This window comes from Bartonella sp. W8167, from assembly GCF_016100335.1.
In the GTDB taxonomy this organism is placed as follows: Bacteria; Pseudomonadota; Alphaproteobacteria; order Rhizobiales; family Rhizobiaceae; genus Bartonella; species Bartonella apis.
The window spans coordinates 1,095,759-1,211,101 of the sequence record NZ_JACFSQ010000001.1 but is presented as its reverse complement, the minus strand read 5'-3'; the positions used below and the strand labels follow the sequence as shown (position 1 = coordinate 1,211,101).

General features: G+C 45.6%; 105 protein-coding genes, 1 tRNA gene and 1 riboswitch (2 of these 107 cut by a window edge). Of the genes, 54 read left to right on the top strand and 52 right to left on the bottom strand.

From position 1 onward, the window contains the following. From H3V12_RS05045 to H3V12_RS05035, 3 genes are all read left to right on the top strand, one after another. Nucleotides 1-845, top strand: the 3' portion of a protein-coding gene (locus H3V12_RS05045; protein ID WP_075870121.1) for a HAMP domain-containing sensor histidine kinase. The gene continues 346 nt to the left of window position 1, outside the view; only the last 845 of its 1,191 coding nucleotides appear in the window; its start codon lies beyond the left edge, outside the window; its stop codon occupies nt 843-845. After that, nucleotides 796-1,782: a peptidoglycan-binding domain-containing protein gene (locus H3V12_RS05040; RefSeq protein ID WP_198213243.1), complete on the top strand. Its 987-nt coding sequence runs from the start codon at nt 796-798 to the stop codon at nt 1,780-1,782. The genes H3V12_RS05045 and H3V12_RS05040 overlap by 50 nt, the downstream gene beginning before the upstream one ends. A 225-nt stretch (nt 1,783-2,007) precedes the next feature. Continuing rightward, nucleotides 2,008-2,355, top strand: a complete 348-nt coding sequence (locus H3V12_RS05035) for a DUF1491 family protein (protein ID WP_198213235.1) — start codon at nt 2,008-2,010, stop codon at nt 2,353-2,355. Nucleotides 2,356-2,360: 5 nt separating this feature from the next. On the opposite strand, the gene H3V12_RS05030 is transcribed toward H3V12_RS05035, so the two are convergent. The 3 genes from H3V12_RS05030 to H3V12_RS05020 are packed head-to-tail and all read right to left on the bottom strand — an operon-like array spanning nt 2,361 to nt 5,679. Further along, nucleotides 2,361-2,894 carry a hypothetical protein gene (locus H3V12_RS05030; RefSeq protein ID WP_198213234.1) on the bottom strand — a complete coding sequence of 178 codons (534 nt, stop codon included), beginning with the start codon at nt 2,892-2,894 and terminating at the stop codon, nt 2,361-2,363. Continuing rightward, a complete protein-coding gene (locus H3V12_RS05025; RefSeq protein WP_198213232.1) occupies nt 2,887-3,483 on the bottom strand; it encodes a DUF1214 domain-containing protein in 597 nt (198 codons plus the stop codon). The genes H3V12_RS05030 and H3V12_RS05025 overlap by 8 nt, the downstream gene beginning before the upstream one ends. 33 nt (nt 3,484-3,516) lie before the next feature. Beyond that, a complete protein-coding gene (locus H3V12_RS05020; protein ID WP_198213230.1) occupies nt 3,517-5,679 on the bottom strand; it encodes a PBP1A family penicillin-binding protein in 2,163 nt (720 codons plus the stop codon). A 368-nt stretch (nt 5,680-6,047) separates the two neighbouring features. Between H3V12_RS05020 and H3V12_RS05015 the strand changes: the two genes are divergently transcribed. The 3 genes from H3V12_RS05015 to H3V12_RS05005 are packed head-to-tail and all read left to right on the top strand — an operon-like array spanning nt 6,048 to nt 8,435. Beyond that, nucleotides 6,048-6,278, top strand: coding sequence for a hypothetical protein (locus tag H3V12_RS05015; protein ID WP_075870115.1), 231 nt, complete (start codon nt 6,048-6,050; stop codon nt 6,276-6,278). A 22-nt stretch (nt 6,279-6,300) separates the two neighbouring features. Beyond that, nucleotides 6,301-6,963 (top strand): response regulator transcription factor, encoded by a 663-nt coding sequence (locus H3V12_RS05010; protein ID WP_198213228.1) that lies wholly within the window; start codon nt 6,301-6,303, stop codon nt 6,961-6,963. Between the two features lie 17 nt (nt 6,964-6,980). Beyond that, nucleotides 6,981-8,435, top strand: a complete 1,455-nt coding sequence (locus H3V12_RS05005; RefSeq protein WP_198213226.1) for an ATP-binding protein — start codon at nt 6,981-6,983, stop codon at nt 8,433-8,435. A 247-nt stretch (nt 8,436-8,682) separates the two neighbouring features. On the opposite strand, the gene H3V12_RS05000 is transcribed toward H3V12_RS05005, so the two are convergent. Continuing rightward, on the bottom strand, nt 8,683-10,050 hold the full coding sequence (locus H3V12_RS05000; RefSeq protein ID WP_198213224.1) for an LLM class flavin-dependent oxidoreductase: 1,368 nt from the start codon (nt 10,048-10,050) through the stop codon (nt 8,683-8,685). A 229-nt stretch (nt 10,051-10,279) separates the two neighbouring features. Here H3V12_RS05000 and H3V12_RS04995 point away from each other — a divergent pair, with 229 nt between their 5' ends. From H3V12_RS04995 to H3V12_RS04955, 9 genes are all read left to right on the top strand, one after another. Further along, on the top strand, nt 10,280-10,687 hold the full coding sequence (locus H3V12_RS04995) for an RT0821/Lpp0805 family surface protein (protein ID WP_083650230.1): 408 nt from the start codon (nt 10,280-10,282) through the stop codon (nt 10,685-10,687). Between the two features lie 99 nt (nt 10,688-10,786). Continuing rightward, on the top strand, nt 10,787-11,959 hold the full coding sequence (gene ccmI / locus H3V12_RS04990; RefSeq protein WP_198213222.1) for a c-type cytochrome biogenesis protein CcmI: 1,173 nt from the start codon (nt 10,787-10,789) through the stop codon (nt 11,957-11,959). A 34-nt stretch (nt 11,960-11,993) separates the two neighbouring features. Further along, nucleotides 11,994-12,488: a cytochrome c maturation protein CcmE gene (gene ccmE / locus H3V12_RS04985; RefSeq protein ID WP_198213213.1), complete on the top strand. Its 495-nt coding sequence runs from the start codon at nt 11,994-11,996 to the stop codon at nt 12,486-12,488. Next, nucleotides 12,478-14,460: a heme lyase CcmF/NrfE family subunit gene (locus tag H3V12_RS04980; RefSeq protein ID WP_198213212.1), complete on the top strand. Its 1,983-nt coding sequence runs from the start codon at nt 12,478-12,480 to the stop codon at nt 14,458-14,460. The genes ccmE and H3V12_RS04980 overlap by 11 nt, the downstream gene beginning before the upstream one ends. After that, entirely contained in the window at nt 14,460-14,930 is a 471-nt protein-coding gene (locus tag H3V12_RS04975; RefSeq protein WP_198213210.1) for a cytochrome c-type biogenesis protein, read from the top strand. Before H3V12_RS04980 ends, H3V12_RS04975 begins: the two co-directional genes overlap by 1 nt. Nucleotides 14,931-15,097: 167 nt before the next feature. Beyond that, on the top strand, nt 15,098-16,600 hold the full coding sequence (locus H3V12_RS04970) for a Do family serine endopeptidase (RefSeq protein ID WP_198213207.1): 1,503 nt from the start codon (nt 15,098-15,100) through the stop codon (nt 16,598-16,600). Between the two features lie 76 nt (nt 16,601-16,676). After that, the gene (locus H3V12_RS04965; RefSeq protein WP_075870105.1) at nt 16,677-17,363 is read left to right on the top strand and encodes a response regulator transcription factor; all 687 of its coding nucleotides are present in this window, start codon (nt 16,677-16,679) and stop codon (nt 17,361-17,363) included. Next, nucleotides 17,360-18,778: a HAMP domain-containing sensor histidine kinase gene (locus H3V12_RS04960; protein WP_198213205.1), complete on the top strand. Its 1,419-nt coding sequence runs from the start codon at nt 17,360-17,362 to the stop codon at nt 18,776-18,778. Before H3V12_RS04965 ends, H3V12_RS04960 begins: the two co-directional genes overlap by 4 nt. A 178-nt stretch (nt 18,779-18,956) precedes the next feature. Then, nucleotides 18,957-21,878, top strand: coding sequence for a bifunctional [glutamine synthetase] adenylyltransferase/[glutamine synthetase]-adenylyl-L-tyrosine phosphorylase (locus H3V12_RS04955; RefSeq protein WP_198213828.1), 2,922 nt, complete (start codon nt 18,957-18,959; stop codon nt 21,876-21,878). 464 nt (nt 21,879-22,342) lie between these two features. On the opposite strand, the gene H3V12_RS04950 is transcribed toward H3V12_RS04955, so the two are convergent. Both H3V12_RS04950 and pepN read right to left on the bottom strand, forming a co-directional pair. Beyond that, nucleotides 22,343-24,667, bottom strand: coding sequence for an ATP-binding protein (locus H3V12_RS04950; RefSeq protein ID WP_075914791.1), 2,325 nt, complete (start codon nt 24,665-24,667; stop codon nt 22,343-22,345). A gap of 288 nt (nt 24,668-24,955) precedes the next feature. Further along, nucleotides 24,956-27,583 (bottom strand): aminopeptidase N, encoded by a 2,628-nt coding sequence (pepN, locus tag H3V12_RS04945; protein ID WP_198213203.1) that lies wholly within the window; start codon nt 27,581-27,583, stop codon nt 24,956-24,958. A gap of 303 nt (nt 27,584-27,886) precedes the next feature. On the opposite strand from pepN, the gene H3V12_RS04940 reads away from it, so the two are divergent. Continuing rightward, a complete protein-coding gene (locus tag H3V12_RS04940; protein WP_198213826.1) occupies nt 27,887-28,801 on the top strand; it encodes a DMT family transporter in 915 nt (304 codons plus the stop codon). 17 nt (nt 28,802-28,818) lie between these two features. Here the strand turns inward: H3V12_RS04940 and H3V12_RS04935 are convergent, their stop codons facing one another. The 12 genes from H3V12_RS04935 to H3V12_RS04880 form a co-directional block, all read right to left on the bottom strand. Then, complete coding sequence (locus H3V12_RS04935) at nt 28,819-29,652, bottom strand: uracil-DNA glycosylase (RefSeq protein ID WP_075870099.1); 834 nt, start codon at nt 29,650-29,652, stop codon at nt 28,819-28,821. 336 nt (nt 29,653-29,988) lie between these two features. Next, entirely contained in the window at nt 29,989-31,098 is a 1,110-nt protein-coding gene (locus tag H3V12_RS04930; protein WP_198213201.1) for an acyl-CoA dehydrogenase, read from the bottom strand. Nucleotides 31,099-31,273: 175 nt separating this feature from the next. Beyond that, entirely contained in the window at nt 31,274-32,290 is a 1,017-nt protein-coding gene (locus H3V12_RS04925) for an endonuclease/exonuclease/phosphatase family protein (protein ID WP_198213199.1), read from the bottom strand. A 466-nt stretch (nt 32,291-32,756) separates the two neighbouring features. Next, complete coding sequence (locus H3V12_RS04920; protein WP_198213197.1) at nt 32,757-33,287, bottom strand: O-acetyl-ADP-ribose deacetylase; 531 nt, start codon at nt 33,285-33,287, stop codon at nt 32,757-32,759. A gap of 155 nt (nt 33,288-33,442) precedes the next feature. Then, entirely contained in the window at nt 33,443-34,228 is a 786-nt protein-coding gene (locus H3V12_RS04915) for a hydroxymethylpyrimidine/phosphomethylpyrimidine kinase (RefSeq protein WP_246787482.1), read from the bottom strand. Next, entirely contained in the window at nt 34,198-34,803 is a 606-nt protein-coding gene (locus H3V12_RS04910) for a thiamine phosphate synthase (protein ID WP_198213824.1), read from the bottom strand. The genes H3V12_RS04915 and H3V12_RS04910 overlap by 31 nt, the downstream gene beginning before the upstream one ends. Beyond that, entirely contained in the window at nt 34,803-35,573 is a 771-nt protein-coding gene (locus H3V12_RS04905) for a thiazole synthase (protein ID WP_198213193.1), read from the bottom strand. The genes H3V12_RS04910 and H3V12_RS04905 overlap by 1 nt, the downstream gene beginning before the upstream one ends. A gap of 5 nt (nt 35,574-35,578) precedes the next feature. After that, nucleotides 35,579-35,776, bottom strand: a complete 198-nt coding sequence (gene thiS, locus H3V12_RS04900) for a sulfur carrier protein ThiS (protein ID WP_075870097.1) — start codon at nt 35,774-35,776, stop codon at nt 35,579-35,581. A 6-nt stretch (nt 35,777-35,782) separates the two neighbouring features. Further along, nucleotides 35,783-36,745, bottom strand: coding sequence for an FAD-dependent oxidoreductase (locus tag H3V12_RS04895; RefSeq protein ID WP_246787481.1), 963 nt, complete (start codon nt 36,743-36,745; stop codon nt 35,783-35,785). Between the two features lie 158 nt (nt 36,746-36,903). Further along, nucleotides 36,904-37,029: riboswitch (TPP riboswitch) on the bottom strand. Between the two features lie 155 nt (nt 37,030-37,184). After that, on the bottom strand, nt 37,185-37,550 hold the full coding sequence (locus H3V12_RS04890; protein WP_198213191.1) for a DUF423 domain-containing protein: 366 nt from the start codon (nt 37,548-37,550) through the stop codon (nt 37,185-37,187). 5 nt (nt 37,551-37,555) lie between these two features. Then, the gene (locus H3V12_RS04885) at nt 37,556-38,677 is read right to left on the bottom strand and encodes a pyridoxal phosphate-dependent aminotransferase (protein ID WP_198213189.1); all 1,122 of its coding nucleotides are present in this window, start codon (nt 38,675-38,677) and stop codon (nt 37,556-37,558) included. A gap of 860 nt (nt 38,678-39,537) precedes the next feature. Then, complete coding sequence (locus tag H3V12_RS04880; RefSeq protein ID WP_198213187.1) at nt 39,538-40,818, bottom strand: porin; 1,281 nt, start codon at nt 40,816-40,818, stop codon at nt 39,538-39,540. A gap of 907 nt (nt 40,819-41,725) precedes the next feature. Here H3V12_RS04880 and H3V12_RS04875 point away from each other — a divergent pair. Next, nucleotides 41,726-41,816 (top strand) — tRNA-Ser (locus H3V12_RS04875). 573 nt (nt 41,817-42,389) lie between these two features. Here the strand turns inward: H3V12_RS04875 and H3V12_RS04870 are convergent. Continuing rightward, on the bottom strand, nt 42,390-43,352 hold the full coding sequence (locus H3V12_RS04870; RefSeq protein ID WP_198213185.1) for an MFS transporter: 963 nt from the start codon (nt 43,350-43,352) through the stop codon (nt 42,390-42,392). 1,057 nt (nt 43,353-44,409) lie between these two features. On the opposite strand from H3V12_RS04870, the gene H3V12_RS04865 reads away from it, so the two are divergent. The 3 genes from H3V12_RS04865 (at nt 44,410) to H3V12_RS04855 (ending at nt 46,724) form a co-directional block, all read left to right on the top strand. Next, nucleotides 44,410-45,420 (top strand): putative FMN-dependent luciferase-like monooxygenase, encoded by a 1,011-nt coding sequence (locus H3V12_RS04865; protein ID WP_075870407.1) that lies wholly within the window; start codon nt 44,410-44,412, stop codon nt 45,418-45,420. A 42-nt stretch (nt 45,421-45,462) separates the two neighbouring features. Next, entirely contained in the window at nt 45,463-46,047 is a 585-nt protein-coding gene (locus tag H3V12_RS04860; RefSeq protein ID WP_198213183.1) for a CMD domain protein, read from the top strand. A gap of 68 nt (nt 46,048-46,115) precedes the next feature. Then, on the top strand, nt 46,116-46,724 hold the full coding sequence (locus H3V12_RS04855; RefSeq protein ID WP_198213181.1) for an alkylhydroperoxidase domain protein: 609 nt from the start codon (nt 46,116-46,118) through the stop codon (nt 46,722-46,724). A 23-nt stretch (nt 46,725-46,747) separates the two neighbouring features. On the opposite strand, the gene H3V12_RS04850 is transcribed toward H3V12_RS04855, so the two are convergent. The 6 genes from H3V12_RS04850 to H3V12_RS04825 all read right to left on the bottom strand — a co-directional run bounded on the left by H3V12_RS04850 (nt 46,748) and on the right by H3V12_RS04825 (nt 53,352). Continuing rightward, the gene (locus H3V12_RS04850; protein ID WP_198213179.1) at nt 46,748-47,533 is read right to left on the bottom strand and encodes a heme ABC transporter ATP-binding protein; all 786 of its coding nucleotides are present in this window, start codon (nt 47,531-47,533) and stop codon (nt 46,748-46,750) included. After that, the gene (locus H3V12_RS04845; RefSeq protein WP_198213177.1) at nt 47,530-48,609 is read right to left on the bottom strand and encodes an iron ABC transporter permease; all 1,080 of its coding nucleotides are present in this window, start codon (nt 48,607-48,609) and stop codon (nt 47,530-47,532) included. Before H3V12_RS04845 ends, H3V12_RS04850 begins: the two co-directional genes overlap by 4 nt. A gap of 136 nt (nt 48,610-48,745) precedes the next feature. Then, complete coding sequence (locus H3V12_RS04840) at nt 48,746-49,678, bottom strand: ABC transporter substrate-binding protein (protein ID WP_198213175.1); 933 nt, start codon at nt 49,676-49,678, stop codon at nt 48,746-48,748. A 21-nt stretch (nt 49,679-49,699) separates the two neighbouring features. Beyond that, entirely contained in the window at nt 49,700-50,743 is a 1,044-nt protein-coding gene (locus H3V12_RS04835) for a ChuX/HutX family heme-like substrate-binding protein (RefSeq protein WP_198213173.1), read from the bottom strand. 14 nt (nt 50,744-50,757) lie between these two features. Further along, nucleotides 50,758-50,925 carry a hemin uptake protein HemP gene (locus H3V12_RS04830; protein WP_075914712.1) on the bottom strand — a complete coding sequence of 56 codons (168 nt, stop codon included), beginning with the start codon at nt 50,923-50,925 and terminating at the stop codon, nt 50,758-50,760. Between the two features lie 207 nt (nt 50,926-51,132). Then, nucleotides 51,133-53,352, bottom strand: a complete 2,220-nt coding sequence (locus H3V12_RS04825) for a TonB-dependent hemoglobin/transferrin/lactoferrin family receptor (RefSeq protein ID WP_198213171.1) — start codon at nt 53,350-53,352, stop codon at nt 51,133-51,135. 395 nt (nt 53,353-53,747) lie between these two features. Here H3V12_RS04825 and H3V12_RS04820 point away from each other — a divergent pair, with 395 nt between their 5' ends. Continuing rightward, the gene (locus H3V12_RS04820) at nt 53,748-54,428 is read left to right on the top strand and encodes a BON domain-containing protein (RefSeq protein WP_198213169.1); all 681 of its coding nucleotides are present in this window, start codon (nt 53,748-53,750) and stop codon (nt 54,426-54,428) included. 560 nt (nt 54,429-54,988) lie between these two features. Here H3V12_RS04820 and H3V12_RS04815 read toward each other — a convergent pair. Continuing rightward, nucleotides 54,989-57,094: a lytic transglycosylase domain-containing protein gene (locus H3V12_RS04815; RefSeq protein WP_198213820.1), complete on the bottom strand. Its 2,106-nt coding sequence runs from the start codon at nt 57,092-57,094 to the stop codon at nt 54,989-54,991. 288 nt (nt 57,095-57,382) lie between these two features. Here H3V12_RS04815 and dapA point away from each other — a divergent pair, with 288 nt between their 5' ends. Further along, nucleotides 57,383-58,267, top strand: coding sequence for a 4-hydroxy-tetrahydrodipicolinate synthase (dapA, locus tag H3V12_RS04810; protein WP_075914710.1), 885 nt, complete (start codon nt 57,383-57,385; stop codon nt 58,265-58,267). 21 nt (nt 58,268-58,288) lie between these two features. Beyond that, nucleotides 58,289-58,765 carry an SsrA-binding protein SmpB gene (smpB, locus tag H3V12_RS04805; RefSeq protein WP_198213167.1) on the top strand — a complete coding sequence of 159 codons (477 nt, stop codon included), beginning with the start codon at nt 58,289-58,291 and terminating at the stop codon, nt 58,763-58,765. 415 nt (nt 58,766-59,180) lie between these two features. Here smpB and H3V12_RS04800 read toward each other — a convergent pair whose 3' ends face one another. Both H3V12_RS04800 and H3V12_RS04795 read right to left on the bottom strand, forming a co-directional pair. Further along, nucleotides 59,181-59,861, bottom strand: a complete 681-nt coding sequence (locus H3V12_RS04800) for a uracil-DNA glycosylase (RefSeq protein ID WP_198213159.1) — start codon at nt 59,859-59,861, stop codon at nt 59,181-59,183. Then, nucleotides 59,861-60,454 carry an NYN domain-containing protein gene (locus tag H3V12_RS04795; protein WP_198213157.1) on the bottom strand — a complete coding sequence of 198 codons (594 nt, stop codon included), beginning with the start codon at nt 60,452-60,454 and terminating at the stop codon, nt 59,861-59,863. The genes H3V12_RS04800 and H3V12_RS04795 overlap by 1 nt, the downstream gene beginning before the upstream one ends. 196 nt (nt 60,455-60,650) lie before the next feature. On the opposite strand from H3V12_RS04795, the gene rpoZ reads away from it, so the two are divergent. The 5 genes from rpoZ (at nt 60,651) to hemN (ending at nt 66,347) form a co-directional block, all read left to right on the top strand. Continuing rightward, nucleotides 60,651-61,055 carry a DNA-directed RNA polymerase subunit omega gene (gene rpoZ / locus H3V12_RS04790; protein WP_075914951.1) on the top strand — a complete coding sequence of 135 codons (405 nt, stop codon included), beginning with the start codon at nt 60,651-60,653 and terminating at the stop codon, nt 61,053-61,055. 134 nt (nt 61,056-61,189) lie between these two features. Then, nucleotides 61,190-63,418: a bifunctional (p)ppGpp synthetase/guanosine-3',5'-bis(diphosphate) 3'-pyrophosphohydrolase gene (locus H3V12_RS04785; RefSeq protein ID WP_075870081.1), complete on the top strand. Its 2,229-nt coding sequence runs from the start codon at nt 61,190-61,192 to the stop codon at nt 63,416-63,418. 106 nt (nt 63,419-63,524) lie between these two features. After that, nucleotides 63,525-64,103, top strand: a complete 579-nt coding sequence (gene pyrE / locus H3V12_RS04780) for an orotate phosphoribosyltransferase (RefSeq protein ID WP_198213155.1) — start codon at nt 63,525-63,527, stop codon at nt 64,101-64,103. Nucleotides 64,104-64,263: 160 nt separating this feature from the next. Next, nucleotides 64,264-64,941 carry a helix-turn-helix domain-containing protein gene (locus H3V12_RS04775; RefSeq protein WP_198213153.1) on the top strand — a complete coding sequence of 226 codons (678 nt, stop codon included), beginning with the start codon at nt 64,264-64,266 and terminating at the stop codon, nt 64,939-64,941. Between the two features lie 71 nt (nt 64,942-65,012). Next, the gene (gene hemN, locus H3V12_RS04770) at nt 65,013-66,347 is read left to right on the top strand and encodes an oxygen-independent coproporphyrinogen III oxidase (RefSeq protein ID WP_198213151.1); all 1,335 of its coding nucleotides are present in this window, start codon (nt 65,013-65,015) and stop codon (nt 66,345-66,347) included. A 63-nt stretch (nt 66,348-66,410) separates the two neighbouring features. On the opposite strand, the gene H3V12_RS04765 is transcribed toward hemN, so the two are convergent. Then, complete coding sequence (locus H3V12_RS04765; protein WP_198213149.1) at nt 66,411-67,607, bottom strand: MFS transporter; 1,197 nt, start codon at nt 67,605-67,607, stop codon at nt 66,411-66,413. Nucleotides 67,608-67,782: 175 nt separating this feature from the next. Between H3V12_RS04765 and H3V12_RS04760 the strand changes: the two genes are divergently transcribed. From H3V12_RS04760 to H3V12_RS04730, 7 genes are all read left to right on the top strand, one after another. After that, nucleotides 67,783-68,388, top strand: coding sequence for a DUF2062 domain-containing protein (locus H3V12_RS04760; RefSeq protein ID WP_198213147.1), 606 nt, complete (start codon nt 67,783-67,785; stop codon nt 68,386-68,388). A gap of 2 nt (nt 68,389-68,390) precedes the next feature. Continuing rightward, nucleotides 68,391-68,801 carry a holo-ACP synthase gene (gene acpS, locus H3V12_RS04755; protein ID WP_198213145.1) on the top strand — a complete coding sequence of 137 codons (411 nt, stop codon included), beginning with the start codon at nt 68,391-68,393 and terminating at the stop codon, nt 68,799-68,801. Between the two features lie 92 nt (nt 68,802-68,893). Next, nucleotides 68,894-69,685, top strand: a complete 792-nt coding sequence (gene lepB / locus H3V12_RS04750; protein WP_198213143.1) for a signal peptidase I — start codon at nt 68,894-68,896, stop codon at nt 69,683-69,685. Nucleotides 69,686-69,693: 8 nt separating this feature from the next. After that, nucleotides 69,694-70,401, top strand: a complete 708-nt coding sequence (gene rnc, locus H3V12_RS04745; RefSeq protein WP_075870076.1) for a ribonuclease III — start codon at nt 69,694-69,696, stop codon at nt 70,399-70,401. Next, on the top strand, nt 70,394-71,299 hold the full coding sequence (gene era / locus H3V12_RS04740; protein ID WP_198213142.1) for a GTPase Era: 906 nt from the start codon (nt 70,394-70,396) through the stop codon (nt 71,297-71,299). The genes rnc and era overlap by 8 nt, the downstream gene beginning before the upstream one ends. Nucleotides 71,300-71,301: 2 nt before the next feature. Beyond that, nucleotides 71,302-72,036 carry a DNA repair protein RecO gene (gene recO, locus H3V12_RS04735; RefSeq protein ID WP_198213140.1) on the top strand — a complete coding sequence of 245 codons (735 nt, stop codon included), beginning with the start codon at nt 71,302-71,304 and terminating at the stop codon, nt 72,034-72,036. A 640-nt stretch (nt 72,037-72,676) separates the two neighbouring features. Then, nucleotides 72,677-73,165 carry a heme-binding protein gene (locus H3V12_RS04730; protein ID WP_075870399.1) on the top strand — a complete coding sequence of 163 codons (489 nt, stop codon included), beginning with the start codon at nt 72,677-72,679 and terminating at the stop codon, nt 73,163-73,165. Between the two features lie 215 nt (nt 73,166-73,380). On the opposite strand, the gene H3V12_RS04725 is transcribed toward H3V12_RS04730, so the two are convergent. After that, a complete protein-coding gene (locus H3V12_RS04725; protein ID WP_198213138.1) occupies nt 73,381-73,926 on the bottom strand; it encodes a hypothetical protein in 546 nt (181 codons plus the stop codon). 169 nt (nt 73,927-74,095) lie between these two features. Here H3V12_RS04725 and panB point away from each other — a divergent pair, with 169 nt between their 5' ends. Continuing rightward, the gene (gene panB / locus H3V12_RS04720) at nt 74,096-74,917 is read left to right on the top strand and encodes a 3-methyl-2-oxobutanoate hydroxymethyltransferase (RefSeq protein WP_198213136.1); all 822 of its coding nucleotides are present in this window, start codon (nt 74,096-74,098) and stop codon (nt 74,915-74,917) included. Between the two features lie 72 nt (nt 74,918-74,989). Here the strand turns inward: panB and H3V12_RS04715 are convergent, their stop codons facing one another. The 3 genes from H3V12_RS04715 to H3V12_RS04705 are packed head-to-tail and all read right to left on the bottom strand — an operon-like array spanning nt 74,990 to nt 77,001. Next, nucleotides 74,990-75,505 carry a tyrosine protein phosphatase gene (locus tag H3V12_RS04715; RefSeq protein ID WP_198213134.1) on the bottom strand — a complete coding sequence of 172 codons (516 nt, stop codon included), beginning with the start codon at nt 75,503-75,505 and terminating at the stop codon, nt 74,990-74,992. Next, on the bottom strand, nt 75,505-76,125 hold the full coding sequence (locus tag H3V12_RS04710) for an HD family hydrolase (RefSeq protein ID WP_198213132.1): 621 nt from the start codon (nt 76,123-76,125) through the stop codon (nt 75,505-75,507). The genes H3V12_RS04715 and H3V12_RS04710 overlap by 1 nt, the downstream gene beginning before the upstream one ends. Beyond that, a complete protein-coding gene (locus H3V12_RS04705) occupies nt 76,126-77,001 on the bottom strand; it encodes a folate-binding protein YgfZ (RefSeq protein WP_198213130.1) in 876 nt (291 codons plus the stop codon). A 65-nt stretch (nt 77,002-77,066) separates the two neighbouring features. Here H3V12_RS04705 and H3V12_RS04700 point away from each other — a divergent pair, with 65 nt between their 5' ends. Both H3V12_RS04700 and H3V12_RS04695 read left to right on the top strand, forming a co-directional pair. After that, nucleotides 77,067-78,404 carry a dihydroorotase gene (locus H3V12_RS04700; protein ID WP_198213128.1) on the top strand — a complete coding sequence of 446 codons (1,338 nt, stop codon included), beginning with the start codon at nt 77,067-77,069 and terminating at the stop codon, nt 78,402-78,404. 9 nt (nt 78,405-78,413) lie between these two features. Next, nucleotides 78,414-79,118 (top strand): HAD family hydrolase, encoded by a 705-nt coding sequence (locus H3V12_RS04695; RefSeq protein WP_198213126.1) that lies wholly within the window; start codon nt 78,414-78,416, stop codon nt 79,116-79,118. A 94-nt stretch (nt 79,119-79,212) separates the two neighbouring features. On the opposite strand, the gene H3V12_RS04690 is transcribed toward H3V12_RS04695, so the two are convergent. The 3 genes from H3V12_RS04690 to H3V12_RS04680 all read right to left on the bottom strand — a co-directional run bounded on the left by H3V12_RS04690 (nt 79,213) and on the right by H3V12_RS04680 (nt 80,608). Further along, nucleotides 79,213-79,881 (bottom strand): hypothetical protein, encoded by a 669-nt coding sequence (locus H3V12_RS04690; RefSeq protein WP_198213124.1) that lies wholly within the window; start codon nt 79,879-79,881, stop codon nt 79,213-79,215. A gap of 14 nt (nt 79,882-79,895) precedes the next feature. Then, nucleotides 79,896-80,153, bottom strand: a complete 258-nt coding sequence (locus H3V12_RS04685; protein WP_198213122.1) for a hypothetical protein — start codon at nt 80,151-80,153, stop codon at nt 79,896-79,898. An 83-nt stretch (nt 80,154-80,236) separates the two neighbouring features. After that, the gene (locus H3V12_RS04680) at nt 80,237-80,608 is read right to left on the bottom strand and encodes a TIGR02301 family protein (RefSeq protein WP_198213120.1); all 372 of its coding nucleotides are present in this window, start codon (nt 80,606-80,608) and stop codon (nt 80,237-80,239) included. 355 nt (nt 80,609-80,963) lie between these two features. Between H3V12_RS04680 and H3V12_RS04675 the strand changes: the two genes are divergently transcribed. The 4 genes from H3V12_RS04675 to rarD all read left to right on the top strand — a co-directional run bounded on the left by H3V12_RS04675 (nt 80,964) and on the right by rarD (nt 85,093). After that, entirely contained in the window at nt 80,964-81,770 is an 807-nt protein-coding gene (locus H3V12_RS04675; protein WP_198213118.1) for an SOS response-associated peptidase, read from the top strand. A 102-nt stretch (nt 81,771-81,872) separates the two neighbouring features. After that, nucleotides 81,873-83,378, top strand: coding sequence for a cysteine--tRNA ligase (cysS, locus tag H3V12_RS04670; protein ID WP_198213116.1), 1,506 nt, complete (start codon nt 81,873-81,875; stop codon nt 83,376-83,378). Between the two features lie 45 nt (nt 83,379-83,423). Next, nucleotides 83,424-84,092 carry a DUF421 domain-containing protein gene (locus H3V12_RS04665; protein ID WP_198213114.1) on the top strand — a complete coding sequence of 223 codons (669 nt, stop codon included), beginning with the start codon at nt 83,424-83,426 and terminating at the stop codon, nt 84,090-84,092. A 44-nt stretch (nt 84,093-84,136) separates the two neighbouring features. Continuing rightward, entirely contained in the window at nt 84,137-85,093 is a 957-nt protein-coding gene (gene rarD / locus H3V12_RS04660; protein ID WP_198213818.1) for an EamA family transporter RarD, read from the top strand. A 107-nt stretch (nt 85,094-85,200) separates the two neighbouring features. Here the strand turns inward: rarD and H3V12_RS04655 are convergent, their stop codons facing one another. Further along, nucleotides 85,201-85,758 carry a TIGR00730 family Rossman fold protein gene (locus tag H3V12_RS04655; protein ID WP_198213112.1) on the bottom strand — a complete coding sequence of 186 codons (558 nt, stop codon included), beginning with the start codon at nt 85,756-85,758 and terminating at the stop codon, nt 85,201-85,203. 150 nt (nt 85,759-85,908) lie between these two features. Here H3V12_RS04655 and H3V12_RS04650 point away from each other — a divergent pair, with 150 nt between their 5' ends. From H3V12_RS04650 to pssA, 4 genes are all read left to right on the top strand, one after another. Next, complete coding sequence (locus H3V12_RS04650; protein ID WP_198213110.1) at nt 85,909-86,916, top strand: LysM peptidoglycan-binding domain-containing protein; 1,008 nt, start codon at nt 85,909-85,911, stop codon at nt 86,914-86,916. After that, the gene (locus tag H3V12_RS04645) at nt 86,913-88,793 is read left to right on the top strand and encodes an ABC transporter ATP-binding protein/permease (protein ID WP_198213108.1); all 1,881 of its coding nucleotides are present in this window, start codon (nt 86,913-86,915) and stop codon (nt 88,791-88,793) included. Before H3V12_RS04650 ends, H3V12_RS04645 begins: the two co-directional genes overlap by 4 nt. Before the next feature lie 120 nt (nt 88,794-88,913). Continuing rightward, the gene (locus H3V12_RS04640) at nt 88,914-89,612 is read left to right on the top strand and encodes a phosphatidylserine decarboxylase (protein ID WP_077970969.1); all 699 of its coding nucleotides are present in this window, start codon (nt 88,914-88,916) and stop codon (nt 89,610-89,612) included. A 6-nt stretch (nt 89,613-89,618) separates the two neighbouring features. Then, the gene (pssA, locus tag H3V12_RS04635) at nt 89,619-90,479 is read left to right on the top strand and encodes a CDP-diacylglycerol--serine O-phosphatidyltransferase (RefSeq protein ID WP_075915881.1); all 861 of its coding nucleotides are present in this window, start codon (nt 89,619-89,621) and stop codon (nt 90,477-90,479) included. A gap of 436 nt (nt 90,480-90,915) precedes the next feature. Here the strand turns inward: pssA and H3V12_RS04630 are convergent, their stop codons facing one another. The 10 genes from H3V12_RS04630 to rpsF form a co-directional block, all read right to left on the bottom strand. Next, nucleotides 90,916-91,659, bottom strand: coding sequence for an SDR family NAD(P)-dependent oxidoreductase (locus H3V12_RS04630; RefSeq protein ID WP_143238810.1), 744 nt, complete (start codon nt 91,657-91,659; stop codon nt 90,916-90,918). 8 nt (nt 91,660-91,667) lie between these two features. Further along, entirely contained in the window at nt 91,668-93,158 is a 1,491-nt protein-coding gene (gene purF, locus H3V12_RS04625) for an amidophosphoribosyltransferase (RefSeq protein ID WP_198213106.1), read from the bottom strand. A gap of 89 nt (nt 93,159-93,247) precedes the next feature. Beyond that, nucleotides 93,248-93,826: a CvpA family protein gene (locus tag H3V12_RS04620; RefSeq protein WP_075870054.1), complete on the bottom strand. Its 579-nt coding sequence runs from the start codon at nt 93,824-93,826 to the stop codon at nt 93,248-93,250. 139 nt (nt 93,827-93,965) lie between these two features. After that, nucleotides 93,966-95,366, bottom strand: a complete 1,401-nt coding sequence (gene radA, locus H3V12_RS04615; protein ID WP_198213104.1) for a DNA repair protein RadA — start codon at nt 95,364-95,366, stop codon at nt 93,966-93,968. Nucleotides 95,367-95,371: 5 nt separating this feature from the next. Further along, entirely contained in the window at nt 95,372-96,874 is a 1,503-nt protein-coding gene (locus H3V12_RS04610; protein ID WP_198213102.1) for a replicative DNA helicase, read from the bottom strand. 379 nt (nt 96,875-97,253) lie between these two features. Continuing rightward, a complete protein-coding gene (locus H3V12_RS04605) occupies nt 97,254-98,612 on the bottom strand; it encodes a cyclopropane-fatty-acyl-phospholipid synthase family protein (protein ID WP_198213100.1) in 1,359 nt (452 codons plus the stop codon). Nucleotides 98,613-98,859: 247 nt separating this feature from the next. Beyond that, nucleotides 98,860-99,468 carry a 50S ribosomal protein L9 gene (rplI, locus tag H3V12_RS04600; RefSeq protein ID WP_198213098.1) on the bottom strand — a complete coding sequence of 203 codons (609 nt, stop codon included), beginning with the start codon at nt 99,466-99,468 and terminating at the stop codon, nt 98,860-98,862. Between the two features lie 22 nt (nt 99,469-99,490). Continuing rightward, the gene (locus tag H3V12_RS04595) at nt 99,491-100,471 is read right to left on the bottom strand and encodes a hypothetical protein (protein ID WP_198213096.1); all 981 of its coding nucleotides are present in this window, start codon (nt 100,469-100,471) and stop codon (nt 99,491-99,493) included. Nucleotides 100,472-100,589: 118 nt separating this feature from the next. After that, nucleotides 100,590-100,838: a 30S ribosomal protein S18 gene (gene rpsR / locus H3V12_RS04590; protein ID WP_075870048.1), complete on the bottom strand. Its 249-nt coding sequence runs from the start codon at nt 100,836-100,838 to the stop codon at nt 100,590-100,592. Further along, entirely contained in the window at nt 100,838-101,248 is a 411-nt protein-coding gene (gene rpsF / locus H3V12_RS04585; RefSeq protein WP_075870047.1) for a 30S ribosomal protein S6, read from the bottom strand. Before rpsF ends, rpsR begins: the two co-directional genes overlap by 1 nt. A gap of 339 nt (nt 101,249-101,587) precedes the next feature. Between rpsF and H3V12_RS04580 the strand changes: the two genes are divergently transcribed. The 8 genes from H3V12_RS04580 (at nt 101,588) to gmk (ending at nt 109,714) form a co-directional block, all read left to right on the top strand. Next, entirely contained in the window at nt 101,588-102,172 is a 585-nt protein-coding gene (locus H3V12_RS04580) for an undecaprenyl-diphosphatase (protein WP_075870395.1), read from the top strand. 83 nt (nt 102,173-102,255) lie between these two features. Continuing rightward, the gene (gene fabD, locus H3V12_RS04575; RefSeq protein WP_075915869.1) at nt 102,256-103,200 is read left to right on the top strand and encodes an ACP S-malonyltransferase; all 945 of its coding nucleotides are present in this window, start codon (nt 102,256-102,258) and stop codon (nt 103,198-103,200) included. 15 nt (nt 103,201-103,215) lie between these two features. Then, nucleotides 103,216-103,953, top strand: coding sequence for a 3-oxoacyl-[acyl-carrier-protein] reductase (fabG, locus tag H3V12_RS04570; protein ID WP_198213094.1), 738 nt, complete (start codon nt 103,216-103,218; stop codon nt 103,951-103,953). Nucleotides 103,954-104,305: 352 nt separating this feature from the next. Further along, nucleotides 104,306-104,542, top strand: a complete 237-nt coding sequence (locus H3V12_RS04565; protein ID WP_075870044.1) for an acyl carrier protein — start codon at nt 104,306-104,308, stop codon at nt 104,540-104,542. A 110-nt stretch (nt 104,543-104,652) separates the two neighbouring features. Continuing rightward, nucleotides 104,653-105,915 (top strand): beta-ketoacyl-ACP synthase II, encoded by a 1,263-nt coding sequence (gene fabF / locus H3V12_RS04560; protein ID WP_198213092.1) that lies wholly within the window; start codon nt 104,653-104,655, stop codon nt 105,913-105,915. A 553-nt stretch (nt 105,916-106,468) separates the two neighbouring features. Next, the gene (mltG, locus tag H3V12_RS04555; protein WP_343211711.1) at nt 106,469-107,494 is read left to right on the top strand and encodes an endolytic transglycosylase MltG; all 1,026 of its coding nucleotides are present in this window, start codon (nt 106,469-106,471) and stop codon (nt 107,492-107,494) included. A 617-nt stretch (nt 107,495-108,111) separates the two neighbouring features. Continuing rightward, a complete protein-coding gene (locus tag H3V12_RS04550) occupies nt 108,112-108,984 on the top strand; it encodes a YicC/YloC family endoribonuclease (RefSeq protein WP_198213814.1) in 873 nt (290 codons plus the stop codon). Nucleotides 108,985-109,045: 61 nt separating this feature from the next. Continuing rightward, a complete protein-coding gene (gmk, locus tag H3V12_RS04545; protein WP_198213090.1) occupies nt 109,046-109,714 on the top strand; it encodes a guanylate kinase in 669 nt (222 codons plus the stop codon). A 246-nt stretch (nt 109,715-109,960) separates the two neighbouring features. Here the strand turns inward: gmk and rsmA are convergent, their stop codons facing one another. The 5 genes from rsmA to lptG all read right to left on the bottom strand — a co-directional run. Continuing rightward, nucleotides 109,961-110,797, bottom strand: coding sequence for a 16S rRNA (adenine(1518)-N(6)/adenine(1519)-N(6))-dimethyltransferase RsmA (gene rsmA / locus H3V12_RS04540; protein ID WP_198213088.1), 837 nt, complete (start codon nt 110,795-110,797; stop codon nt 109,961-109,963). Then, nucleotides 110,787-111,800 (bottom strand): 4-hydroxythreonine-4-phosphate dehydrogenase PdxA, encoded by a 1,014-nt coding sequence (pdxA, locus tag H3V12_RS04535; protein ID WP_198213086.1) that lies wholly within the window; start codon nt 111,798-111,800, stop codon nt 110,787-110,789. The genes rsmA and pdxA overlap by 11 nt, the downstream gene beginning before the upstream one ends. Further along, a complete protein-coding gene (locus tag H3V12_RS04530; protein WP_198213084.1) occupies nt 111,800-112,771 on the bottom strand; it encodes a peptidylprolyl isomerase in 972 nt (323 codons plus the stop codon). Before H3V12_RS04530 ends, pdxA begins: the two co-directional genes overlap by 1 nt. Nucleotides 112,772-112,879: 108 nt before the next feature. Then, nucleotides 112,880-115,222, bottom strand: a complete 2,343-nt coding sequence (locus H3V12_RS04525; protein WP_198213812.1) for an LPS-assembly protein LptD — start codon at nt 115,220-115,222, stop codon at nt 112,880-112,882. Between the two features lie 21 nt (nt 115,223-115,243). Next, on the bottom strand, nt 115,244-115,343 hold the final stretch of the coding sequence (gene lptG / locus H3V12_RS04520; protein WP_198213082.1) for an LPS export ABC transporter permease LptG. It continues 992 nt past the right edge of the window; 100 of the gene's 1,092 nt are visible here — the last part of the coding sequence; its start codon lies off the right edge, out of view; it ends in the stop codon at nt 115,244-115,246.

The window sequence follows — 115,343 nt, the reverse complement described above, 5'->3', positions numbered from 1 at the left end:
ATGATATAGACGTGAGTGCGGTTTCGCCTTTTGCACGCGCCGCCCATGAAATGCGCACACCTTTAAACGCAATACTGGGATTTGCCGACCTGCTTGATTTTGTCGAAGACAAGAGTGCAGCGGACGGAAAGCGCCATGAATATATCGCAATGATTAAAAAGGCGGGTAACCATCTGTTGGGAATCGTCAACAAGACATTGAAAGATCAAAATCGACAGCTTGATGAAAACGGCGCCGGTACCTGCCTAGTTGCCAATGTGCTCAACGAGACCTTGGAGCTCACTTTGCCGCTGCACGGACATAGAAAAATTGCTCTTGCCGGCACTGAAATACCGATTAGCTGTTGTCTTGATACGCTATCGTTCCGTCAGATATGCATGAACCTTATTTCAAATGCTATAAAATATAGCAATGATGACGGACATATCGACATTCATGTTGCAACCCGCTCCGACAATTATTGTGAAATCACTATCAAGGATGACGGAATCGGAATGGATGAGCAACATATTGCGCGTTTGGGATTGCCATTCTTGCGTGCGTCCGACGTTGTCGTCTGTAAGATCGAAGGTGTCGGCCTCGGTCTTGCTATGGTGTTCGATCTGGTCAAACGTGCGAACGGTCAAATCTCGTTTGAAAGTCAAAAGGGAAAAGGTACGCGGGTGAAATTGCTTTTGCCGATTGATCCGACAAGATTGGTCACCCCGTTCAACAATTCTTCAACCGAACCGGTCAATGGCGATGGGTCCTCAAATAATCAATATCTTCTAACCCCGAAAACAAAAATTAGGAACAATGGCAAGTCAACGAAAAACATCACGAACCCGAGCCGGAAAACAGCGTAGTCTGTTTCTTGCAATTCTCTCCGGATTGGGCCATCTGCTGCGCTTGTTTGTCGCGTGGGTATATCGTCATGCGCGAAAAAACCCGCTCATGGCATGTGGTTTTTTCCTATTTTTAGTGGGATTCGGTTTTGTAACGTTCAACGCACTTTTCTACCAAAGTGCAAGCCACCATGCGGTTTTTATCCAGACCCGTCCACTGGCACAGCAGATCTCGGCGCCTTCTGCCCAGAGTACGTCTAACAAAGCGGATCATGCACAGGAAGGGACTGTCTCTGCAGTATCCTCATCTGCCTCTCCGGCTTCTCAAACGCAACCGTCACCGACGTCCAAAGAAACAACGCTTCCTGACAATTTATTGGATGCCCAGAAGATGTTGGCTGCAATGGGGCTTTATGACGGTCCTCTTGATGGACTAGATGGCCCAAAAACGAGAAATGCTATCGCATTATGGCGGCAAAATTCCAAAGGGAACGGAAATCCGAATGGGGGCAAACAACAGGATGATATTGCCTCTTTGATCAGCGGAGCTTTACCAAAGTCGGGCAATGTGGATCAGGTTACAACACAATCACTATCAACCACCAGGCAGGCTGTTGCCAATGGTCAAAATATCGCTGCCGTAAAGGAAGCTGCGGGAAACCAAAACAAAACAGGCGCGGATAATGGTGATGTTAAAATATTGCAAGCCACACCAGCAGTTGCAGCATCACAACAAGCGATGAACACCAACGGATTTAAAGCGGGAACTGCCGATATTATGCGCGTTCAGGCGGGGTTACGTGCATTCGGAGATGATCATGTGGTGGTAACCGGCACAGAGGATGAAAACACAGCTGAAGCGTTGAGGAATTTTCAAAAAATGTTCAGCCTGACCATCACCGGAAAAATCAATCAGGAAGTGATTGATAAAATGAAAGATATCGGCCTTATCGGATAGATTCGAGGCTCGGAACGGGTGAAACGTCAATCGGCCACATGATGTGTCGGAATTCTAAACGTCTGAATTCTAAACTTAAGATCATAAATAAAGTTCGGCTATCGTAGTTTGTTTTCCTTTGATAGTTTATTTAGAAATTGAATAGTTCGGGTAACGGCAGGCTGACAGTCGTATTTGAATTTCATTCAAGCTTTGTCGTTCAAGGGCAGATTTTCGGAGTATGGAATGCGTCTTACGTCAGATTTCTGGACGGCGGCTTTAATGCGCCGTGTTCGCGCAGAGGGCGGTTTTGCTTATCTTACCCGTCGTGGCTCCAACGAAGCAGGTACGATTTTCATTCTGGATCGTTTGGACGATGGAAAGGTTGATCTTTATGGACCGGCTCCACAAAGCTTTTATACCGAACAAAGCGGCCGCGACGAACGTTGTTTTATAAAAATTTTGGCAGATGTCGAAGAGGCAGCCGCGGTTGAAAAGCTTGAAAAAGAACTACAATTCGATGCCGATTTATGGTTGGTCGAATTTGAAAATTATAGTCCGCAACAATTGCCGTTCAACACCGTGAAAGCTTGAAACGCCTAGTAATCAAGCGTCTGGCAATGGGCATGGTTAAGGAACTCATCGCCATTATTTGTCAACTTGGTCTTTAGACTGCGAAGGATAACAAATCCATCAGCAATATCTTCTCCTATGAGCACAGAATTTTCAACACTTTCCGGTGTTGATTGCTTCAGTTCCATGATCTGACCGGGATTACCGATGACAAGATCAAGCTTTCCGTTCGGCATAGTGTGATTATTCAAGCTGTAAAAATTGGTTCCGTTACGGTCATAAACCGACATTGACCAGAATGGAGCAGTACCTTCGGCCTTGATGTGGACGGGGCCGTCATCAAGATTAAAGCGGCAAGCTTTGAGGTGGAATAACGGGTCGGTAGAGGCAACGATCGGATTATCTTCGCCAAGCGGGGCAAAATTATATTTGTTATTTGTTGCGAGCAAACGTTTCCACGTATTGAGTTCGCTGAAATGGGGTACCATTAACACCACGCAAATGTGAACAATAATGGCTCCTATAATCCCGACCAGAAGCGCGTAGATTAATTTAGTCACAGTTGCGTACTCCCGTTGGAACAACCTCGACTGTTGGCATATTGAGTTTTTGTAGTGCTGTCGAAGTCACAATCGGTGTGTCGTAAAGTGTCAGGATCAATCCATATTCGCGCTTGCCCCGCGTAGCGAGCCAGTTTCCAGCTTGCGGTTGAGGCGAAACCAGTACATTCAATGTTCCATCCTGATTCCAGACGACGTTGGAACTTGTTAATTCGTTAGGAAGTTTGTCATCTACCCATTGGGCACGCAATTCATGGTCTGCGGCATAAAGGGTAAACAATCTGGTTTCAGGCAGAAAACCTTTAAGGCGGTAAGTGCACCGGCTTTTCAAGGAGTGGTTGTGGTTATCCCGCCAGAGCTGGAAAACCAAGCCTTCGGTTCTGCCTAAAGAAATATCACCGCGCTTTGCAGCACGGGCACGTGCATAGGCATCCGCCTCGTCGGTTCCAGCCTGCGGATAGGCTTCCCATTGACCGATTTTCAAGCGGCCGAAACCGTCGAAACTATCGAGGACATAATTGACGCTTAAGGCTCCGCCGACGATAGCTATGAAAAGGCTTAGAGTGACGAGAAATATGCGATAAAACATAAAGCGGCTTTTCCTGTTTCTTGCCCTTCCGGTTTAACGTATCTCACTTGTCGAAGAGGATACGACGTGCGCCGAACTTGCGGGCGTTAGAAGTGGTGCCTTCTGAAACTCTTCAATCAGTGATTTGATAACCTTTGAAGAGGCGGGCGAGAGCACCTGTGGCAGGTCGGGAGCAATATTTTCATTGGAATTATCGGTTTCGGAATGTTTCGAATTGGAAAGGATCGAGTTTTCGACGCCAAAAAGTGGTTTGATAGTCGTGTTTTGATGGGCATATAGCATTATGCGGTTCCACATCATTGCAGGCACAACGCCGCCGAATGCGCGGTTCATTGACGAAAAATCGTCATTTCCCATCCAGACTGCACCAGTATAATTTCCGGTAAATCCGACGAACCATGCGTCACGATAAGCTTGAGATGTTCCGGTTTTCCCGGCAACGAGTGTCATCGGTAATTGAGCGCGTTTGCCGGAGCCCCGTGTGGTCACGCCTACCATCATCTGGTTCATATAGGCCGCAGATTGTGCACTCATCACCCGATGTGGTTTTTCGCCATCTCTCGTCCAATCCCAAATAACTTTACCATCTGATGTCATAATCTGGGTAAAGCCATGACGATTACCGGCCATACCGCCGTTGGCAAACACATTGAAACCGGTTGCCTGATCGAGCGGAGTCATGTTGGATGTGCCAAGAACCATCGTCTTATGCGAAAAGATATTTGCGTCAATGCCCATATTCTTGATCAGATCGCGAATAGGCTGCGTATCGCGATTAAGATATTGATAGGTTATCCGAACCGGTACTGTATTGATCGAAAAGGCGAGAGCCGTTGCAAGGTCAACATTGCCACTGTAACGGCCGGAATTATTATGAGGTGACCAACCACCCCAGTTGATCGGAGCGTCGGAAATAATTGTTTTCGGAGTGAGGCCACGTTCCATCGCAACAGCATAGACATAAGGTTTGAAAGACGAACCCGGTTGACGTCCGCCCTGGGTCGCGCGGTTGAATTGGCTTTGTTGATAATCGCGCCCGCCGACAATGGCTCTAACCGCCCCGTCATTATCAAGAATAACAGCTGCGGCCTGTGTGGCCTTATATTGCGCGCCATATTGCTGAAGATAATATTCAATCGATTCGTCGGCGGCTTTCTGTATGCCTTGATCAAGAGTCGTGCGAACGACGACATTATGGTTCGGTAATTTGTTGCCAAGTTTTCTTACTTCATCGAATGCCCAATCAAGGAAATAGTTCGGCTCGTCATTATCAAGCTCTGTGACGACACTTGCGGGATGGCGTCGTGCCCCGATAACCTGTCCTTCGGTCATCAAGCCGTCATCCACCAGATTCGACAACACAACATTGGCACGTGCCCGTGCTGCCGGCAGGTTGACATGGGGGGCATATTTCCCGGGTGCTTTGAAAAGTCCGGCAAGCATTGCAGCTTCGGCAAGCGAAACATCACGTATATCTTTGCCAAAATAAAAACGTGAGGCAGCTGCAATACCGAACGCACCACCACCCATGTAAGCCCGATCAAGATAGAGCTGCAAAATCTGTTTTTTGGAAAGATTTGCTTCAAGCCATATTGCCAGATAGGCTTCCTTGATTTTTCGCTCGAACGTTCTTTCATTATTCAGAAAAAGATTTTTTGCCAATTGCTGGGTGAGTGTCGAGCCACCCTGAACAACACCATGAGCGCGCAAATTTTGACTGAATGCGCGTGACAAACCATAAAAATCGATTCCCCAATGTTCGAAGAAACGCCTATCTTCAGTTGCCAGAACCGCTTTGATAACAAAATCAGGCATCTCCTCAATTGGCACGGGCTCGCCATGGAGCGCACCGCGGCTTCCGATGTAATTACCATGTCTATCAAGAAAATTTACTGCAAAATCTTCCGGAGAATGCCAGTCTTTTTTCGTTAATGAAAAAACCGATACGCCGATGAAGGTGAAAATGGCAAAACCGATAAGTCCGAGGGTTAATCCTTCATCGACGACTTCCACGATCAGTCTCTTCCAGCCGCGAACGCGGAATCGACGCGATATAATCGTGGAATTTTCCCAGAAAACTGCCATTGCCCGCCCAAACCGGTAAAGGCAGGTGTCAATCCACGAATCAAGCCCGATCAAAAGAGGGCTACGGAAACGCTTCCTGTCACTTTTATTATTTTTTTTAAAACCGAACATGGAAAGCAATCCGTGTCATTGACTACAGCTTTTTAAGAGCAACGCAAACTCGCGTCTATATTAGCTTATCGAACCTTTAGAACGAAAGAGTTTTTTCTCTCTTAAGAATTAAATTAGAATGAAAGGTTAAGAGCTTTCACTATTTCATCAACAGGCCGGTCGATAAAGAACCGTAATCGAAACGGGTAGATTAGCCCAATTCCGCATGACCATTGAAAAATAGCGTTTTTCCCTAATATTAAAGTAAATATGGTAGCAGTTTGCAAATGACGGCTTTTCATGGATTATAGGAAGTTGGAAATATCGGATAATAAATAAACGGTTTGTTCATTTTGTATTCAGACAAAATAGGATATGAGTGCGTTATCATGAAAAAGTTTCTGTTTTTTTTAATTCTGACATGTTTTGCAGGTGCAACCGGAGCTTATGCGGCCGATTGCACGGAAGTAGGAAAACGTGTTGCAACAGAGCAGGGCGGCACATTGGCCCGTGCTACACTTGATACACAAAATGGCAATACCTGCGTTGTAATAGTTCTCATTCCCGCCCGTGACGGCGAAAAGCCGCGCCGCGTTGAAGTAGCAGTACCTGCAAACTGAGAAAGCGTCGGAAGCATCGTTAATGAGAATTCTCGTTGTAGAGGATGATCGCGATCTCAATCGCCAGCTGGTCGAAACACTTAACGGGGCCGGATATGTTGCTGACCGCGCGTATGATGGCGAGGAAGGGTATTTTTTGGGGGATACCGAATCTTATGATGCTGTCGTCCTTGATCTCGGTTTGCCAAAAATGGATGGCATTAGCATCGTTGAACGGTGGCGGGAGAATTCGCGTTCAATGCCTGTTCTGATTTTAACAGCGAGGGATCGGTGGTCGGATAAAGTTGCAGGCATTGATGCCGGAGCCGATGACTACGTCGTAAAACCCTTTCATATGGAAGAAGTCCTTGCACGCCTGCGCGCGCTGATAAGACGCGCATCCGGACATGCGTCAAGCGAGCTTGTCTGCGGGCCGATTACCCTTGATACCAAAACCTCGCGGGTTACAGTCAATGGCAGCCAGATCAAGCTGACATCACTGGAATTTGCTCTGTTATCCTTCCTTATGCATCATCAGGGTGAAATCATATCGCGCACCGGTTTGACAGAACATCTTTACGATCAGGATTTTGACAGGGATTCCAATACGATTGAAGTGTTCATAGGCCGGTTGCGAAAAAAATTGGGCGTCGATGTTATAGAGACGATACGCGGTATGGGTTACCGCTTGAAAGCCCCTGAATAATAGAAAATGTTTTGCCCATGGAAACGGTAAAAGGCGAAACGAACTGGAAGCTTTTTTTCAAGACCATCAGTAAATCACTGGGGCTTCGGGTCAATATATTTTTGACTTTGTGGATTATTGCAGCGCTGGCCTTCATATCGGTTGTCAGCCTCGTCTTCTACCGCCAGTCAAATAACGATTATCTGGAGCGCATTCTTACAGCTCACCTTTATAGTCTGATATCATCGGTTAATGTTTCTTCCGACGGAAAGCTGCAAGGAAATCCCGAACTCGGGGATATACGATATTCTGACCCTTCTTCCGGCTGGTATTGGGAAGTGGTCGCACTATCCGGTAATCTCAAGGGTAGACTGACTTCTTCGTCGCTGGGAGTAAAAAAAGTAGCCTCTCCAAGCGAGAAAACAGATCCTTTCGATCCAAAATTTTTTCGTTCATATAGAACTAAAGGACCGGAAGGCCAGCGCTTGCGCGTTGTCGAAAGTGATGTTATTTTAGACAACAAAAATCGTGTTGCCCGCTTTCGCGTTATGGGAAATATTGATGAAACGCGAGCAGAACTTGAAAAATTCAAGAAGACATTGCTCCTCTATCTTTCGTTATTCGGTGCTGCAAGTATTCTCATCAATCTTGTCATCATTTACATCAGTTTGCGCCCCCTTCAACGGATAAGGCACTCATTGGCCGATATTCGTGCTGGCAAGGCCAACCACCTTGACACGGATCTGCCTTTGGAAGTTATGCCGCTTGTCGGTGAAATGAACGCGTTGATTGATAATAACCAACGTATTGTTGAACGTTTTCGCGTCCAGGTGGGAAATCTTGCCCACTCGTTGAAAACGCCTTTATCAGTCATATCCAATGAAATCGATCAAAGCGCCAGCAAACCTCTTGATCGTAATTCGCTTAATGTAAAACTGCTTAAAGAGCAGACCGATATTATGCGTGCCCAGATTGACCGTTATTTACAGCGTGCCCGCATCGCTGCCCAACGTGATAGTGTTATTTATCGCACACCAATTCGACCATTATTGGAGCGACTTGTCAGAGTTATGGGTAAGCTCAATTTTTCGAAAGAAATTTCTTTCTCGATGGACGAACCCGAGATTATCTTTATCGGAGAAAAAGAGGATATCGAAGAGATGGTCGGAAATATTCTCGAAAATGCCTGTAAATGGGCGCAAAAGCGGGTCGTTTTAAGCTGTAAAACTTTAAACAAAGAGGTTGCAGACGCAGATTCTGTTCACCCGATGTTTGCCCTTTCTGTTGAAGATGACGGCCCGGGACTTCCTAAAAACCAGCGCAAAGATGCCCTTGAACGGGGCAAAAGATTGGATGAAAGCAAGCCGGGAACAGGACTTGGACTTGCAATCGTTGCGGAACTTGTTGGCGAATATGGAGGAAGTGTCGAATTGACAAACTCAAAGCTTGGCGGGCTTTGCATAACGCTTACTCTGCCTTATGCAAACTCATGAAAAATTCGGGCGAGGCTTCTTACAAACAGTCGGAATGAAAAGATGCATTCGCGCACTTCATTTCCTGTTCTGCACCGGGCAAATATAAGCGTGTTTGAAAGTCACAACACTTCGCCAATTCCATAAAAGTTTATAGCATTGACGGTGTTTGACAGCTGTCATGAGACACGATCATCGGTCGCAACAATTATTCGCTCGAAATTAATCGCTCGAATATGTCTGCCGCTACCGGTAAAAAGAGCAGGCATCAATGATGCGTCGTCGAAATACCCATTGCCATATAATGTTTAGGTGCAGCCGGTTGGCTTGCCTCCAACTCGTGGAATGGTAATTGATAACGTTCACGCAACAACTCGCCCCCACGAGGTTTGATGTGCAAACCTCTTCTTTCAAGAATTGGAATGACGCTTTCGGAAAATACGTCAATGTCGAAGGGGAGTGAGGGAAACAGCACATTAAATCCGTCGGCTGCTTCATTTTCAAACCAGTTTTGCATTGTATCTGCGACTTCTTCGGCCGTTCCGACAACCAGAAGATGGCCGCGCGAGCACATGAAGCGCTCTACCATTTGTTTCAGTGTAAGCTTGCGCAAACGAGCATCACCCAGAATAAGACGAGTGCGGCTTGGTGCGGTTTCAACATCTGCCATTTTCAATAAAGCTTCAGGGAGTGGTTCATCAAGTGGCAGGCCGGACAAATCTTTATCGAAAATGTAGGAAAGACGCTGGATACCCGATTGAGGTACAGCAAAACTGTTCAGATAATTGAATTTTGCTTCTGCTTCTTCATGTGTTTTGCCAATGACCGGAACGATTCCCGGAAACACCAATATATCATCAAAATTCCGGCCATCTTCTTCTGTGCGATGTTTGACATCTTTATAAAACTGCTGTGCGCCGGCCAAATTGGATTGTACAGTAAAAGCCAGATCGGCGTAGCGGGCAGCAAACGAACGACCGATTTCGGAGGCGCCACCTTGTGCCAATATCGGCTTTACCTGTGGCGAACGTGGCACAGTGAGCGGACCGATAGAACGCGTATATGAACCGGTATAATTGGCATTATGAACTGCTGAAGGATCAAGATAAAGACCGGTTTTTTTATCGGCAATGCGTGCACCGGGTTGCCAGCTTTCCCAAAGTGTCATAACGGCATTGAGAACATCTTCGGCACGTGCATAACGTTCCTGACAGGGGGCAATAACATCCCGCCCGAAATTTTTTGCTTCCGACAATGTTGTTGATGTCACGATATTCCAACCGACCCGACCATTGGAAATATGATCAAGCGAAGCAAAGCGTCGGGCAATATGATAAGGATGGTCAAATGTTGTGGAAGCTGTACCAATGAGGCCGATTTTTTCGGTGGTGGCAGCCAATGCCGATAAAACCACAACGGTGTCAAGCGCGCCGCTTACGCTATATTTTACTTCATGTTGAAGAGCAAGAATATCACCTAAAAACAGCGAATCGAATTGACCTCTTTCAGCCCGTTTTGCAATGTCTGTCCAATAGGACAGGCGGGTAATTGCAAGTGGATCAACATCCGGTAACCGCCAGGAAGCCGTATGACTTCCCAAACCGAACACCATGGCGTTCAAATACATCCGCCGCATTAATCAATCCTCTTAAAAGTTCGTCGGGAAAAAGAAAATTTATTTCGTTGAAATACAACTATACGTTATTTTGTTTCCAACTTTCCATAAAACATTCCGTGAGCTTTTATACCCCACTGTTTTTCCTATATATTTTAAAAAATAGTGTAACTTTGTGACGAAAAAAAGTTTTGTAATCCGTTTCCTAAACCGATATGAAAAAGGAGTAACGGAATTTGTTGGTGTCAGCATGAAGATACGCAGTTTCATCCTGTTGGTTTTGTTTGCAGCTTTATCGGCTTGTAGCCATAGTCGTGCACCGAATGGTGTAACAGGGCTTGCCGATACAAAGGTTATTTTGCAAACCATGGGAAACGGATTGTTGGGATCATCGATACAGTCGCTTTCAAAAGACGATCGCAAGCAGGCACTTGAAGCCGAATATAAAGCACTTGAATATACAGATGCCGGAAAAACAGTGACCTGGACATCCGCCAAAAATGGGGCATCGGGTAGTGTCACACCGGGGCAACCCTATCAAGTCGGTTCACAAAATTGTCGCCAATATAGCCATTCATTCACAATTAATGGTGTTCCACAAACCGTTCATGGTAGTGCATGTCGTAACGCAAACGGTACATGGTCGCCGCTCATTTGACACATTTCATCAATCCTCCATCGCCTAGTCAATCAATTTGACGCGAGAAAACAGTGCAGGTTCTGGTTTTTTCTCTAACGTTTCTATATTGAACTCATCATGACATTTTGGGTTATCGTTCTCATTTTCGCAGCCATAGTGACAATGGTTGTGCTCTATGCCGTTAGTCGCCCGATCAAAAACGGGCAGGGACGGGTGGTTGTGGATTCTTCCACGTCGGATATCGAAATATATAAAAACCAATTATCCGAACTTGATGCTGATTTGAAGCGCGGCCTGATTGACAAGGAAAGCGCTGACGAAGCAAAGCTTGAACTTTCGCGCAATATATTGACGGCTGAAAAGCAAAAAACCGGAAACGCTTTTATAAATCACCGCAGTCGCGGGTTAAAGGGCGTTATTATTGTAGCGGTTTTATGCGTGCCACTTATTACCATAGGTGTTTATTCGCTTTTGGGAAATCCGGGACTTCAAAGCCATCCTTTCAACGATCTTATGATGAAAGATCCCGCAGAACTGACGCCCGAAGAAAAGCTTATTCGCACGGAAGCACTTTTTGCGCGCAGTCCGGATGACGGAAAATTGGCGGACGAGCTTGCAACCGGTTATCTTGTTGCCGGACGTTTTCAGGATGCTGTCAATACATACGTCAGTGCTTTACGTTTGAATGGCGATTCTGCACCCCGTCTGGTGGGCTACGGGATGGCTCTTGTCGGCTATAATGGTGGAACGGTAAGTGAAGACGCCGAGAAAAGTTTCGAAAAAGCAGCAAAATTGTCTCCGGATGACTTCTATCCACGTCTCTTTATTGCTGAATCTCTCCGACAGGTAGGGAAAATTGATGAAGCAATATCAGGGCTGAAAGATTATCTTTCGCGACAAGTGAAAGACAATGCCGGACGCCAGCGTGTTGAAATGATGATTAAAGAGCTGGAGAAAGCAAAAATTGACGCCGCCTCCCGCGAACGGGGAGCTAAAGGCGGCGCGATTTCGGGAAACGACGAACCATCTTCCGGTACCGGAAAAAAACCAGTTGCCAGTGATAATGATAACAATGATGCCATTCACGCAATGGTGGAACGATTGGCACAAAAACTTGAACAAAATCCGGACAATCTTGAAGGGTGGAAACAATTGATTCATTCTTGGCTGGTTTTGAAGGAAACCGGAAAGGCAAGAAACGCGTTAAAAGAGGGAATATCGAAACTTACAAAAGATAAAGCGTCAGAGCTTGAGGCTTATGCAAAAGCGCAAGGGCTTGCGTTGAACTAAAAGTCTCTTAACGTGAAAGTCAGGAAACAAGATTATGAGCAATGAAACAGCCGTACGTTTGACAATCCAGAAAGGGTTGCGGCGTCGTAAGACCAAACGCCTGATGATGATATTGGGTGGGCTCGTCGTATTGGCGGTTGCAGCGGCGCTTGTTCTTTATGCCATGCGGGGTACCGCCAGTTTTTTCCGCATGCCTTCAGAAATAACCGGTGAAGATATTTCATCCGGCAGGCCTTTGCGGCTCGGTGGTTTTGTTGAAAAAGGTTCGGTTGATAAAGAAAACGGAACCAGAATAACGTTTGCAATTACCGATTTTTCCAACAAGGAAACTGTGAAATTCGATGGCGTTCTACCCGATCTTTTTCGCGAAGGTCAGGGAATCATTGCAGAAGGCCATTTTGTGCCGGATGGTGTTTTTGTTGCCGATCGTGTTTTGGCAAAACATGACGAAACCTATGTGCCGAAAGATATTGTCGATAGGCTCAAAGCCCAAGGATTGTGGGAGGCCTATCAGAAACATGAGCGTTGAGATCGGTTCTCTTGCACTCTGTGCGGCACTCGCTGTAGCAATATTCCAGACGATTGTTCCTGTCATCGGTGTTTACCGTTCCGATCGGCGTTTGGTTGATGCTGCCTCGCCTATTGCCCATCTTGTCTTTGTGCTTGTGCTCGTTGCATTTGCCACATTAATTCACGCCTATATTGTTTCGGACTTTTCGGTTCTGAATGTTGTGCAAAATTCGCATTCCGAAAAGCCGCTTCTTTATAAGATAACCGGCGTGTGGGGGAACCATGAAGGCTCAATGCTGCTTTGGGTTTTTATTATCACATTTTTTTCCTCTCTTATTGCACTTTTTGGCGGTAATTTGCCGGAGCGGTTGAAAGCACTGATTTTATCGACACAGGCGTCGATCACTACAGCATTTTTGCTGTTTATTCTTTTCACCTCAAACCCGTTCATAAGAGTTAATCCTCCCGCTCTTCAGGGACGTGATCTTAATCCTATTTTGCAGGATATCGGACTTGCTATTCATCCGCCGCTTCTCTATCTCGGCTATGTCGGCTTTTCGGTCTGTTTTTCATTTGCAATCGCTGCCTTGCTTGACGGGCGTGTTGATGCGGCCTGGGCACGCTGGGTGAGACCATGGACATTGGTTTCCTGGATATTTTTGACCGGTGGTATCATGGTCGGCTCTTATTGGGCCTATTATGAAATGGGGTGGGGTGGATACTGGTTCTGGGATCCGGTAGAAAATGCTTCACTGATGCCGTGGCTTGCTGGCACTGCGCTTCTTCATTCTGCTATCGTTTTAGAAAAGCGTGGGGCTTTGAAAATCTGGACGCTTTTTCTCGCCATTTTGACATTCTCCTTGTCGCTGATGGGAACTTTTCTTGTCCGCTCGGGCATTCTCACCTCGGTTCACAGTTTCGCGGTTGATCCGGCACGTGGACGTGCCATCCTTGCCATTCTGTTTTTCTTCATCGGCGCGGCATTAGTCCTTTTTGCCTTGCGTGCATCATCTCTTAAAACCGGTGGTCTGTTTCGTCCTATATCACGCGAAGGACTATTGGTTTTTAACAATCTATTTTTGACAACTGCAACGGCTACCGTGCTCATCGGCACGCTTTACCCCTTACTTCTGGAAACATTGACGGGCCAAAAGATTTCGGTTGGTGCACCTTTTTTCAATTTGACCTTCGGACCCCTTATGGTGCCGCTGTTATTGATGGTTCCGTTCGGCCCCCTTATGGCGTGGAAAAGGGGCGATATGCTTGCTGTTGCCAAACGGCTTTCGGGCGTTTTTGTACTGGCAATTATTGCAACATTGATTGTTTTTTACCAGACATCCTTGCGATCAATTCTCGCTTCCTTGGGGATTGGACTGGCAGCATTCGTCTTTTTCGGCGGCCTTTATGACCTCTGGTTCAAGAGCGGTACCAAAAGCACAGGATTTTTCGTCCGTCTAAGACGCCTTGGTAAATTGCCAAGGTCAAATTACGGCGCCGCATTGGCTCATATTGGCTTAGGCATTACATTGTTCGGCATTGTTGTAGTGGCAACCTTCGGTCAAGAAAACATTTTGAGAATTGGGGCAGGTCAGAACGCAACGATAGCGGACAAACAGGTGCTGCTTGAAGGTGCCCGTAATGTTCATGGTTCCAACTATTCGGAAACCCAATTCCAATTTTCAGTATCGAAGGCGGGCAAGGATTTGGGAACCATCACAGCAGCCAAGCGCTTTTATCCTTCGCAAAATATGCCGACAACAGAATCGGGCATAAAGAATTATGGGCTGTCCCAACTTTACATTGCTCCGGGCGACGTTAATAACAACGGATTGGTGCTTCATATCTGGTGGAAACCGGAAGTTGTCTGTATCTGGCTTGGTGCAATATTTATGATGATTGGCGGGCTCTTTTCGTTGTCGGATCGCAGGCTCCGCGTAGGTGCTCCGCAACGCGCGTTAACCCGTAGCAAAAAGTCGAAGAAGGGGGCTTGATGCGTTTTTTTTGTCGAATCTTTGCTGCCTTTTATTTTTGCTGTTTGATAAATAGTGCCGGCTTGGCGGTGTTACCGGACGAAGTTTTGCAAGATCAGGCACTTGAAGCACGGGCGCGCGATATTTCTTCGCATTTACGCTGTCTCGTTTGCCAGAATGAATCGATTGACGATTCAAATGCGCCGCTTGCCCGCGATTTACGACTTATTGTACGCGAACGTTTGAAAGCCGGTGACACAGATACTGAGGTTGTCGACTATCTGGTTGCCCGCTATGGCGAATTTGTGTTGTTAAAACCACGATTGAATGGTGAGACGATACTTTTATGGCTTGCACCACTTTTGATTATCGTGATTGCCGGAGGGGCGATTATCTTTAGGGTCAAGCGGCGCAAACACAACAAGTTGATGCCGCTCAGCGAAGCTGAAAAACAGCAACTTGACCGGATATTGAAGGCGAAAAAGCGGTAACCCGTCAAAATACAAGAAAAAGGACGGAATGATCTTTTTGAAAAGACTTGCATTTTCTTAAAACCTTACAAAATTTTAATAAATTGGACAGGCGATGGTAAGGTTTGACATCTTATCTTTCCGTCAACATATGCGTTAAAGCCGCAGTCTAGAAGGAGTTTATGAGAATGCAGATGTCCCCTATTCGCAAAACGTTGGCAACTATTACGATGTCAACCGCTTTGGCGGGATCGATGATTTTCGCAGGACCGGGTTTTTCTACCAATATTGCTCAGGCAAAACCGGTTTACGTTGAAGGTGTTCAACAGCAAAGTTTTGCCAATGTCGTCGAACAGGTAAAGCCCGCAGTTGTTTCCGTTCAGGTCAAGAGCGACAAGAAAAATGGTGATCAGGGATTTACGGGATTTTTTGGTGGTCCCGGCATAGACCAGTTGCCTGATGATCATCCGCTCAAACGTTTTTTCAAGGATTTTAATGAACATCACCGTCCGCAGGCGCGTCCGGGCCAACGGTCGAAACCGCGGCCGATCGCACAGGGGTCGGGCTTCTTTATTTCTGAAGATGGCTATATCGTCACCAATAATCACGTTGTTTCGGACGGAACAACCTATTCGGTTGTGCTTGATGATGGAACCGAGCTTGATGCAAAATTGGTTGGGACCGATCCGCGTACCGATCTTGCTGTGTTGAAAGTCAACGACAAGCGCAAATTTGTCTATGTTGATTTTGCCGACGATTCAAAAGTTCGCATCGGTGATTGGGTTGTGGCTGTCGGTAATCCGTTCGGACTTGGCGGAACAGTGACAGCCGGTATTGTCTCGGCACGCGGGCGTGATATCGGCGCTGGTGTCTATGACGATTTTATCCAGATTGATGCAGCGGTTAATCGCGGTAATTCTGGTGGTCCGACTTTTGACCTTAACGGTCAGGTCGTCGGCATTAATACGGCGATTTTCTCGCCTTCCGGCGGCAATGTTGGCATTGCTTTTGCCATTCCCTCGTCAACTGCAAAACAGGTTGTTGACCAGCTTATTAAAAAAGGTTCGGTCGAGCGCGGCTGGATCGGTGTTCAAATTCAACCTGTTACCAAAGAGATTGCCGATTCCATCGGCTTGAAGGAAGCCAAAGGCGCAATGGTTGCCGATCCTTTGGATGGACCGGCAGCAAAAGCCGGTGTCAAGGCCGGTGATGCAATCATTTCTGTCAACGGTGAACAGGTTGCCGACGCACGCGATCTTGCACGCCACATTGCAAATATCACACCGGGTGAAACCGCAACACTTGGTGTTTGGAGAGATGGCAAACAGACCGATATAAAGGTAAAAATTGCCGCAATGCCGAAAGACGAAAACAAGAGCGATGGAAGGGTTTTGCCTCAAGGCGAAAACGGTTCATCTGAAACACTTGATGATTACGGTTTGACTGTCACTCCTGCCGAGGAAGGCTCGGGGCTTGTCGTAACCAATGTCGATCCGGATTCCGATGCGGCGGATAAGGGAATTCGTCCCGGCGATGTTATCATGACGGTCAATAACCATCCGGTGAAGAAAGCTGCCGAATTTGTTGATGCAATCAAGGAAGCAAAGAAATCCGGACGTACAGCCGTTTTGTTGCAAGTTGAAAGCAATGGACAAAACCGTTTTGTTGCTTTGCCGATTGCCAATAAATAGGCGTCATATGTGTAAACAAGCTATGGCAAAGTTTTGCCATAGCTTATGCTTGTTTTAGTTATGCGAGGTGCTCTTTATGAAAGTTCTTGTTATCGAAGATGATCGTGAAGCATCGCGCTATCTGGAAAAAGCTTTAACAGAGGCAGGGCATTCTGCCGATGTTGCCGGTGATGGCGAAACAGGAGAAACATTGGCAGAAAATGGTCATTATGACGTTCTCATTGTTGATCGTATGCTACCGAAAAAGGATGGATTGTCGGTTATCATGGCGCTTCGCGCCAAGGGTATCGAAACGCCGGTACTTATTCTTTCGGCATTGGGACAGGTTGATGATCGTGTAACGGGTTTGCGCGCCGGAGGCGATGATTACCTGACGAAACCCTATGCCTTTTCAGAATTGCTCGCCCGCATAGAAGTGTTACAGCGGCGTAAAAATCCTAAAGAAGCCGAAACAATTTATCGCGTGGGTGACTTGGAACTTGATCGTTTGGCGCACACTGCCAAGCGTGGAGGCCAGGATATCATTCTGCAGCCAAGGGAATTCCGTTTGCTTGAATATCTGATGCGTCATGCCGGACAAGTTGTTACGCGCACTATGCTTCTCGAAAATGTCTGGGACTATCATTTCGACCCGCAAACCAATGTCATTGACGTTCATATTTCGAGACTTCGCTCGAAAATTGAAAAGGGTTTTGATACACCGCTTCTTCATACCGTACGCGGTGCCGGCTATATGTTGAAAGCAGTTGATAAACCATCATGAGCAGGATCAAAAGCCTAATGCGCACCACGGCCGTGCGCCTGTCAGCCCTTTATGTCATTCTTTTTGGACTGGTTGCCATCGGGCTTTCGATTTATATGACGTCACTCGCTGTTTCCATGTTGACCGAACAGACTGAACAGACGTTGAATGAAGAGGTCGGCAATATCGCGCATGCCTATCAACACGGTGGGTTACCACTTCTTGTGCGAACCATTGATCGCCGGTCACGTCAACCGGGTGCTTTTCTTTATCTTGTAGCTGATCCACAGGGACGGTTTTTGGCCGGTAATGTACAAAGTATAGAACCGGGACTCTTGAATGGTAGCGGCTTACTTCACAATTCCGTCGTTTATTCGCGGTTTGGCGATAGCGGGGAAAAGATAAAACATCGTGCTATTGCAACTGTAATTGATCTGCCAAACGGAATGAAATTGCTGGTTGGGCGCGACATCGGCGAGCCTGAAACTTTTATTGTTATTATCAAAAAGGCATTGATGTTTGCGTTGGCTGCCATGGCTGTTGGAGCATTGCTCATCTGGTTTTTTGTCGGCAGGCGCGCCTTGAAACGCATAGATCAGGTGACGGCTGCTTCCCAGCGCCTTATGGCCGGAGATTTGACAGGAAGGCTTCCGGTTTCGGGGGCAGGCGATGAGTTCGATCGGCTTTCTGCAAATCTCAATGTCATGCTTGACCGTATTGAAGAACTCAATGTCGGCCTACGCCATGTATCAGACAACATTGCCCACGACTTGAAAACACCTTTAACACGGTTGCGTAATCGCGCTGATGAAGCATTGTCTAGGCGCGACAAAGATGTTGATTATCGTCAAACGTTGGAGGCAATTATTGCTGAATCCGACCAATTGATCCGCACATTCAACGCTATCCTCATGATCTCCCGTATCGAGGCCAGCACATCGGTCGAGCATCTGGAAAGGCTTGACGCACGTCCTATTGTTGAAGATGTCGGGGAGCTCTACGGGCCGGTTGCCGAAGAAGCAGGCGTTACATTCAAGATGGGCAAAACATTTGATGTAACCTTGTTGTTAAACAGGGAACTTCTGGCGCAAGCACTCATCAATCTGATCGAAAACGCCATCAAATATGGTACGGTACCTGAAAGAAAGCCTTTGGTATCGTTATCTATGGCAAAAAATGCTGGCCGTATCGAAATTATCGTGAGTGACAATGGCACGGGTATTGCGCCTGAAGACAGGGAACGGGTCACCAAACGGTTTGTGAGACTTGAAGATAGCCGCACAAAACCGGGTTTTGGAATCGGCTTGAGTTTGGCAAAAGCCGTTATGAAACTTCATGGTGGCGAACTTATACTTGAGGATGCAAAGCCCGGTTTGAAAGCTGTTCTTTCTTTTCCCGAGTTGTCACAAGAAAAAATCGGTACAAAAAAGCCATAACAGCAAAATTGGTGTCGCATAACATCAAACAGAAAAAGCTGCAGCTTAAGAAAAACAATAACACAGCATTTCAATTTAGTCGTTTGTCATTTCTGTTGTTCATTAAATAGTCTTCTATTAATGTTGAAAGACATGAGATAGCACTGTCATGCCGTATAATTAGGGAAGACGAAGAGTGATGCAACAAGCTTTCTGGAATGAAAAGTTGAAACATTTAACCCCGCTTGATGCAACCGGCGCACAATGGCTGGCCGATATGACAGACAAAGCCCGTGAAAATGGGCTCGAAGAACTTGCCAGCAAACTTGGAAAAGGCAAGGGCCAGTCGGAATTTCTGGGTACAGTCATGACGCTTTCACCTTTTTTACGTGAAACGCTTGTGCGCAATCCGGCCTTTATTGCTCCGCTTCTTCATAAAGATATATCGGAACGGTTGCATGATTTGCTTGAGGAAACTTCGCGGATAGATAGGCTTGAAAATATCACCGAAGCGCTTTTGATGGCTTCACTGAGGCAAAAAAAACTTGAAATGCATGTGTTGATTGCGCTGGCTGATCTTGGCGGGCTCTTTACATCTGCCATGACGTCGGAATGGTTGACAAAACTTGCCGAGGTTACACTCGGGGCTGCCCTGCGATTTTTATTAAGAGATACACATAATCAAGGCAAAATCAGTCTTGCCGATTACAACAATCCGGAAAAAGGGTGCGGACTCGTTGTTCTCGGAATGGGAAAACTCGGTGCTCGCGAACTTAATTATTCTTCCGACATAGACCTTATTGTTTTTATTGACGAAACGTCGTCCCATATTGGCGAACCATTTGAAAGCATAGATGTTTTTTCCAAAATGATGCGTCGGCTTATCCGTATCATGCAGGAACGCACCGCTGACGGGTATGTTTTTCGCGTCGATTTGAGGTTGCGCCCCGATCCCGGCTCTACTCCTCTTGCTCTGCCAATAAGTGCGGCTCTCCATTACTATGAAAGTCGGGGACAGAATTGGGAACGTGCAGCCATGATCAAAGCGCGTCCTGTCGCAGGCGATATCAAGGCTGGTGAAGAGTTTCTCCACGAATTATCCCCCTATATATGGCGCAAATACCTGGATTATGCGGCTATTGCTGATATCCATTCAATCAAACGTCAAATTCATGCTTATAAAGGCCATGGGGAAATTGCTGTTCGCGGCCACAATGTCAAACTCGGACGCGGTGGAATACGCGAAATCGAGTTTTTTGTGCAAACCCAGCAATTGATCGCCGGCGGGCGTTTTCCCGAACTTCGGGGGAGGCGTACTGTCGATATGCTTGCCGAACTCTGTTCTCTCGGCTGGATCAATGTCGAAACACGCGATGTATTGAGCGAGAAATATGCTTATTTACGCAATGTTGAACATCGCATCCAGATGCTCGAAGATGAACAGACGCATATCCTGCCCGAGGATGATAGAGACTTTACCGCCGTTGCCTATATGATGGGGTACACAAATATCAATGATTTTACCCGCGATTTTCTGGAAACGTTGACAACCGTCGAACATCATTATGCAGCATTGTTCGAACAGGAAAAGGAACTAGGGTCGGAGGCCGGAAATCTGGTGTTTACCGGTGAGGATGATGACCCGGGCACGCTTGCAACATTATCGAAATTGGGCTTTTCACGCCCCAGTGATATTTGCCGCATCATCCGGACTTGGCATTTCGGGCGTTATCGTGCAACCCAATCTGCAGAAGCCAGAGAAAGATTGACAGAACTGACACCTGCGCTTCTTAAAGCATTTGGTGCTACCAAAAGAGCAGACGAGGCCTTGTCACGGTTTGATGCTTTTTTACAGGGGCTTCCGTCAGGTATCCAGCTCTTCAGCCTGTTACAATCCAATCCTTCGTTGCTGGATATGCTGGTTCTCATCATGAGCTCGGCACCGCGTCTTGCCGATATTATTACCAGAAAACCGCACATTTTCGACGGTATGCTTGATCCGGCAATTTTTGCCGAATTGCCGACAAAAACCTATTTGCAAAACCGGCTGGAATTTTTCTTAAGCGGCGTTTCCAACTATGAAGATATTCTTGATCAATTGCGCCTTTTTGCAAGTGAACAGCGCTTCCTCATCGGCATCAGGCTTCTTAACGGTGCTATCGAAGGTGAGCGCGCTGCACGTGCTTTCACTGATCTCGCCGATTTGATGATTGCCAATACACTTGAGGCCGTCGAGCAGGAATTTTCCCGTGTGCATGGTTTTGTCAAAGGCGGACGCGTCGGAATATTGGGGATGGGCAAACTTGGTAGCCATGAGCTTACGGCCGGTTCCGATCTCGATCTTATCCTGCTTTATGATTACGACAATAAGACAGAAATGTCGGATGGTGAAAAGCCGCTTTATATTTCCCAATATTACATGCGTCTGACGCAACGTCTGGTATCGGCTTTGTCGGCACCGACAGGCGAGGGGGTTCTTTACGAAGTTGATCTGAGATTGCGTCCATCGGGAAATAAGGGGCCGGTTGCTGTGCCGTTCGAGGCATTCGGAAAATATCAAAGAAATGAAGCGTGGGTGTGGGAACATCTGGCACTCACCCGTGCGCGCGGCGTTGCAGGCGACCAATTGTTTTTGCAAGAGCTTGAAGATGAAGTGGCCGCTATTATTGCTTTAAAGCGCGATAAGAAAAAGGTTTCCCATGATGTGCGCGAAATGCGCGAATTGATCGAGCAGGAAAAACCGCCGATCAATATATGGGATTTCAAAACAATGCGTGGTGGGCAAGTCGACCTTGAATTCATTGCTCAATTCGCATTGATTACGCACCAAAGCGAATTTGTTGTAGGCCGTACAACAGGCGAAGTTCTGGAAAAATTGCCCCAATCCTTCTTGTCTATCTCTTCCGTTGGCGAACTTCATCATGCTTATCGCGTATATACAAATTTAAGTCAGATGATGCGGTTATGCCTGAATGACAAGCTCGATCCGGATGATATGCCGCCGGGGCTGGCAGATCTCTTACAAAGGACTGTAGGCGAACCGGATTTGAACCACGTCGAGAGCCTGATTGTTGAAACGGCAAACACTGTTAGCCAAATTTTTGATGACGTGGTGGCCTGAGTTTTTGTGGATAGAGAGCGGGAGACTAATTTCTTATCCCGAAAACTATAAATTGCGTCAGTCTGTTAAGCTTATCGGCAAACGCTGTTGCACTTTTTTCTGTTTGTTGTTGGAAAATGCACTATCAGGCAGCATCAACAACAATCCGGCATAAGAAACAAATTGAACGTTGAAAAAGCTTGCAGTTTGCGGTGACCGTAAAGCCTCAATTGATCGTCGTTGCTAGCTTTTTATAGGGGGAGAAATCGCTCACGGAAAGATTGGCGAACAATCAGGATTATGGATGGGCATGATAATGAACGGCGGGGATGATGAACGGGCACGTGTGAAAGTTAAGCGACGCCGCCTTTTTCTGACAGAGGTTGCGAGTTTTCTCTAACGATCACCATAGAAAACCGAAGTGGAGAAGAGGGATTATTAACGAACACATTCCGAACGAATGAGACTTTAAAGTTTGATAGAAGTTAGTGTTTCTGGGTAATCGGCAAGGTGATGGTAACCGTTGTTCCCTTGCCTTCTTTTGAAGCAATATCAAGCGCTCCGCCATGAAGTTCGACCAGAGAACGAGAGATTGCAAGTCCAAGACCGGAACCGGCATGGGTTTTGGTAAACTGGTTTTCAACCTGTTCAAAAGGTTGACAAAGTTTTGCAATGGCCGATTCAGGAATACCAACACCGGTATCGGCGAAAACAAAGACAAGTTTGTCGTCTTTCTGATAGCCCTTAACGTCGATATGGCCACCTGACGGAGTGAATTTGACTGCATTAGAAAGAATATTGAGGAATACCTGATGAATGGCTCGCCGGTCGATATCGCCATGGAGTTTCGGTGTAATATCGGCTGTTACAGTGATATTCTTTTCTTGTGCCTGCGGCGTCAAAGTACGCAATGTCTCGCTGATAATCGGCTCAAGATCGGCATTTTCGCTTGAAAGGGTGAACCGTCCGGCTTCGATCTTGGACATATCAAGAATATCATTGATAAGTGTCAGCAAATGCGTACCCGAATTATGGATATCATTCATATATTCGGCATAACGTTCTGATCCCAATGGGCCAAAGGTGCCCTGTATCATCATTTCCGAAAAACCGATAATGGCGTTGAGCGGCGTTCTCAATTCATGTGACATATTTGCCAAAAATTCGGATTTTGCCTTATTGGCGCTTTCGGCACGTTCTTTTTCCGATTGCAGACTTTCATTCAGTTTTTCAACTTCGGTGGCGCGCTGTTGAGCGCTCTGGCGGGCGAGTTTCAGTTCCTGAATAAAGGAATAAAGCCGTCTCTCGCTATCTTCCAAACTTTTTTGTTGTTGTTTGAGTTCGGAAATGTCGGTACCAACCGAGACCAGACCACCATCCTGCGTACGGCGTTCGTTAATTTTGAGCCAGCTTCCATCAGCCATTTGGCGGATACTGGTAAAGTTGCCGGTGTCATCATGCTCAACCGACATTTCGTTGATGGCAGGTTTTGCCATTGCCTCGACTGTAGCCCTTTGCACCCCGGGTTGCAACATGTGGTCGGGAAGTGAAGCATATTCACGGAACTTGCTGTTTGACATGACGAGACGCCCTTCCGAATCCCACAGCACAAAGGATTCCGAAATGTTTTCTATAGCATCGCGAATACGCAGATCAGCTTGTGCCGTCTGCTCGGCAAATTGATGTTGTTCGCTTATGTCAAATGAAATACCGACGAGGTGGGCTTCTTCTTCTTGAGCAACCTCGGCACGAATACGCATCCAAACATAATGGCCATCCGCGTGGCGCATAGGAAGGTTGATATCAATGTGATCTTTTTCACCGCTCATTAAATCACGTGCCAGTTCATAAAGATCGGCATCGGCAGGATTGATTATGGAAGTGATTTCAGAGATCGACAGAAGTGCATCTTTCGGTTTGAAACCAAGCATTTCATACATGGAACGCGACCAATAAACGCGTCCGCTTGCCATGTTCCAATCCCATAAGCCGCAACGCCCGCGCATCATCGCCATGTCGATGCGGTTCTGGATTTTTTCAGAAATGAGATCGGTATCACGAACACGCGCAGCCTGCGCATAATAGGCGTAAAGAATGGCTAGTATGACGCCGACTGTTCCGGCGAAAATCGTGATATTGATTGAAACGGTTTTGCGCCATTCAAGGTATATCTGCTCGCTTTCTTCTCCGACAAACACACCGAATTTTCCTTGCGCGGCCTGGTCGAAAGATGCCAATGAAGCTTTTCCGTCAATTTTGACTTCCATCACACCGGCACTGCGTCCGAGTACAAAGAGAGCTTGTGCATCACCAACTGAATCCGACAGGGGACGATTGATCAGCGTCTCCATCCCCGAGGCTGCAACGACAGTGCCTGTTTCATCAACGATAGCAATACGGGCCGAGCTTGCAATCAAACCCTGTGTGCGGAAGTCGATAAGGATGTTTTGCAAATCGTTGTTTGAAATTGAACCCGAATTCGGTTCATCCTGTTCTTTTGAATAGACAGCACGGTCAACAGAACTGCCGATATGTCCGGTTGCCAGCATAATGGCCGATCTTGTTGTCGTATCAATTGTTTGCCGCCATTCGTAAAGCTGGACCAGACGGGTTGCTGCAAGCAAAACAAGAAAAATCAGAATTATCAGAGGTATGGCACGACGCAGCCATGGCTCGATTGTGAGCAGCCTTTTATAGGCTGGACCAGAAAGCAAATCGACATGAGCTGACCCGGCCTTACGCTTTTTTTGCGAAGGTTTTGAATCAACAAACGTCCCTGTGGGCGCGTCTAACGCGTCCAAATGCGCCATTTCTGGCCCCCTCTAAAGTTAACGGATAAACCGGAGAACTGATTCGGTACGCAAAACATCCGAACAAGCCCAATGAATCAAAACTGATTCGTCCTGTCCAGCTTTTTCTTTGCGTGGGATCTTTTTTCATTCATCAAGCTTAGAACAAAAGCTTTAATAATTTTTTAACGCTGTCACAGCGTCCTGACAGGAAAAGGCCGTTTTAACGGGTAGCGTCGAGGAATATTTCAGAAAATTTTCAAGAAAAAAACGGGAAGAAATATCTTCTTCCCGCCGGAATTTCGATTGTTAACCGAGTGTGCGGCTTACGATGTCGGAAACGTCCACCGAAAGCTTTGGTGCTTTCAATATCCGTTCCAACTGTTCCTTGAGTTTATTTTGACGTTTTGTTTCGAGTTGCTTCCATGAGCGCGTGAGCGTTGAAAGACGCGCAGCAAGTTGCTGGTTTTCTTTGTCTACAGTCAGGATAATATCAGCGAGCAGCTTGTATCCTTCACCATCAACCCTGTTAAAGCCCGTCTGGTTCGAAGCTGCAAATGCGGCAATAAGCGCACGAGTCCGGTTCGGGTTATCAAGCGAAAAGAGCGGATGTTTCATAAGCTCTTTGACATGCGCCAAGGTTTCCTCGCCAGGAACTGTCGCCTGAACAGAGAACCACTTGTCCATAACAAGCGGGTCGTTGCCATAACGCTTTTCGAAATCGGAAAGTGCTTCTTTAGCTTCATCGGTTTCATTAAAATGATGAACCAGAATGGTTAGCCCTGCCATCCTATCTGTCATGTTGTCAGCTGTCTTATAGGCTTCAAAAGCACGGATAGGTGTGTTTTCGGCAAGTGCCAGATAATTCAGAACGGTGTTTTTCAACGCACGTTTGCCAGCCGGTTCGGCTTTTGGCGAATAACGGCCTGCTGTCTGCATTTTGTCGAAAACTTGCAGCATTTTCGATTTTAAATGTTCAGCCAGCGACTTCATGAAAGACTGGCGAACATTAAAGATGCGGTCAGGATCAACATCATGACCGATCATGCGGGCAAGTTCGACTTCCAAAGGCAATTGGAGGCAAAGTGACCGGAAAGCAGGTTCCAACGTGTCATCGTCAAGAAGTGCTTCAATAAGGGCTTGAAGTTTTTCAGGCATCTCGGGTTTTTCATGCGTATGGTCGGCAATTGCAGCAACCAGAGCCTTACCCATTAACTGGTTGAGTGACTCCCAGCGGTTGACCTCGTCGGCATCAAAGCGTGCGCGGAAAGCCAAGTCATCGTCACTTTCTTCCATCTTCAGATTAATCGGGGCCGAAAATCCGCGCAGCAGCGATAAAACCGGCTTTTCTTTCAGGTCCCGGATATGAACGGTTTGCTTTGCTTCGGATAAAACAATGACATTGTTTTCAATATGGTTATCGGCCTGATAGGGCATATCCTTACCGTTTTTGCCCAAAAGCCCGAAGGAAAGGGGAATAACCATCGGTTTTTTATTCGATTGACCGGGAGTATCGGGAACAGTCTGCGTCAAATCAAGTGTCAGGACACCATCTTTATAATGGCTGTCAACGGTTACTGTCGGTGTTCCTGCTTGCTCATACCACAGCATGAATTGTGATAAATCACGTCCTGAAACATCGGCAAAACAGGCGATGAAGTCTTCAATGGTGCAAGCCTCGCCATCATGGCGTTGGAAATAAAGATCCATGCCTTTGCGGAAAAGCTCGTCGCCAAGCATGGTATGAACCATGCGTACGACCTCTGCCCCTTTTTCATAGACGGTTGTCGTATAAAAATTGTTGATTTCACGATACTGCCGTGGGCGAACCGGATGGGCAAGGGGGCCAGCATCTTCAGGAAATTGCGCAATTTTCAGTACACGAACATCGGAAATACGATGAACAGGGCGCGAGCGTTGGTCAGACGAAAATTCCTGATCGCGATAGACTGTCAAACCTTCTTTTAAACAAAGTTGGAACCAGTCACGGCAGGTAATGCGATCGCCTGTCCAATTGTGAAAATATTCGTGTGCAATAACGCGTTCTATGCCGGCATAGTCGGTATCTGTTGCTGTGTTCGGGTCGGCAAGGACATATTTATCATTGAAAACATTAAGTCCTTTGTTTTCCATTGCGCCCATATTGAAATCGGAAACAGCGACAATATTGAAAATATCAAGGTCATATTCGCGCCCGAACTTTTCTTCATCCCAACGCATAGCACGTTTGAGTGAATCCATTGCATAAGCCGCGCGTTCCCTTTTTCCTTTTTCGACATAAATTCCGAGTTTTACTTTCCGCCCAGACATCGTGGTGAAGCTGTCATCATAATGGTCAAGAGCACCTCCAACGAGAGCGAAAAGATAGCATGGTTTGGGATGCGGATCTTCCCAGATTGCATAATGGCGTCCGCCCTCAAGTTTTCCGGTTTCTACGAGATTGCCATTGGAAAGAAGTACAGGCTCATTCTTCTCATCCGCTTCGATCCGGGTTCTGAAAACCGACAGAATATCGGGACGATCATAAAAATAGGTCATCCGGCGGAAGCCCTGTGGCTCGTTCTGTGTGCAATAGACACCATTAGACAGATAAAGCCCCATCAATTGGCGATTTTTCTTGGGATTGATTTGCGTGGCAACCTGAAGAATAAATTTGCCTGAAGGGGGATTGTGAATTTCAAGTTTATCAGGTGTTGCCGAATAGTCTTTAGGTTCGAGTTTCTGACCATTGATTGCCACTGACAACAGTTTCAATTCGTCCCCGACAAGAACCAGTGGTGTTCCCGGTTTGGTGTTTTTTCGGGGGGAAAGCGAAAGCTTCGATTTTACGATTGTTTCAGTGGGGTGAAGCGAAAAATCAAGCTCGGTGTTGGAAATTGCGTAATCGGTGGGCGAGTAATCTTCAAGACGATATACTGGAGTGTCAGATTTGGTCATAAATCGTGCCTTTTTATAGAAGTTTATCATGAAGGTAAGCATATTTTGTCGAAACGACAACCGGCTCGAAAAGAAATCTCTGTTCATGCACACCAATGTGAATGGGAAATATCATTTGCGCGACGGTCAAAACATTTATTTTGACATCGACGTTGTATATGAACGAAAAAGATGTCTTACGCAAAGCAACTGGCAATTTTATTCCTTCAGTCTTAACGACTGCCAATGAAACGCTTTACCGACAGGAGGAAACTCGTGCAAAAACAATCACCGGCTATTCCGCATGCCCCTTCGGGGAATGTCATGCTCGGAATCTGGATGAAGATTTTGTCGGTCGTCTGTTTTGTGGTGATGTATAGTTTTTTAAAGTCGGCCAAAGGCGTTCCGGCTGGCGAATTAAGCTTCTTTAGATCGTTTTTTGGCATTGTCCCGATCATCCTCTGGGTCATGTCACTCAAACAGCTTAAAACGGTGCTTTACACCAAAAACCTGACCGGACATGTTTTTCGGGGAATGTTCGGCACTTTTTCAATGCTATTCAGCTTTTATGCTTTGACCCTTCTACCGCTTCCCGAAACAGTTGCCATTGGTTATGGCGAACCGCTCATTCTTGTGGTTTTATGTGCCATCTTTCTTCATGAAAAAGTTTATTTTTATCGTTGGAGTGCGGTGATCGTCGGCCTTATCGGTGTGTTGATCATTGTTTGGCCACGCCTTACCATTCTTGGTACGGCAAATGCCGATGTCAGCGCTTCAATCGGTGCGCTTTCCGCGCTTGGTGCAGCAATCATGGCAGCCATCGCGATGCTGCTTGTCCGCAAACTTGTGTTTACCGAAAAGACAACGACGATCACTCTCTATTTCATGATAACGTCAAGCATTATATCATTAATTACAGTTCCGTTCGGATGGGTTGTTCCCGATTTTTATCAGGCCTCCATGCTCGTTCTGGCCGGTTTGTTCGGTGGCATTGCGCAAATTTTCATGACTCAGGCTTATAGGCATGCCGAACCTTCAACAGTTGCACCATTTGAATATACATCAATGTTGTTAAGCCTTTTGAGCGGCTATTTCGTCTTTGATGAAGTTCCGACAATAGCAATGTTGTTCGGTGCGTGCCTCGTCATCGGCTCGGGCATTTTCATTATATTGCGTGAGTCCCATGTTATCGGTAAAAACCATACACGCCACCGTGCACTGTTTCATAAACACCGTTGAGTGCAAATCCCGAATGCTTAAACCCGCTGGTCAAGCGCATTGCGGATTTCCAGAAAATCAGCCCAGGCTAGTTTCTTCTGGCTCGGTGTTCGCAATAAATAGGCCGGGTGAAATGTTGGCATAACCGGAATGGTTTTGCCGTTATCCATCTGATGCGAGAGCCATTTTCCTCTCGTGCGGATAATACCGTTTTTGACACCGGTCAGCACCTGCATAGCTGGCCCGCCCAGAGCAACAAGAATTTCTGGCGCAGCCAATTCTATCTGTCGCTCGATAAACGGACGGCAAAGCTCGGTTTCCATGGGGGTCGGAGTACGGTTACCAGGTGGACGCCATGGTATAGTATTCGCAATATAAACGCCCTCGCGTTTCAAACCGATTGCCGCGAGAATACGGTTGAGTAACATGCCGGATCGACCGACGAAAGGAATGCCCTGTAAATCCTCTTCGCGCCCCGGTGCTTCACCTACGAGCATCAGTTTCGAATGTGGCGTGCCATCTGCGAAACACGTGTTTTTCGCGGTAAGTTTCAATGTGCATCCGTTGAAGGATTTGAGTGCGTCGAACAGTTCATCAAGATTTCTGGCATTGCGGGCAAGTTCATTTGCTGTCGCTACTTGTCCTTCAATCGAAATACGCGGCGTTGCAGCATGGCGGGTAGCGGAGTGAACGGTTCCCCTTTGTGGTGGATTGGTTGTTTCATGTGCGGCGGCAGTTAACCGTTTTGCTATTTCAGCCGATTGCTTAAAACGATCAATTGGTTTGTCAGCAAGGGGCGTGTCGACACCGGCTTCGGAATAGAAGCCAAGCAATTCCTCGAAGGAAATCGTGTTGTTGTGCCGCTCTGACATATTAGCCTTTTGTTTTTTAAAGCTAATGAATAGACCAAGCAATAAAGCTCTTCAAGCTTGGATATCAGATGTTTTTGATAACGAACGCCTCGCATCATCGTAAGTCAAGTGAAGACGCTCTTGTGTGTAAAATCTTGTCGGATGATGCCGCTATTATGAAAACCGGTCAGACACGCAAATTGTAATTTTCCTTAATCGAACGGGTGCAAAAATTTGACTTTTCGGAGATGCCCTGAGCGCTATGGCGCCCAAATATTTCCAACAAAAAGCATTTATTGTTTTATGTCATGCAGCGCTTTTTGATGCGTTGAAATTTATAATGGTCGACAAACAGGTTCACCACAGCGGTTCGCCATACCGCTCCATGAGAAAACCTGCGGCTTTGAGAAGCCTTGCATCAGGAGCAATGTGGCGGATAAACATGGAAAGATCACGCCGCATCCGCTCGATCGGGCAACGTTCGATAAAGGCTTCCATGCCAAGTGATTTCTCGCAAAGGTTAAGAATTCGGACGCACACATCTTCCATCTGGTCATGCGCCAGAAGACAGGCCAGAACTGCATCGTCAACATTAGCCTTCGTGGGTTTGCGCGTAGCCTCTTCGACGAGACAAGCAGTTTTAAAAAGCATTGCAGACGCCGCCAATGTTTCCGATCTTGCTTTTGCAAGCCGCGTTAACTGAAAAGGGTCATCAAGGCGGTTCTTCCGGATGAGCATTTCGCGCCAGGTATCTATAATGGCTTCGGCACCCCCGAGATGGGCAACACTATGGCGCCATACGCCGCCAATATAATGGGGTTCCAGATGAAAATCGCCAGGTTTTCCCAAAAGATCGGATTCTCTTATTTCCATATCAGAGAAATCGAACGAACCGGTAAGAGTAGGGCGCATGCCCGAAGCATCCCAGTATTCGATATTTTGTCGGGCTGTATCGGTGACATCTACCACAGCAAGCTGGTCGCAATCATCGTCGTTGTTCCTTAAACGTATAATTGCGAATTCAACCATTCCCAATCCGGTTACCAGACGTTTTACACCGTGGAGCTTGATTTTTCCGTTCGGCAAAGTGGTAAATCTCAAAGGTTGATTGAGACTGGCACCCCAAACTCCCAAAAGAGCACCTTCTTTGACTTTGGAAAAAATGTTTTTTCTCAAACGATTTTCGGCAAAAAGTTCGATAAGACGCACGGCATGAAGATGCCCCTCGAAAAGGCGAGCCAGCGAAAGATTGGCTTTGCCAAGCCTGCGTAAAAAATCGAATGCGGCTTTCGTTTCATCTTCGCTTTTTGTCAATGCCCAATTGCTTCCACCAAGCTTTTTGGGCAAACAGGCACGAAGTGCGCCGCTTTCATTTAACCGTTGTAAGTCGACCGTCAACCCATATTCTTCTACGTGGTCGGCACTCTCCGAAATGAGGTCGAATAAGGCTTCGTTATTCGTGAACATAGGTGTTTCCATAAACATTTTTAGAAAATCTCGTTACGAGAAAATGGTCTGAACTAAAATGCGTAACGTTTAAAGAAATTCAAAAATAAAACAGAAAAAGGTTCATTCAGTCCGGATTTGGCTTTGTTTTTCTCAGAGTTTCATGGAATCGCCGGAATTTAACTGAGTTTTTGTGTCAAAACCGGTCAGATTTGAAACAGAATTCGGCAAGTACCGGTAGATGATCGGAGCCAAACCATGAAAGGCGTTTAACGCTTGTAGTTTTGATGTCCTTGGAAAGCAGAATCTGGTCAATAGGGAGTCCTAAATAAGGCCGTAAAGGGGCGGGGAAGCTATATGAGAGCCATGTTGGACCGATGCCGGAAATGTGACGTGTACCGGTTAGTCTTTCCATTCTTGAAACGGTGTTGCTCCAAGATACGCTATTGAAATCACCTGCAACAATTCGTCCGGAAATATTGCTCTCAAGATCATTTCTGAATGCACCCTTTTCGAGTTCGTTCAATTGTAAATTTTGCCCGAACGGCCATGGCCAGGCGAGATGGGCAGAGATGATATCAAGTTGAAGATGGTTTGGATTATCTCCCTGTAATTTTATTTTTGCTAAGTAACCACGGGTCGTTGTTGCATCATAACATGTGACGATAGGAGAACCGGAAAAACCGTATTGGGATAAAAAACTATCTGACAGGATAACGCCTGTCGCACCTGCGCGATCATTATCGGCTACGCAACCGATAATCTTCAAATTGTTATTTTGAAAGAAGTCGCGCCATTTTGCGGATGCTTCCTGCACCGTGATAATATCAGGCTTTTCTTTTTCTATAAGAGCCAGGAATTTTTCCGGAGTTTGATTGTCAAAACGCAAATTGGCCTGCAACAGTTTGACAGTCGAGCTTTTTAGTATTCCGGAGTTTGGCGAAACGCCGCCATCATTCATGCTTAAACTGATGACAACACCGACAAATGCAATCGGGAAAAGAGCTTTTCGCCAATATTTTGTAAGAAAAAGAGGTAGAGCCGATATGATTGTTAAAAAGGCCAGAGGAATGCGAATATCGGCAAGTGAATCAAAAAGCGGATGAAAAGGTGAAAATAAACTCGCAAATAGCGGTATAGTCGATAAAACAACGAAAATTAGCCAAATGAACGCAAAAGTTTCAAAGCCGGATTTGCCGGAATGTTCACTCATTCTGATTGCCGCCAAAAACGCGGCGCAAGCCAATCATTAATTTGTCGGTTGTGTTGTTACGGGAGCAAAAATTGGCTTAGCATAAGCTGGAGTTTTTGCGTGAAACAAGGCAAAAGCACCCAAAACAGCTACAAAAACCAAAGTCAAAAACAATATAGAAAAGCGGCGAATCAGCATAATTTGGCTCCCTTCGTTAACCATATTGCATAATTTACTTCGTCTGAAACCAGTTATCTTTGTTGGGCAGCATTTCTCTACAGTATTTTCAGTGATCTGATGGTTTTGCGCAACACTCTCAGATGAGCCAGGTTTTGCTGCCACCCTAAATATGGGATGACTATTTTGGTGTTAATGCCCAACCATTGGCTTAACTTCTGAAAAATTGGAGCTTTTATTTGTCATTTGTGTGCCAGCTTTTGTTAAACGCCTTGATAGATGAAAATTTGCATTTCGCATTTTCAAAAATTTATGAGTCGAGATGAAAAAGGTGGAGTTGATCGCGATAAATCTTTTCCATATCTTTTGAAAAACAACAAAAAACGACTGTTTGGGGAAAATTATTATTTTCCAAAAACTTGATAGTGGTGAAAATAGCAATTTTTGCCGCTTGCTTGTGGGGATAGCCATAAACACCGGATGAAATTGCAGGAAATGCGACAGATTGGAACTGCTCGTTTTTTGCAATTGCAAGCGAATTGTTGTAGCATGATTGAAGTTTTTCTGCTTCATGGTCGACGCCGCCATACCAGATCGGTCCGACTGTGTGGATAATGTAGCGAGCGGGAAGACGGTAACCTTTTGTGAGCTTGGCTTCACCTGTTTTACAACCATTAAGCGCCTTGCATTCGGCAAGCAGTTCGGGACCAGCTGCCCTATGGATTGCGCCATCCACTCCGCCACCGCCAAGAAGAGTTGTATTGGCTGCATTGACAATGGCATCAACATCAAGCGTCGTAATGTCACCACAAATGACGGAAACACGATTCTTGTCTATCATCAACGATTTCCTCCGTGTTTGGCAATTCCGGTTGATTGCATTGTGGTCCTTTTCAAGTGAAGTGGAAATAGCCAAAAAGTATTGGAAAAATCTATAAAAATGAAACATGCAAATCGGACTGTGATTAAAGACGGCCTTTTAAACTCTTAAAAAATTTAACTTTTTGAAAAAGAAGCGACACGTTCCAGCAACAATTGATAGACATAGTTTTTCGCGTGTTTGACTGCATCTTCCAATGAGTTACCTTTGGCTATCTCGCAGGCGATTGCCGTTGATAAGGTGCATCCTGTTCCTCGCATCGTTGCGTTGAGACGTGCATTCGAAAAATTGGTGGTACGGGAAGAGGAAACAAGACTATCGATCGCAATATCTCCCGTTTCATGCCCGCCTTTTGCAAGAACATATTTCGAACCGGAAGCTAACAGTTTTTTTGCCTGCTCGATCGTTTGGGAATGATTTTCGGAAAGGTTTTCACCGGTCAAAGCAGCAAGCTCGGGAAGATTTGGCGTCACGAGATAACAATATTTCAACAGCTTTTCTTTAATGGCAGTCACTGTTCTGTCATCCGCAAGGACACCGCCTGATGAAGCGCGGATGACTGGATCAAGTATAACCGGAATATCAGAAAAATTGTCAAGAACGCTGCATATTGCCGCGACAATCTCGGGCGATCCCGTCATTCCCACTTTAATAGCCAAAATTTTATCGGACCGGAGCGCTGCCAACATTTGCCCGCGGATAATATCCCCATTCATCGGCAGCTTCGTTTCGACGTGGTGGTCATCCTGCACATTAACGGAAGTGACAGCAAGCCCAGTTCTGACCGAAAAATGGCTTGCTGTTTCGATATCACGGACGATACCCGCACCACCTGTAGGATCAGTTCCGGCAACGATGAGTATTTTGGGCGTCAGCGCCATTTTTGTGTTGCTTCCAGCCATTGTTTTACACGGTCTTCGGGATTTTCGTTCATGGCAATATCGGTTACTACAGCAGCACTATCGGCACCGGCTTCCAACACAGCCTTGGCACGTTCCGGATTCAATCCACCGATTGCAACCAGAGGAAGATCACCAACGAGCTTTTTCCAGCGGGTCACTTTTTCCAAACCTTGAGGTTGCCACTTCATCTTTTTCAATATGGTTTGATAAACAGGCCCTAAAGCGACATAATCCGGCTTCACGGCAAGCGCTTTATTGAGCTCGCTTGCATCATGGGTACTGACACCGAGCTTCAATCCTGCTTTCTTTATTTTGTCGACATTGGCATCAACAAGATCTTCCTGACCGAGGTGAATAAAATCACATTTTTCCTCAATTGCCGCTTTCCAATAATCATTGATGATCAACTGACAATGAAATTGCTTGCAAACAAGTTTTGCTCTCTGGATATGCTGATGAAGAACCTCTAAAGGCACGTTTTTCATGCGCAGTTGCACCAGTTTGACACCAAGCGGTATCAGTTTCTCGATCCAGTCTGCACTGTCAACTATAAGGTAAAAGGGGTCTAATTTGATCAAAATACTGCCTTTCCAAACACCGGTGTTGAAGGAACAGCAACATCTCGTGGCTCCAACATTCCGGCTTTATATGCACTTTGTCCGGCTTTTATAGCATGTGCAAACGCCTCTGCCATCAATACCGGATCACCAGCCTTGGCGACGGCTGTATTGAGCAATACACCATCATAACCGAGTTCCATAGCTATTGCCGCATGAGACGGGCGACCAATTCCGGCATCCACAATCAAAGAAAGCTCCGGAAAATTGGCGCGAATTGTACGCAAGCCGTCAAAATCCCTGGGTCCTTTTGCCGAACCGATAGGGGCACACCAAGGCATAATGACACGACATCCTGCATCAGCGAGCTTTTCTGCGACAATGAGGTCATCTGTCGTATAAGGAAAAACCTGAAATCCTTCTTCGTTAAGAATGCGGGCAGCTTCGACCAAAGCAAACACATCCGGCTGCAATGTGTCGGCATTGCCTATAACTTCCAGTTTAATCCAGGGTGTTTTGAAAAGATCACGCGCCATGTGCGCCGTTGTAACAGCTTCTTTTACTGTAAAGCATCCGGCGGTGTTTGGTAAAATGGATACGCCGAGGGATTGAATAAGAGAAAAAAACTGGCCTCCTTGTTTTCCGCCTGCCGTCTCGCGACGTAGAGATACCGTTACAACCTCTGTATGGGAAGCACGTATTGCCTCCTCAAGAATTTTTGGTGATGGATATTGTGCCGTTCCTAACAGAAGATGGGACGAAAATTTTTTATCATAAAGTTCAAGCAACGTGCTCAACCTCCCTGCATAGGGCTTAGAATTTCAATTCTATCGCCGTTTTTTAATTTGAAATGTTCGCGTTCGCTTTCACTGACAAGCTCGGCATTGACTGCTGTCGCAAGCCAATTACCTTCAAAATCAAGTTCGTTTAAAAGAGCCGAAAGCGTTTCGGCGCGTACATTCTTTTCTTCATCATTAACGAATAACTGCATTTTTTATCAGCCCATTACAATTTCAGTTACCTGACGGGCCATCTCGGGCGAGATGAGGTATCCGTGGCGGTGCATGCCGTTGACATAAATGTGGTTCCCGTCCTGCTTTACTCGCGGAAAATTATCCTCATAGGCAGGGCGTACGCCTACTCCGATTTCTACAATGTCGGCTTCTCCAAAGGATGGATGAATAGTGTAGGCGGCATTCAGAAAATCCATCATTGAATGCGCCGTAATCGGCCGATCATCATTGCTTTCAATCATGGTTGCACCAATCATGAAGATTCCGTTGTCTCTCGGAACAATATAAAGCGGAATTCGAGGATGAACGAGCCTGATCGGTCTTGAAAAGGAAATCTCGGTATTGTGCACGAGCAACATTTCACCACGAACACCACGCATGTCTTTGTCCTGTCCCAGACGGGCGATGCCTGTTGCATCGACGATAAAATCAAAACCGTCTTCGCTTGCTCCAACGTCAACAAAATGCGCATTCATATCGGCTAATTTTTGTTTCAAAGCCAACAACGCTTTGCGAGGATCAATATGGCCTTCTGTCTCATAAAACAAACCGCGGTTGAAACGTCCGGCAAGGTCGGGCTCAAGTTTTGCAATTTCGTCGCCATCAATTATACGGTGCCCGCCGGTGCGTTGCGAAAAACGGTTCAATTCTGCGCTGTCTCGTTGAGGCGCAACGACGAGGGTGCCATGATGTGTTACCAGATCAGGTAGGGTCTCTGCCCACCATTTCATTGTCTGTAACCCCAGTTCTTCAACACGTGCTTCTGCACTTTCTCGTTCGCAATAGGGGGCAAGCATCCCGCCTGCATACCAGCTTGCAGCTCCACGGGGAGAATCCGCCGGAGCCGAGATTGTTATTTCAGCTCCCGCTTTTGCCAACATATAGGCGCTGGTCAAGCCGGCGACGCCACATCCTCTGACAAGTATTTTCTTGTTCATTTTTTGCATTCGCATCATCCACAGTCAAATGACGTTGCAAGAACCATCTGCAACGCCGGTCAAGCCGTAATGAACCAGATTAGTGTCCGGAATGTAAATTCTCGGCACACAAATTAAAACCGGAGCGGAATGATTGAAAATTAATTGACTGCCGCATTTAAAAGCGTGTCAAACATAAACACCATCCCTCCGCCAGTCCTAACTGGTTCAGGTTCAATGGGTCACTGTATTGATCAGATTTTGACCATTTCAATACAGACTCTCAGCCTCGAAAGGCTCCCCAAGGTTGGCTTGCATGTTTGGCTTAAAAGGTTATTTTGTCAACATCTATAAAGCGTGATTGATGAATGTCGCAAAGAACGCGACCGTCCCTTGAATGCATATATCCTTAAAGGCAGTATTCAAGATTTTTATATAAGAGAAAAGTTGTGACGAGCGATTTGATACGTTAATCATCTTCTTTTTCAAAAGGCAAAAATGAGGCAATGATCAACAAAAGCCAGCCGAGAATGTTGATTGTGCCACCGAGTGGAGCAGCATAAGGAAACAGACGTGTTTCAGCAAATTCGCGACACATGATATCCAAGGCAAAAAGTGCGACGCCAATGATGATGAAAAAGCCCGAAAGGCGCATGACGATGTTTGTTTTTGTTGCAACTGAAAGTCCCAGCAATGCGGCGGCATTACCAAGAAGCACAGGTGCTACGGCTTCATAATAGCCACCGATATGCGAGGCAGCAGCGTAAGCGGCAATACCACCGGCACCATAGAGGCCGGAAAAGCCGCATAATATACGTTTATTCAGATCAGACATATTTTTCACCCCTTATTTGCCGCGTCGAGCGCGGATGCAAAAGCTTCAGCAAAAAGATCTATCTCTTTTTGGGGACCGACGCTTACTCTTATGAGCCGATCCAAAACAGGAACAGAAGGCTTACGCACGAATATCGCCCGCTTGATCAGTCCGTCCAGAACGTCTTTTGCAAAATTTCCATCACGTCCACAATCGATCGCGACAAAGTTTGTCGCTGATGGTAACGTTTTTAATCCATGAGTTTCAGCAATTTTTACAATTTCTTTTTTTGCATTGTCGATTTTTCTTATAACTTCACCAAGATATTTCCTGTCCGCCAAAGCGTGAAACGCCGCAATTTGTGCCATTTTGTTGACAGAAAAATGATCCCGTACTTTATCGAACATGCAGACGAGTTCGGCTGGCCCTATCGCATAGCCACAACGTAATCCGGCTAGTCCGTAAACTTTGGAAAAGGTGCGCATACGCAACACGTTAGGCCAAATTTTGGACATTTCCGGCATTTCATCTTTCGGTGCAAGCTCACCATAAGCTTCATCAAGAACCAACAAGGTTGTCTTCGGTAAATTCGTTATGAAAGCCTCTATCTCATTTTTATTATGCCATGTTCCCAACGGATTATCCGGATTTGCGAGATAAACAATTTTTGCTTTATATTTATGAGCTGCGTCCGAAAGAGCCTGAAGATCGGATTTGTCGTTCGAATAGGGAACATTCACCAGTTTTCCACCAAAACCGGCTACATGGTAGTTGAACGTCGGATACCCGCCAAGCGAATTGATGACAACATCACCAGGCTCGATATATTGTCGCACAATCAATCCTAATAACGAGTCTACGCCCGGGCCAACCGTCAATTGCTCAGGCTTTAAATTATAAAGATTTGCCAAAGCATTTATCAGATCATAGTTTTCCGGATCACCATATTTCCAGACCTCACTGTTAGATTGCTGTAGTGCTTTGATGACTGATGGTGCAGGTCCGAAGCCATTTTCATTGGCTCCCAATCGGGCGCGAAATAAACGGCCTGTTTTCCGTTCGATTGATTCCGGTCCTGTAAAGGGAACGGTAGATGGGAGAGACGCAACAAGCGGCGTAACAGCCGGGAACTCAAATTTTGCTGACATTGTTTATTCCAGTTAAAACGGCAACAGGCAAAAGCGCATTTTGGCATCACTAGCACAAAACACCCTTGCCCTGAATATCAATAAATCGTTATGACGTGGAATTAAATGATGAATTTTGAATGACATTTCGATTTCACGTAACGCAAAAACCGTTTTTTCAGTATGCCAAATTCAAATTTTATGTATTGAAAAATATGAATCTATTTTCAATAATAGTATTAAAATTTATATACTTTTTATAAAATTTATATAAATAAGTAAAATTAAAAATTAAACTAATAGTTTAATTAATAACTTATATAAAATTTATTAATAGATTATTTTTATCAAAAATTAAAAAAACATCCGGATTAAAAATAGCTGGTTATCTTTTTAAAAATTTCAAAACGGTTCAAAAATGTTTTGTTAGATCGAATTACCGAAAGACATTTTTTATGCAACTTTCAATTTTACCTGATAAAAAATCTCTAACCGGATTGTGTGATTACGTCTTGAATATCTCCAGACAAACAGGATGAGCCAACCCGTCTATCATGATTTTACGGACAAAACCATATTCTGTTCTTATAAGAAAACCCTTCACCCTAAGTGAGTTAATTAAATTTACGAAATGCAAGTTGATGAAGCTGAATCTGTTGAGGGAAAAATTACCGGAACGCGAGCCGATCACAATGTTACGCTTGCGACTTGAGTAATCTTGACAGGTAATCACAAAGGTAGAGACAAGTGCGTTGTAAAGTTTAATATCACAGCTAATAGGCGCGTTATCACGACATATTCAAAAGCCACTTTAAAATCCTGTCAGGCATAAAAAAACCGGTGGCAAAACCACCGGTTCTTATTTTCAATCAATTCAAGAATTAGAACGAACGTTGGATACGAACCATACCCTGAAAAGCATCTTGCCCCTTGAGGGAGTCATTAAGCTTAGCATTTCTAATCTCGTCACGAATGCTGTAATCATTTTCCCAAGAGACATAAGTCAATTCAGGAGTAATGACGAGACCCGGTACCAATTCATATTTTACGTTAACGGATGCAGCGAATGTATCTGTATCGTCGTAGGAAACTTGAGCGTTGAAGCTAGTCTTCTTGTTGAATTTGAAGGTTGTACCCCCCCAAACAGACCAGTCACCGCCCCAGTCACCGTAGATCGAGTTGATCTGACGATAAATACCGTACTTAAGGACACCATCATGGCCAATACGTGCAGCATGGTGACTACCGTCGACATCTTTCATACCATAGGTGTTATCAAAATTGTAGTAATCGTCAGCAGATTTATATCCGCCCATGACCCAAACGCTCCATTGATCGGTAACGTTCAAATCCAAACGAGCCTTGGCTGCCCATTCTTCATAAAATGCATCGTAAGCGCCAACAACGGAAACACCGCCCCAACCTTGAACGAATTTCAAACCGCCAACAACATTTGGTGTGTAATCGTCAATTTTACCGCTGAGTTTATAGCGTTTAAAGTTGATATCGCCGTCATCTGCATGGGAATAACGATAACCATACTTATCAGCGTTATTCAAATCATCGTTGCCTTGTTCAACACCCAAGATAGCGGAGAAACCGTTTCCAGCATTGAATGTGTAGCTGATAACATTGGTGCGTGTGTAAGCCATCGGGTTTACGATATCGTCATTGATGACGTTACCATAGTAACCTGTCCAATGGTTGAAGATGGATTCATCAAGACCAACGCGGATACCACCGAGTTCGATGAAAGCAAAACGAAGTTGACCACCAGCGGAATCACCCTTGTGATCCCATTCTGCACCTTGGTCCCACTGCGAACGCAATTCAATGAATGTGCGCAATGTGCCGAGTTCTGTTTCGGAAGCGGTGTGGAAACGGAGTGTTGCACGTGTACGCCATGCGTAAGTATCACGATCAACCTCACCACGCTTACGAGCGCTTACATTATCGCCGCCCTTGATGTCTGCACGGACATAGCCGGAAATACGCATGCAAGTCTCGGTTCCGGGAATGTAGAAATATCCTTCACCATACGCGTCGCAAACGCGTACATATTCAACGGGTTCAGGCTCTGCAACGACAACATCAGCTGCACGAGCGCCAGAAACTGCAATGAGAGCTGCAGCGGAGCCGAGAAGAAGGCTCTTAATGTTCATATCTGACCTCCAGTCAAAGTTAAATTTGGGTCGGGTTCACGAAGTTCAGAAAGTTGAATCCCGATCCCCTTAACCGAAAAAGTCGCACGCAAGCGCTCCTTCTTCATGGATCGAACATACCCGACATGAAGTTCGATTCAACAACGAATTAGGAAAAACCGCGTCTCCAACCCGAGTATCATTGATTGTTGTTGCAAAAATGACACAAAAATATATCAATCAAGCCATTTTGTTTGTGGATAATTAACCATATATTTTGTGTTAATTTTTCATTAACCGCTGATTTTGACCGCTTGTATACGATCTATTCGAGTCGAAACACACTTTATTCTCAATATGGAACAGATTTTCTTTTATTGCACAAAACCAACACTTTTCAATTCAAAATATAGATTGACATCAGCTGGTTTAGACATTGATCGCATTTATGAATGAAGATTAGCTCTAAATTTCTGGATCGAGAAACTGCCCGCTGATTGAAGCTATAAGCAGCAATGAAACAATTTGAAGCTATAAACAGCAATGAAACAATCCGGCTTTGCAACAGACGGAATATGACAGCGTGCAACAGACCGAGGATTCGCAGAAGTTAGGAAAGAATGTGCAAAGCGAGGAATTTGGCTAACTCGTCACGGCTAATTCACGATGATTAAGTCGCAATTAAACAAACCCATTCATTATATAAACTATGATTAATCAAGAACGAGAGATCGAAAGAAATCGTTTGGCTAAATGGCAGAAAGGCCTCTCCGCGAGAAAGACAATGCTCTGTTAGTGAGCAGCTACGCAGTGCCTTTGACAAAAATGTTTGAGACGTCACTAATGGGTGCCATTAATATGTATAAAATTATAGAAAATCGTGAAAATCGCTTGAACTTCCATCAAAGAATGTTTATTGGCTCCTCTTGGAGAGGTGGCCGAGTGGTCGAAGGCGCTCCCCTGCTAAGGGAGTAGAGCTCAAAAGGCTCTCGAGGGTTCGAATCCCTTCTTCTCCGCCATCCTACCTTGAAAAAAATCACTAAATCAATAAGTTAAACTATCTTAATCGGTTTTTTTGCCCTTTAACTCCTGCGCCTTTTAACAGAGCATGACTATACGTCCAACTGCGCCGCTTAAATTCGCATATTAAGGGTCAGTCAAGCTTAATTAGAATAAAATTCTAGGATGAATTGGTGTTTGGGAATCTAAAGTCCATGATAAGAAGCTTTGAATTTATCACGTCCATCAGGAGGGGGCATCCATAAATGATTGAACCTGCATCTCTCAGCATGGTTAGAAAATTGTCTGTAAGTAGTTGATTTCAATAATCGTTCGTTTCTATTAGTCAGTTTGATTGTAAGAAATTTCCACTGCTTTGGACGTTTTACGTCAGTGGATTCTGGAACCGGAGTTTTACGGCATTACTTTTTGAATTCGATTATATCGATACGGAGTTTTTCTGTAAAAACTAATGGCATTATAACAGATGTTTTTGCAAGTACTTGAAAACGCGTCTTACTTGACAAAGTAATATTTAAAAGCGAGATCAACCAAAAAGATAAAGCAACGGACGTATAGCGGGCGCACCCCATCTAACGTCTGATTTTACCCGTCCATAAAAGAATAAGAGCAATAATAACAGGTAGCATAAAATAAGCGGGCAGTGTTGCGGGATAAACTCCATATGAAACAAGAACGCCGCCAATCATCGAGCCTATCGACCCTCCGAGATAGACGGATGACTGGTTTAAACCGACTGCCAGATTACCATCGCCTTTATCCTCCCTGAGTTTTATGAGTTCATTGTTCTGGGGCACTTGCAACGCCCAGCCAACCGCACCCCATATAACGAGGGGTAAAGCTATCAATGGCAGATAGATGCGGGACAGTAAAACCAACCCCAGAAATGACAGCAAAAGCAATCCGAGAATAATCAATAGGATTTTCTTAAGATCATAGTCATCGACAAAATATCCAATCAGAATACTTCCACAAACGCCCCCTAAGCCCCAGTACCATAAATAAACCGTGACATAGGCCTCTTTATTTATGGCGCTCACAAATGGAGATAGGAAAGTATACATTCCCAAACTCGATATTGCTGCAAAAAGAGAGATCAATAGAACTCTCACAACGGGCCATTCGGATAAAAGAGAAAATCGGGATTTTTCAGATTTTATCATGGTTGATGGCAAGGCCGGTAAACATAGAGATAAACCGATGAGAGCCATACCACCAAGAATACTCACAATTATCATAGCGCTCCGCCAACCGAAATGATCGGCTATAACGAGCGAAGCGGGAACGCCGATGACAGTTCCAATTGCCATTCCCGCCATTATTGTTGAAATGGATTTGCCCTTGCTCTCGTTGCTGCTCAATCGGGTCGATGCAGTTATTCCACAAGCAAGAAACGCACCCGCGGAAACTCCCGCTATAGCACGAAGAATGATTAATGAATAAAACTCCGGAACGATCACACATGCCGCATTGGCAATAACAAACACCCCAAGATAAATGCAAACATTGTTTTTAAGATCACGATGTCCTGTCATTCCCACCAGAACGGGAGACAAAGACCATAAGGTAGCGTAAAAGCGGTTACCAACTGCGCGGCCAAGCCGATTGAGACGCCAAAATCGTTACTAATCAGAGGGATTAAACCGGCTGTCATATATGATGAAAGCCCCAAGGCTAATGCCGATAAGGATAAACAGATGAGTGATATTCTTATAGATGACATGTTGCAACGCTCCTTCTCATTCCGGTATTTTTTAGCTTTTAGCGTTGGCCATTATAAAAATAATGAGAGCGGAACGTTTAACACTTGAAATAGCGAATGGTGATCTAATCTTTTCCGGAAAATACCGCGGTATCCGAGCTTCCTTGCATGAATGACTTCGCCCATATGTTCCGGAACTAAAATATGATGACCGGAATACCGGTATGTAAAATCAATTAGTTTTTACCTAACTTTATTTATCAACTTTATAAGGGATTTTATAACAGATAAAATTACCTGCATTGCGAGATGAAACTCGTGAGATGAAATGCTTGTCGGATGGGCTGACGGGAAACTTAAACAAAGGAATTTAACAAACTGGTTTAATGCGAAAAACGAATAAGTTTAAGAACGTGGTGACGTATTCAATATTCGATAAAGTCTTATTGAAGCGGTGATTTTTCGACTGCAAGCCGATAGTTTATAGGGGCTGGAAGTTTCTTGGAAAATCGAGACGGAGGCCTATGCATATCGAAATCAAATAATCTGAAAGCTACGCAATGCGGATGTTATGTTCTATGAAAACGATTACGAAATCCGTTTTCAATATTAAAAATATTGGCTTAATTTTTTTGAATCCTGAATATTCAAAATTAAAAAATAACGTTTTTTAAAAGCGAAAAACTGTCCAAAATTTTAGCATTGGATCCGCACCGAAGCATGCAAAATAATATTGAGACAAATTTTCTAACAATCTTAACAATTATATCAATTAAATTTTTATCAAAGTCGAAAACGAGAAATCCATTCTTTGTCGGTTGTCTGCCAAGCGTTTAGGCTTTTTGCCGGAAAACATTTTATTTGATGTTTGTTGGAAATGGATTTTTATAATGGCAAATAACCAAAGAAAGCTTGGCTTTTTTTCACGCCTTCTTGATGATGTACCTGCTGGTGAACGTTACAAGTTGGCGGAGGAACAAATAATTTTTGCAGAAGAATTGGGCTTTGAAACCGCCTGGGTTGCCCAACACCATTTTCACCCTCAAGAAGGTGGCCTTCCATCGCCTTTTGTTTTTCTTTCAAATGTCGCTGCAAAAACCAAAAGGATAAAGTTGGGAACGGGAGTTATCACTTTACCGATGGAAAATCCCGTGCGCGTTGCAGAAGATGCAGCGGTTGTCGATCTTTTATCGAATGGCCGTCTGGAACTGGGGTTTGGCACCGGGGGAACACGCGAGTCATTTGAAGTGTTTGGTGTCAATCCGGATAAACGTGGCGAAGTTTATGCCCACCATCTTGAAGTGTTGCGTCATGCCTTTGCCGGAGAAGATCTGTTGGATGGTAACCGGCTTTATCCAGGTGCTCCGCATTTGTTGCGTCGTTTCTGGATGGCAACATTTTCTCCGTTCGGAGGTAAGCTTGCCGGCGAAAAAGGCGACGGGCTAATGTTGTCGCGCACACAACCGCGTCCTGCTGATAACCTTTATGCTTCGCTTGATGAAATACAAAACCCGATCATTGACGCTTACCTCGCGGCACTGCCTGCAAGTGTCAAACCCCGCATCATGGCATCCAGAAGTTTATTTGTATCTCGCGATCGTGCCCATGCTCTCGAGTTAGCTGAAAAAGGATTAAAAAAGGCTGCCAAACGGTTGGGTAAAGCCTTATCGAACAAGAAAAGCGACACCCTTGAAGATCTTATTGTTGCGTTTGACCAACATGTCGGAACGCCGGAAGATGTGATTGCATCGCTGAAGAAAGATACCTCGCTTAATCGTGCAACAGATGTCGTTTTTCAGGTGCACTCCGTTGATCCGCCGCACGAAGATATCATGAAATCGTTAGAACTCACGGCAAAAGAAATTGCGCCTGCATTAGGCTTGAAACTTGCCACACATTGAAACAGGATTTGCCAGGCGAATATTCGCTGTAAGGAACTAAAAATGTCCCAGCTTGATGTCATCGATAAGCTTGTTGGCTCGCCATTGGAGCTACGCAAACGTCGGCCAATTACGAAAGATCAGGCTCAAAAGAGTTATGAAGCGCTGTTTTTAAACGTCAAAGATGGCGACTTTTCTTTGCAAGGTCGCTTTGCAATTGCAACTTTTGTTTCCCGATTGCATGGCTTTGAAAAAGCTATCAAATTTTATGGAAATGAATTGAAAAAACTGCAACCGGATTGGGCGGACGTTATTCAGGAGGCAGCCGATTCTGCGAAAAGCACAGGGCCATTTGGCAGTTATCCCGATGGTCCGCTTACCAAAGAAAATACTTCCGGAAAAACGTGGAATGCTGACGCTAAAGTAAAGAATTTTTTGGGAGAAAAATTGGCAGCCGCATTGACGCATAGTCATCTTCTTGTTTTTCACCCGCGGGATTGTGAGGCACACCATCTCGAAGCATTGAAACAAGCCGGTTGGAGCAATGATGAAATCGTTACTCTTTCACAACTGGTTGCTTTTTTGAGCTTCCAGTTGAGACTTGCTCTGGGGCTAAAAGCACTGGCGGCGAATAAAAAAACAAATTAACGGCAACTTTCAAGCTTTGTTGAAAAGCTGCATAATAACCCACTTTTATAATCGGGAATTGAACGAGAATGAACACAAAATCCGTTAATTCGACCAAGAAAAGTAAAAGACCTAATGTCTTTACGCGCGAAAACCTCGATTGGATTGCTTGGATCGAACCGGTTGCGGAAGACAGTTTGAGCGAACGTCAACGCGGGGCTTTAGTCGAACCCGCTCGTGCAAAATCGGATTATTTCCGTTTGCTGGCGCGCGATCCCGATATATTGGAAGCGCGAACAAGGACAGATAAAGATATTTTTTATAATACTGTGGATGGCTTGCCCCGTGCCGAGCGGGAACTTGCGGCCGCTGCAACATCGCGCTTTAACGGCTGCATTTATTGTGCTTCTGTTCATGCCAGACATGCGGCTGTTTATTCAAAAAAACCGGCTGATGTTGACGAACTCCTCGATAAGGGGATCTCTGCCGATTTAGGAGAACGCTGGAACGCCATTGTTTCTGCTGCATCAACACTCAGTCAAACACCGCCAGTCTTCGGACAAACAGAAATCGACGCGCTTCGTGCCGCCGGTCTTGATGATGATGAAATTTTCGATGTTATCCACGCTGTTAGTTTTTTTAATTGGGCCAACCGTTTGATGTTATCACTGGGCGAACCGGAACTTGAGCAAAAATAACATGTCTGAAGTTCATGCTTCGATCATAAACAAGCCGATTGAGGGAGAACAAAAGGCACACCCTCGGCAGGTATTTTGCCAACGGTGAGCTTGCAATGATAGATTTCACGCAGCATGGGTGTGGTCAAGACTGCTGCTGGCGAACCTTCTTTGATAATATGTCCATGGTCCATGACAATAATTTTGTCACTATAATGGGCGGCCAAATTGAGATCATGCAAAATAGCAATAACGCCGCCACCCGCTTTTGAAAAATCGCGTGCAATATCCATAACAGCGAGTTGATGATAGATATCCAGACTTGCGACCGGTTCATCCAGAAATAACCAGCGTGGAATACCATTGAAAACCGGTTCCCAAATCTGGCACATTACGCGGGCAAGCTGCACGCGAGCCTGTTCCCCACCAGATAATTCATGATAAAATCGTCCTTCATAGCCTGCCAAATCGACCTTCTCTAACGCCATTTCAGGCAGTCTCTTCTTAATAAAGTCGGGATCAAGACTGTTTGAAAGACCGAGCGCTACGACTTCTCTGACAAGGAAGGGAAAACTCACATCGGTTGATTGTTGAAGGACCGCTCTTACCAATGCCATTTCAGACGGTTTTTTTCGGGCTATGTCTTCGCCGTTAATTGTTATTTTTCCACTATAGGAAAGTTCGCCGCTTAAGGCTTTGATAAGTGTGGTTTTTCCCGAACCGTTGGTTCCGATAATCGTGGTTACATGTCCAGCTTGTGCCTTGAAGTTCAGGCTGTGCAATATAAGGCTTTTTCCGAGGGTGAGTTCGAGCTTTTCGGTTTCGATCATGGGTTAAGTGTTCCACGTTGTTTAAGCAAAATCCACAGGAAGAAAGGACCTCCGATCAAAGCGGTGATGATGCCGATTGGAAGTTCGGCCGGTGCCACAATGATGCGCGAAACAGTATCGGTTATAATCAGCATGGAAGCACCGAGAAGTGCCGAACAAGGTATGAGAAAACGATGATCGGGGCCGATTGTGAGGCGCAAGATATGAGGCACGGTAATTCCGATAAAACCAATGTTGCCACTTACAGATACAGCACCACCACACATGAAAGCGACAAGAAAAATTGTTAAATATTTCAAGCGTTGAACCTCGAACCCCAGATGTCCGGCAACAGCTTCATCAAGCGATAAGGCGTTCATTCCGCGTGAAAGAAATGGCGCAATAACAAGACCGGTTAGAATGAAGGGGCAGGCGATTGCAACACGTGACCATGTGGCACCGGCGAGTGAACCAAGGTTCCAGAAAGTTATATCTCGCAATTGGTTATCATTGGCAATGAAGATGAGGAATCCCAATATGGCCGCACATAAGGCGCTCAATGCAATTCCGGCAAGTAACATCGTGGCAACCGATGTCCGGTTATTTCTGGTTGCGATAAAATACAAAATAATGGTTGTTATCAAGCCGCCGGTAAAGGCGCCGGTGACAATCGTGAAACTTCCAAAGAAGCTTATAAAAGACGGCGGCAACAGGGATGAACCGACAATGATGATAATGGCTCCCAAAGCGGATCCGGATGATACGCCCATGATTCCCGGATCGGCGAGAGGGTTACGGAATAAACCTTGCATAAGCACGCCGGAGATAGCGAGTGCAGAACCAACCAATGCAGCAAGAATAACGCGTGGTGGCCGGATGTTGACGAGCACCAGATAATCACGTGATTTGGAACTCTCTAAAAAGCCATTTCGAATAACCGATTTTAAAAAATCGGAAATTGAAACGTCATAAGCTCCCAAAACCAGACCGCAATATACGGACGTGAAAAACAGTGCGAGGAGTAAAAATATGGCTATTTTTCCCCGAATGCTGCGATCACCTTCGACCGGATGATATGAAAACAATGTCGCTACCATGTTGTTTTGCTCATGCGTGCCTGTTCAGATAAAAAGAACGCGAAAAAGAATGAAACAGGTTTTAAGCCAATCAACCACACCGGTAAGGTTTACGTGGCGGAAGTACCTCTCCGCTTTACAATCCGGCATCATTTCGTCACTCGCTTGTATAGAGAGTTTGAATGACTTCACGTATGGCAATCGGCGTTCTTGGACCGAAGCCTAATAGATAAAGTCCGTCCATTTGTTTGATTGCCCTCTTTTTAAAAGCCGGTGTCGTCTCAATCGCAGGTATTTTATTTATATCGTCGACTGTTGTGTTCGTAGCGGAATGAGCCATCAATAAAATCAGATCCGGTCGGGCGCCGATGATGGCTTCATCGGTAAGAAGCTTATAGCCGTTAAAGCCGTCAATGGCATTTGTTGCGCCCGCCAGTTTGATGATACCATCAGCGGCTGTATTCTTTCCCGCTGCCATGAGACGCCCATTTTGTATTGTCAAAACAAAAAGGATACGTTTCGTGTGGGGTAAATCTTTTAACAGCGCATCGTTTTTTGCAAACTCTTCATCAACAGTTGCTATCAACTGTTGCGCTTTTTCTTGTTTGTGCAACGCATGACCGATTTTTAAAATCTTTTCGTTAATTCCTTCCCTTGTAAAATGTTCAGCGACTTCAACCATCGGTACACCGGCATTTTCCAGAATTTCGATTGTCGAAGCGGGGCCACTCTGCTGATCGAGCAAAATGGCTTCGGGACGAAGAGACAAAATGCCTTCGGGCGATAAATTTCGCATGTAACCGACATCAGGCAGGTTTTGTGCCTCTGCCGGATAGGTGCTTGTCGTATCGCGGGCGATTAACCGGTCACCCGCGCCTAAAGCATAAACAATTTCTGTCAATGTTCCGCCGATTGATATGATCTTTGCGCCTTCGGGAAATTCATCGACCGGATTGGCTACCGCCTTCGCCGGAAAAAGCGCGATGACAAGTGTTGCTAAAAACCACAGAACAATGTCTGGTCGATCAGGCCGAAAAATATCCGGCCAAACAGAACGCGCGTCATCGTTATCAACGAAAACATATTTCATCAGCATCAATTTCCATGATTGTTATGCGACTGCCATATCCGGCGCAGGAGGAAGCTCGCTTAACAAACTGCGCCAATCCTCACGCTCCTGTTCGCCGGCACTCCGTTTTCCGAAAAATTGAATAATCATTTCGCCATTCTGGTCGAAAACTTCCAATGAACTGACATAACCGTCGCTGGTCGGTTTGCGTACATTCCAGATGCGTGAAATTCCCGATGTGAGCAGGTGCAGGTGAAATTTTTCGTCCAGAATATTGAACCAGCCGTCAATTTTTTTGAGTTTTTCAATTTTTCCGGTAAAAATCTGGATGCATCCCTTATTACCGACGAAACACATAATGGGAACTTCCCGTTCGGCAGCATTTTGCAGAAGAATTTCGACTGAATCGCCACGCACTTCATTGGCGAATTCGCTCCCAACAAGCTTCACTGCGTCGTGTCGGCCAATTTTAAGTTCTTTCAAAATGTCATGAAGCTGGTGAACGTCGGTCATTTGCCGCCAGCGATTGCGGAATTCTTCAATATCCGCATTGTGTATCGGCGAATTATTATAGGGTGTCGCTCGTAAAACCCGCAATTTTTCCTTCGTCGCATCAACCTTTAAAAAAGCGACAAGTTTATTCCATTCGTCAAGATCGGTTGTTGGTTCGGGATAGAGTTTGAAAACAGCCTCGCCATAAGCATCGAAAAACTGTAGGCTATCCACAATCCTGTCACGGACAGGCATGGTGCATACGAATGCAAATTTCCAATTGTTTTGGAAAATACGAAGATCAATTTGGCCAAGCGTCATAGAAACGTCGCTTCCGGGGAAAACATTCTGGAAATGGCCTTTCTTTTCACTCACCGCATATTCATTGCGGGTAAGAGCCATTACTTCGCCAAGCTTATGGGCGTTTTCTAGCAATAGTGGAACATCGATTTTGAGCCTTTGCGCTTTACCGGTCGGAATGAAAGCTTCAACCAGTTCGGCTTCCGAAATACCTATAGATTTTACAAATTCTCTATCCCGTAAATCCTTATCTTGCTCACGCAATGAAAGGATAGTTCCGCTCTCCAGTGTCATGGGTGTCCGCCTTTCTATTTATTCAGAATAAGTTTGCCAAAACGGGTGATTTTCAGCCGATAAACAGCCCCCTCATGATGGATCAATACTTCCTTTTTCGCGCCGAATAACGCTTTGCTTTCAATCATCATGAGAGATTGCCTCATCGGGTCTCTTGATTGCAATTCAAGGTTTCTCTGCATTCGTTTTTACCTGTCATCCATAAACATGATAACTTTTATCATGTTTTATAAAATGGCAATACACTTTTTCGTATAGTCAGAAAATGGAAGTTTCATTTTGTGTTCATGTCACAGCTCTTTCAGCTATTTTTAGAAGCCAAATTGTTAAAAGCGGTTACCTCGTAAGTCGGTCCGTTCAATCCAGCCCGCGCTCTATCGGGGATTGCGTTAGAATTTTTGTGTGAAGGAGATTTTGAATGTGCGTCCGGGCTCAGTGTAATAATCTTTCGGCGAAGCTGGCGCCGAAGGAAGATCGACTGCATTCCAATAACGCTTGTCAAAGAGATTATAGATACCGGCTTGTAATCTGGGGCCTTTTTTGCCAAGTGGTTGCCACCATCCGGTAAGGTCAACGAGTGTATAACCCGGAGTTTTGGCAAAATCAGAGTTTTCTTCAACTTTGTTGCGCTTTGCTGCTGCCGTCAAAGAAACATCCGATCCCCATTGTTCACGTGCATACCCCACACCGATGATCCCTTTCAGCGCTGGTATGGAATTGAGATGCTCATCATTGTCGGTGTCTTTTCCTTCAGCGTAGGCGAGAGCGGCATTGGTGTGCCAACCGTTTGAAAAAACAATATATCCTTTTGCCTCGATACCGGAGATGCGAACGTGAGCGCGATTGATATAATTCAAGCGTTGAAGCATGAATTCACGGTTTGCACCCAAATCGATTTCATCAATAAAATTGCGGTAATAATTCGAGAAAAGGCTAATGGATCCTCCAAGATCATCATTGCCGAGCTTTGCCCCTATATCGTAACCGTTACTGGTTTCGGGTTTGAGATCGGGATTGCCGCGTGTGTAATAAAAACCCGGATTGGTATAGTTCAGATAAAGCTCGGTAACGCTGGGAGCACGAAATGCCTGTGCCCATTGTGCGTAAAGCGTTACATCGTTTAATGCATCCCATTCGGCTCTAAGTTTTGGCGACAAGTGTGACCGGCTGTTATTTGGCGGATAGCCCTCGAAGCCTGCACTATGTTGATAAGCATAAGTGTCTTGCGGACGATGATCGTACCAATCGTAACGTAATCCGGGTGTCAATCTCAAACGGTTAGTAAGAAAACCAATTTCATCTTCGGCAGTCAAACCGAAAATCGTGCTATTTGTATCCGGAGAATCCGATTGGTTGATGTGCATGAATTTGCACGCCATGAAAGGCCCTTTAAACGGCGGGGGAGGGCAGTTATCCTCGCCTTCAGCATATTGTTGGAATTTTGAAGATGACGCTTCGGTTGCTAAACGCAATGTATGTGTTGTCGACCCTGCTTCAAGTTTTTTCAGTCCGGCAATATTGACACCATAATCAGTGTCGCGAATTAGATTGTCCCGCATATAATAACCTTTTGGGATGGATATGCGGTCGGATTCCGATTTTTCATCGGTGCGTTGCCGTTGCCAGTAAACAATTCCATGTGCTTCATCAAGGAAGCCGCCTCCATTATAGTCGTAAGACAGAGAGAGACGCTCACGGCGTTTTTCATCGTCTTCTGTTCCCGAACCTGGGCGGTAGGTGGATGTTGACAAATTGTAGGTATCAATGTCTTTGGAAAGATTGAAACGCTCGGCAGTGAAACCAACCCGTTGGCTGCCGTCGATGTGTTGATATAATTTGAAAAGCAAATTATCCTGATCGAATGTTGTCGGGTTCATATCGACACGGTTTGCACCATATCCTCCTCCAATGCCGTTGTTTTCACGCTGTTTCCCGCGCGTATAGCCACCCTGGAACAAGGCGTAAGTCTGTTGTGCACGCATTGCGAATGCTTCGTTGATACGCCAACTGCGATCGGTTGAATCATAGCTGCCTTTTGTCAGGCTTGCCCAATTCTTATCAGTTGTCAGAAGGTCTTCAGGATCAAGTGTGCGTAGTGCAACGACACCGCCCAATGCTCCCGAACCGTAGAGGCTTGAATCGGCTCCATGAATAATATCCAAAGTTGAAAGCGATGAAAAATCGAACAGCGATATGCCATTTTTGACTTGTCGCGATCCGTCATAAAGCCACGGAAGACGAATACCGTCGATTGTTGTCAGTACGCGGTTCTGGTCGAGCCCCCTGATATTAAAACTGTCGCTTGAAGAATTATAGTTGATAGCAGGATCAAGCCGATCAATATCATGAACATCGTCAACCTGTTTGTCGGCTATGTCTTTGGCCGTTTTACGCTCGGTTAAAATAGTAGGACTATTGAGTTTCAATAATTCGGATTTTGATTTAACGATGACGGGATTAAGCTGCGTTTCACTATTTTCCGCCTCCTGCGCAAAAACCGACATAGGAATCACGATTGTCAGGGGAACTGCGATTGTCAGGGGAATTGCTATTGCCAGCCCTCCCGATGCAGCACATGTTTTCAGTCTCGTCCCGATCTTAAGCAGCATTACCTCGTCCCTCGCTTTTAAGAATAATATGCATATGGAAAAAGCGCCTGGCTTGCTGGATTTTTAACCGGCTGGCTGAGCAGAATTTTCAACGCCCCGAACGTTGATCGGCTGCTTATACAAAACATGATAAAAATAATCAAGAAAAACCTGTGCAGGACAGAAAACCTGAACAAGACGGATTGGCGACGATTAGCTGCACTTATCTGCTATGCCGTAAAGATGTGGAATATGCGGGTCTCACCCAAAAGAGGCGGGAACTTGGCAAAAAGGTTTTATAAACTGGTTTGGTTTATCTTCAGGAGCGATTAACGCGGAAAGAGACGAAAAGTCATTGTATGCAAAAACCGGTTTGATTAAAACAAACGGTATCCCAATCATCATAGGAAATGTTGATGTTCATTCGTAAATTTTTCTGGCCATCACTTACAGTGATTGTTTTTATAGTCGTCATGGGGCTTTGGTTCGGAATAGGTGGGCAGGAAAGGCATCTTTCCATTGAGTTGAACGAACTTGGGGATGAAACAAATTGGCTTTCCTATGATGTGGACGGTTTTAATGTCACTTTGCACGGTTATGCCCCCGACAAAGCGGCACGTGACAATATAGTCGCAAAAGTAAAAGCACTTAAACATGTTCAAAATGTTGAATCCGATATTGTCATTCTTTCAGAGCAAAAAAACGATTATCTTATGTTCATCGTCGACGAAGACGGAATTACCGTACGGGGAACCATTCCGGTAGGTTTCGCACGGTTCAACTTGACCAATCTTATTTCGGCACAAAAGCCCGGAATGATGGTGTATGACGAAATGGATACCGGTGCCGTTATGCCGGAAAAATTCCAACGGGCCTTTACTTTCTTTTTGAAGGTTTTGCCGATGATGAACACCGGCGTCATAGCAGTGAAAGGTGATAAGCTCACCCTTGATAGGGTTACTCTTTTCAAGCTTAAAAATTCACCGGATGAAGATAAAAGCTTGAAATTGCCTGAAAACTATCAAATTGACGCGGCATGTATCTGGGAAAAACCGAATGGCGGTTATTGGCAAAATTCCTGTGCAGAGGCGAATTGAATTTCGGTGGTTGCGTCAAAAGCCGACGCAAGAAGCGGACGCGGACGGGATTATTGCTGATGATAAATGATTGCTTTTGAAAAAACGAAAGTAAGTCAATTGGATTTAAAAAAGCCGATGAAGTATATCGGTTCTATTTTTAATAGTTAGTATTTTGAAGCCGATGACGGCGGTAATCCGTTATCGAGCTGGCTACTCTTTCTACAGGATGAGCCGAATAATCGTTATAGCTCATGTATTTACGTTTCTTCATATTCCGTACTGTCCTATGTTGTCGGACGTTGGACGAACAACAGCGATGGAACATATAGAACTACTTCTGTAGTTTATTCACCTGTTACAAAAGCATCGTTTACGCTGTCATACAGGGTAAATTGGAGAAATTAGGGATATTATATATTGATTAGAGTAAAATCGTTAATATTATCCTTTTGTAAAATAGTATTTAATAATATATATAATATATTAACATAGTTATATGTAATAAAATTATTTAAAGAAATTAACTCTTATAGAAATTTTACATTATAAAAACTAAAAATTTTAAAATATTTCACTTTTCAACCGTGACGGCCGGCGGTCAGGTCAACATTGATATCGGCAGTGCCGGTAAGGCGTGCTTTATAAACCTGATAGTTTTCCATGACACGCATGACATAGTCGCGCGTTTCCGAGTAAGGGATACGCTCAACCCAGTCGACAACCCAATCGACAGATTGCCCGCGCGGGTCGCCATAACGGCTGATCCATTCATTGGCGCGTCGCCCACCGGCATTATAACCAATAAATGTCAGGATATAGGAACCGTTGAAGCGATCAAGTTGCTCACCCAGAAAATGGGCGCCCAAAGTGGCATTATATCCGGCATCGGTTGCCAATTTTTCCGGTTGCCATTTGATCGAATTTTTGGTTGCAACGGCTTTTGCCGTTGCTGGCAGAAGTTGCAGCATACCCTTGGCACCCGCACCGGAAACTGCATCGGTTTTAAATTCGCTTTCTTGCCGTGCAATGGCATAGGCAAGTGCCTTGCCGGAAGCAGAAATATTGGCTGTTTCTGGAATTGCTCCGACAGGGTGGGAGAGGGAGCCTACATCCATACCCCTGATGACCGCGCTTTTGCCAATCTTCAGGCTCGTATAATGGTCACCTTTACGCTCTGCCATAACGGCGAGCATAGCAAGTTCACCCGGGCTATCAAGCTCTTCTCCGAGTTCACGATAAAGGACGCCTGCACGATCGGAATATCCTATCGCTTCAAGCCTCTTTATAGCCATGACCGGTTCGCGTGATTCAAAGCGCTGGCGATCGCTTGCTGTCGGCTTCGGATAGGGAATTTCGAGCCTCTGTTCACCAAGCCGGGCTGCGGCAAGCTGCCCGTAAAAGGTAGTGCCATAATGGGCGGCACGGCGAAAATATTGAATTGCGTTGCTACGATTTCCCTGTGCTTCGGCCGTTCTGCCCATCCAATAAAACCCGCGCGAGGCTGAAACCGGTCGTGACGAGATTTGCACAATGCGGGAAAAGTGTTGCATTGCCGTTTTATTATCGCCCAGAAACCGGAGAGCATACCAGCCAGCATGAAATTCGGCGTCGGCCGCCAAGGTCGGACTTTCGGCCGAATGGGCTGCTACCAGTTGATAGGCGATTTTCGGCTTGTTTTCGTCAAGCATTTCGCGTGATAAAACGCGCCGTTCAATCCACCAGGCATCCGGATCAACCAGCGTAAGAGCATCTTTCGGCGCTTTTAACATAAGCTTTGCCGCATCATCACATTGCCCCGAGCGGCGCAAATATTGAATTTGGGCAAAAAGATAAAGTGAATCTTTGCGGAAACTTTTATCAACCGCTGCAAGTTTTTGGCGGGCGTTGGAGTCATTATTGGCAACAGCCGCAAAGCCTGCATAAAGAGATTGGGCATTCGCCAATTTTGCTACACGTTCGGCAGAAGAAATACGATTGGCATAAAGCATGGCGCGCATGCGTTGAAGATGATCTGCCGGAAGCAATGCCGGACCTGCTTTTTTCAATACCAGTTGTTCTTCCTGTGCATTGAGTTTCGCTTTATACCACCATGGTGCAAGAATTTGCCGTGCGCGTGCCGTTTGGCCCGTTTCCACCAATGCACCGCCCAGCGCTGCCATGCCTTGTGCTGTTACAGGAGTATAATTTCCAAAGCCGCTGATAATTGCTTGCGGGGAGTTCATTTCACTGGCAAGAGCGCGTTCGGAATTGCGGCGCATTGCTGTCATGCCGGGCCAGTCGTGCAATTCTTGTGCTGCGTTGAATATTTCGGAACTGGGAATGCCGGGTACGCCCGACACGCCGATTGCCCAAGTCAGAATATGACGATCAAGGCTATTTCTCGGCATGTTATTGCGAATGGAAATGGCACTTGCTGCTTGTTTGCTATAAAGTGCATCAAGACCCGATTTAAGACTTCCATTAACAACGACACTGTTGGTGCGCGGGATTGCGTTCGTTACAATTGCATCGGATTTGAGCGGTGCAACGGCTTTAGGCGTTGACGCAAAAGGACGGGCTAACGGTATAGGGGCATTGGTGTGAGAGGATGCTGCACGACTATCAGCAATCGACGTGAGCATACTCGTTGCCACGAAGAAAGAAACAGCCGTTTTTGCCAGAACACCTGACGAATATTTACGCATCATACTTTAAAAAGCCCATTTATGAATGTTTTTGTCTAACATAACCTCTAACCGTGAAAGACGGGTTAACAAGTTATCGTTACCCAATTCCGACATGCTTGAACATTTTGTTCAATCCGATTCCTGGTTGAATACGTCATTCTTTAAAATAAAGATCCACCTTTCATGCTCAAGACGGGCGAGCAGTGTAAAATCGACTTGCGTCAATTGGATGGCGATACTATGGTCTTAAAGGCATATTGAAGGGGCAATTGCCTTAATACTGAATATATAATCAGGGAGTTTACCATGCTCAAGGGAGCACTGACCGCACTCATTACACCTTTCGACAAAAACGGCAATGTAGCCGAGAAAACATTATGTGATCTTGTCGAATGGCAGGTCAAACAGGGCATTAACGGTCTTGTCCCCGTTGGAACAACCGGTGAATCGCCGACGCTCAGCTATCAGGAACATAAACGTGTCATTGAACTTTGTGTTCGTCAGGTTGCCAAACGCGTTCCGGTTATTGCCGGTGCGGGTTCCAACAGCACTAAGGAAGCAGTCGAACTTGCCGAATTTGCAGAAAAAGCCGGTGCGGACGCTGTTCTTGTTGTCACTCCTTATTATAACAAGCCGAACCAGAGAGGGATGTATGAGCATTTTTCGACGGTTGCAAAAGCGATCTCGATTCCCTTGATCATATACAACATTCCTGGGCGTTCTGTTGTTGATATGACTGCCGATACAATGGCAAAGCTGCATCACGACTTCGAAAACATTATCGGCGTCAAAGACGCTACAGGCAAAATTGAACGTGCAAGTGAACAACGCAGAAAATGCGGCAAAGATTTTGTCCAGCTTTCAGGCGATGATAGCACAGCTTTGGGCTTCAACGCGCAAGGTGGCGTAGGGTGCATTTCTGTCACTTCCAATATTGCCCCGAAACAATGTGCAGAACTTTTTCAGGCTTGCCGTGAAAACAATTTTGCCAAAGCACTGGAATTGAATGACCGGTTGATGCCGCTTAACCGCGCGTTGTTTCTTGAACCAAGCCCTGCCGGTGTAAAGTATGCAGCCGAAAAACTCGGTATTTGCACCAGCGTTGTGCGCTCGCCGATTGTTCCTATTGAAGATGAAACAAAACACATTATTGACGCTGCATTGAAACATGCAGGCCTTGTCAACGATTAATAGCCGTCTATCTGGTACTTTATGAATAAAAAGAACAATTCTTCGGCCTACAAGGTTGTCGCAGATAACCGCAAAGCGCGTTTCAATTACGAAATTCTTGATACATTGGAGGCCGGAGTGGTTTTGCAGGGCACCGAGGTTAAATCGCTGCGTGCCCATCACGGAAATATCGCTGAAAGCTATGCGAGTTTTGAAAACGGCGAGTTCTGGCTGATCAATTCTTATATACCGGAATACAAACAGGGAAATAGATTTAATCATGACCCGCGTCGCTTGCGCAAGCTTCTGGTGTCCAAGCATGAAATGTCACGTTGGGCAAATGCTGTCGCGCGTGAAGGCATGACCATTGTTCCGTTAAAGCTTTATTTTAATGAACGGGGAAGGGTGAAGCTTGAAATAGCGCTTGCTCGGGGGAAAAAGATTCACGACAAACGCGAAACGGAAAAGAAACGTGACTGGAATCGTGAAAAAGCACGCCTCATGCGTGAACGCGGTTAACGTTCTCTATAACTCGAAAATTTATCTGATGCGCTTATTTGTTGTTTGATGCGCTTCTGTAAAAAGTTTTCATTCATAGCTTTTCGTTTTTTAGACAGAAATCAATCCGCCCTTGAAAAAAAGATTAACTAACAAGAAACGGATGCCGGAAGAAAAAATGCCGGAAGAAAACGGCCATTGGACAAGCAAAAAACTTTTATGAGCGGACGCAATCGGCAGCAGGCAAGATGACACTTTAGCCTGAAACAGCCAAAGGATGTGCTCATATTTAAAAAGCGATTTCGTCTTATCTAAAGATCAGGCTTGTCCTCAAAAAATTGCCTCTCCGACGTTCCAGAGTAGGAAGATCGGTAGCGGACAAACAGCGTTTACGTTAACACAAAGCAGATCAATTATATTCGATCATTAAATCAGACTAGTTTTGATCAAGATAATCGCGTACTGCCGAAAAAATTTCATGAAACATCATCTCGGTCAGTCGGCCGGTATTGGTGTTATATCTTGAACAATGATAACTTGGAAAAATGCGCAAATGTCCGATATCTGTGACCTTGCCATGTCCAAAGGGGTGCTGCGCAATTTTCGCACCAAGTGCGCGGACGGTTGATTGATGGGCAATTGATCCCAACGTGACAACCGCTTGCAGTTTTGGCAAATTTTCAAGAAGCGGGGCAAAAAATTGACGGCATTGGTTGATTTCCGCACCAATCGGCTTGTTTTCAGGCGGAACACAGCGCACAGCATTAACGATTGTCGCGTCAATGAGTTCAAGGCTATCGTCCGGCCTAGCCTCGAACACACCGCGGGCGAATCCATATTTCTTCAAGGTCGAATATAAAAGATCGCCGGCATAGTCGCCGGTAAAGGGACGACCTGTGCGGTTTGCCCCCCTTAAACCGGGTGCCAAACCGACAACGAGAAGGCGCGTTGCATTGGCACCGCCGATCGGAAAAAACGGTTTGACTGGTCCGTTATGCCAAAGCGGCTCTTTATTGCGCCATTCTTCGCGAAAATCATGAAGTCTTGGGCATAAGCTACAATTTTGCGGCGGCTCGGGGCATGGTTCAAGAAACGCTTTATTGGAATGCTGGAGCATCAGTAAAATTCGTCGTCACCATTGTCATCGTCACTACCGAAAGGGTATTCTTTTTGCGGTTTATCCGACGGTGCGCGTCCAATTTCCGGTTTCAAGGTTGTAAGGTCAATGAAATGATCGGCCTGTCGTCTCAATTCGTCAGATATCATAGCCGGCTGGGTTGTCAGCGTCGAGACAACACTTACCTTGCGACCTCGTCTTTGGAGCGCTTCAACAAGTGACCGAAAATCGCCATCGCCGGAAAATATCACAAAATGGTCGACTGTGTCTGATAACTCCATCGCATCGACGGCAAGTTCGATATCCATATTCCCCTTGACCTTGCGTCGCCCGGCAGGATCGGTAAATTCCCGCGCATTCTTGGTGATAACACGGTAGCCGTTATAATCCAGCCAGTCGATCAAGGGGCGGATTGACGAATATTCCTGATCCTCGATCAGAGCTGTATAGTAATAAGCTCTAAGTAGATATCCGCGCTTCTGGAATGCCTTTAAAAGTTTCCGGTAATCAATATCAAAACCCAGTGTTTTGGACGTTGCGTAAAGGTTTGCGCCGTCTATAAAAAGGGCTATTTTTTCTCTCGGGTCAAACATCGTCTTATATCCATTTTACCATAAAGGCTTAATTTACAAATTATTACCGTTAGATATGTCAGCTCTTACGGCTCTTGCCAAGATAGGAATATGGAAAAATTATCAATCACATGCGGTTTTTCTTGTTTTTTCATTTCAAATTGTATATGCCAAATGCAAATCCATCAATTTACGAACTCTGAGGAAAGGGGCATCTATGGCCCGCGTTACGGTTGAAGATTGTATTGATAAGGTTGATAATCGCTTTGAACTGGTGCTTCTGGCAGCTCATCGGGCGCGCCAGATATCGCAAGGCGCTGAAATCACAATTGATCGAGACAATGACAAGAATCCGGTTGTGGCTCTGCGCGAAATTGCTGACGAGACATTGTCACCGGCAGATCTCAAGGAAGATCTGATCCATTCATTGCAAAAGCATGTTGAAGTTGACGAACCCGAGCCGGAGCCTGCTCTCATCGGTCACAGTGATGAAACCGACGACGTATTCGGTTCCGAGACCAAGAAACCGGATGAAAAAGTTTCATTCGACCATATGTCGGAAGATGAACTTCTTGCCGGTATTGAAGGCTTGGTAGCGCCGGAAAAAAATGACGATTATTGATTGAATAATCAGCTTTCTGATTCTTTTTATGCGCTGCTGATGAGGTAGCGCATATTTTTTGTGATTTTGCTTGTTGTATCGTTTTTTCGGTTACATGATAAGCATACTGTTTGATTAAAAGGGAGTATGCCTAAATGATGCGTCAGTACGAGCTTGTCGAGCGTGTCCAACGTTACAAGCCTGACTGCAATGAGGCATTGCTCAACAAAGCTTATGTTTACGCCATGCAGAAGCATGGTTCGCAAAAGCGTGCTACCGGCGATCCGTATTTTTCCCACCCTTTGGAAGTGGCTGCAATCCTCACAGATATGCACCTTGATGAAGCAACCATTGCTGTTGCTCTCCTTCATGATACGATTGAAGATACCACAGCAACGCGCGCAGAAATCGACCAGCTTTTTGGCCCTGAAATAGGTAAGCTGGTCGAAGGGCTGACGAAACTAAAGAAGCTTGATCTAGTTTCCAAAAAGGCTATACAAGCGGAAAACTTGAGGAAGCTCCTCATCGCTATATCGGAAGATGTCCGCGTTCTTTTGGTCAAGCTTGCCGACCGGCTGCACAATATGCGCACGCTTGGTGTTATGCGCGAGGAAAAGCGCCGTCGTATTGCCGAAGAAACAATGGATATTTATGCTCCGCTTGCCGGCCGCATGGGTATGCAGGATATGCGCGAAGAGCTTGAGGATCGCGCCTTTTTTTATCTTAACCCCGAAGCTTATCGTGCAGTTACCGATCGACTGGCCGATCTTTCCGAACGCAATCGCGACCTGTTGTCGACGATTGAGAAAGATTTGACCAAGCTTTTTGCCGAACACGGAATAAAAGCCTATGTCAAAAGCAGGCAGAAAAAACCCTATTCGGTTTTTCGAAAGATGGAAACCAAAGCGCTGTCGTTCGAGCAACTATCGGATATTTATGGTTTCCGCGTCATAGTTGACAGCGTTGCAGATTGTTACCGTGCTTTGGGCATTATCCATACAACCTGGCCGATGGTTCCCGGAAGGTTTAAAGACTATATCTCAATTCCCAAACAGAACGATTATCGTTCGATCCATACCACCATTGTCGGGCCATCAAGACAGCGTGTCGAATTACAAATCAGAACACGGGAAATGGACGAAGTAGCCGAATATGGTGTGGCAGCTCATTCGATTTACAAAGATCGCGGTTCCAATAATTCTCCAAGCAAACTCGAAAACGAAACCAATGCCTATGCATGGTTGCGCCAAACGATACAGTCATTATCCGAAGGCGATAATCCGGAAGAGTTTCTGGAACATACGAAACTCGAATTGTTTCAGGATCAGGTTTTCTGCTTTACCCCAAAGGGGCGCCTCATTGCTTTGCCTAAAGGCGCAACGCCGATTGATTTTGCTTATGCTGTCCATACAGATGTTGGCGATTCCTGCGTCGGCGTAAAAATCAATGGACGCATCATGCCGCTTATGACAACGCTCACAAATGGTGATGAAGTCGAAATAATCCGTTCTAAAGCCCAAGTACCACCGGCTGCTTGGGAATCGCTTGTTGTCACAGGTAAGGCACGCGCTGCAATCAGAAGGGCAACGCGGGTAGCCGTGCGAAAACAATATTCGGGATTGGGAACACGTATATTGGAACGCACCTTCGAGAGGGCAGGAAAACAATTTTCCAAAGACGAACTTAAAAAAGTACTTCCCCGTTTGGCTCGTCTTGATGTGGACGATGTTCTAGCTGCCGTCGGGCGTGGTGAACTGCCTTCTTCGGATGTCGTTAAAGCCGTCTACCCCGATTATCAGGACAATCGCGCGCAACAAAAATCCTCAATCGGTCCTCATGAGGAAGGGTGGTTCAATATACAGAACGCTCAAGGCATGCTGTTTAAAGTGCCGGAAGGTGATAAATCGAAGCCCGTTGGCCCCTATCAGGAAGATCATGCTTTGCCAATTCGTGGTACACATGGCGATGTTCCGGTACGTTTTGCACCGGAAGGGGCAGTTCCCGGTGACAGAATTGTCGGTATTATGCAACCAGGAGCCGGTATTGTCATTTATCCTATACAGTCACCGGCTTTGAAAGCTTTTGATGACCAACCGGAGCGCTGGATTGATGTGCGCTGGGATATTGATGCGGCAATGACAGAACGTTTTCCGGCCCGCATTACTGTTCTTGCTATCAATTCACCCGGGTCATTGGCAGAGGTTTCACAGGCTATCGCAAGCAATGATGCCAATATTCAAAATCTGTCGATGGTCAGGACCGCTCCTGATTTTACAGAAATGATTATCGATCTTGAAGTTTGGGATTTAAAACACTTGAACAGAATTCTCACTCAACTAAAAGAGACAGCGTCGGTAAGTACAGCCGAACGTGTGAATGGTTGAGTGATCCGCTTTCGGGTGGATGGTTCGGGTGAATAGAAATTGTCGGAATTTAACCGACTTGATTATGTATGGCGGGCTCTCCCGCTTGAATGACTGAGGTTTATTTATGAATACGCAAGATGTGCTGGATATCTTTAAAAAAGCGGGTGCAATACTGGAAGGCCATTTTATTCTGACTTCCGGTCGCCATAGCGGAATCTATATGCAGAAAGCAAAGGTCTTTATGCATGCCGATATGACCGAAAAATTGTGTCGCGCTCTTGCCGACAAAATACGCGAAAATGTTAAAGGTAAAATAGATTATGTTGTGGGGCCTGCGATTGGTGGGCTTATCCCTTCATATGAAACATCCCGTCATCTTGGCGTACCATCTATCTGGGTCGAGCGTGAAAATGGAAAATTCAGGCTGCGCCGGTTCGATATTCCTAAGGGCTCGCGGGTCGTGATTGTTGAGGATATTGTGACAACAGGCCTTTCCATACGGGAAACCATCGAGGCAATGAAAGAAGCAGGTGCCAATATAGTGGCCGCCGCCTGTATCGTTGATCGTTCAGCGGGAAAAGTTGATGTCGGTGTGCCTCTCATTCCACTTGCCGAATATGCTGTTCCCTCTTACCCGGCCGATCAGATTCCGCCGGAATTGGCAAAGATTCCTGCGGTCAAGCCGGGCAGCAGAAATATATAGTTGCCTTCTTACACTTGCGCCTTATTTCAAATATTGCAGTTGAACAAAGCGGGAAAATTCAACACTATCATTCATGGAAGAAGATTTGACCTTAAAGACTGACAAATTTTGTCCTGATTGCTCTGCTAATATAAAGGATACCGAACGGTGCCAAATGTGTATGGTGCACGATTTGGCCATGTGTGCTCCGCTGCACGATGAAGATCTGGCCGAATTAGACCATCTTAAAACTCGGGAAATTTTTTCGTCTGGTGCAACACTTTTTCATGAGGGGAGAAAGCGCGAAAAAATTTATACGATTGTATCCGGCGCTGTGAGACTTGTGAAAACTCTCAATGATGGTCGCCGGTGTATTACCGGATTTGCGTTTGCCGGTGATTTTTTGGGATTTGTGGAAGCTGGTGCGCATATTCTAACGGCTGAAGCGATTACGCCGGTTGTTGCCTGTGCTTTTGATCGGGATATGATTGAAGACTATTTTTCTGAGCATTCCGAAGTTCGTGATCGTGTTCTTGATATGGCAAAAAATGCGCTGCAACGCTCTTATGAAAACCAGCTTATATTGAGCAGGTTATCACCGGTCGAAAAATTGGCACGCTTCCTCTATGATTTGATTGAGCGCATGGAGAATAACCGGTTACGGGCATCACCTCTTGCGTTACCGATGAATAGAACCGACATTGCCGATCATCTCGGTTTGACAATAGAAACGGTAAGTCGTTGTTTTTCCAAACTTAAAGTGCAAGGTGTCATCAAGCTTGTTTCGGTCAATCAAGTTGAAGTTGTCGATAAATCACAGTTGAAGCAGGTGGCCGCGATTACCTGTGAGGTTGCATAATGGCCCACCGGCGACTATGTGTTTAAAAATGTAGAATTTTAAATTCCGCACAAAACATGGAAGGATATAAGATGAAAACGGAAACATTGTTGCATTACGCGACATTGGCAGTCCCCCGTTATACGTCATATCCGACAGCGGCAGATTTTGTTGCTGTTACCGATGAACAGCGAGCAGATTGGCTTGGCAAGATCAAGCCTGATCAAGCGGTGTCACTTTATATCCATGTTCCATATTGCCGGCAGCTTTGCTATTATTGCGGTTGCCATGCAAAAGCCACGAAGAAGGATGACGCAATTGTCGGCTATGCCGAAAGTGTCATTAAGGATATCAGACTTCAAGCACAGCATTTAAAAGAAAAACCTCGGGTTGTGCATCTTCATTGGGGCGGTGGTACGCCTTCTATACTGCCACGCCAATCGTTTCTTTCCATTATGGAAACGCTGCACGAGTTCTTCGTATTCGATAAAAAAGCAGAACACGCGATAGAGCTTGATCCCCGCACTGTCACGCATGATCTGGTCAAGACTTTGCTGGAAATAGGTGTTAATCGTACAAGCCTCGGCGTTCAGGATGTTAATCCTCAGGTTCAGAAGGCAATTGGCCGTATCCAGCCTGCAGCCATCGTTAAAAGATCTGTAGATTATCTGCGTGAGGCAGGGCTCGAACATATCAATTTCGATCTGATTTATGGTCTTCCGCTTCAAACGATCGAGACCCTCAATGATACGTGTCGCACTATCGGCGAATATCATCCCAATCGTATTGCCTGTTATGGTTATGCACATTTGCCGAAAAGACGCGCCAACCAGCGGTTGATTGATGCGGCATTGCTGCCCGGGCCACTTGAACGTTTCTATCAAGCGGCGGCCGTTGAAAAAAATCTGGTTGATATGGGGTATATACCGATCGGAATTGATCATTTTGCGCTTCCTGACGACCATTTGGCAATTGCCGCAAAGGAACATCATCTACATCGGAATTTTCAGGGCTATACCGATGATGATTGTCCGGTTCTAATCGGCTTTGGCTGTTCTTCGATATCCGAATTCCATGACGGCTTTGCCCAAACCGTTGCCGGTATTGCCGAATATCGCCGCACAATTGATGCAAATAAAATGGCAACTGTGCGCGGTATTGCAACCAATGATGATGACCGGCTTCGCGCCAGTATGATTGCCAAACTTATGTGTGACTTCAAACTGGATCTTTCGAAGTTCGGAGGGAAAGCAAAATTTCAAAGTGCTCTTGAGCATCTTAAGCCGGTTATTGCTGACGGTCTTGCCACCGAACATGATGGTATTATTGAGATGACCGAGGAAGGGCGGCCTTTTGTGCGCACAGTTGCAAGTCTGTTCGATGCCTATAGACAACAGAATATCGCACAATTCAGTGCTGCCGTGTGATCTCACTTGCCTGTCAACCGGAAACCCTTTTTCGATTTTCTGATTTAAAATTTAACGTCCGGTTCAAGCGTGACCGGTGCGCAACTTTGGCAGAAATACCGCTATAAGACCAAGTGCCGGCATATAAGAGCAGATTTCAAACATGGTCTGCGAACCGACAAGGTCCATTATCCGGCCAAGTCCGGCTGACGAGAGTGCTCCTATGCCGAATGATAATCCGAAAAAAAGCCCTGCAACAGTTCCAACTTTTCCTGGCATCAGTTCTTGAGCAAAAACAACGATTGCCGGAAATGCGGAAGCCAATATCATGCCGATGATGACTGTGAGAATTGCAGTAAGAGGCAAGTTGACATAGGGCAGAATGACCGTAAAAGGAAAGACACCCAGAATTGATACCCAGATGACGGTTCTGGCACCGATACGGTCGCCTATCGGACCACCGAAAATGGTGCCAATGGCAATTCCTCCAAGATAGAGGAACAGCAAAAGCTGGGCTTGATGAAGGCTGACGCCGAATTTTTCCATTGTGTAGAACATATAATAGTTCTGCATGCTGGCCATGTAGACATATTTGGCAAACATCAACCCGACAAGAACAAACAAGGCATTGCGTACTTGGGCTTTTGGAAGGTGATGCGTGTTTGCAGATGTTTTTTTCGTCAAACGTCTTTTGAGATTATTGGCATACCAATGACTGACAAAGGTCAGAATGATAATACCAAAAAACGCCAGAATTGATAGCCAGCCAATCCGTTGTTGCTGGCTTATAAAAACTGCGGCAATGACCGGTCCTATGGCCGCGCCGCAATTACCGCCGACCTGGAATATCGATTGCGCCACACCATATTTTCCGCCTGAAGCAAGGCGCGCAACCCTTGATGCTTCCGGATGGAAGATTGAAGAACCGAGCCCGACAAAGGCTGATCCGATCAACAATATGTAATAATGATGTGCATTGGCAAGCAGAAGAAGGCCGACCATGGTCGAGGCCGAAGCAAATGGCAAAGAATAGGGACTCGGCTTTTTATCGGTATAAAAGCCGATAACCGGTTGCAAAATCGAACCGGTCATTTGATAAACGGCGGTGATAATTCCGATCTGGAGAAAGGTCAGGCCATAGTTTTCGCGCAAGATCGGGTAGATTGCCGGAAGCATCGATTGCATGACATCGTTGAGAAAATGTCCACAACTCACAGCGAAGATTATGGAAATAAAAGTAGTTTCCGCTTGTCGATTCGCATCGTTGTTCGTTATGCTCATGGCTTCCTCACTCCGGTGGGAAACAATTTTTTAACTTTGAAAATAATAGCCAGCAAGCTAAAAATCTTTAAGGTAAAGTGATTGTGTTGTCGGATAGAAGCGAATTTTTCAGGTTAGGATCGTAATTTGAATATTAAAGATTGTCTCGTTGTGTTCGGGCGTTTATGAAGACAAAATGCTTTTTCGCCGACGGAAACCTGTAACTTTCTTGGAACGGATACGCTTGTGGTTGTGGCCACGGCGGTCGTTTTCGCGTTCTTTGAAATATTATGGAAAACGCCTGTTACGCATCTCTGCAACACCTCACCAGGTGGCGTTGGGGCTTGCCATCGGAGTTCTTGCTGCAAGTTCGCCACTGTTCGGTTTTCATATTGTTCTGGCAGGCATCGTGACATGGCTTCTGCGTGGCAATGTTGCAGCAGCAATTCTTGGTACCATGCTTTCTAACCCGTTGACATTCTTGCCGATTGTTATGCTTGATTACAAGCTCGGACATTTCTGTTTTGCTCTTTTCGGTAATGTCGATGCAATACCACTTGCCGAAATACGGGCAATGTTTGAAGGCCTTTCGGCTTCACAAGCTTGGGGGATTCTGCTTGAAGCATGGGATACAGTGATGAAACCCATTCTTTTCGGTGGTTTGATCCTCGGATTGTTTTTGGGAAGTTTCGCCTATATTTGTGCTTATCGGGCGACAGCCCGCTTTCAAAAACACAGGCAGGAAAAAATGGCAGAAAAGGTTCGCATGCGTTTGAAAAAAGACCAGAAACAAGGCGCTTGAAAGTGATTATTGGCATTGGCAACGATATGATCGATATCCGGAGGGTTGAAAAAGTACTCGAGCGCCATGGCGAGCGTTTTATCGGTCGTATTTTTACCCCTATAGAACAAAAAAAATCGGAAGGGAGAAAAAATCGCGTTGCTTCCTATGCAAAAAGGTTTGCTGCAAAAGAGGCTTGCGCCAAAGCGCTTGGCACCGGTGTCTCGCGTGGTGTCTGGTGGAAGGATATGGGGGTTGTCAATTTGGCGGGTGGAAAACCCACAATGGAACTCACCAACAATGCAAAACAATTTCTTGAACGATTAACACCTCAAGGACACAAAGCTGTCATACATTTGACGATTACTGATGATTTTCCTTGGGCTCAAGCATTCGTTATTATTGAAGCGGTTTCTCTTGGAAAAACAGCCTGAAGCTTATACCGATAGTTGAATTCATGAACAATAGAGCGTGCTTTGTGACAAAGGCAAAACTGTAATGGCAAAACGGAAATGGCAAAACGGAAATGAATGAAATGGAAAATACTACTGTTTCCCCCAAATCCCCTAAGAGCGGGGGTGTTGGTGAATTTATCTCTATTGTCATACAAGCGCTCATTATTGCAGTGCTATTTCAGACAATTCTTTTTCAGCCCTTCACAATACCTTCCGGCTCCATGCGGCCAACATTGCTAGTCGGCGATTATCTTTTTGTTTCCAAATATGCCTATGGCTATTCGCGCTACTCCATACCGTTTTCGCCCGATCTTTTTTCCGGACGCATTTTGGGCAGCGAGCCCAAGCGGGGCGATATCATTGTGTTCCGCCCGCCAAACAGAATAAACGACTATTATATCAAGCGGCTCGTCGGCCTTCCCGGTGACAGGATACAGGTTCGTGACGGTACGCTTTACATTAATGATGAAGCTGTACCGCGAAAGCTCGTCGGACAGATTACCGATGCTGATGTTACCGAGGTTCAAAGACCTGTCGATGTCTATCGTGAAACCATGCCGAACGGCGTGACTTATAATACGCTTGATATGGAATTTTATCCCGAACTTGATGACACTAAAGTTTTCGAAGTGCCTGAAGGTTATTACTTTATGATGGGCGATAACCGCGATCGTTCGGATGATAGCAGAATGAATGTCGGCTATGTCCCTTACGAAAATCTTGTAGGCCGTGCCAATCTTATTTTCTTTTCGATAGGAAATGGTGCGACCGCATGGAAAATCTGGCGTTGGCCAGTAGATATACGGTGGAACAGATTGTTCTCGTCTGTAAATACGATCAAATATTTTCCACCTGATAAATAGGTATGAAGATGAACCAACAAAAAGTCGAAAAACTGGAAAAATCGACAGGCCACAAGTTTCTGAACGAAGAGCGTTTAAGACGCGCACTGACCCATTCGAGTGTTCAGGATCAGACACATGGCAATTATGAACGGTTGGAGTTTTTGGGCGATAGAGTATTGGGGCTTCTCGTCTCCGAAATGCTTTTCGGTTTTTATCCCCGCGCGAGCGAAGGCGAGCTTTCTGTGAGATTGAACGGTTTGGTCAATGCCGCAACTTGTGCAGAAATTGCACAGGAAATCGGCTTGCCCGATATTGTTTATGTCGGTGCGGAAATGAAAAATCTTGATGAACGGCGTTTGGCAAATATGCATGCCGATGTTGTCGAAGCGCTTATCGCAGCAATGTATCTTGATGGTGGACTGGACGCAGTCCGTCCGTTTATCCGCCGGTATTGGGAAGAGCGCGCCAGACAATCGGGAGCAGCCCGAAGAGACGCAAAAACAGAATTGCAGGAATGGGCGCACACGCAAAATGGCGCCCAACCGCAATATCGCGTTGTAAAACGCCATGGACCTGACCATGACCCGATTTTTGATATAGAAGTGCGTGTCTCGGGATTCGCACCGGAAACGGGGCGGGGCCGTTCCAAGCGCGAAGCGGAGCGCCATGCAGCAGAAAAACTCCTTGTGCGTGAAGGCGTATGGAAAGACACCGAAAGCCAGAATAATGAATAATGATAATAAAACACATTCCGGTTTTGTTGCCTTGATCGGTGCTCCGAATGTCGGCAAATCCACTCTTGTCAACCGGCTGGTGGGGACAAAAGTTTCCATTGTTACCCATAAAGTGCAAACAACACGTGCACTTATTCGCGGTATTATCACTCACAACAATACCCAGATTGTGCTTGTCGATACACCGGGTATCTTTACCCCTAAAAGGCGACTTGATCGGGCAATGGTCACAACCGCATGGAGTGGTGCGAAAGATGCCGATATGGTCCTTGTCCTTGTGGATGCGGCAAAGGGACTGGACGAAGAAACCGAAGAGGTTTTTGCGTCTCTTTCCAAGGTAAAACAGGAAAAGATACTGGTTATCAACAAAGTGGATTCTGTGCCGCGTCCTTCACTTCTCGAACTTGCGAAGAAGTTGAATGAAGGCCAGCAATTTTCCGAAACGTTCATGATTTCGGCATTGAAGGGCACCGGCTGCGATGACCTTCTCGATTATCTGGCAAAAAAGCTACCCGAGGGGCCATGGTATTATCCGGAAGATCAGATATCGGATATGCCGATGCGTCAATTGGCAGCAGAAATTACCCGCGAAAAACTTTATATGCGACTGCATAACGAATTGCCCTATGCTTCCACGGTAGAAACCGAAAGCTGGGAAGAAAGGCCCGACGGCTCTGTAAAAATCAACCAGATCATCTATGTCGAACGCGAGGGGCAGAAAAAGATTGTTCTGGGCACAAAAGGCGAGACGATCAAAGCAATAGGACAGGCAGCGCGAAAAGAGCTAATGGAAATCCTCGAACAAAAGGTACATCTTTTTTTATTTGTCAAGGTACGCGACCATTGGAGCGACGATCCGGAACGCTATCGCGAAATGGGATTGGACTATTCAAATTAACGATGGAATGGAAAGAACAGGCGTTTATTCTTGGTACCAGACAACATGGTGAAACGAGCGCCATAGTTGAAGTGATGACCCGTTCGCACGGTCGTCATATGGGATTGGTCAAAGGTGGAAGATCCCGCAAGATGAGCGCTGTTCTCCAGCCTGGAAACAAAGTCATTGCCGACTGGTGGGCAAGGCTCGATGAACATCTCGGTATTTTTAAAATCGAGCCGGTTGATTTCAATGCTTCCCGTATGATGTTGGAACCGCATGCGCTATATGCGTTGCAATTGGCGGCAGCTCATATCAGACTTCTTCCTGAACGCGACCCTTATCCCGCACTTTATGATATATTAGAGCTTCTGATCAACAATATCGACGACGAGCTTATTACCGGCGAATTGATGGTGAGATTCGAAATAAAATTGTTGGAGGCTGTGGGGTTCGGCCTTGATTTAGTAAAATGTGGCGCAACAGGAAAACGCGACAACCTCAAATATGTCTCTCCGAAATCGGCACGGGCTATTTGTGCCGAGGCAGGAGAACCATGGAAAGACAAATTATTGCCACTTCCGGAATTTTTGTTAAAAAGTTCTGAGCGACCAGAAAATTTTGAAGATATCAAACAAGGCTTTCTTTTAACCGGATATTTTTTAACCCGTAATGTCTGGAATGCCCGCGGAATTGAACCACCGGAAGTTCGCGCCAGTTTTGTCGAATCTCTTTCTCGCTTTTTTCATAAAGGTTGAAAGATAAATCTGTACACTTTCAAGTGTTCATAGACCGCTTGATCAAGCGGAACTCAATACGGGCTATAATAGTCTTGTATTGATTGCCATCCTCATTTTGTATGAAATATCGAAACGAAAGCGAGAATGCCAAAAATTCGGGTAGAGAAAATTTGTCTGACCAATGTCTGTCCAATCCTGAGCGACTCAAAAAAGATGGAAACCAAACGTTTGTAGGCTCGTCTTTTCCAATTGGCGGGAATAGTTTTTCAATTTGTTGTTATTTTTGTTTCTGATAATTTCTTAATTTAATAATATTAATTATAAAAATAATATGTTATTTAATTTGAATAATTTAAATATAAATAAAATAACTTTTAATATCAATCAATGAAATTAATAAATATCAAAAAATATATATAATTTAAAATTAAATTAAAATAATTATAGTTAATATTTTTTAATATATCCATATTCACATTATATATATCTATTTTTAAGTTAAAAAATACTGACAAATTCACTTTTCGAATTTGATAAAAACATCATAAATAATCCGAAATTTTGAATGATAGTTGTCGCGTTTTCCGAGCTTTCTGTTGCAAGAAACTGCTTTCCGATTATCTTATGAACAATAAACATCACTCTAATGGATAAACCAATGAAAAAAACGTCGAGAAAATTAATCTGTTTGGCATTTGTAGCATCTATCTTTTCTTCAGCCGCAATAGCCGAATATACGACATCCATGCTCTCTCTTGACGATGCGCGCAGCCTGATTGCCAAAGGGCATACGTCGGCTGATACATTGAAAGTTAATGTCTGTATGGCTGTTGTTGATCCGAGTGGTAGCCTCATTACATTTGACCGCATGGATCGTGCACCTTATGGTTGTGTTGATGCTGCGATAGCAAAGGCAAAATCGGCGGCACTTTTCAGGGTGAAAACATCAGTCAATATGCAACGCGTCAATGGGGATGAACCGGCTATTGCCAATACACCTCATATGGTTCCACTCGGCGGTGGTGTTCCGGTTACGAATAACGATGTTGTTGTGGGGGCTGTTGGTGTAAGCGGTGCGACAAACGCAATGGAAGTCAAGATTGCAGAAGCAATGGTTGCCGGTTACGGCGTTGTTCCTACGAAATAGATTCCGTCATTGTTCATGTCAGAATGATTTTTGCAAATTTTAAGACCGTTAAAAAGCGCTAGCAGTTGGACCGTTTGAAGGCCATTGGTAGCGCTTTGTCTCGGCTGAAGCTTGATTCCAGGACAAAAATCGGTAATTGCACCGTTGTGTGATTGATTTCATATCGTAATGGCCGGACAGCCGAGATCTCTTGGAGAAAATCCGTCCGCAGGATACTATTGCAATTCTTGCATCATCGGAACGGCTGGTCGTGAGCGATGTTTATTGAGCTTATCCAATCTTTTTTTACGCGTCTTCTTTGAAAATACTGTTTTCAATTTTTTCTTGCACGGTACTTTTGAGAACCCAAGGGTGCACAAACGCAATAGTTGCAGATGTATTGGTTTTATCTCGCCACCGATGAAATAGAAAAACTGGTATGTTGCCTGACAGACTGTCATTTTTATTATTGCAGTATGAAAATAATCGTGGAGAAAAATATCCGAATTTACCAGCCAAAATTTATTTCCTTGTGTCAGAAGGATTAGGACGAGCTGGTGTGATTCGGTTGTGTCAGAGATGTTGGCATTTCTTCCTGGCACATGCAGCCGATTTTTACAGCAAATAGAAGAAACGGTCAGTCTTACTTTCAAAACAGTCAATTGAAACACCTTCAGACGGACGGGTGCGCAGCAAATGTTTTTGAAATAATGAATGTCGTTTAAAAGGCAGGGGAGCTTCAGTAGAGCAAAAAAATAAAGTCGTTCATCATGCAATTTCATGCAATCGCCACCGTGAACAATCGTTAGTTTTTAAATTTCAATTTTTATCGCCCCGACGCGGAAAAACAAGGAAGATCGGATTGAAAAGTCTGTTATCGCCTCGTTGACCAAGTGTTTTGCTTCTGTCAGATTTATACAACGATAGTCCATTCAGAAAGGGTGACGAAGAGTGAGCAGCTACAATAAGGAAACGCGCGTAACAGTACCGGAAATCCGGGCGAAAAAAGGTGGCGAACCAATTGTTTCGTTAACTGCCTATTCCTCATTTGGCGCACGCATTGCCGATCCCTGTTGTGATTTTCTGCTTGTGGGTGACAGCGTGGGGACAGTGGTTTATGGTTTTGAAACAACTTTGCCAGTCACTATCGATATGATGATCCTCCACGGACAAGCGGTGATGCGTGGTTCGAATCATGCTCTTGTGGTCGTTGATATGCCGTTTGGTTCTTACGAAAAAAGTCCCGAGCACGCTTTTTCAAATGCTTCTCGCATCCTCGCGGAAACCGGTTGTGGTGCAGTCAAAATCGAGGGCGGCGCCGAAATGGCAAAGACGGTGCGCTTTTTGTCACGTCGCGGAATCCCAGTTATGGGGCATGTCGGCTTGATGGAGCAATCGGTGAGAAATCTCGGCGGATTTAAAATTCAAGGCTGTCATCAAAGTGACTGGCCACGTATTGAAAGTGATGCATCAGCCATCGCCGAAGCCGGTGCTTTTGCTATTGTTGTTGAAGGTGTCGTCGAACCTCTGGCGGCAAAACTCACACGTGATCTGTTTATCCCGACGATTGGAATAGGGGCTTCCAACCAATGTGACGGGCAACTTCTTGTGACGGAAGACATGCTTGGCTTTGGCGAAATTGTTCCGAAGTTTGTTCGCCGTTATTCCAATCTCGAAGAGCAAATGGCTGAAGCTATCAACCATTATGCAAACGACGTGAAAACACGTTTATTTCCCGGGGAAAACGAGACTTATTCAAAGCCCGACGAATAATTCACTTTTCTATTGATAACAGTAAGCGTGAAAAAAGCTAATTTTGAAGGATATATTGCTCATGCGGAGCGATTAAGCCTCGACGGGTAGGATGAAAGGCGTTCCTTCAAATGCTTCGGCACCACGACCGATATCGAAAATAGCAGAACTCATACGCCCGCCACGATCAAGGATTTTGTCGGCAAGCTCGACCATTAATTTGTTAGGTGTGGCGGTTGGCGAATTTTCTCTCAAAAGTCGGGCAATTGCGGCTTCACTTTTTTTCTGTTCAAGAGCGCAGGCAATGACAAAAGCTGCTGCAGTTGACCGTGAAATCCCCATATAGCAGTTTATAAGGAGCGGATAGGAACGGTTCCAGTTTTTAGCGATTTCAAGAAGTTTATAAATTTCGGTTTCACTCGGAGCAATAAGCCCTTCCTGAGGCTCGTTAATGTCATTGAATTCAAGAAAATAATGGCGATTTTCTGCAATCATAGCCGGACGCTCCATCGCCGTGCCCTTGTTCATCAAAGTAATAAGTTCGCGTGGTTGGTAGCGTATTGCAGTCTCTGCGAGTTTCGAAAGCGGGGAAACAACAAGATATGCCATCACTGGGCTCTTTCTTTTTCAATAGCATTGAAACGGGCTAAAAACGAACCTTCAATTTGCGGTGTCGGTCGCGCGACAAGATCAAGTCCTTGCGGTTTTATCGTTTCCGGCTCGCCGAAATACCGGATTGCTTCTTCCTTGCTGAAGCCGGCAAGAGTGCTCGCTTCAAAATAGGCTGCTATTCGATCGGCTTGCTTTAATTGTTTGACGATTTTCGCCCGAAGTTCGGTGGGAAGGCCGAAGCGGATGCGGATAGCATCTTCGAGCCTTTTTTCAATTACCTCATAGCTGCCACCCATAACCGCTTTAAAAGGAGAAATCATATCGCCAATGACATATTCGGGGGCGTCGTGGAGGAGTGCGAGTTGCTTTTCATCAGCTGTGGCATCGGGAAATAAGCGACGGTACAGTTTCTCGACCAGCAACGAATGTTGCGCAACCGAATAGGCGTATTCACCTTTTGTTTGGCCGTTCCAACGGGCGACACGCGCAAGACCGTGAGCAATGTCGGTGATTTCGACATCCAGAGGAGAGGGATTTATGAGATCGAGCCTGCGTCCCGACAACATACGTTGCCATGCACGTGCTTCTCCTGTCCTTGTTATTTCGGCGTCAGCCATTTATTCACCTTCCGACACATCTTCCGGAAAACCGTAATTCATATTGGGTGCAATTGTCAGAGTGACCGGCACATTTTCCACGAAAAAAGGAACGTTTTTGTCAATGCCGGCCTTTACCTTGTCAATCCGCACAATTGCCGAGGCGTGTTTGCCGATGACTGTACCAAGATTGCCAATTGTTTTTCCCTCACATTCAATAGAGCCTGTGGCAGGGAGATTGTCTTCACCTTCGACGACCAACATCCTGCGGCGAATAGTGCCTCTATGGTGCATACGGGAAACCACTTCCTGACCGATATAACAGCCTTTTTTATAGGAAATGGCACCGGTTTGATCAAAATTGATATCGTGCGGGAACACCTCGCCAATTTTGAAATCTTTTCCACTTTCGGCAATTCCATATTTTATGCGCAGAAGATCCCACTGATCGGACGAGCTTTGCAAAAAGGGGAGGGCGGTTATGTTTTTCCCGTAAAAGCGGGTGACTTTTTCTTCTGCTGGAAAACGTTTATCGGCAAAACTTGAATCACTTTCTGAAGTAAGTGAATCATTTTGCCAAGAAATCCCTATAACCGATTCAGGAGCCTCACTAATTTCGACTTTCGACCGCAAACGATAAAGGGTTAGGCGTTTTTTGAAACTGTCGGCAAGGTCGGCCGAAATATCAATGACGAAACCGTCGTCAATACGACCGATCAGAAAGTCGAAAATCACCTTCCCTTGCGGCGACAGCAGCGCACCGGCCACCATTTCTCCGGCACCTATTTTTTCAACATCGGTGGTGATCAACCGTTCCAGAAAATGCGTTCTATCTTCGCCTGTAATCGTTAATACACGGCGGTTTTCGAGGGTGAGCGAGCAGTGATTTTCGACCATTTTCCTTGCCTTTCTTCTCGCATTTACGTAATCGGTATAGTTATGGGCTGCAAGGAGCAAAAGTAATGTCGAGAACATTTGATAAGATTTTTAAAGGTGGAACAGTTGTCAATCATGACGGTATTGGTCAAAGGGACATTGGCATTGTTAATGGACGCATCGCTGAAATAGGCGATCTGTCGGCTTGTTCGGCTGGTGAAACGGTTGATTGCACGGGACTTCATATTCTGCCTGGTATGATTGATAGTCAGGTGCATTTTCGCGAACCCGGTGGCGAATATAAAGAAGATCTTGAAACCGGTTCACGTTCTGCCGTATTGGGCGGAGTGACAGCAGTCTTTGAAATGCCGAATACCAATCCATTGACAACAAGTGAGGCTGCCCTTGCCGACAAAGTGAAACGCGGCTACCACCGGATGCATTGCGACTTTGCTTTCTGGGTCGGTGGAACACATGAAAATGCCCGCGATGTGGGCGAACTTGAACGTTTACCAGGTGCTGCCGGTATAAAGGTATTTATGGGGTCATCAACGGGTAATCTGCTTGTTGCGGATGACGAAGGCGTTACAGAAATTCTGAAACACACCCGTCGTCGGGCGGCATTCCACTCGGAAGATGAAGCACGGCTTAATGAGCGCAAATATTTGCGTGTCGAAGGTGACCCAACATCCCATCCGGTCTGGCGTGACGTGGAAGCAGCACTCCGTTGCACAAAAAGGCTCGTGAAAATTGCACATAAAACCGGTGCACGCATTCACGTTCTTCATGTTTCGACAGCCGAGGAAATCGAGTTTCTCAAAGACCATAAGGATGTTGCCACTCTTGAAGCAACGCAACATCACCTGACTTTGACAGCTGATGATTATGCCCGCCTTGGTACACTCATCCAGATGAACCCGCCAATCCGTGAAAGCCGCCATCGTGCCGGTATATGGTATGGCATTAGACAAGGCATTATTGACGTTCTCGGTTCCGACCATGCACCACACACATTGGAAGAAAAACTGAAAACTTATCCGGCTTCTCCTTCCGGTATGACCGGTGTGCAGACCACAGCAGCCATTATGCTTGACCATGTCAACGCTGGCAGGCTTTCGCTGGAACGCTTTGTCGATCTTACTTCTCATGGTCCCAATCGTGTTTTCGGTATCAGCCGGAAGGGGCGCATTGCGGCCGGATATGATGCCGATCTGACAATTGTCGATTTGAAGCGTGAAGAAATTATCCGCAACGAACAAATCGGTTCCAAGGCGGGTTGGACACCTTATGACGGCAAGAAGGTCAAGGGGTGGCCGGTTGGCACGATCATTCGCGGGAAAACTGTTATGTGGCAGGGTGAAATCGTTACACCATCGACCGGCGAGCCGATCGAATTTCTGGAATGCCTACATCACACAAATTGATGCGTCAAAATGAGCATCAAAACTGTCGGTCTTGATGCCGATGATACGCTTTGGCATAACGAGAAAACATTTCGGGAGGCTGAACAATATTTTGTTCAGCTTCTTGGGAGTTGTGCCGATAAAGAAATAATTGAAAGCACACTTTTTTTGACAATTGCGCGTAACCTTGGTCTTTATGGTTACGGTTTCAAGTCATTCACACTTTCAATGATCGAAACAGCAAGCCACGTTTATAACGAGGCTATCCCGTCTTCAAAGATGAAAGAGATAATTTCGCTTGGCCAATCCTTGATGGATAAACCGGTAAATTTGATCGGCGGCGTCGTTGAAGTGCTTGAAGCCCTCCATAAAAATTACCGTCTTCTACTGATAAGCAAAGGCGACCTCGTGGAACAAGGCCGTAAGCTCGAAAAATCGGGATTAAAAAGCTATTTTGATGCCATTGAAATTGTCAGCCATAAAGACAAAACCGTTTATGAAGAACTGTTAAAACGCAATAGAGTGAATAAGAACGAATTTGCAATGGTCGGTAATTCGTTGAAATCGGATGTTCTGCCCGCTCTCGAAGCAGGCGCATTTGCAGTCTACATACCTTACGATATTACCTGGGTTCATGAAATGGCAGATGAACCGGATGACAATGGCCGCTATTTCAAGGTCGAAAAGCTCTCCGATCTTCCTGAACTTTTAAAGACAATCAATCGGAAATCCTAAAAGCAATGATCACTAATGAATGGAACGGTGAGTTTTGTGAAATTGAAGCGCGCCATTTTAAAATAATCACTGTTCAAGTAATTGATGAAAACGACTAGTCACCGGTGATGAAAAACCGCCATTTGCCATCGGGCGTAATGCCAATTCTGAAAAAAGAATATGTGCCGATTTCTTTCATTTCTTCAAGGTCACCGGCCGTCATAATCTGGAACAACTCGACAAGCTGGGGCTTTGTAAGCTTATCAATTGGCATGGCAACGAAATAGGGCCAGACGTAAATTTCCTCGTCGTCTTCCTCGTCAAGATGCACATAACCGGAATTGAGAAGGTCAATCATGATAGCCATGGTTTCAAGGCCATCACCATCGCCGGAAAGCTTTTTGATATAATCGATCGGATCTCTGACATTATCTGAAACGGAAAGTTGCGTCGGGTCACTACTTGTGCCCAACAATGGTTTCAGATTGTTGACGTCACCACTTTTTGCCGCATCAATAATTTTTTGTCGCATCAGTTTTACTGGCGCGGGCAGTTTTTCAATGTCGTATTCCACCTTTGGCGGGGTATCATTGCTGTTTGCACTTTTGCTTTTCTTTGCTTCCGGTAATGGAATAGGGTTAGCAGCGTCATCGACTTTCGGTACGTCGGTGTGCACTTTTAAAGTGTCATCAGTTAAATCGGTTGATGCGACGTTGACAGAATTGGCAACAGGTGAATAAAGTGACAAAGCCCCCAAGAGCAAGCAAAAAACAAATGATTTCAATGAAATAAAATCCTTTATTGAATCGTTTTATGATCGCTAAGTTCACCCATTACCACTTTGTCGCGCATATGGGATAAAAAATCGAGCACCTGTTTTTCGTTACGCGCTTTTAACAAATATTTAAGCGCGGTATCAAAAGCAGCTTCGGCGAGGATTTCAGGTTCAATACCATTGGAAATACCGCCGATCCACGCTTCCGATTGAAATTCATGGGCTACATGTTTTTGTTCTTCAGCAATAATGGCCGAAAGATCAGTATTCGATTGGCTCATCAGTGAACTCGTTCTATCAGTGCTGTTTGGTGAAATACATTAGCACAATTTCACCGCCTGTCAGTCTTAATAGTCAAAAAAGGTTAATTGCCATAACGGTTCAAAAGTTCATGTGAAAGGGCTGTACCTTCCTTGATGTAACGGCGATCAGCATCAACGGCTGCTTTTGTACATGTATGATAATTATCTGAAAAAGCACGATAGGCATCGTTAAAGCTCGCGTAAAGGCGGGCACGACGCGTTGGTGCGGGATTTTCGGCTTTGATCAGCTCTTCCATCTTGTCACGCCATAAAGGCGTTTTCTCCCCGCATAGATTGCGCAAGTAATGAAGTGAACCGAGTATTTCAGCAAGCCGCAACATTTTCGCATCATATTGGGGTACCTGCTCGGCACCGGCTGGTATCGAAGTCAAAAGAAAAGCCATAATGACAAGGGTTTTCAAATACTTGTGCATGTTATCGGACTCATTTTGTTATTCAGACAAAAAGCTATCGTGATAAGGATATTTCTATAGGGCTTTTCATGTCCTGTAAGCAATGCCAAAACGTGACCGGAAAGTCCTTGAAGCGCCTGATTGGTTTAAAATTACCAAATCTGTTTGGATGTATTTTGTTTTTGTTGGCAAGACCGGCTATTATTAATGCAAAATTCATAGCTTGTCCGGCGAAGAAAGATTGGCCTTTCGTCGCCAAAAGCATATTTCTGGTGACGGCAAGAATGTTCACGCGACGTCAATTGACGTTTTTCTGTTTGGAAAAGCCGGTTTTTGACTGCAAAAACTTTAAATTGTTGAATTAAGAAGGGTAGCCATGTGTGGGCGGTATGAGCTTGAGGCCTCGAAAAACGAGGTTGCCAATGCTTTTGATGCTTGGATCGAGGAAGATTTCCCGAAACGCTATAATATTGCGCCAACGCAACCGATTTTGGTAATCAAGGCGCCGGAAGCTTATCGCGATGCTTTATCGAACAGGCCCAAGCATGATGCCTTGCTAGTACGCTGGGGGTTTATTCCGGGCTGGACGAAAAATCCTGATCAATGGCCACTAACATTCAATATACGTTCCGAAACAGTGGCAGTGAAAAAAGCGTTTACAAATGCGCTTCGTCATCACCGTGTCATTATTCCGGCGACAGGTTTCTATGAATGGAAAAAACAATCACGCGGCAGATCACAGCCTTATCACGCTTCACTTGATGATCATTCTATCATCGGTTTTGCCGGCCTTATGGAAACCTGGAATGGTCGCGAAGGCTCGCAAATCGACACCGCTGCTATTTTGACAACAGAAGCAAAATCGCCACTTGCAGAAATCCACCACCGTATGCCCGTCATTGTCAGGCGGGAGGATATTGATAGATGGCTTGATTGCCGGAATTTTCGACCCTCTGATGTTATGGATATTTTAAAGAATACGCCAGCCGAACACCTTTATGTTTACCCCGTATCCGATAAAATCAACAATGCTTCCTATTTTGGCAAAGACGTGAAAGAGCGATTGGTCGTTAACGAAGAGCAAAAAAACAAACGCGGTACGCAAACTGATAAAGTTCGAAAACAGCAGGTTGAAAAGCAGGGGAAAACTTTAAAGAATAAAGACCAATTTGACCTTTTCTAAATGCCCAAGCGAGATATTTAAGAATAATAAGGGTAAATGCCTTGACCGTTTTAAAATGAATTTCCAAGGTGCCGGCGTTTCCTGACAGATGAAAGATTATTGATGACCAATTTGCATTTTTATAACACGTTGACCAGAACAAAAGAGGATTTCCATCCGATTGACGCCAATAAGGTGCGTTTATATGTTTGCGGCCCTACCGTTTATGATTATGCCCATATCGGCAATGCGCGTCCGGTCGTGGTTTTTGACGTGTTGTTTCGCTTGCTGCGTCATGTCTATGGCAAAGATCATGTCATCTATGCCCGTAACATTACTGATGTGGATGACAAAATCAACGCACGCGCTGTCCGCGATTATCCGGATATTCCGTTAAACGACGCCATCCGCATTCTGACAGATAAAACCAACAAGCAGTTTCAGGAAGACGTAGCAGCGCTTGGCTGCTTATCTCCTACAACGCAGCCCCGTGCAACAGATAATCTTGATAATATGCGCGCAATGATTGAACGGTTGATTGAACGTGGTCATGCCTATGTCGCCGAAGATCATGTGCTGTTTTCTGTTTCCAGTATGGGAAATCATCCCCGTTATGGTGCCTTGGCACACCGGTCGCTTGACGAAATGTTGGCAGGTGCTCGTGTTGATGTCGCCGCCTATAAGCGTGACGAAATGGATTTTGTTTTGTGGAAGCCCTCGAAAGAGGGGGAACCGGGCTGGACTTCTCCTGCCGGAATTAAAGCCAAAGGGCGTCCGGGCTGGCACATTGAATGTTCCGCAATGTCTATGGCAAAATTGTTGGTGCCGTTTGGTGGGGGGCTTCAATGCGATAATCCGCAGAATAATATTTTCGATATTCATGGTGGCGGAATCGATCTGGTTTTTCCCCATCATGAAAACGAGATTGCTCAAAGCTGTTCGGCCTTTGGAACAGAGCGCATGGCAAATTTGTGGATGCATAACGGTTTTCTTCAGGTCGAAGGGCAGAAAATGTCCAAAAGTCTGGGTAATTTCATCACCATTCATGATGTGTTGGAAACCAGCCTTGATGAAATTTCTTCGCAAAATGACGAAAAATTGCGCAACCAATGGGTGGGCTTGAGTGCGCGCCTTTCCATGTTGCAAACGCATTATCGTGAACCGTTAAACTGGACAGCCCAGCGCCTTGCGGAATCAAGTAGCGAACTCTATCGCTGGTATGAACTGTTGCGTCAGCAAAAAATTCGTTCATCGGATAGAACACCGACAAGTGAGGAAGTTGTCGATGCTCTGGGAGAGGATCTCAATTGCTGGAGTGCCATCACATATTTGCGCCAATATTATAAATCGCAGGATGCTAAAGCACTCAAATCCGGCATGGAGCTCATGGGGTTGTTGCATGATGACTGGCTGGATGACGAAGACTGTTCACTGTTTAATAAAAAAAGCGGGATAGATAGCGAGTATGTCGAGAGCCAAATTGCCAAACGCTTGTCATTTATCAAAGACAAAAACTGGGCTGAGGCCGATCGGATCAGAGACGAGCTTGGAAAGAAAAACATTTTGCTGAGGGACGAAAAAAATCCGCAAACAGGCGAACGCGTGACACATTGGGAAATCAAACATTAATCCCGCCAGAATTCGCCACTGGCAATGATGAAGAAGGTGTAACGAATGGATTACCTTTTGGGTTATGGCTATGTGGCACTCAAACTTTTTATAGGGCTTGCAGTATTTTTGCTGGTACTGAGAACAAGCGGTCGTGGAAGTCTCAGTCAAATGACACCGACTGACTTGATCAGCAATTTTGTGATGGGCGGTATTATAGGCGGTGTCATCTATAATCCGAAAATCACCGTTATTGAGTTATTGATTGTTTTGATTATCTGGCAACTACTCGTCATCGGTTTGAATTATCTCCGTCGTCATTCGGTATTTTTTCATAATCTTGTGGCAGGTGGTGATGTTGCATTGGTGCTTGACGGAAAATTCCAGATGGATGAAATCAAACGGCTCAATATTGATGTCAACGACTTTGCAACCATGCTTAGAATCAAGGGCTGTGCACTTCATGAAGTTGCTTTTGCGCGTCTTGAATCGAATGGAAGTCTCTCGGTTATCCGCAAGGAAGAAGGAAAAAATGCAACGCTTGTCGTCAAAAATGGCAGCATTGTTGATGGCAGTCTTGACGAAATAGGTAAAGATGAAGCCTGGCTTGAAGAGCAATTAAAGAAGAAAAAAGTTGCCATTGATGATATCTATGCCGCCGAATGGTACGAGGAAAAAAGCCGGAATGGCAGAACGCGTACTGGACTTTTTATTGTCAGAGGGACAACTTCCTGATTTTCACGAGATTCGAAAAGAGCGGGACCGTTTGACAAATGCTTATGAAAAAGCCTGTTTTGAAAGAGAGCAAGATATTTCCGGCCAATATTTCAGGCTTTTTCGCGGCACTTGGTGCCTATGTCATATGGGGCATCTTTCCGCTTTATATGAAGGCAGTAGCTCATATTCCGGTCATGGAAGTGGTTGTTTATCGCGTTTTGTGGTCGCTTCCTATCGCACTTGGCATCATTATTGTGATCGGGCACATGCATGCCCTTCGGGACGCATTAATGCAGCCGAAAATGGTGGCTATGGCGTTCCTGACATCGGCGCTGATTACGGCCAATTGGAGCATTTACATTTGGGCGATCGCCAATAACCACGCTGTTGATGCAGCGCTCGGTTATTATATAAACCCTTTGGTCAATGTCATGCTGGCGCTTGTTTTTCTGCATGAACGCTTGAATTCCTGGCAGTGGTTTTCAATTGCACTCGCTTTTGTCGCCGTTTTCATTTTGACGATAAACGCCGGTGGCCTACCTTGGATCGCAATATTATTGCCGGTGACTTTCGGATTTTATGCTTTTTTCAGGAAGTCCTTGCCCATTGGACCTACCGAAGGGTTTGCACTTGAAACATTGATTATGACCATACCGGCGCTTATTGGATGTGGTTATTTTATAGCAACGGGCGAGGATTATTTCTTCCACAGTACATGGAAGGATGCAGGATTGCTCGTTTTGGCAGGCCCCTTTACTGCTATTCCGTTTATTCTGTTTGCGGTTGGTGCCAAGATGCTGAATTTGACGACCTTGGGGCTCATGCAATATCTGACGCCGACATTTCTATTTTTAATCGCAATTTTTGTTTTTCACGAGCCCTTTTCGCCAGTGCAACTCTTTGCCTTTTCATTGATCTGGTTGAGCCTCGTTGTTTATACCGCCGCGAGCCTTTCAATGAAAAAACAAAGACAAACGAAAGATACAATTATTGAACTTAAAAAAGTTTCCGAAAAATAAGATATATCAAGACTCTGATAGATTTTAGAAAATCCGAAGGCGATAATTTTTTTTGAATCGACCCCGAGATATCGAAATCCTCTAAAGACTTACATTCAAATCAGACTTTAATTTTTCGAGAGAGCGGTGACAATCTTTTCTATATTGTCAATTACAAGCGGTTTAAGCCTGTGGTCGGAATGGATGAAGCCTTGTCTTGCCATATGGTCGAGAAGAGCAATCATCGGGTTATAAAAGCCATCAATGTTTGCAAAGGCTATCGGCTTTGTATGCCGTCCAAGTTGCGCCCATGTCATGATCTCGACTATTTCTTCCAGTGTTCCAATGCCGCCGGGTAGGGCAAGGAAAGCATCGGAGCGATCGAACATCAGTTGTTTGCGCTGATGCATTGTTTCGGTAACAATGAACTCGTCAAAGAGATCATCATTCTTATTCCTGGCTTCTTTTTTGATAAGAAAATCGGGAATGATTCCTACGACTTTTCCGCCATTGCTTTTTACTGATTGGGCGATTGTGCCCATAATGCCGCTCGTTCCTCCACCATAAACAAGCGTAATGCCGGCTTCAGCCAGCAATTGGCCAAGCCGGTTGGCCGATTGGACATAATCGGGATTGTTCCCCTTAGAAGAACCACAATAAACACAGATAGAATTGATTTTTGTCATGGGTGATGTTTTGCCGTTTAATGAAATTCCCGTCAAGGAAAAATGGAAGATTGAGGAAAAGGATCAATTCAACGGGTTTGGTATTCCGTTTGGGCGACAAATGGAATAGGACATAAAAAGTTTTTTATTGTGCTTTAAACAGGATTGTTCATGGCATTCTTTTTGTCGATGAAAAAATTTGCCGTAACTTTAACGCCCATATTGATTGTGGCATTTATTTCGTTTGTCGGCACTCTTCATGCTGATGAATTGAAAAATAATGGACAGCCCGACCAACTCGAAAGTCCGAGTTTCGAGAGTTTCATGTTGAACGATGAAAACTATGCCGTCATCGTCGGCAAGGCTCCCGCAAATGCCAAAGTCGAACTTATCGACGGAGCACGAAAACTTGGCAAGACGAATGCAGATGAAAAAGGCAGCTTTACACTGACATTGGACAAAATCCTCGGTAAAGGACAATATCATTTTGTCTTGAGGGCAACAGATCAGTCAGGAAAATCATTCACGTCACTTGAAACAGTAACTGTCATTATTTCCCATAAGGGCGAACACGGGATGACCGCTTTTATGAATGATCCGGCAGGCCCCTCGCGCTTTATTTCCGGGGTGCCCGCTATTATCAAGATAGGTAAAAAAACCGATAAAAATTTTGATGTAACCCGAGTTACTTATAAAAACAGTATTTTGACAATTAGCGGGCAGGCTGAAAAGGATATGCAAGTCATTGCAACGCTTGGAAATATGCGCTTTGGAAGTGACAAGACTAATGATAGGGGAAGCTTTTCACTTTCCCGCTTTGTGTCGCTCTTTTCGGGTGACCATGTTTTTCGTGTCGATCTATTTAATGACAGTGGCGAAAATGTCGGCTCGTTAGCCATACCTTTTCGTATTGATGAACGCCATCACCCTGTGAACCAGCTTTATCGTGATGGCAAGCCGGTAAAAACCGTGATTGTCGAAAAGGGGGATAGTTTATCGTCTATTGCTGAAAAAGTTTACGGTTCGAGCCGTTATAGAGAAGCAATATACTCGGCTAATTCGGACGCCTTGAAAAATCGTGACCATATCACAATCGGTCAGGAATTGATTTTACCCGAGATAGACAACCTGCAAAAATCGAAAGCAACAACTGCTCAAACTGATTTGAAAGAAAAATGACAGAACCAAACAGAGCGAAAACCGTTTCGGCCGATTCCGGAAATACATTTCGTACTATCCTTAATCTTTGGCCTTATATGTGGCCATCTGATAGGCCGGATCTAAAGCTGCGCGTTTTATGGGCAGTTCTCTATCTTGTTTTGTCTAAACTGGTTTTGATTTCGGTTCCGTATTTTTTCAAATATGCCACAAATGCTTTAAATGTCGATTATACACCACCTTCCTGGCTGCCAGCGATCTTTGCTGCACCGTTTATGATGGTTCTTGCCTATAATGTGGCACGAATCTTACAGGCCGGTTTAAACCAGTTACGTGATGCTTTGTTTGCAACCGTTGGCCAACATGCTGTCAGGAGATTGGCCTATCAGACTTTCGTTCACATGCATGAACTGTCTTTGCGGTTTCATCTTGAAAGGCGAACCGGCGGTTTATCGCGTGTGATAGAACGCGGGACAAAAGGCATCGAGGCAATTGTCCGCTTTTCAATATTGAATACAGCGCCGACCGTTCTGGAGTTCGCTCTCACTGCGCTGGTGGTCTACATCAGCTACGGCTGGCATTATATGAGCGTTGTCGCAATTACTGTCGGGCTCTATACGTGGTTTACAATCAAGGCAAGCAATTGGCGCATTTCAATACGCCGTGAGATGAACGAGTCCGATACAGAAGCAAACACAAGGGCAATCGACTCGCTTTTAAATTACGAGACGGTGAAATATTTCGGTAATGAAGACCTTGAGGCAAAACGCTTTGATAGCTCTATGGCGGGCTATGAAAAGGCAGCCATAAAAACCTGGATTTCACTGGGGTGGCTCAATTTCGGTCAGGCGGTCATATTCGGTGCCGGCATGGCAGTGATGATGTTGATGTCGGCATATGAAGTCATGCATGGCACGCAAACGCTTGGAGATTTTGTTTTCATCAATGCGCTGCTCATGCAACTTTCGATACCGCTCAATTTCATCGGTTCGATTTATCGCGAAGTGCGCCAAGGTTTGACAGATATTGAAGCGATGTTTGATCTTCTGGATGTCAAACAGGAAGTGACTGATGCATCCGATGCAAAACCTCTCATCGTCAAAGAAGGCGAAATTCGCTTCAATCATGTCGAATTTTCTTACGATACAAACCGGCAAATTCTCAAAGATATAGATTTTTCAGTACCGGCCGGAAAAACTGTTGCAATAGTCGGCCCTTCAGGGGCAGGAAAATCGACAATTTCTCGATTGCTATTCCGCTTTTATGACGTCCAAAAAGGTTCGATTACGATTGATGGACAGGATATCCGTTCCGTTACCCAGAAAAGTTTGCGTAATGCAATCGGCATGGTGCCACAGGATACAGTGCTTTTTAATGATACAATTGCCTATAATATCCGCTATGGCCGTCCGGATGCATCGAATGAAGAAGTAAAAAAAGCGGCTGAAATGGCGCAAATAGGGGATTTTATCGCGCAACTGCCAGATGGTTACCAGTCCATGGTCGGCGAACGCGGATTAAAGCTTTCAGGGGGAGAAAAACAACGTGTTGCTATTGCCCGTACGATTCTCAAAGCTCCACCAATCCTGATACTTGATGAGGCAACATCCGCACTTGATACGGCAACGGAACTTGAAATCCAGTATGCACTTGATGTTGTGAGCCGCGGACGCACGACTTTGGTTGTCGCTCACAGGCTTTCCACAATCATCGGTGCGGATGAAATTCTGGTGTTAAAAGGTGGACGGATTATCGAACGCGGCAAACATGATGAATTGCTCGCCAAAGGTGGCCTTTATGCTTCAATGTGGCACAAACAGCTTGAAGCTTCCAAGGCAGAAGAACAATTGCGCAAAATTCGAGAGGAAGATGAGTTGGGCATTGTCTCCCATCATTGACAACTATCTTGCAGACAACGATGAAACAAACTATCGCTTTTTTCACATTGATTGGATAAATAGGAACCGGCTTCGTGTTGAACGGGTGGGTACGGTGTAAGATAAATGGGGTATACGCGTATGAGCATTGTAAGATCGGTTCGTAACGGTTTTGCGCCCATCCATAAGGAAGGGTACCCGTTTATCGTCGGATTCTTCATTTTATCGCTGGTCCTTGGCTGGATGTGGGATCCGCTTTTCTGGTTCGGTTTGGTGCTTACTATCTGGTGCATCTATTTTTTTCGCGATCCGGAACGGGTCACACCGATTGACATGAACCTTGTTATGAGTCCGGCTGATGGCCGCATTTCCTTCGTCGGTATGTTTATGCCGCCCAAAGAACTTGGCCTGGGCAACGAAGAGATGATGCGGGTATCGGTGTTCATGGATATATTTTCCTGCCACATCAATCGCATTCCGATGGATGGTGTTGTGAAGTCCATTGTCTACCGTCCGGGAAAGTTCGGAAATGCCGAACTCGACAAGGCGAGCGATCATAATGAAAGAAACAGCCTTGTCATTGAAACAGCCCATGGCGATATCGGCGTTGTACAAGTGGCTGGTCTTGTTGCCCGTCGCATAGTATGCTGGTCGAAGGAAAATGAACCTGTGGTCGCAGGCAAACGGTTCGGTCTTATCCGCTTTGGTTCCAGACTTGATGTTTATCTGCCAGCCCATGTAAAATTACGGGTGGCAATCGGGCAGAAGGCTATTGCCGGTGAAACTGTTTTTGCTTCGTTTGACAAAAGCGCGACCATAACAGACTTTAGACTGGATTAGATTTTAATGGAGAGTTCTTCGCCTTTTTCTTCTTTTGACCCCGAGGGACACAAAAATGATGATGTGAAGCCGCGTCGATCAATTTCGATACGCTTTGTTCTTCCTAACGTTATCACAATTCTAGCGATATGCGCAGGTGTAAGCAGTATACGTCTGGCGTTTGAACACCGTTTTGAAACGGCGATTTTAATGGTTTTGCTTGCTGCTGTCCTTGATGGTGTCGATGGGCGGTTGGCGCGTCTTATGGGCGGTGGTTCGTCATTCGGGGCACAGATGGACTCCTTGGCCGATGTGGTAAACTTCGGTGTCGCGCCGGCATTGATTGTCTATTCTTTTCTTCTCAATCAGGCTCATCAGGTAGGCTGGATAGCGGCACTTGTTTACTGCATAGCCTGTTGTTTGCGGCTTGCCCGTTTCAATGTCATGATTGATAACAAGCATATTCCGCGCTGGCAGAGGGAGTATTTTGTGGGTGTACCGGCTCCTGCCGGAGCGTTGTTGGTATTGCTACCCATATATCTTGGCTGCCTCGGTCTTGAACCGGGCGCCGGCTGGGCTTTGGTTTTCAGCCTTTATACGGTTGTTATCGCTTTTCTTCTCATTAGTCGTCTGCCTGTCTGGAACGGTAAAACAGTCGGTCAGCAATTGCGCCGCGATGTCGTTATACCCGGTATGCTTGTTGTTGTGATCTATGTCGGCTTTCTTGCTACTTACACGTGGCAGGTACTGCTCGTTACGGCAATCGGCTATATGGTATTTTTGCCATTCAGCTTGATCGCCTATCAAAAACGTTCGGTTCGAGAAGCTGCAAAAATAAAAGACGGTGTCGAAATGCCGGATGAAAACGAACAGGAAGACAAAGATTAGACTTCTGAGTCTCTTGCAGCCTGAAAACAGGCGTAAAAATTCTTGAGTCTCAATGCTCTAATTGAAATATCGGCGGAGTAAGCCGGATTTCGAGAACCAGAATGAAAAGTCGTTCTTCAAACCTGAAGCGCTTGCTGATATCTTAAAGCGCTTTCCAGAATTTTGTGGCCCTTTCAGTCGTCAAAGTTCATGTTAGCGTGTCTCTATCTGTTCGGCATGACTTCTATTGTCATAAATAAAATGCCTTTGAAATCTATGCCCTCGTTCAAGAATTTCGGAACCTAAATCAAATAAAGCAGCGCCGTTTCAGCGATAGATCATGTGCCACTGACACCGAAAATATTGAACGGTCTGCACCAGGAAAACGTGCAGACCGTTTTTTTAAGATAATCCTTCAGAAAAACCGCACGTCATTTTACTGCGCAGTACGGTTTTCCTAGTCGGGAACATGATAGATAAGAAAACGATTTTTACGGGCATCGAAAAACCGGCCCGTCTCTTCAAGATCGGGGGAAGCGAGCTGAACAATCTTGGCCGCAATTTCCTCGGCAGATGGCAATGTGTTCGGATCCTCTCCAGGCATGGCTTGCGCACGCATAGCGGTGCGTGTTGCACCGGGACTTGCCATATTCACTTTAACAGAGGTGTTCTTCAACTCGTCAGCCCAACAGCGCCCCAACACTTCAAAAGCAGCTTTTGAAGCCGCATAAGGCCCCCAAAAAGCTCTTGGTTTATGCACAACGCCGGAAGAAAAAAGAATTGCGCGCGCACAATCCGACTTTTTTAAAAGCGGTTCGACAGCACGGATCAGGCGCCACTGGCTGATAACGTTGATTTCAAACACATCTTCAAATGTCTTGGCTTCGACATGAGCAACCGGCGAAATGGAACCCAAAACACCGGCATTAGCAACCAGAATATCAAGTTTATGCCAGCGTTCGTTAATCTCGTTTCCCAATCTGTCGATGGCTTCCATATCATGAAGATCAAGCGGCACTAAAGTTGCAGTGGAACCTGCTTTGACGATTTTGTCATCAAGCTCCTCCAAGCCGCCGATAGTACGGGCAACGGCAATGATGTGAGCACCGCGTTTGGCAAGTTCCAGCGCGAGATGGTAACCGATACCCCGTGAAGCACCGGTTACGAGGGCGACGCGCCCTTTAAGGTCGAATGAGAGCATATTTTCCATCATCCCCCGCAATTCAACACAGAGAGCTTATGAACATTATCGGCATTTTCTTCATCAACCAGCCGTGTCGGATAATCGCCGGTGAAATAATGGTCGGTAAATTGGGGATCGGCATTATTCCTGACCTCACCTCCAACGGCCATATAAAGTCCGTCGAGAGACAAAAATTGTAACGAGTCTGCACCAATAAATTCACACATGGATTTCAAATCAGGAAATTGATTGGCTAGAAGTTTTGATGCTTCAGGAGTATCAATGCCGTAAAAATCGGGATAAAAGATCATTGGACTTGCGACGCGTATATGGACTTCTTTGGCTCCAGCTTCACGTAGCATCTGTACGATTTTGATTGACGTTGTGCCGCGAACAATCGAGTCGTCAATCAGGATAACGCGTTTTCCTTCAATAACCGGGCGATTTGCCGAGTGTTTAAGTTTAACGCCGAAGGCGCGGATTTGTTGTGTCGGTTCGATGAATGTCCGGCCGACATAATGGTTACGAATAATACCAAGTTCGAATGGAATGCCGCTTTGTTGAGCGTAACCGAGTGCCGCCGGTGTGCCTCCGTCGGGAACAGGGACAACGACATCGCCATCACAAGGGGCTTCTTTGGCGAGATAAATTCCCATATTTTTGCGTGCATTATAGACGCTACGTCCGCCCATGATTGAATCCGGACGGGCAAAATAGACATATTCGAAAAGGCAAAGTTTTTCCGGTTTTTTATCTTTTGGCTTGATCGTTTTGATTGTGACTTCTCCGTCTTTTTGGAGCTGACAGATAATAACCTCGCCATTTTCGACGTCACGGATATATTTGGCGCCGATAATATCAAGCGCGCAGGTTTCCGAGCAGAATATAGGTTTGCCATCAAGTTCACCCATGACGAGCGGCCGGATGCCGACGGGGTCGCGAGCAGCAATAAGCTTTGAACGGGTCATCGCAATCATTGCAAAGCCACCCTCGATCTGGCGAATGGCATCGACAAAACGTTCGGATGATTTTGCATGACGCGAGCGAGCAATGAGATGAAGGACAACTTCCGAATCTGATGTCGATTGGCAAATTGCACCTGATGCAATGAGCTGGCGGCGTATTGTGAGCCCGTTGGTAAGGTTGCCATTATGGGCAATGGCAATGCCGCCCACTTCAAGTTCGGCAAAGAGAGGCTGGACATTGCGCAACGCCGTTTCACCCGTTGTCGAATAACGTGTGTGACCGATCGCACGGTTACCAGGAAGATTGGCCAAGGTTTGCGGGTTGGTGTAATGGTCGCCAACAAGCCCCATATGCTTTTCCTGATGGAAAACGTGTCCATCATAAGAAACGATGCCGGCTGCTTCCTGTCCACGATGTTGCAAGGCATGGAGGCCAAGTGCTGTTAATGTCGCCGCATCGTCATGTCCGAGAATTCCGAAGACACCACATTCTTCATGTAACGTGTCATCATCGGAATAAAAATCCGGCTCACCTAAGACCTCATTCATCATTTCGACCATCCTGTTGAGATATAAATATACTCTTTATCAAATCACCCAATATAGGCAAAAATGGGTGGCATTATGCCACCCATTTAAATTCAGTCACCCGGTTGAGCCGGACTATCGCCAACACCGCTATCGGTATTGGACGGTTCATCTTTTTTCAGAACGCTCGAGGCTTTGTCAAAAACCCAATCCGGATCTTTGGGTAACAATTCCCAAATCTGGTTGCTCAAAGAATCAAGCATCGGTTTGGTTTTTGCGTCCTTGAGCCAGGGCGCCTGATCTTCCGGTTTGATTAGCTGGTTAACAAGCAACATGGCGATAACCATGATAAAAATTCCGCGCACAACACCGAAGATAAATCCCACTGTGCGATCGAGCGCACCAATTCGGCTATCTATAATCACGTCGGCAATTTTCATTGTGATGATTGAAACAATGATGAAAACAACAACAAAGATGATTGCCAGACTGGCAATGAGTGCAATGGTCTTATTGGAAAGATAGGATTCCACAAAGGGCAGGAGGTTCTTATAAAGAAGCACAGCCGCAATAGCCGCAATGACCCATGATGCCAACGATAACACTTCCCGCGAAAAGCCACGCACCATGGCCAGAAAGGCAGAAAAGAGGATTACTACAATAACCAGGCCGTCAAGGGCTGTCATGAACATCAGGCTTGTCCTTAAGTTCGCTTCAATCGGCAAAATATAATGACAGTTTCGTCAATTATGTCTTCAATGCCAGTTTGCAAAACCAATATCAATATTTCCTGCACTTTAAAAGTATTAAGCCAGCCTTTTGTCCACAAACTCAATTCTGTGTTGAAGGCGAAGGCCGCCTTTTTCCGGAAGCAATTGCTGCAACAAGTTCAGGCAAGTCTGCAAAGCTTCTCTGCCTGAAAGACGGCGATTTGATGGTTTCGGTTGTGCCTGATGGCAGAATTGCACCTTTAAATCCGAGTTTGTCTGCTTCTTTCAATCTTTGACCGGAATGGGCAACCGCACGCACCGCTCCCGATAGACTGACTTCACCGAAAAAAACATAATTCGGCGGCAGCGCAATTCCGGCAAGCGAAGAAACAAGCGCTGCTGCCACTGCAAGATCGGCAGCAGGCTCCGAAATGCGATATCCGCCAGCAACGTTGAGATAAACATCATGCTGCCCGAAACGCACGCCGCAATGGGCTTCAAGAACCGCGAGAATCATAGAGAGCCGGTTGCTATCCCATCCAACCACAGCCCGTCTTGGTGTCCCGAGCGAAGTCGGTGCAACGAGTGCCTGTATTTCAACAAGGACAGGACGTGTCCCTTCCATGCCGGCAAAAACCGCTGCACCGGGCGCATTGCTATTGCGTTCACCCAGAAATAATTCGGAAGGATTGTTAACCTCTCTCAATCCATGATCCGACATTTCAAAAACACCGATCTCATCTGTCGGGCCGAAGCGATTTTTCACGGTTCTTAAAATTCTATATTGGTGTCCGCCTTCACCCTCGAAATAAAGCACGCCGTCGACCATATGTTCGACAACACGGGGGCCGGCGATTTGTCCATCTTTTGTGACATGACCAACCAGTACAACGGCGGCGCCCGTTTTCTTGGCAAAACGTATCATCGCCTGTGCTCCGGTTCTCACCTGTGTGACTGTTCCGGGAGAAGAATCGACCGCTTCAGACCAAAGCGTCTGTATGGAATCGATAATGACCAGATCAGGCTTTTTTGCATTTGTAAGCGTTGCGAGAATATCTTCGACATTGGTTTCAGCAGCAAGCTCGACAGCCGAATTGGCAGCCCCTAAACGTTGCGCACGCAAACGGATTTGAGCAACTGCTTCTTCACCGGAAACATAGATAACGTGATAACCTTGGTGCGAAAGCGCTGCTGCGGCCTGCGTCAAAAGTGTCGATTTTCCGATGCCCGGATCACCACCAACAAGCAGTGCCGAGCCCCTCACAAAGCCACCGCCAGTAACACGATCAAGTTCGGCAATTCCCGATTTTATCCGTGGAGCATCTTCAATAGCTCCCGAAAGCGATGTAAGGGCGACAACACGCCCCTTACGGCTGCTTTTGGCGGGGCCGCCGCCTATGCCACCGCTGGTTCCTTCTTCGACAATGGTGTTCCATTCGCCACATGCATCGCATTTTCCGGCCCATTGGGAATAGACTGTGCCGCAATTTTGACAGACAAACTGGGTGCGTGTTTTTGCCATTACGATCAGCCGAATTGCTCTGGTAGCTTGTCACTGTCGGCAAGATCCGAAAAGCGGGTATATTCGGCCTGGAACGCCAATCTTACAGTTCCTGTCGGTCCATGACGCTGTTTTGCCACAATCACCTCGGCCTTGCCGAAGACTTCTTCCATCTCGGCTTGCCATTTCATGTGTTCTTCACTGCCAAGTTTGGGTTCTTTGTTTTTGATATAATATTCATCGCGATAAACAAACAGCACGACATCGGCATCCTGCTCGATAGAACCGGATTCACGAAGATCGGAAAGTTGCGGGCGTTTGTCATCACGTGCTTCAACCTGACGGGAAAGCTGCGACAAAGCAATGATCGGTATATTGAGCTCTTTGGCAAGCGACTTCAAACCGGTCGTGATTTCGGTAATTTCCTGAACACGGTTTTCCGAAGCACGTTTCGAAACACCGGTCATCAATTGAACATAGTCAATCACCAAAACGTCGAGGCCATGCTGGCGTTTAAGCCGTCGCGCGCGGGCTGAAAGCTGCGCAATCGAAATGCCACCTGTCTGGTCGATATAAAGTGGCGCCTTCTGCAATCTTGTCATCGAATGGAGGAGTTTGGCAAACTGGTCTTCGGTAATATCACCGCGGCGGATTTTCGAGGACGATACTTCCGCCTGCTCGGAAATAATACGTGTTGCCAATTGTTCGGATGACATTTCAAGCGAGAAGAAACCGACGATTCCACCTTCATTCTCTTCTGCCGGAAGGTTGTTTTCCTTCGCTTTGATATAAGCATTTGCGATATTGAAAGCGATATTGGTTGCAAGTGAAGTTTTACCCATACCCGGACGACCGGCAAGGATGATAAGGTCGGAACGTTGCAAGCCGCCCATTTGCTCGTCGAGTTTCTTGAGCTGTGTAGGGATGCCGGACAGCCGGGAAGTGCGTTTTTTTGCAGCTCCCGCCATATCAATGGCTTTTTTTACCGCATCATCGAAACTTTCAAAGCCTCCACCATATTTACCGGTTTCGGCAAGTGTGAACAATTTTTGCTCGACATTTTCGATCTGTTTCGAAGGAGTAAGATCAATCGGTGCATCATATGCGGTATTGACGATCTCGTTTCCAAGATCAATCAAAGAGCGACGTGTATAAAGATCATAAATAGCACGGCCATAATCTTCTGCATTGATGATGGTGACAGCTTCTGTCGCCATGCGAACAACATAGGTATAAACCGTCATATCGCCGATTTTTTCATCAGCCGGAATAAACGGCTTGATTGTGACCGGATTGGCAAGCTTGCCGTTTTTGATCATCTCGCTCAGAACAGCGAAAATTGTTTGATGTAAAGGCTCGAAAAAATGTTCAGGCTTCAAAAAATCGGACACTCGGTCGAGAGCATCATTGTTGATAAGAATTGCACCGAGGAGAGCCTGTTCCGCTTCTATATTATGCGGAACCTGCCTGAACGGAAGTGCCTCGTCACCATTGGTTTGTCCGATGTTAAGAACTTTTGCTTCTGACATTAGTCTTTTGCTGCTCGCCTGAATTTTGTCGAATTGGAAAACCCGTCTACTTTACCCCATTGTGGGTAGTGATCGCCACTTTTTTTTCTGTTTCCTTGCATTTTTACCTGTTTCCCTCGTTCATCCCCGTTCAACACGTGGGAAATGATAAGAAAACGCACTGAACGCCACTATTAAAACCCATAAGGCTTGCTTGATGACCGGAAACGGCATTCCGGAAGACCAAGAAATAGCCTTCGCTTCAAGGAAAAATAGCGGTCTATAAGAAGGAAAAATGCCGCATGCTTAAGCACACACAGCATTTTTTTGATTTAAGATGGGGGTGGAGATAGTGCAAGGAAAGTGGCTTGAAAAGTCTGCTTTTTTGTAGCCACACGACCTATTTCTTTTCTTCTTTCGAAACTTTGGTTTTTCCGTGTGATTTTACAGGTTCCGGGGCAGAAGCACCGCTCGTTTTTTTTGCTGTTCCGGCAGTCTTCTTTTCATCTTTCCGGGTTGCTTCTATATTCGGATCAGCGTCAATTTTTTTAAGTCTGGCTTCTTCTTCGATAATGTAATCGCGAGTCAAGGGAACAGTATCCTGCTTGTGGGCAAGCTGTATCTGAAAAACCATCATACCTTGCCAGCGGAAAGCGCTTTCGGATGCTGCGAGGTAGAATTCCCACATACGGCAAAAACGTTCGTCATAGAGTGCTTTTGCCTCGTCCCAGTGGGCGAGGAAAGCTTCGCGCCAAGCCTTTAATGTTTCGGCATAATGCAACCGTAATATCTCGATATCGGTAATGACAAGGCCACTTTTTTCAATGACCGGTATAACTTCCGATAATGATGGAATATAGCCACCGGGGAAAATATATTTGGCAATCCACGGATTCGTTGCCCCCGGTTCGCCCGAGCGGCCAATTGAATGGAGAACGAAGCGGCCATCCGGTTTCAACAATCTTTTGACATGGTCGAAATATTCTTTGTAATGGCCGATCCCGACATGCTCGAACATACCCACGGAAACGATTTTATCGAAGGCATCATTCAGTTTGCGATAGTCAAGAAGCAAAAATTTGGCTTTATCTTGAAGTCCCATATCTTCGGCGCGCTGGTTGGCAATGCCATGTTGCTCATGGGAAAGCGTAACACCTGTAACATTTGCACCGAGAACCCGTGCAAAATAAAGCCCCAATCCTCCCCAACCGCAGCCGATATCAAGGAGGTTTTCACCTTGCTTGACTTGGAGCTTGGCCGCAAGATGCCGTTTTTTGGCAAGTTGTGCTTCGGCAAGACTGACATTTGGATTTTCAAAATAACCACATGAATATTGACGATCAGGATCAAGAAACATCTCGTAAAGTTTGCCTGACAGATCGTAATGATGTTCGACGTTTTTTGCAGAACGACGCAACGTATTCATCTGGACGAATCGTTTTGTCGCTGTGCGGATGAAATAGAACGCTTTCATCCACAATTCATTTTCTGCAATCGGACCGGTACTTTCAAAAATCGTTTCGAGTAGTGAATAAATATCACCTTTTATAAAAGTAAAACCGCCATCCATATAGGCTTCGCCCAGTTTCAATGCAGGGTCGAGCGCTACCTCGCGTTCCCATTTTGCCGATGTAAAGCGAATTTGAATCGGTGTGCCAGTCTGATCACCGAATTGGTATGTGACCCCGCGTGAATCGGTAATTGTCAAATTACCTTTGGTAATAATGTGGCTGGCAGCCGTCTTCAACAAAGCAAACATCTATCGAGTCCCATCTTTCATTCAATAATTCGGCCGCATGTTTACCCACAGAGGAGTGTTTAAATCAGCTTTCGAAAGTCTATTTCAACCGATGCACCGTTTATAGTGCCCATTTGTTAAAAAAACACCCGACCTTAAAGATCGGGTGTGTTCATTTTTTTTTGACATGTCAAGAAACAACTGTTCCAGACTACTGGGGCAGTGCGTCGCACTCGCAAGTCTTAACTTGTGAACCGACGCAAAAAGCTTATTCAGCTTCCTTTTCTTGAGCCTGTTCCTCGGCCTTTTTCTCTGCTTCGTGTTCGGCACCTTCTTCGTCAAAGACTTCTTCTGCCAAAGGCTGTTCTTCAATTCCGTAAATAGCCTCGATCGAAGTCAAATCCTCGCCGGCAGCCTGACGTTCGGCTTCTTCAGCAGAACGGGCAATATTGATGGTCACATTGACCTGTACTTCCGGGTGGAGATTGACAGCCACATTGTGAAGGCCGATCGACTTGATCGGGTGGTTAAGTTCAACTTGTGTACGAATGATTGAAAAACCGTCAGCGGTAATAACATCGGCAATATCACGTGTCGAAACCGAACCGTATAGCTGGCCTGTTTCACCTGCAGAGCGGATAACTACGAATGTCTTGCCGTCAAGCTTGTCAGCAACTTGTTGGGCTTCGCTCTTGCGTTCAAGATTGCGTGCTTCGAGCTGTGCTCTCTCATTCTCGAATTTCTTTTTGTTGGCCTCGTTTGCACGCAAAGCTTTTCCCTGAGGGAAAAGAAAGTTGCGAGCAAAACCATCTTTTACAGAGACAGTGTCGCCCATTTGCCCCAAGCGGGCAATGCGCTCAAGAAGAATAACATCCATTTTAAATTCCTTTCAGCTGCTTTTATTGTTTTGTTTCGCCGCTTTTGCGGCTTTCTTGAATAGTCGTCCAGATCCCCATCAAAAGCAGAATGAGTGATACCGGTAAGGTGAATACGAAAGTGAAAAGGGCAATGTAGACAAATCCGAGGATGAAAATGCGTCCACTCATGCCGCGAGTAAGGTTGTGCAAATAGGCAAGTCCTGTCATTGAGATTGCCAAAGTAAAGGTTGTGTTGAAGACCGATGCACAAAGATTGAGAAACGTACCGAGCTTAAAAAAAGTGGCACCAAAGGCGACAATAAAAATTACCAGCGCGGGTATTGGTAGACGGAATTTTTTCGGCCAGTCATCGCGCGGGCGTGCAAGCCGTTTCATGCGTTGCGCACCGACAAGCGAAAAATACAAATTCCCGATTAGAAAAAGCACTCCATAAGTGGCCAGACTGCTTGACAACAAAGGAACGATATTGGTTACCAGAAAATCATGGAAGGTGACGATGTCGGCTTCCGATGCCGAATTGGTCTCGCGTAAGGAATTTGCAACAAAATTGGCAACTTCACCCGCAATAATCGGTGTCGTCGGGTTGTTATGCAATATTGTGCCGATAATAACACAAATGATCGAGATAAAGCCTGTCAGTAAAAATATAACCGACGACAGCGGATACCATTGAACTGTGTGTCCTTCTTTATCTGTTTCGGCAAGTCCGAGAAGCCAGGAGCCATAAACAGCCGGAAGAAAAAACAGCAAGGCAAAGCCGAGACCGATATAGAGATTTTGTGCAAACACCAGAACGATTGTTGCTGTGATAAGAGAAATGATACTGGCAATCGTGCCCCAGCCGAATGCAACGATAAAAATCGGCAGAGTCATGAAGCAACCGAGTAGCAGTGCAAGTGGCGGAAAAACCAGAAAAAAACTCATAATAGCTGTTGCAAGGACGGCAGCAAAGAGCCCGCCTAAAATACCCGCCGGAAACGTACTGGATTTTTTTTGCAACATCTGATCGCTGTCCTGCCTTTTTGCAGTTAGGGACTGAAATAACCGCCCCAACTCCGGTTTTATTTAATCCTGCACCGAAAGCAGGAAAAGCAGCCGGCCTAGCCGGCTGCCTGAATTCTTACTTGACGACATAAGGTAGAAGGCCGAGGAAACGGGCGCGCTTGATCGCTTTTGCCAATTCGCGCTGTTTTTTCTGGCTTACTGCAGTAATGCGTGAAGGAACAATCTTGCCGCGCTCTGAAATATAGCGCTGAAGAAGCTTTACATCCTTATAGTCGATCTTTGGTGCGTTAGGACCTGAAAACGGGCAAGTCTTGCGGCGACGATGGAAAGGACGACGGGTTGGAATCTGGCTAATATCAACCATTATTCATCTCCTTCATTGTTTGAATCATCGCGTGAGCGGCGTGGACGACGCGGACGATCTTCATCCTTGCCGTAACGGTCGTCACGATCGCGGCGAGAAAGCATAGCCGACTGGCCTTCTTCAAGCTCGTGAACGCGAACTGTCATGTAACGCAAAATATCTTCGTTGATGCGCATCTGGCGTTCGACTTCTGCAATTGCAGCTGCCGGAGCATCAATATTCATCAATGTATAATAGGCTTTGCGATTCTTGCGAATGCGATAGGTAAGTGTGCGCAAACCCCAATTTTCAATGCGCCCGACTTTGCCACCGTTGGCTTCAATGACGCCCTTGTAGAGTTCTACAAGTTGGTCGACCTGTTGCGGTGCAATATCCTGTCGGGCAAGGAACACATGTTCATAAAGAGCCATTGTTTTGCCTTTCTTCTGTTAATCTTTGTCGACTTTCGGCGCAGAGCCTCTGCGACTTGCCTATTCGGTCGAACCGAAGAAGAAAGGACGCGTGTTTCGAGACATTCGAGAGCGGAGACACGGGAGGCTTGAAACATTAATATTTCCTGCCGCTTTTAAAAGCGACCCTCCGTTCAACCCCCGGCCAAATGTCGACAATGAACGGGCGGTGTTTACAGGTTATTTGGAAAAATAGCAAGTGAGGAAAGCAACTAAAATATGTTTTTGGGTTGGAAGAACGATGCTGTCGATATATGAGTGATGAAAATGCAAACAGCCAATTTTCGGAGTTCTGGCAAAATGGCTTTTCTGGAAAATATCGACATTCTCATTTTCAATTTCTTCGCCGCGACCCCGCAAACATCAACGCTGTTTGCATATTTCGGAATCGGATGTGCGAAATTTCTCATCTATTTTATTCCCTTTCATCTCATTATATTATGGTTTCTTGGTGGGCGAGGTGAAAGACAAGCGGCACTTTCCATTGTCATTTCCGTTGCTATAGCGCTGATTTTCAGTTTTATTATAGGACATCTTTGTTATCGACCGCGCCCTTTTGTGGCAGGAATCGTCAAAGCTCTTATCGAGCACAAGGAAAATGCTTCCTTCCCGAGCAATCATGCTTTGATTTTCACAATCTATGTTTTTTCATTATATTGGTATCGTTATAAACAAGTTGCACGCGTTGCACTTGTTCTAGGGGTACTCACTTGTTGGGGTCGCATCTTTACAGGTGTGCATTATCCTTCCGACATCCTTGGAGGGGTTGTTCTGGGACTTGTTATTTCCGTGCTTGTTATCCGTTTTCTTGTACCATTTGTACCGAAGTTTGTTTATGAGCTCCCTTATTCACCGAAAGGCAGGGGAACAGATTTACAAGCCTAATCCATGATGTTCGGCTTGACTTTATGCTGTTTTATAGGTCAAGACCTCCTAATCTTTGTTTTTAAGCCAGGGAGTAAACTCTAATGGTCTGTGCATTTACGTTTCCCGGTCAGGGAAGTCAGACAGTTGGTATGGGCAAGGCCCTTTCGGATCAATTTCCTGAAGCGCGGTCAGTTTTTGAAGAAGTCGATGATGCTTTGGGCGAAAAACTCTCGTCGGTTATGTTTGAAGGGCCGGAAGATGTTTTGACATTGACCGCCAATGCGCAACCGGCATTGATGGCTGTTTCGATGGCTGTTATCAGAGTGCTTGAGAAAAATGGCCTTGATCTTAAGAACAAGGTTTCATTTGTTGCCGGACATTCTCTTGGTGAATATTCAGCCCTTTGTGCTGCAGGTACCTTTAGCCTTGCCGACACTGCGCGGCTACTTAGAACTCGTGGAAATGCTATGCAGGAAGCAGTTGCTGTAGGTGAGGGTGCTATGGCGGCAATTATCGGTCTTGAAGAAAACATTGTTGCAGAAATTTGTAGTTCGGTTCTTGGAGAAGGTGTTTGCGAGATCGCCAATGATAATGGCGGCGGGCAACTTGTTATTTCAGGAGCGACAAAAGCCGTTAATGCAGCGGTAAAACTTGCAACAGAAAAGGGCGCAAAGAGGGCCATTCTGCTTTCTGTTTCAGCCCCGTTCCATTCAAGTTTGATGCAGCCAGCTGCCGAAGCGATGCATGATGCTCTTCTGGATGTAAATAAACTTCCACCTAGTGTGCCGGTTGTTCCCAATATTTCTGTGAAACCGGAAACCGATCCGGATAAGATCATCGAACTGCTGGTTCGTCAGGTGACAGGTCGGGTTAGGTGGCGTGAAACCGTGGAATGGTTTGCTGCACATAATGTCGACACACTTTTTGAAATCGGTAGCGGAAAAGTTCTGACCGGGCTTGCAAGGCGAATCGACCGGAATTTGACCGGCCTGACCGTCGGAACAGCAGACGAGATAGAAAATGCCTTGAAGACACTTGGCGTATGATTGAGGAATTTGACGATGTTTGATTTGAAAGGGCGTAAAGCACTTGTAACCGGCGCAACCGGCGGCATAGGAGAAGCGATAGCTCGCGGGTTGCATGAACAAGGTGCAATAGTTGGACTTCATGGCACACGCGAAGAAAAGTTAAAAGCTTTGGCTCATGACCTTGGCGATAATTGCTTTATCTTTCCGGCAGATCTTTCCAAACGCGAAGAAGTAGCAGCATTGGCCGAAAAAGCAGAAAGCACGCTCGATGGCGTGGATATTCTGGTCAATAATGCCGGAATTACCCGCGATGGTCTTTTTGTTCGGATGAGTGATCGCGATTGGGATGATGTGTTGGCGGTTAATCTATCAGCCGTATTTTTTCTGACTCGAGCCTTGACACATCCGATGATGCGCCGTCGCTATGGCCGCATTATCAATATTTCCTCTATTGTCGGTGTTACCGGCAATCCCGGTCAAACCAATTATTGTGCAACGAAAGCCGGTGTCATAGGTTTTTCGAAATCTCTCGCTCAAGAAATTGCCAGCCGCAATGTGACAGTCAATTGCATTGCTCCGGGTTTTATTGAGTCGGCAATGACGGATAAACTCAATGACAAACAGAAGGAAACCATCATGTCTGCTATTCCGATGAAGCGGATAGGGACAACTAAAGATGTGGCAGCTGCCGCTATTTATCTAGCAAGCGACGAGGCGGCCTTTGTCACCGGTCAGACATTGCACGTCAATGGCGGAATGGCAATGATTTGACAAAAACATCCGTAAAGACTCGGGATTGGAGTTTTTACGGATGATAAAAATTGCGGCGTTGTCTTCTAAATTTTGTGCGTTGTGAGCGTTAACTTTAGAAAAAGGACACTATTTCGGCACAAAATGAAGAGAAACACGCGAATTATGGTAAAATATCTTTGCGTCTTGGCGTCGAGCATGGTAATTGGCGCCTTTAAGGCCGGTGAGTGAAACCGGTTGATCCCGTTATGGGATATCCACAGGGTGTGTTTGAAAACCTAAAAATGATAGGTGTAAATGCATCTATTGCTTGATTAGATGAGCCCGTGCCGCTAACCAAGGCAGGGAAAACAACAAAAGTCGAGGATCCGACATGAGTGATACAGCAGAACGCGTCAAGAAAATCGTCATCGAACATCTTGGTGTTGATGCAAATAAAGTAACCGAAAACGCAAGTTTCATTGACGATCTTGGTGCCGATAGTCTTGACACCGTAGAATTGGTCATGGCTTTTGAAGAAGAATTCGGTGTAGAAATTCCGGATGACGCAGCCGAAACGATTTTGACCGTTGGCGATGCCGTCAAGTTTATTGATAAGGCTTCGGCCTGATTGACCGCGGAGGCAGAAACTGGAAAAGGTTTTTGTCTCCTTTTATTTGTTTTACTCGTGAATGAACGGGTATTTTCGGGTTTAAAGTTGAACGATTGGGATTTGGAAGTATGAGACGTGTCGTCATTACCGGTTTGGGATTGGTTTCTCCACTGGCCGGCGACGTGGAACATAGCTGGAAACGGCTTCTTGAAGGCAAAAGCGGCGTTCGTCGTGTTACCGAGTTTGAAGTCGATGATCTTCCATGCCAGATAGCAGGCCGTATTCCGTTAGGTGACGGCAGCAATGGTACATTCAATGCCGATCTTCATATGGAACCTAAAGAGCAGCGCAAAGTCGATCCGTTCATTCTTTACGCGATGGGAGCTGCCGACGAGGCGCTCGACGATGCTGGTTGGCATCCGACAAGTGATGAAGACCAGATTCGCACCGGTGTTATGATCGGTTCGGGTATTGGCGGTGTCGAAGGCATTGTCGAAGCCGGATATACGTTGCGCGACAAAGGGCCAAGGCGCATATCGCCGTTTTTTATTCCCGGTCGTCTTATCAATCTCGCATCCGGTTACGTTTCGATAAAGCATCAGTTGCGCGGGCCTAATCATGCAGTTGTTACTGCGTGTTCTACCGGTTCACATGCGATTGGTGATGCTTCCCGACTGATCGCACTTGATGATGCCGATGTTATGCTTGCCGGCGGGACCGAATCTCCTGTCAATCGTATTTCGTTAGCGGGATTTGCTGCGTGCAAGGCACTTTCTACAGGCCGCAACAATGACCCTGAACATGCCTCGCGTCCATATGATGTCGATCGCGACGGATTTGTAATGGGTGAAGGTTCTGCCATTGTCGTTTTGGAAGAACTTGAACACGCCAAAAAACGCGGTGCAAAAATTTATGCCGAAGTTATCGGCTACGGTTTGTCTGGTGATGCCCACCATATAACGGCGCCATCCGAAAGTGGAGAGGGGGCCGAACGGTGCATGCGCGCAGCCATTAAACGCGCCAGAATTGATCCGTCCGAAATTGACTATATCAATGCACATGGGACTTCGACCATGGCTGATACGATCGAGCTTGCAGCTGTCGAACGGGTTATGGGTGAAAATGCTTCAAAAGTATCGATGTCCTCGACAAAATCGTCGATTGGCCATCTTTTGGGCGCAGCCGGTGCAGCGGAAGCTATTTTTAGTGTTCTTGCAATACGTGATAATATAGCACCGGCGACAATCAATCTTGATCATCCCTCTGTCGAGACGAAGATAGATCTTGTTCCGCATAAGCCGCGGGAACGCAAGATTGACACTGTTCTATCCAACTCATTCGGATTTGGTGGAACCAATGCATCCTTGATTATGCGGCGTTTTTCAAAATAATACACGATCTTGAGAAAAGTTCACCTTTTCTCCAAGTTCTGCAAATTTTGCCGCAATTTTGCGATAAGCGGTAGAAACCGGAAATTTATAGCAAACGGGATGTGTGCTTATGTCTGACGAAGAAAAAAAGATGACATCCGACAGGACTGAGTCTTTGACATCGAAGTCAGAAATAAAGCGGTCAGAGCCTGATGAACCAATAGCCTCGTCGGAGAAAAATTCTCCACTACCTGAAGCCTCTCCGTTATCGGAAAATACAGATAAAAATGCAGCGTCAGACAGAGAAAAGTCTGTCGGCCAAGCAGCTTTGCAAAGCGATCGGGACGAAAAAGAAGAGGGAGGTAAAGCAACCTCCGAAGTCCTGAAATCATCATCCCTGCCAGAGGCTGAAGCAGCGGGTCAAAATCCTTCGATTTTGCAAAATAGCGTACCTCGTGTCCTAGACGATCAATCGGTACAGAATAATCAACAATCCACTCCGGTCGGAAATGACAAAGTTCCGGAAGAGCCGGATGATACAAATGGAGCCAGAGGAAAAGCCGACGCAAAAAAAATAAAAGTCAAGCCGAGTCGGTCAAAGGTTGCCCGCAACCCTTTGATTATTCTTGGTAATTTTTTCCTTATGCTGGTGATAGTCATCATTCTGGCAATCACGATACCGATATATGTCGGAAAGAATATGTTTGTTGCGACCGGTCCCCAATCGAACGAACAAGTGGTTCTTATCAATCAGGGGGCCGGTATTAGGGAAATTGCTTCAATTCTTGAAAAACAAGGCTTGATAAGATCGGCAGATATTTTTGTTTATGGTGTTGGCTATCAGGATAAGGCAAGGCTTCTGAAGGCTGGTGAATATGCCATACCTGCACATGCTTCAATGAAGGATATCATGGATATTCTGGTGGAGGGAAAGTCGATCGAGCATGCGTTCACAGTGCCTGAAGGACTTACCGTCGCACAGGTTTTCGACCGTCTGGCAGCAAATGATGTTCTGGTAGGCGATTTACCAAAAGTTTTACCGCCAGAAGGAAGCTTAATGGCCAACACTGTCAATTTTATTCGTGGAACGACTCGCGAACAGATTGTCAAACGTTTACATGATGGGCAACAAAAACTGGTTGCGGATATCTGGGCGAAACGTGCTCCCGATTTACCAATAAAAAATATCGACGAGTTCGTAACACTCGCATCAATTGTTGAAAAAGAAACCGGTATTGCAACCGAACGACCACAAGTGGCCGCCGTTTTTTATAATAGGCTTGCCAAGAATATGCGTCTGCAATCGGATCCGACGGTTATTTACGGCTTGTTCGGGGGCAAAGGCAAACCGTCGAATCGGCCGATTTATCAATCTGATCTTGATAAAGACACGCCTTACAATACTTATAAAATAAACGGTCTTCCTCCCACGCCGATTGCCAATCCCGGACGGGACGCCCTCGAAGCGGTGGCCAACCCGCCGAAGAGCGACGCGCTATATTTCGTGGCAGATGGTACAGGCGGACATGTTTTCTCCAAAACTCTGGACGAACATAATGCAAATGTGCGTAAATGGCGCGCGATGCAGAAAAATGACTGATTGGTTTTAACCGGTTCCGGATATTTAAAATTAAGTCGGAAAATAGGTACTTATCGGCGCTTGCTTCAAATTGACGACTGTGTTCCAGTCGTTTTTTATTTTCTATAAAGAGTTATAAACCTAGGGGTGCTGTTTCGAATCGGCAGTTTATACACGTTTGGGTTATGTTTTTTCGATCTAATCGGCTGCAATTTTTCGAACGCGTTTTTCATCTTTCCTATTTTTGTACAGTCTGGTTGAAACGTTGATGTTCGGCGGCAGGAGGATGAATTGCCTTGTTTATATTTGATGTTATAAAAGCGGCACTTTAACCGGAACAGTGTTAAAAAATGACAGCAATCAAATAAACAAACTATCAGGAAATATACACTACGCACGCAGTGTCTGGTCGCGATTGTTTGCAGATTATGGTCATTAACAGGTTGTCGACACGTGCTATTGAATTCAAATTTCCGACCATTTCAGTTAATAGGGAACTGCTAGAATGAGAGTCTATGAATTTTTGAAGTGCATTGACGGTTGGGGTAAAAAGTCGATTTCGCCAATCGATTTGATGTCAAACAACTGCGCTAAGGGTTAAGCCGTTTTTTTACAGGAGTTTTTTTACATTGCAGAGTATGACAGGATTTGCCAGAGCGAGTGTGTCGACGGAAAGTGCCACTATTGTATGGGAAACTCGCTCGGTTAATGGCAGAAATCTTGATTTGAGATTTCGTTCGAACATTGCCATTGATGCTATCGAATATGAATTGAAGAAGAAGGCGGGAGATGTTTTTTCACGGGGAAATATAAATTGCTTGCTTAATGTTTCTTTTTCGGCTGGAAGCAGTCACCCTCGTATCAATCAGGATTACCTTGATTGGGCTTTGAAATTTTCAAACGAACTGGAACAAGCTTATGGCATTCAGAAACCGACTATCGACGGATTGTTAGGAATAAAGGGCATCGTCGAATACGGAACGCCGGAAAACGAAACCATCGAAAATACCGATTTGAAGCTTGCGATTATCAAGGGGTTTGACGTTGCCCTTCACGATTTGACATTTGCCCGCGAAAAAGAAGGAGCAACACTCAATAAAATCCTGTCTGGACAAATCGATACAATCGAAACATTGGTAAGTAGAGCCAGAAACGATCCGTCACGTTCGCGCGAAGCGATAAAGGAGCGACTAAAAACGCAGGTGTCTGCACTCCTTGACTCCAGTGATAAACTCGATGACCAACGGTTGGAAATGGAAGCGGTCCTTCTGGTAACCAAAGTAGATATTCAGGAAGAACTTGACCGGCTTGACGGACACATCGAAGCAGCAAGATATTTGCTTGGATTGAATGAACCCGTTGGTCGTCGATTGGACTTTCTGGCTCAGGAATTTAATCGTGAAACCAATACACTGTGCTCCAAGGCGCATACAGCTTCCCTTTCGGCCGCAGGTCTGTCATTAAAGGCGGTGATTGACCAGTTCAGAGAACAAATTCAGAATGTCGAATAGACCGATGTTTTGAAATTTTGTGCCATGATGGGGTCACGAAAAATCTGAAGGACTATGTATAATGGAAAACACCTCTGAACGTGAACGCAATTTAAAGAACGCGGGCAAAAGACGCGGAGTGTTGATGGTAATTTCATCCCCATCGGGAGCAGGAAAATCCACATTGTCACGTTTATTGCTGGAAGATGGTCATCTCGGCTTGTCGATCAGTGTGACGACGCGTGAACGCCGGTCAAGCGAGATAAACGGCGTTCATTATCATTTTATTAGCAAAGAAGAATTCGAGCGTAAGCGCGATAATGATGAATTGATCGAGTGGGCGGAAGTCCACGGTCATTATTACGGTACTTTGCGTGAAACAGTGGATAAAGCTTTGGCAGCGGGGCGCGATATGCTCTTTGATATCGACTATCAAGGTGCACAGCAATTGCAGGAGAAGATGCCTGATGACGTTGTTTCCATTTTTATTCTTCCGCCGTCAATGAAAGAATTGAAGTCGCGCTTGAATAGACGAGCCGAAGATGCGCCGGATGTTATCGACCTCAGGCTCCATAACGCTCGTGGCGAGATTGAACATTATAAATCTTATGACTATGTGATTATTAATGAAGATTTGGAGCAATCTTTTTCGCTTATTAAAACAATTCATCTGGCCGAAGCAATGAAACGGCGGCGCTGTGTCTACGTTGATTCGTTTGTGGACGGATTGCTACAGGAAAAACTTGAATAGTTTTTTACAACGTCTAATAAGCACAAGCAAAAAAGCTGATCGGTGGCTCATTGAACGACCAATGAGAAAAAAAGATGTGAGCTATTTTTGTTTCATGCGATAAAATTTTGGAAAATTCGAACGAGCGAACGTATTGAACAATAAATGTTGGTTGCTAAACCAACAAACACAAATCTTGGGGGCAATAGTAGAACTTCTGTTCCGCCACTGTTTAAAAGTTTTAACGTTCAGGTCTTAATTCGTTACTCACTGTTGAACTTCAATTGCTTGAGCCAGAGAGACGAATTCCTTTATATCTAACGTTTCTGCACGTCGGGTGCCATCAATTCCGGTTTGTTTCATTAGAGTTTCTCCACCAAGCGATTTGAGACTTTGACGGAGCATTTTTCGTCTTTGTCCGAATGCCGCTTTGGTAACCTTTTCGAGGCTCTCTATTGCGCAGGGCAGGGGATTATCATTGGGGATAATGTGGACAACTGAAGATGTCACCTTCGGTGGCGGTGTGAAGGCTTGCCGCGGAACATCAAAGGCAATCCGTGCATGTGTGCGCCAGCCGGCAAGAACTGCCAGACGACCATAATGTGGCGTACCTGGAAGTGCTACAATGCGTTGCGCAACCTCTTTTTGGAACATCAGCGTCATGGATTCATAAAAAGGTGGCCAAGGCTCAATGGTAAGCCAGCGGATTAAAAGTTCGGTACCGATATTATAGGGAAGATTGGCAACGATCGCGGGTTTTTCTCCACTTTTGAAAAGGCTTTCAAAATCTTGCTCTAGGGCATCCCCTGATATGATTTTGAGTCTTTCAGGATACACATTGGAAATTTCGTCAAGTGCAGCAAGGCAGCGTGTATCACGTTCGATAACTGTAACGGTAGCGCCTTGTGAAAGTAGGGCACGTGTGAGTCCTCCTGGGCCGGGCCCGATTTCCAATACGTCTCTGCCCTTTAGATCACCGGCCTGACGGGCAATTTTCGCGGTTAAATTAAGGTCGAATAGAAAATTCTGGCCAAGAGATTTTTTTGCACTGAGACCAAAAGTTTCTATAACTTCTCGCAGAGGTGGAAGTGAATCAATTGACATGATGGTGAGAATTTTTAGCGAGGTTATCGGCAAGTGTTAATGCAGCGATAAAACTTTCCGGCGAAGCTATTCCCTTTCCGGCTATGTCGAATGCCGTTCCGTGGTCGGGAGATGTCCGGATAAACGGAAGCCCCAAAGTAACATTGACAGTGTCGTCAAAGCCGATTGTTTTAACAGGTATTAACGCTTGATCATGATACATACACAAAGCGACATCGTAATTTTTGCGTGCACGTGCATTGAACATAGTGTCAGAAGGAAGTGGACCAATCACCTTTATTCCACGAGAACGCAGAATATCCATCGCCGGTTTTATGACTGTTTTTTCCTCAATCCCCATAGCTCCGCCTTCACCGGCATGCGGATTAAGACCGGCTATTGCAAGTCGCGGATTTTTTATTGCAAACCGTTCGGATAAGTCATGGGCGACGATAATTGCTGTTTCGACCAGCAATTCTTTGGTCAAAGTGCGAGGAACTTTCTCTATCGCAATATGGACTGTGACCGGAATGGTTCTTAATTGCGGGCCCGCAAGCATCATAACGGGTTGATAGTGTTTATCATTGAGCTTTTCCGCTAGATCGGCCAAAAACTCTGTGTGTCCCGGAAAGTGAAAACCCGCATCGTAAAGAATTTTTTTAGCTATTGGACACGTGACTAACGCTGATGCCTTTTTATCATGGACATAATGGACGCCACGTTCAATCGCTTCAATAATTCCGGCAGCATTTTTTGATGAAGGTTGGCCGGGCACGGCCGATTGACGGTTATATAACGGAACAATGGGAAAAGAATCTTCAAATTCTTCCGACACATCGTCTCCTTCGACGATTGCCGTACGAACATCCATATTCAATAACGAAATAGTTTTTTCGACAATGTCGGCATCGGCCAGAACAAAGAAAGCCGGCACACAGCGTGAATGGCGTTGTTGCCAAGCTTTCAGCGCAATTTCCAATCCTATTCCGGCAGGATCACCACTGCTAACGGCAAGCGAAGACATCAAGGATTTTCAATGCGGGCCTTTTCCCGCAATTCCTTGACATATTTTGCACTTAAATCTTCAGCCTTTTTATCTCCGGATTTCTCGTTATCCTGAATGGTGAAGACCAATTGTGCAACCTTATCATCCGAAACTTTTTTAATGTTGCATACAGCAAGGGCTTCAACGCCTCTCGCTGTTTCTTGTGGCGGGGTCATGCGACCGGCTGGTGTTGCCTTGACGGACTTTTCCCATTCTTCCGGTAATTGGGGCTCAAGAACCCGACCGAGATTACGGATTGTAACATCAATCATACCGGTTGCTTGCTGTTTAAGGTTCGCACAACCGGAAAATTTCGACCGGAAGAGTTCTGCATCCTGTTTGCGTTTTCCTAATATCGCACTACGTCGATTATTAGGAACGACGAAAATCACTTGTTGCAATTCATATTCGTTGGTAGTCGGTTTTACGCCACCATTTTTGAGCATACGCTGTACCGCTTCCTGTTCGGTAATTATTCCACCTTCAGCACGGTAACGAGCACTTACAAGACGCCCCCAGCCCATCTGGACCCGGATATAATTTTTAAAATGTTCAGCGGTTACCCCAGCTTTTCCAAGCATATCTGTGAGTTGAGCCACCGTCATATGATTACGCTCGGCAAAGCCGTTGAAAGCTTTATTGACTTCGTCGTCGCTAACATCGATATTCCGCTTTTTCATTTCGACGCGTTTAAGCATCTCTTCGATGAGTTCATCTTTGGCTTGCGAAGTTAAATTACCGGTCTTCCTCTGTAATTTCAGGAAGGCAGCGCGTCTTTGAATATCATAATTGGTAATTGCGTTACCATTGACAATGACGGCGACAGCTGTTTGAGCCGAAGCTTCTGCCTGCGGTGCTCGTGGTGCACAAAAGGCATTGCTGTGTAAAAAAGTTACGCCGATGAGCAACGCGATACATAATGCCAATGAGCTATTTTTCATGTTTTTCATTGTTCTAAGCTTCCGCTTTTCGCCAAATATTCTCAATAAATAATCTTTTATCGTTCTTATCACAACAACAGCAATTCACCAAAAGCTACTTGCTTTCGCATCAAACTGTTACATGGCTTTGCCAATGTCCGCCACAGTACGGAAGGATAACAAAAATCCGAATTTATGACTTGGTTCATTTTCCCAAGGATTGCGTGTTTGTTGGTACCCAAGGTTAAACCCGAAACATTCGTCAAGATAATTCAAACCTGTGCCCAATCTCACGAATGTATCGGAAACAAGGTCGTAACTCGAATTGGCGTGAATCGACCAATGTTCGGTAAATTTATAGTTGCCATAGAGACTGACTTCTTGACGATCCTGCGCATAACCATAATCCGGCTGGCTTTCGATATAAGCATATTGTGAAGAAAGCGATACCCGTTTCCACGTTTGTGAAGCTTCAACTTCACCACGACGTATTGAACCCGTTTCATCATCAAAACGACCGCGCGAAGCAATGGCAAAGCCATGTTCATTACTTGCACCGATCATCGCAACATAGTCGGAACGAGCACTTTCAAGTCCGGAATCGGACCCAACACTGACAAAGTCTTTTGCATTGAAAGAATTTTTGCCGAAAAGCTGGAAGGATTGGCCTGCCAAGCCATAGAGTGACCATCCATTATTAAAGTTACCCGAATATCTCAGACCAACATTCGAACGTGTTCCGCCTTCTGCACGGTCATAACCGGAAAACTTGTCGCGTTCAAACAATGTTGTGGCATCAAAGACAAAGCTTTGAGCATCTTCATTGGGAAGGCGACCGGTATATTGTTCATTATTGCGAATGAAAATCTGCGCAATAGGCTCGATGACATGGGTGGAATTGCCGGCGGTAAAGAGCAGAGGATAACGCAAATCCAGTCCAGCGGTCGCAATGCCACGGAATGCACCAGATTCGATATCCATCTTGCTATAGCTGCCATCTGCCATATAGCCGCCATAGTCACCGTGGGCATCGGTACCGATACCATCACCGCGCAAAGCCAGAATTGGGGTGAATACCAAGCCACCTTGACTGATCAGACTTCTTTTCCATTCAACATCGGAGGTTAACCGGAAATCGGTACCGGACATACCTGCGAGTCTGGCCGTATTAAGCGGGCGTCCTTGCCAATCTGCAAAGGCAAAATCGGCTTTGTCGCGATAGATCGATTGCAAATTCGTGTGGAACGTAAACTCGCCGCCATAAACTGCCTCGTCAGGAGTAAATGAATAGTCGATGCGGGGAAGAACCCATGGCTGGCGTGTGTAACGTTCCGATGGGTTGTCTTTAAGCATCGAGTCCTGCACTTCGAAATGATAAAAACGCATATCGAAGTAGTTACGTCCGGCTAAACCATTCAAATAGATTTGCGAACGGAATACATCGTTCTTGTAACCTTCAAGATCATAGGTACGGCTGAAATTTCTATCCGATTGGGCTAAAATATTCCAACCATAGGTCCAGCTCGAATTGATCCGGAAATCGCCTTTGGTCGCAACCATATAACGATTGTCATTGACGCTATCGATTGAATCATGATCGAAGTCATCAGGGTTTACCTGATAAATATGGGCAAAACGGATATTATAACTACCTGTTTCGAGACGGTGGCGCCATTCGCCTTCTGTTAATAGACCCTGATTGGTATAGCCGGTGGCCGAAAGCGTAAAATCATAGTTAGGCGCTAGATTCCAGAAATACGAATTGCGAATCCCCAATCCAAGATCATTTGTATAGACAAAATTAGGCGTTAAAACACCGGTTTTGCGTTTAACTGTGGGATCAGGCATTTCGAAGACAGGAAACCACGCAACCGGCATACCGAAAAATTCGAAATGGCTATTTTCGAAACGCATTGTTTTGGTTGCGCCGTTCCAGATAATTTTCTTGGCTTTTATCTGCCACAAGACATCACGATCAGGTTTATAATAGCAAGGCTCGCAGGCAGTATAAGCACCCCGGTTGAATACGGTCATTTGACCGCCACTACGCTCGGCACTCACCGCTGCAAAACGCGTGTTATCAGGTGTCTCGGCTCTCAGAGAATTGACAAAGCCTTCCCCCAAGTCATCTGTCATATCAATCTGCTGGGAATAATATTTGCTGCCGTCAGGTTGAACAACTTCAACATCGCCTTCTGCCAGAACGCGATTCGTTTTTTGGTTATAGACAACTTTGCGGGCGACGATTCGGTTACCATCGTATTCGATCTGCACGTTACCCTGAGCCGTAACCGTATTGGCGTCACGATCATAGACAAGCTCGTCTGCTGAAAGCAACATACGTGCGTTGGGATCAGTTTTATGAGTGGCAGTCATGGCACTGAAGTCCTGGGCCGAAGCAACGTAATACGCGCTTAGTCCCAAAGAGCACCCCAATGCGGTTCCGAGTGCCAAAGCCCTGAGGCTGTTTGAAATTTTCATTCCACTTGTCAATTGTCTCACCTAGCCATCCTCTTTATGCAACAAAAAGGATATACCAAAAAATAACGCAATAACAACCGGCACCCAAGCAGCAATGACAGGGGGCACGTAAGCCGCCTTG

What these genes read in the sequence shown, in the direction of transcription:
- H3V12_RS05040 (WP_198213243.1), top strand. Translation starts at nt 796, where the DNA reads ATGGCAAGTCAACGAAAAACATCACGAACCCGAGCCGGAAAACAGCGT.
- H3V12_RS05035 (WP_198213235.1), top strand. Translation starts at nt 2,008, where the DNA reads ATGCGTCTTACGTCAGATTTCTGGACGGCGGCTTTAATGCGCCGTGTT.
- H3V12_RS05025 (WP_198213232.1), bottom strand. Translation starts at nt 3,483, where the DNA reads ATGTTTTATCGCATATTTCTCGTCACTCTAAGCCTTTTCATAGCTATC.
- H3V12_RS05020 (WP_198213230.1), bottom strand. Translation starts at nt 5,679, where the DNA reads ATGTTCGGTTTTAAAAAAAATAATAAAAGTGACAGGAAGCGTTTCCGT.
- H3V12_RS05015 (WP_075870115.1), top strand. Translation starts at nt 6,048, where the DNA reads ATGAAAAAGTTTCTGTTTTTTTTAATTCTGACATGTTTTGCAGGTGCA.
- H3V12_RS05010 (WP_198213228.1), top strand. Translation starts at nt 6,301, where the DNA reads ATGAGAATTCTCGTTGTAGAGGATGATCGCGATCTCAATCGCCAGCTG.
- H3V12_RS05005 (WP_198213226.1), top strand. Translation starts at nt 6,981, where the DNA reads ATGGAAACGGTAAAAGGCGAAACGAACTGGAAGCTTTTTTTCAAGACC.
- H3V12_RS05000 (WP_198213224.1), bottom strand. Translation starts at nt 10,050, where the DNA reads ATGCGGCGGATGTATTTGAACGCCATGGTGTTCGGTTTGGGAAGTCAT.
- H3V12_RS04995 (WP_083650230.1), top strand. Translation starts at nt 10,280, where the DNA reads ATGAAGATACGCAGTTTCATCCTGTTGGTTTTGTTTGCAGCTTTATCG.
- ccmI (WP_198213222.1), top strand. Translation starts at nt 10,787, where the DNA reads ATGACATTTTGGGTTATCGTTCTCATTTTCGCAGCCATAGTGACAATG.
- ccmE (WP_198213213.1), top strand. Translation starts at nt 11,994, where the DNA reads ATGAGCAATGAAACAGCCGTACGTTTGACAATCCAGAAAGGGTTGCGG.
- H3V12_RS04980 (WP_198213212.1), top strand. Translation starts at nt 12,478, where the DNA reads ATGAGCGTTGAGATCGGTTCTCTTGCACTCTGTGCGGCACTCGCTGTA.
- H3V12_RS04975 (WP_198213210.1), top strand. Translation starts at nt 14,460, where the DNA reads ATGCGTTTTTTTTGTCGAATCTTTGCTGCCTTTTATTTTTGCTGTTTG.
- H3V12_RS04970 (WP_198213207.1), top strand. Translation starts at nt 15,098, where the DNA reads ATGCAGATGTCCCCTATTCGCAAAACGTTGGCAACTATTACGATGTCA.
- H3V12_RS04965 (WP_075870105.1), top strand. Translation starts at nt 16,677, where the DNA reads ATGAAAGTTCTTGTTATCGAAGATGATCGTGAAGCATCGCGCTATCTG.
- H3V12_RS04960 (WP_198213205.1), top strand. Translation starts at nt 17,360, where the DNA reads ATGAGCAGGATCAAAAGCCTAATGCGCACCACGGCCGTGCGCCTGTCA.
- H3V12_RS04955 (WP_198213828.1), top strand. Translation starts at nt 18,957, where the DNA reads ATGCAACAAGCTTTCTGGAATGAAAAGTTGAAACATTTAACCCCGCTT.
- H3V12_RS04950 (WP_075914791.1), bottom strand. Translation starts at nt 24,667, where the DNA reads ATGGCGCATTTGGACGCGTTAGACGCGCCCACAGGGACGTTTGTTGAT.
- pepN (WP_198213203.1), bottom strand. Translation starts at nt 27,583, where the DNA reads ATGACCAAATCTGACACTCCAGTATATCGTCTTGAAGATTACTCGCCC.
- H3V12_RS04940 (WP_198213826.1), top strand. Translation starts at nt 27,887, where the DNA reads ATGCTCGGAATCTGGATGAAGATTTTGTCGGTCGTCTGTTTTGTGGTG.
- H3V12_RS04935 (WP_075870099.1), bottom strand. Translation starts at nt 29,652, where the DNA reads ATGTCAGAGCGGCACAACAACACGATTTCCTTCGAGGAATTGCTTGGC.
- H3V12_RS04930 (WP_198213201.1), bottom strand. Translation starts at nt 31,098, where the DNA reads ATGTTCACGAATAACGAAGCCTTATTCGACCTCATTTCGGAGAGTGCC.
- H3V12_RS04925 (WP_198213199.1), bottom strand. Translation starts at nt 32,290, where the DNA reads ATGAGTGAACATTCCGGCAAATCCGGCTTTGAAACTTTTGCGTTCATT.
- H3V12_RS04920 (WP_198213197.1), bottom strand. Translation starts at nt 33,287, where the DNA reads ATGATAGACAAGAATCGTGTTTCCGTCATTTGTGGTGACATTACGACG.
- H3V12_RS04915 (WP_246787482.1), bottom strand. Translation starts at nt 34,228, where the DNA reads ATGGCTGGAAGCAACACAAAAATGGCGCTGACGCCCAAAATACTCATC.
- thiS (WP_075870097.1), bottom strand. Translation starts at nt 35,776, where the DNA reads ATGCAGTTATTCGTTAATGATGAAGAAAAGAATGTACGCGCCGAAACG.
- H3V12_RS04895 (WP_246787481.1), bottom strand. Translation starts at nt 36,745, where the DNA reads ATGCAAAAAATGAACAAGAAAATACTTGTCAGAGGATGTGGCGTCGCC.
- H3V12_RS04890 (WP_198213191.1), bottom strand. Translation starts at nt 37,550, where the DNA reads ATGTCTGATCTGAATAAACGTATATTATGCGGCTTTTCCGGCCTCTAT.
- H3V12_RS04885 (WP_198213189.1), bottom strand. Translation starts at nt 38,677, where the DNA reads ATGTCAGCAAAATTTGAGTTCCCGGCTGTTACGCCGCTTGTTGCGTCT.
- H3V12_RS04880 (WP_198213187.1), bottom strand. Translation starts at nt 40,818, where the DNA reads ATGAACATTAAGAGCCTTCTTCTCGGCTCCGCTGCAGCTCTCATTGCA.
- H3V12_RS04870 (WP_198213185.1), bottom strand. Translation starts at nt 43,352, where the DNA reads ATGACAGGACATCGTGATCTTAAAAACAATGTTTGCATTTATCTTGGG.
- H3V12_RS04865 (WP_075870407.1), top strand. Translation starts at nt 44,410, where the DNA reads ATGGCAAATAACCAAAGAAAGCTTGGCTTTTTTTCACGCCTTCTTGAT.
- H3V12_RS04860 (WP_198213183.1), top strand. Translation starts at nt 45,463, where the DNA reads ATGTCCCAGCTTGATGTCATCGATAAGCTTGTTGGCTCGCCATTGGAG.
- H3V12_RS04855 (WP_198213181.1), top strand. Translation starts at nt 46,116, where the DNA reads ATGAACACAAAATCCGTTAATTCGACCAAGAAAAGTAAAAGACCTAAT.
- H3V12_RS04850 (WP_198213179.1), bottom strand. Translation starts at nt 47,533, where the DNA reads ATGATCGAAACCGAAAAGCTCGAACTCACCCTCGGAAAAAGCCTTATA.
- H3V12_RS04845 (WP_198213177.1), bottom strand. Translation starts at nt 48,609, where the DNA reads ATGGTAGCGACATTGTTTTCATATCATCCGGTCGAAGGTGATCGCAGC.
- H3V12_RS04840 (WP_198213175.1), bottom strand. Translation starts at nt 49,678, where the DNA reads ATGAAATATGTTTTCGTTGATAACGATGACGCGCGTTCTGTTTGGCCG.
- H3V12_RS04835 (WP_198213173.1), bottom strand. Translation starts at nt 50,743, where the DNA reads ATGACACTGGAGAGCGGAACTATCCTTTCATTGCGTGAGCAAGATAAG.
- H3V12_RS04830 (WP_075914712.1), bottom strand. Translation starts at nt 50,925, where the DNA reads ATGCAGAGAAACCTTGAATTGCAATCAAGAGACCCGATGAGGCAATCT.
- H3V12_RS04825 (WP_198213171.1), bottom strand. Translation starts at nt 53,352, where the DNA reads ATGCTGCTTAAGATCGGGACGAGACTGAAAACATGTGCTGCATCGGGA.
- H3V12_RS04820 (WP_198213169.1), top strand. Translation starts at nt 53,748, where the DNA reads ATGTTCATTCGTAAATTTTTCTGGCCATCACTTACAGTGATTGTTTTT.
- H3V12_RS04815 (WP_198213820.1), bottom strand. Translation starts at nt 57,094, where the DNA reads ATGCGTAAATATTCGTCAGGTGTTCTGGCAAAAACGGCTGTTTCTTTC.
- dapA (WP_075914710.1), top strand. Translation starts at nt 57,383, where the DNA reads ATGCTCAAGGGAGCACTGACCGCACTCATTACACCTTTCGACAAAAAC.
- smpB (WP_198213167.1), top strand. Translation starts at nt 58,289, where the DNA reads ATGAATAAAAAGAACAATTCTTCGGCCTACAAGGTTGTCGCAGATAAC.
- H3V12_RS04800 (WP_198213159.1), bottom strand. Translation starts at nt 59,861, where the DNA reads ATGCTCCAGCATTCCAATAAAGCGTTTCTTGAACCATGCCCCGAGCCG.
- H3V12_RS04795 (WP_198213157.1), bottom strand. Translation starts at nt 60,454, where the DNA reads ATGTTTGACCCGAGAGAAAAAATAGCCCTTTTTATAGACGGCGCAAAC.
- rpoZ (WP_075914951.1), top strand. Translation starts at nt 60,651, where the DNA reads ATGGCCCGCGTTACGGTTGAAGATTGTATTGATAAGGTTGATAATCGC.
- H3V12_RS04785 (WP_075870081.1), top strand. Translation starts at nt 61,190, where the DNA reads ATGATGCGTCAGTACGAGCTTGTCGAGCGTGTCCAACGTTACAAGCCT.
- pyrE (WP_198213155.1), top strand. Translation starts at nt 63,525, where the DNA reads ATGAATACGCAAGATGTGCTGGATATCTTTAAAAAAGCGGGTGCAATA.
- H3V12_RS04775 (WP_198213153.1), top strand. Translation starts at nt 64,264, where the DNA reads ATGGTGCACGATTTGGCCATGTGTGCTCCGCTGCACGATGAAGATCTG.
- hemN (WP_198213151.1), top strand. Translation starts at nt 65,013, where the DNA reads ATGAAAACGGAAACATTGTTGCATTACGCGACATTGGCAGTCCCCCGT.
- H3V12_RS04765 (WP_198213149.1), bottom strand. Translation starts at nt 67,607, where the DNA reads ATGAGCATAACGAACAACGATGCGAATCGACAAGCGGAAACTACTTTT.
- H3V12_RS04760 (WP_198213147.1), top strand. Translation starts at nt 67,783, where the DNA reads ATGCTTTTTCGCCGACGGAAACCTGTAACTTTCTTGGAACGGATACGC.
- lepB (WP_198213143.1), top strand. Translation starts at nt 68,894, where the DNA reads ATGAATGAAATGGAAAATACTACTGTTTCCCCCAAATCCCCTAAGAGC.
- rnc (WP_075870076.1), top strand. Translation starts at nt 69,694, where the DNA reads ATGAACCAACAAAAAGTCGAAAAACTGGAAAAATCGACAGGCCACAAG.
- era (WP_198213142.1), top strand. Translation starts at nt 70,394, where the DNA reads ATGAATAATGATAATAAAACACATTCCGGTTTTGTTGCCTTGATCGGT.
- recO (WP_198213140.1), top strand. Translation starts at nt 71,302, where the DNA reads ATGGAATGGAAAGAACAGGCGTTTATTCTTGGTACCAGACAACATGGT.
- H3V12_RS04730 (WP_075870399.1), top strand. Translation starts at nt 72,677, where the DNA reads ATGAAAAAAACGTCGAGAAAATTAATCTGTTTGGCATTTGTAGCATCT.
- H3V12_RS04725 (WP_198213138.1), bottom strand. Translation starts at nt 73,926, where the DNA reads ATGAAATTGCATGATGAACGACTTTATTTTTTTGCTCTACTGAAGCTC.
- H3V12_RS04715 (WP_198213134.1), bottom strand. Translation starts at nt 75,505, where the DNA reads ATGGCATATCTTGTTGTTTCCCCGCTTTCGAAACTCGCAGAGACTGCA.
- H3V12_RS04710 (WP_198213132.1), bottom strand. Translation starts at nt 76,125, where the DNA reads ATGGCTGACGCCGAAATAACAAGGACAGGAGAAGCACGTGCATGGCAA.
- H3V12_RS04705 (WP_198213130.1), bottom strand. Translation starts at nt 77,001, where the DNA reads ATGGTCGAAAATCACTGCTCGCTCACCCTCGAAAACCGCCGTGTATTA.
- H3V12_RS04700 (WP_198213128.1), top strand. Translation starts at nt 77,067, where the DNA reads ATGTCGAGAACATTTGATAAGATTTTTAAAGGTGGAACAGTTGTCAAT.
- H3V12_RS04695 (WP_198213126.1), top strand. Translation starts at nt 78,414, where the DNA reads ATGAGCATCAAAACTGTCGGTCTTGATGCCGATGATACGCTTTGGCAT.
- H3V12_RS04685 (WP_198213122.1), bottom strand. Translation starts at nt 80,153, where the DNA reads ATGAGCCAATCGAATACTGATCTTTCGGCCATTATTGCTGAAGAACAA.
- H3V12_RS04680 (WP_198213120.1), bottom strand. Translation starts at nt 80,608, where the DNA reads ATGCACAAGTATTTGAAAACCCTTGTCATTATGGCTTTTCTTTTGACT.
- H3V12_RS04675 (WP_198213118.1), top strand. Translation starts at nt 80,964, where the DNA reads ATGTGTGGGCGGTATGAGCTTGAGGCCTCGAAAAACGAGGTTGCCAAT.
- cysS (WP_198213116.1), top strand. Translation starts at nt 81,873, where the DNA reads ATGACCAATTTGCATTTTTATAACACGTTGACCAGAACAAAAGAGGAT.
- H3V12_RS04665 (WP_198213114.1), top strand. Translation starts at nt 83,424, where the DNA reads ATGGATTACCTTTTGGGTTATGGCTATGTGGCACTCAAACTTTTTATA.
- rarD (WP_198213818.1), top strand. Translation starts at nt 84,137, where the DNA reads ATGAAAAAGCCTGTTTTGAAAGAGAGCAAGATATTTCCGGCCAATATT.
- H3V12_RS04655 (WP_198213112.1), bottom strand. Translation starts at nt 85,758, where the DNA reads ATGACAAAAATCAATTCTATCTGTGTTTATTGTGGTTCTTCTAAGGGG.
- H3V12_RS04650 (WP_198213110.1), top strand. Translation starts at nt 85,909, where the DNA reads ATGGCATTCTTTTTGTCGATGAAAAAATTTGCCGTAACTTTAACGCCC.
- H3V12_RS04645 (WP_198213108.1), top strand. Translation starts at nt 86,913, where the DNA reads ATGACAGAACCAAACAGAGCGAAAACCGTTTCGGCCGATTCCGGAAAT.
- H3V12_RS04640 (WP_077970969.1), top strand. Translation starts at nt 88,914, where the DNA reads ATGAGCATTGTAAGATCGGTTCGTAACGGTTTTGCGCCCATCCATAAG.
- pssA (WP_075915881.1), top strand. Translation starts at nt 89,619, where the DNA reads ATGGAGAGTTCTTCGCCTTTTTCTTCTTTTGACCCCGAGGGACACAAA.
- H3V12_RS04630 (WP_143238810.1), bottom strand. Translation starts at nt 91,659, where the DNA reads ATGCTCTCATTCGACCTTAAAGGGCGCGTCGCCCTCGTAACCGGTGCT.
- purF (WP_198213106.1), bottom strand. Translation starts at nt 93,158, where the DNA reads ATGATGAATGAGGTCTTAGGTGAGCCGGATTTTTATTCCGATGATGAC.
- H3V12_RS04620 (WP_075870054.1), bottom strand. Translation starts at nt 93,826, where the DNA reads ATGTTCATGACAGCCCTTGACGGCCTGGTTATTGTAGTAATCCTCTTT.
- radA (WP_198213104.1), bottom strand. Translation starts at nt 95,366, where the DNA reads ATGGCAAAAACACGCACCCAGTTTGTCTGTCAAAATTGCGGCACAGTC.
- H3V12_RS04610 (WP_198213102.1), bottom strand. Translation starts at nt 96,874, where the DNA reads ATGTCAGAAGCAAAAGTTCTTAACATCGGACAAACCAATGGTGACGAG.
- H3V12_RS04605 (WP_198213100.1), bottom strand. Translation starts at nt 98,612, where the DNA reads ATGTTTGCTTTGTTGAAGACGGCTGCCAGCCACATTATTACCAAAGGT.
- rplI (WP_198213098.1), bottom strand. Translation starts at nt 99,468, where the DNA reads ATGGATGTTATTCTTCTTGAGCGCATTGCCCGCTTGGGGCAAATGGGC.
- H3V12_RS04595 (WP_198213096.1), bottom strand. Translation starts at nt 100,471, where the DNA reads ATGTTGCAAAAAAAATCCAGTACGTTTCCGGCGGGTATTTTAGGCGGG.
- rpsR (WP_075870048.1), bottom strand. Translation starts at nt 100,838, where the DNA reads ATGGTTGATATTAGCCAGATTCCAACCCGTCGTCCTTTCCATCGTCGC.
- rpsF (WP_075870047.1), bottom strand. Translation starts at nt 101,248, where the DNA reads ATGGCTCTTTATGAACATGTGTTCCTTGCCCGACAGGATATTGCACCG.
- H3V12_RS04580 (WP_075870395.1), top strand. Translation starts at nt 101,588, where the DNA reads ATGGCTTTTCTGGAAAATATCGACATTCTCATTTTCAATTTCTTCGCC.
- fabD (WP_075915869.1), top strand. Translation starts at nt 102,256, where the DNA reads ATGGTCTGTGCATTTACGTTTCCCGGTCAGGGAAGTCAGACAGTTGGT.
- fabG (WP_198213094.1), top strand. Translation starts at nt 103,216, where the DNA reads ATGTTTGATTTGAAAGGGCGTAAAGCACTTGTAACCGGCGCAACCGGC.
- H3V12_RS04565 (WP_075870044.1), top strand. Translation starts at nt 104,306, where the DNA reads ATGAGTGATACAGCAGAACGCGTCAAGAAAATCGTCATCGAACATCTT.
- fabF (WP_198213092.1), top strand. Translation starts at nt 104,653, where the DNA reads ATGAGACGTGTCGTCATTACCGGTTTGGGATTGGTTTCTCCACTGGCC.
- H3V12_RS04550 (WP_198213814.1), top strand. Translation starts at nt 108,112, where the DNA reads ATGACAGGATTTGCCAGAGCGAGTGTGTCGACGGAAAGTGCCACTATT.
- gmk (WP_198213090.1), top strand. Translation starts at nt 109,046, where the DNA reads ATGGAAAACACCTCTGAACGTGAACGCAATTTAAAGAACGCGGGCAAA.
- rsmA (WP_198213088.1), bottom strand. Translation starts at nt 110,797, where the DNA reads ATGTCAATTGATTCACTTCCACCTCTGCGAGAAGTTATAGAAACTTTT.
- pdxA (WP_198213086.1), bottom strand. Translation starts at nt 111,800, where the DNA reads ATGTCTTCGCTTGCCGTTAGCAGTGGTGATCCTGCCGGAATAGGATTG.
- H3V12_RS04530 (WP_198213084.1), bottom strand. Translation starts at nt 112,771, where the DNA reads ATGAAAAACATGAAAAATAGCTCATTGGCATTATGTATCGCGTTGCTC.
- H3V12_RS04525 (WP_198213812.1), bottom strand. Translation starts at nt 115,222, where the DNA reads ATGAAAATTTCAAACAGCCTCAGGGCTTTGGCACTCGGAACCGCATTG.